Below are 115,343 nucleotides of genomic sequence, written 5' to 3'. Positions count from 1 at the left end.
GGAACCGGGCCAATGCGACTTTTTGCTGCTGGCCGAGTGACAGATTGAGGGGCTGCAGGTGGATGGTCTGATGGAGAAAGCCGATATCCAGCATGCCGGCAACGCTTTGGAGATGATCCACAGACTCCGGCGCTGAGCCGAACCATATATTATCCAGAACGGTTCCTTCTATATATAAACATGGTGATTTGAAATAAGCCACTGTCTTCTTCGGGCGGAGAGAAACCGGAAGATCAGTCTCAAGCCCGGCGAGATTGTCCAGCAGCGTAGTTTTGCCGCTTCCGTTCCTGCCCTGCAGCAGGAAGAGGCCCGATTGGCCTAATGTCAGCGATTCGGAGCGGAACAGGAGCTGCCCTCCACGGTATACGGCTCCTTCGTGTATGGCTGCCGCAGCAATTTCCGGTCCGGATAAAATGCCGTATTCATATGTCTCCGGAATCACATCCAGCACAGTCCGGAACCGGTCCAGATAAGGCAGGACATTGTTTTGTTCCACCCAAATCCCGGCGATATCCTGCATGGCGGAGAACAGCAGAGCAATGAACTGGGTAATGAAAATCGCCGTTCCAATCGTCGACCAGCCAAGTAAAATGAATACCGCGCCTGTGCCGTAAATCAGAATGGGGACAATATCCGTCAGGAAGGCCGGCACCTGGGCCAGCAGAGTGTACCAGAAGTTGTACCGGATCCGTTTGTTCTCCCAATCCTTCATACTCTCATCCGCATAGTCCACAAGGAACGCTTCTTTGCGGTAGAGCCGGGCTTGAATCTTCCCGTCCAGCAGGGTGCGGATCCTCCGGGTAAGTCCATCGATCGATATCCGTTCAGCCTCGATGGATTGCTGAAAGCGACCGGTGTTGAAGAGGGCGGCGAGGCCGTACAGTCCAAGCGAGACCAGTACAACAATCCCGAAGGGCCAGGAGATGAAGAACAGGATAACCAGATATACCGCGACCTGCAGCATGCATTTCCAAATGAGACAGGCGTTGATAAAGGCTGCTGAGATGACTCCCGTCTCCGCGTAGACGGCATTGAACAGCAAATCCTTATCCAATGAGCCGTACTGCCGGGGAGAAAGCTTCATCACGTGAAGCAGCTGTTTCTTCCTGAAACTATTGGAAAGGCGGGTAGCCAGGCGGTCGCCGCTGTATTGAATGCAGTAAAAGGTGAACAAATGCACCAGGAGCACGGCGACACCGCTTACGATTAGCCATAGGACTACATCACGGACCAACATCTCAAGCAGAATGTCGTCAAACAGGTATTTGACGAGAAAAGGTACGATCAGTACAATTCCCGCATTGAGATACTGAAAGATAAGGTACTTGCGGAGTTCGAACTGCAAAGGCCCGTCCAAGGGCTTCAGTGAAGCATATTTTTTAAACATCGCACGCCTCTTCTCACGATCCGGCCAAGGCGCCGGCGCCGATTTGTTCCTGATAATAAAGCTTGAGCAATTCCAGGAAAATATAGCGTTCAGGGATGCATTCATCCTCGCCCATTGCTTCCAGTTTGCTGCATCCGCCCATGCAAAGCGGTAATAACCGGCAGCTCAGGCATTTGTCCTTGGCAAAAATATTGCGCTCGACCATCTCCGAAGGCCGTTCATCCGTGATGCTGCCGTTCTCTCCCAGCAACCCGAGCGAATATTCCGGCGTAAAATCCGAAGCGGTGCAGATGTAAAGATTCATATCCGGTCCGACGACCGCCGTATTCCGTTTCTCAAAATCACAGTGTACTTTCTTAAGAACCGTATAACGCGGCAGCGTCAGACCTTTATCCGCCAGCAGCCGGTATACGTCCAGCAGCTGGGCGGCATAATCTTCTTTACTTGCGAAGTAAACGCCGGACTCGTCTTCAGCATTGCCGTTGTAATTGTGAACCTTCTGAAAGTTGAGCTCCAGTCGGGGATGATAAAGCATTTCCGCCGCTTCCAGTCCCTCCAGAAATGGCTTAATATAGTGGATGTTCACCTGGGTCACATTGTAACGCAGGGTAACATGGATGCGGGCCGAGCGCACCAGCAGTTCCCGGAGGTTACGGAAAATGGCTTCATAGGTTCCCGAGCCGTTTTTCAGCTGCCGGGAGCGGTTGTGCAGCTCGGCCGGGCCGTCAAGTGTGACCTGTATGCTGCTGATCCGGGTCTCGCGCTCCAGCCGGTCGATGACGGGGGACTTCAGCAGGTACCCGTTGGTTGTAATGGAGCTGAAGTAAGAAAGGTGCGGATACTGGGCGGAAAGCTCTTTGAACCACTCCTCCATGGTAAAGATGACTTCCATATTCAGCAGAGGTTCGCCGCCGAACCAGTGTACTGTCAATTGGGTGACGCCGGTTGCCAGCTTCGCGAGAACGAAGGACTGGAGTTTCCGTATTCCGTCCGCTTCAAGGTTCTTGACGCTGTGATTCTGATAGCAGTAAGTGCAGGCGAAATTGCAGCCGGTGGACGTCTGAATCACCAGGTGCAGCTCATGCCCGTTGCGTTTGGCGGTAAAGTGGTCCTGACGCAGTGCTTTCAGCTCATCTGCCCCGTCTTCAATAATAAATCCCATTTCATGCAAGGCTGCTGCTTCTTCGGAAGTAAGATCAAGCCGGTCAAAGCGCCGGTACAAGGAGTCATCCAAAGTAACCAGATAATCGGTCCGGGTATTATACAGCAGTCTTTCGCTATTCGGCAGTGCCAATTCCATATTATAAAAAGAGTGTTTCATAGGTATCCTCCGCTGGATTAAAATAATAGACGGCTGCCTCTACTAAAGAGGCAGCCGCACAGGGACTAGTTCTTGATTACGCCAGCGCAACAGTTGGCCAGAGCCTTCTTCTCATTGGCTACTGGTTTACGGACAACATTCAACATCAAATCCACCTCCGCTCTATTAACTTGATAAAATGGTAAATAGAGTATTATTTCTAGATGTTGGTATAATTATATATTATAATCTATCAATGGTAAACAATTAAAATTTTACCTGTTTTCCTATGCCTCGTCCCTCTCTTAATCAAAATTTTAAGCAGTTTTCATCGCAATTTAAGCTTGGGGCTTTATATTCATCCTATGACCCCCTTACAATAGACCTTGGCCCCGCCGGTGACCGGCGGGGTCCTTTTTTTCTCCCCTTACTTAAAAATAGAGGATTTATTTTCACAATAGTGTCGATTAAGTATGAATTATGTCGATATATATACTAATGTTCTTCCGGAACGGCGGAAAGAAGAAAGGGGGGCCAGGAGTGGAACATATGCATGCTTCTCATGACTTGATACTTGTCCTGTTCTCATATGTAATTGCAGTTGCGTCTTCGTACACAGTGCTGGATCTAGCGGCCAGCGCAGGCCAAGCCAGAGGGATCCGGAGGTGGCGGTGGCTGGCCTTCGGCGCCGTTCTGATGGGAATGGGGATCTGGTCGGCGCATTTTATCGGAATGCTGGCGCTGAATCTGCCCGTACCGGTAAAATATAATTTGCTGAAAGTGCTGCTGTCGATTACGGCTGCAGTACTCGGTTCATTCCTTGCGCTGGCGGTGATCGCCCGCTTCCGGGCCGGATTGCGGCAACTGCTCGGCGGAGGGATTTTGCTGGCGGCGGGCATTGCCGGAATGCATTACATCGGAATGTCGGCCATGCAGATCGGGATTGTATACCGTTACGGCTATGTGGTGCTCTCAATCGCCATTGCTTACGCTGCAGCCTACGCGGCACTGTGGCTGAGCTTCTCGGCAATGACCGGAAACGAAAAGCAGAGTGGCTGGAGGAAGCTCGGCGGGGGACTGATTTTAGGGGCGGCCATTGCAGGCATGCATTATACAGGAATGCTCGCGGCGCAATTTGAACCGGATCATATGCACGGAGATTTGCCCGGAGTAGTACTGGAACAGAAGTGGCTGGCGTATATCATTGCCGGAGGCATGCTGTTCACGCTGTGGCTGTCACTGATCGGTTTAAATATTTCGCGGCGCTTCTCCCGTAAAGATACGAAGATACTGGTGAATGAAAAATGGTACCGCTCCCTGTATGAGAATAATCAGGATGGGATTCTGTCCGTAGACCTTGAATTGCGGATTATCGGGTTCAATCCCGCCGCATCCCGGATTACCGGGATAAACCAGGAGACGCTGGAGGACCGCAGCCTCGATTTCTTTCTTAACATCGTTGTAGAAGAAGAGCGCGGCCGTATGCATGAATTGTTCAGCCGCTCTTTTGGCGGAGAGTACATCGGTTATGAAACAACGATTGTTCATCAGGAGGGGCACCGGGTGGATATCAGTGTCATCAACGCCCCCGTTACGGTGGACGGGCAGGTGGTTGGAACCTATGTCATTGCCAGAGATGTGACGGAGGACAAGCAGGTCAAGGAACGGAATCATTACCTGGCCTTTCACGATGAGCTGACCGGTCTGCCGAACCGGCGGATGTTCAATCAGCTGCTGGAGCAGGCTATTGAGGCCCATAGCGGGAAGCAGGAGCCCTTCGGGGTGATGGTGCTGGACCTCGACCGCTTCAAAATGATCAACGACTCGCTGGGCCATCTCTACGGTGACCTGTTCCTGCAGGAGATGAGCAACCGCATCAGGAACAGTGTGGTGAACGAGAATGTGATTCTGGCCCGCCTCGGCGGGGATGAGTTCGCGCTGCTGTGCCGGTTCACCCGCAAGCAGATGAATGTTACCGACATCGCCGAAGCGATGATTGCCGCCGTGGCCCAGCCCTATCATTTAAAAGAACGGGAATTTTATGTAACGATGAGCATCGGCATCGCCTTTTATCCGTATCACGGCCAAGATCCCGTCCAGTTGCTGAAGAATGCCGACACTGCAATGTATGAGGTGAAAAAGAACGGCAAAAATGACTATCATTTCTTCTCCGAGGAGTTAAACGGAGAATTGCTGGAACGGCTTGAGCTGGAGGGGGATCTGCGCAAGGCGCTGGAGCGGAATGAATTCGTGCTGCATTACCAGCCGCAGGTCCATGAGGAACGCAAAGCCATCGTCGGCGTAGAAGCGTTGATAAGGTGGCAGCATCCCCAGCGGGGCCTGCTCTCGCCGGCGGTCTTTATCCCGCTCGCCGAAGAAATGGGGCTGATTGTGGAGCTAGGCAAATGGGTTCTGCGCGAAGCGTGCCGGCAGATGCACAGGTGGCATGAGGCTGGCGGGCCCCTTGTCCCGGTGGCGGTCAACCTTTCGTCGCAGCAGTTCCATCAATACAATCTGCTGGAGGAGATCGTGGGCATCCTGAAGGAGAGCGGGCTTGCCCCGGAATATTTGGAGCTGGAAATTACCGAAAGCATGATGATGAACGCGAATATCTCTGCCGAGGTGCTGAGCGGGCTGGTCAAAACCGGAATCCGCATCAGCCTCGACGATTTCGGAACCGGCTACAGCTCGCTCAGCTATTTGAGGCTGTATCCGATCCATAAGGTAAAAATCGACCGCTCGTTCATCCGGGATATCGTGACCGGCGGTGAGGACCAGGCGATCGTCTCGGCGATTATCACCTTGGCCCGTCATTTAAAGATGGATGTAATCGCGGAAGGCATTGAAACCCGGGAACAGCTGGACATTCTGCTGGATGGCGGCTGCCGCGAGTTTCAGGGCTATTATTACAGCCGGCCGTTGCCTGCTCATGAAATGGCTGATATGTTTCTGCTTGCTGCACGGACCTCATAGGTCCGTCAGAGTGTCGAGAAAGTCCAGGGGACTTTTCGACACTTCTATTTTTATGTGGGGAGACTCAACTCTCTAATCAAAAATCGATTTAAAACGCTCTGAGGACCCTGTTTTTTAGACCACCAAGACAGTTTTAAACCCCCTGCAAAAAAACAGGGGGTTTCTCGACAGCCTGACGGACCTCATAGGTCCGTGTTTTTTGTTGAAGAAAATTATTTTATACTTGGAAGAATGAACCTTTTCAGGCCGGCGGTTGTTTAATAGACAGTTTGATCAGAAAGGGAGTGACCATTTGGAGAGCAACCGGAAGTTGTTCGAGACCTACAGCAAGGAGGTCTACCGAACCTGCTATTTCATGGTGCATGACGCCCGTGATGCCGAGGATCTGTGCCAGGAGGTGTTCATCACCGCGTTTCGCAGTCCCTGGCGGGAAGTGGAGTATTTGCGGGCATGGCTGCTGAAGATTGCCGTCAATGCCTGCCTGAACCATCTGAAGCGCAGCCGCAGCCTGGCGCGGAAGGTGTCAGAGCATGCGTACATGCTTGCGGGAAAAGAAATGAAAGCGCCGGAGCGGGCCGCGGAGGAACGTGAACAGGCGGAGCGGATTGCGGAGGCGATGAACCGGCTGCCGGCCCAAATCCGTGCCGTGCTGACGCTGCGCTACATGCATGACTTCAGTTTGGCCGACATCGCCGAGGCCTTGTCTATTCCGCTCGGAACAGCCAAGTCCAGGCAGCACAAAGGACTGAAGCTGATGAAAGAACTGCTGAAGGATAGCGGAATGCTTGAGAGTGAAGGGGGAAACGGTGGATATGAACAAGCTGGAACATATACTGAAGCGGCGGTTAAATAAGGAAGAGGGTGTGCCGTATCCGGATTTCAATGCAATGTGGGAACGGCTGGGGCAGGAGGAGCATGCTTCAGCAGAGGCGAGGACAGCCGGTTCCAATCCGGCACGGCCCCGGAGTATGCGGAGAATGGCAGCTCCGGGCGCCGGCACAATGCTCAACTGGCGGAGGATGGCCGCTGTAGCTTCGCTCGGCGCGCTGCTGGCTGCTGCACCGGTATACGCGGCCATTCAATATTATGACTGGTCTCCGATGCTGGGCCTAAGAGAAGGCGTTCAAACGGCACTGGACCAAGAGCTGGGACAGCAGCTGGAGCAGTCCGTCAACCATGACGGAAACACCCTTACGCTGCATACGGCAGTAGTTGATGAGAACCGGACCGTCATCCTGTTTTCGCTGGAGGTGGGTGAGCGGAATCCGGATGTTTACTTGCAGTTTCCCGATGCTTCACTGAAAAGTGCAGACGGTAAGACTGCTGAAGACAGTATGAATTACGTGGTTTGGGATGAAGAAGCGCAGCGGTACAGCGGTTTATTTGAAAGCGACTGGGCGCCTGAGCACAAGACGGAGCAGGTTACATTGACTTTTCCCGCCTTGACGGCAACCAGTATACAGGAAGTAGACTTGCCGTTTGATATCAGCAACCCTGCAAAGCAGAGCTTTGATATCTCTCAGGGAGGCATTGGAACCATTGAGGTCCAGCCTTTTGACTCCGGTCAAGAAGTCATGCTCTCCACTGCGGTAACTTTTACGGAGCCGGATGCGAAAGAAACAGTTGCTCCGGAAATCACAGTAAGCCTTGGCGGGAATCCGGTGCAGCAGCTACCAAAAGGGAAGTTCGGCGCGCCGGGGGACAACGGCGAATATACGATGCTGCAGTATTTTAAGACAGAGGATTTCGCGAAGGGAGAGCCGGTCTTTAAGCTGCAATACAGCAAATTAGAGAAGCGGATCGAGACTCCGTTTACCTTTGATTTAACGCTGAGCAAGAAGCAGATGGAGCAGAGTACAATTAAAGCGGCGGTGAATAAGCCGCTGGAGGCCGGAAGCGATGTAGCGGCCATCGAGAATCTGGTGGTTACACCGACGCAAATCCGCGTAAATGTGCGGACTAAGGATAGTAATCAGCCGGCATACCGCCAGTACTTGCTTAAGGTCGGCGGACGGACGCTGGAGACATCCGGATATAGGGGCTATAACAGGAACGATCCGCACCTTTACGGGCTGGCCTTTGAGCGTCCGAAGGATCTGACAATCAACGCTGACACTCCGATTACCCTCGTTGGCCGCTATAGGGTCACAGAACATAAGGGCGACAAGGAAGCGCTGCTGCTGACCAATATATCCGAAACGAGACAAACGCTCATTCATCAGACAGGCGGCTATCCCGTGATGTGGACCTATTATATACAGGGCAATGATTTGTTTGTGGAAACGTACAGCGACGACGGCCGTTTCGGCGGCGTCAACCAGACGCATATCGGTTTGGGCAAGAATAAGCTTCTCGGGATGCCTGTAACGGTGAATTTTAGCGGAGACGGGGATAACAAAGTTGTGGAGGTGTATAAGGAGTTCAAGGGTACGGAAGCATCCGTCTACATGTTCTCCTATACCACTGATGATCCGGAAAAAGAAACACGCGTGCAACTCCTTCCGTGAGGATGCCGCGATAAGTGGAAGAACGTTCGGGTTCCCTGGGAGCCCGGGCGTTTTTTTACTGTTAAAGAAAGTTTATACCGAGGGTAAACAGGCTGGTATTTTGCCTGGTGTTCATTTATCTTAAGAAGAGCCGGATCGCGGGCGGAAATCCCGGGTCCATTCTATCTTTTGCAGGCCAAGGAGGACATGCCGATGAACCGCGCCCGTTGCGGCTGGGTCAACAAGGACCCGCTGTATATCGCCTATCACGATGAGGAATGGGGCAAGCCGCTTTATGACGACCGCAGGCTGTTTGAGCTGCTGATGCTGGAAGGGATGCAAGCGGGTCTGAGCTGGTACACCGTCCTGAAGAAGCGCGAGCGTTTCCGGGAGGTATTTGACGGCTTTGATCCGTTAAAAATTGTACAGTATGACGCCGCCAAGCTGGAAGAGCTGATGAAGGATCCCGGCATCATCCGCAACCGGCTGAAGATTGCCGCCATCGTCCGCAATGCGGGCGTGTATTTGCAGATTTGCAGTGATGAGGGCAGCTTTGCCCGTTATGTATGGAGCTTTGCCGGCGGCAAGCCGCAGGTCAACGCCTGGCGTGACCGCAGCGAGGTGCCGGCCACAACCCCGGCCTCGGACGCCATGAGCAAAGCTCTGACCCGCAAGGGGATGAAATTTGTAGGCTCCACTATCTGCTACGCCTTCATGCAGGCTTCCGGCATGGTGGACGACCATACGCTGGACTGCTTTTGCCACGGCAAGGGGGCTGCAGCCGGCAGTTAACCCGTTATTTGGCGCACCCTGCCCATGTAATGGTATACTGTAGAAGTTGTAAGAAGCTGCACTGAAGGATTTAGCAACAAAACTAAGCGTATGCTTCCGATGCAAGTTTTGTAGAAGCTGCACTGAAGGATTTAGCAACAAAACTTTTAGGAGGACCCATAATGTTATGGCATGAATTGACGGTACATACAACGGAAGAGGCGCAGGAGATGGTATCCAATCTGCTGTATGAGGCCGGAGCAGGCGGGGTGTCCATCGAGGAATCCGGCTCGCTGAGCAAGACCAGGGAGACACGTTACGGCGAGCTTTACGATGAGCCGCTTAATGATATTCCGCTCGGGGAAGCAGTAATCAAAGGCTACTACTCCCAAGAGACGGACATGGAAGAGGTGGTCCGCGAGGTCACGCCGCGCGTCGAAGAGCTGCGCTCCTTCGGGATTGATCCCGGCAAAGCGCTGATCTCCTGGAGAACGGTGGACGAGGAAGACTGGGCACATGCCTGGAAGCAGTACTTCAAGCCGCTGCGGGTATCGGAGCGCCTGACGATCAAGCCCACCTGGGAGGAATACACGCCTTCGTCGCCGGAAGAACGCATTATTGAGCTGGACCCCGGGATGGCTTTCGGCACCGGTACCCATCCTACGACGGCGCTCTGCCTGCGCGCCCTGGAGAAGCATATCAGCGGCGGCGAGGAAGTGATCGACGTGGGCACAGGCTCCGGTATTCTGGCGGTAGGGGCGGTGCTGCTCGGCTCCGGTCCGGTGCTGGCGCTTGACCTTGACCCGGTAGCCGTGGAGAGCGCCCGGCAGAATGTGGCGCTGAACGGCCTGGAACAGGCCATTACGGTGAAGGAGAGCGATCTGCTGTCGCTGCTCGGCGGCAGCGGAGCTATGGATACGGATGCGGCCGGGCTGTGGCCTTCGGCACGGCAAGAGCACCGCGGGGATGCGGGCGAAGCCGTTCAAGGTGCGGAGGTGGAGGAAGCTCTTGGCGTGTCCCTGCCGGTACGGATTGTAGTAGCGAATATTTTGGCTGAGATTCTGGTGCTATTTACAGATGACGTTTACCGGGCGCTGCAGCCCGGCGGCGTATATATCAGCTCCGGCATTTATAAGGATAAAGAAGAGCTGGTAGCCCATGCATTGACTGCTTCCGGCTTTGAGATTATGGAAGTATCCCGTGAAGAAGACTGGGTGGCGTTTACAGCCGGAAAGAGGTAAATATGGAGTTCTTGGAAAGTATATTGATCGTTCCGCTGGAACAGCTGCCGTTTCTGCTCATCACGCTGGTGATTGCATTTTCGGTGCATGAGTTCAGCCATGCCTATTTCGCGAACAAGTTCGGCGATCCGACGGCGCGGCTGCTGGGACGGATGACGCTGAACCCGGCTGTGCATTTTGATTTCTTCGGTATTCTGCTGCTGCTGATCGCCGGCTTCGGCTGGGCGCGGCCGGTTCCCGTAAACCGCGAGAACTTCAGCCGTCCGCGGCTGATGGGGATTATCGTCTCGGCGGCCGGCCCGCTCAGCAACTTGCTGCTCGGTATTCTCGGAACGCTCATTTATGCCGCGCTGGTGGCCACAGGCGTGTTCGATTCCGTGTCGAACGATAAGGTGCTGCAGGCGCTATACTGGTTCTTCGGTAATTTTATTCAATGGAATTTCTTCCTGTTTGTCTTTAACCTGATTCCGCTGCCGCCGCTGGACGGCTACCGGATTATCGAGGATCTGGCCCCGCGGCCGCTGCGCGGAAAATTACAGCAGCATGAAACCATGTTATCCCTGCTGTTTCTGCTGATTGTGTTTATCCCGCCGCTGCGCGCTTATACCATTGCTCCGCTGACCGGCTGGGCGAGCACGATGTCGCTGGATTTCCTGCAATTATTCTTTAAATTATTCGGAGTATAAAGCATAATTCAGGGTGGTCAGCCTAGCTTAAACATTGTATGATGTTATGTGTTATTTTTAGCCGAGTTGTATGGTGTGTCAGAAGCGGCGGCCGTCGTCCTGGAAGCATGCAGGAATGCCGCCGCTTTTATGCTGAATATGGAACAGGATGAGGATAAAGATGCAGCGTTATTTCGTAAACCCGGAACAGTTCGGCGCCGATACCGCAGTGATTTGCGGGGAGGATGCCCGCCATATCGCCAAGGTGATGCGCGGCAAGGCCGGAGACAAGCTGATCATCAGCGACGGCGTGCAGCGCGAAGCACTGGCGGAAATCTACGGTATAGAAATCGGCGAAGTTACTGTCCGTATCGTCGAGCCGCTTGCCATGAGCCATGAGCCGCGGCTGAAGGTTACCGTAGCTCAGAGTCTGCCCAAGGGAGACAAGCTGGAGACCGTGATTCAGAAATGCACCGAAATCGGTGCCGTTGCCTTTGCTCCGTTTCTTTCGGAGCGGACAATTGTACAGTACGACGAGCGCAAGGAGGGCAAGCGGCTGGAGCGCTGGCGCAAAATCTGCAAGGAAGCGGCGGAGCAGGCCCACCGCAATATCGTACCCGCTGTGCATCCTCCGGTCAGCTGGAAGCAGCTGCTGGCGGCCTTTAGCGAATACGATGCTGTATATTTCTGTTATGAGAAGGAAGAAGGACTGCAGCTGCGCTCTGCCGTTGCTCCGTGGCTATCGAAGCTAGAACCGGGAGCTTCCGGAACTGTCCTGGTTGTCGTCGGCCCCGAGGGCGGCTTCAGCGAGGCGGAATGCGCGGCGGCCGAAGCCGCGGGTGCGGTATCCGTGGGGCTGGGCAAGCGCATTTTGCGCTGTGAAACGGCGGGTATGGTGGCTGCGGCCTGCATACTATATGAATCCGGAGAAATGGGGGAAGCTTGAACAATGCCATCCGTAGCATTTTATACTTTGGGTTGTAAAGTCAATTTCTACGACACCGAAGCCATCTGGCAGCTTTTCAAAAATGAAGGTTACGAGCAGGTTGATTTCGAAGAGCCGGCCGATGTGTATTTGATCAACACCTGTACGGTGACCAATACCGGCGACAAGAAGAGCCGGCAGATGATCCGCCGTGCCGTGCGCCGCAATCCCGAGGCGATTGTCGCCGTGACGGGGTGCTACGCCCAGACCTCGCCGGGTGAAATTCTGGACATTCCCGGCGTCGATCTGGTCATCGGGAACCAGGACCGCGACCAGATTATGACCCATGTGAACCACATTCAGCAGTCGCGCCAGCCGGTCAACGCGGTGCGTAATATAATGAAGACACGCGAATTCGAGGAGCTGGAGGTACCGGGCTTCGCCGACCGGACGCGGGCATTCCTGAAGATTCAGGACGGCTGCAACAATTTCTGCACCTTCTGCATCATTCCATGGTCGCGCGGACTGTCGCGCAGCCGGGATCCGCAATCCATTGTGAAGCAGGCGCACCAGATGGTGGAGGCCGGCTACCAGGAATTCGTGCTTACCGGAATTCATACCGGCGGCTACGGCGATGATCTGGACAACTACCGGCTGTCCGATCTGCTGTGGGAGCTGGATAAGGTGGACGGGCTGGAACGAGTGCGCATCAGCTCCATCGAGGCCAGCCAGATCGACGACAGGCTGCTGGAGGTGCTCGGCAGCAGCTCCAAGATGTGCCGTCACCTGCACATTCCGCTGCAGGCCGGCCATAATGACGTGCTGAAGGCGATGCGCCGCAAGTATACGACAGAAGAGTATTTTACCAAGATGGAAATGATCCGCAAGGCGATGCCGGATGTGGGGATTACGACCGACGTGATCGTCGGCTTCCCGGGCGAAACGGACGACATGTTCCGGGCCGGCTACGATTTCATGAAGGCGGTCAACTACTCGGAAATGCATGTGTTCCCGTATTCCAAACGGACAGGTACACCGGCGGCGCGGATGACCAATCAGATTGACGAAGAGATTAAGAATGCCCGCGTGCAGGAGCTGATTGATCTGTCCGAGGAGATGCAGCTGGCCTATGCAAAGCGCTTTGTCGGCCAGACGCTGTCCGTTATCGCTGAACGTTCGGCCAAGGATGCGCCGGGACGTGATGTGCAGCACGGCTTCACCGACAACTATCTGCAGGTCTTCTTCGGCGGCGACGATTCGCTGCAGGGCCAGCTTTGTCAGGTCAAGATTACCGAAGCGGGCGTCAATGAATGCAGGGGCGAACTGGTCCGTGTCGGCGGGGGAAGCCTGCAGCCGTCCGCGCGTTAACCGGCGGTAAGCTACTCCGCGTGCCATGCCGCAGTTTTGACCACCAAGTAGGGACGGAACCATCCAAAGCGGTTTTGTGTGAGCGATTCATAAGCCAATTGGAATAAGAGCCTAAAAAAGCGAGCTGCCATTTTCCGTATTTGGAGAACTGGCACTCGCTTTTTTTGTGTGTGGCTGTGTCATGTATAATCGCAGACTATGACCGGCAGTTTAATTAGTCACAAAGTCCCGTTTTCCCCTGCCTGCTGATAATATACTGAAAAAAGGTAAAGAATCTGCGCGGAGTTGACGATATAGTGGAAGAGTGTGGCATAAACCGGCCACGAATATTCTTACTGCCTAAGGAGAGAACAGATGACTGTGTACAGGAAAACGACGAAAATGCTCCTCATCATGATATTGCTCATCGCCGCAGCATTTCCGGTAAACGTCTTTGCCGCTACTGGTGACACTAACTCCATAGAATTTGAAAGCTCGGCCAAAGTGGAGATGACGGTCGGCCAGACACCGAAGCAGCTTAAGGTATATGCCAATCTGGAAGGTTCGTCTTCCAAGAGAGATGTCACGGCGGCAGCCGTATGGACCTCCTCCAAAACTGATGTCGTAAGGGTGGTCAACGGCCTGCTTACGCCGGTTGATACCGGCACAGCCATAATTACCGCCACCTACAACAATGCGGTGGCCACACTGGAAGTGTCCGTCACCCACCCGTTCAAGGAATTGACCCTGGAGCGCAGCTCCGAAGGAAATTATAAGCTCGGTGACGACGAGGAGACCTTGCTCGTCAAGGCAACGGCCGTGGGCGGAGAATCCGCCACGGCCAAGAACGATGTAACGGAAGAGGCCGAATGGAGCAGCTCCAGCACCGGTGTGCTGACGATTTCCAAGGGCCAGATTACACTGGTCGGTGAAGGAACTGCAACCATTACAGCCAAGTACAAGGGGCTGACCGCCACTTTTAAAGCGGTGGTTCAATTGCCGTATTCCGCGCTGGTTCTGAAGCAGTCCGGCAAAGAAGTCAAAGAGCTGGAAATGCTGGTCGGCGATAATCCCGTGCAGCTGACGGCGGCCACCAAAGCTACGGCGGACAGCACGGAAGAGAACATCGCCGATAAGGCGGAGTGGACCAGTTCCAGCGAGAATGTGGCCAAGGTGGAAGACGGCAAGATTACGGTGTCGTCCGCAGGCAAAGCCGTCATTACGGCCAGCTACCTCGGTGTGTCCAAATCGGTGGATGTTTATGTACGCGCCCCCTATGAGGCGCTGCTGCTGGATCCTTCCGGTGATCAAAGCCTGTTCCTGGGGGAGAGCCTGCAGGTCAAAGCGGAGATGCGCAACGCTGTGAACTCTACAGTTAATGAATCGGCCAGCGCGGTATGGACCTCCGACAACGCGCTTAACGTGACAGTAACCAAGAATACGCCTGGCGCCGCTGTGGATGCTTCGGCAACCGTGGCCGCAAAGGCCGTCGGCAGTGCAGTAATCAAAGCCGAGAATCTGGGTGTCAGCAAATCGTTTAAAGTTACGGTATATCCTACAATCACTGAACTGACAGCCGACAAGACCGAGCTTGAGCTATACACCGCTGATTCCGCCAGCCTGCCGAAAGTGAGCGGCACGAAGCTGGACGGCACGAAGCTGGACATTTCCGCAGAGATGGAATGGACCTCAGCGGATGAGGATATTGCTGCTGTCAAGGACGGCAAGCTTGTAGCCGGCGAAGCCGGGACTGTAACCATTACAGGCAAGATCAAGGAAGGCGATGTATCCTCTTCGCCGGCCTCCATTCGTTCGGCGAGCGTGCAAGTGAAAGTAACGGTCCAGAACAAAGTGCTGGTCCTGATCGGACCGGAGGATGCTTTCGGCCTGGTCATCGGTGAGGAGAAATCGCTGCCGCAGGTTACGGCCGTGCTGGAGAACGGCGATGAGCTTGATGTCTCCGATACTATCACCTGGGAACTGAGCAACAGCAATGCGGTGATCAAACAGACCGCAAGCGGCAAAACGGTCAAAGGGCTGATCAAAGGCTCCTCCAGCCTAAAGGGCACATACGCCAATAAGACGATCAGCGTTCCTGTGACCATTGAGCAGAAGGTTGTGAAGCTGCTGGTCGAACCAGCTGCGCTGGAACTGAATATCAAAGGCTCCAAAACCATCAAGGTAACCGGAACCTTCTCGGGAGGCAAGACGGCGAACTTCTCCAGTTCGATGAACTGGGTCTCCTCCAATCCGGAGATTGCTACGGTCAAAGGCTCATCCGTCAAAGCGGTAGCCGAAGGCACCGTCACGCTGACCGGCTCTTATCAGGGCATCAGTGCGACCGTGAAGGTTAACGTTGTACCGAAGCTGTCGAAGCTGACGGCGAGTGAGAACAAGCTGGCGCTTTCTCCGGGAGGAGTAAAGTCGGTGGTCGTTACCGCGCTCTATGATACAGGCAAAACAGCCAATGTAACCAGTGCTGTTGTCTGGACCAGCTCCAAGCCATCTGTGGCTACGGTGAATGCTTCCGGGACCATTACTGCCGTCTCCAAGGGCACGGCTTCCATTAAAGGCAAGCTGGGCAACAAGACGGTAACGGTATCCGTAAGCGTGAAATAGAATCTGTGCCTGCCCTTGAAGGCACTCCCGATCGAAGAGATTCGTGTATCCGCAAAATGCTGCACAGCGCAGCGTTTTGCGGATTTTTTGCATAGTTGCACCCGGCATAACGCAGTTATCATTTGGAGAATGGCAGCAGCTTAATATTTATGGAATAATTACTATAGAATTCCCCAGTAATTCGATGTATAATATCCGAAAAATACATCTGGGCTAATCATCTAGAGCATGGTTACATAGGTTCACACCAACCATAAAAGGGAGATGAGGCAGATGGCAAGAAGGAACGGATTGTCGATAATTACGGTTGTAGCGATTGGCATCGGGTCGGCGCTGTTTGTGATTCTGGGGAGATTCGGTTCCATTCCTTCCGGGATTCCCAACACCAGCATCGAAACGACGTATGCGCTGCTCGCTTTGTTCTCGTTGCTGTACGGGCCGGTTGCGGGTCTCTTGATCGGACTGATCGGCCATACACTGAAGGACGCCATTTTTTACGGGTCCCCTTGGTTCAGTTGGGTGATCTCCTCCGGGCTGGTCGGGCTTATCATCGGTCTGGCGTCTTCGCGGATTTCCATTGCGGATGGTCATTTCGGACGAAAAGAGATCATCACCTTCAATGTGGCCCAGGTGGCCGCTAACGCCATCGCCTGGTTCGCCGTAGCCCCGCTGCTCGATATTCTGATCTATGCGGAGCCGGCGGACAAAGTATTTACGCAAGGACTCGTTGCCGGAGCGGCAAACATGGTGACTGTGGGTGTGATCGGAACGTTGCTGGCGGCGGCTTTTGGAAAGACCCGTACGAAGCAGGGAAGCCTGCGCAAGCTGAATTAACGGTAGAGAACAGCATCAAGACCGGTGAAGCTCACCGGTTTTTTTAATTGAAGGAGATCGGGAATCCAAGGAGCGGATATGCAGATATGAGCAATACTATTATTGAGTTCGAGCATTTCTCCTTTACTTACCGCAGTCAGCAGGAGCCCACGCTCCGGGATGTTACCCTTAGCATTGCCGCCGGAGAGAAGGTCCTGATTGCCGGTCCGTCCGGTTCGGGAAAAAGCACGCTGGCCCATTGTCTGAACGGGCTGATTCCCTTTGTCCACAAAGGAACGGCAGACGGGCGCTTGAGCATCAAGGGGCGGGATCCGCGAGAGCTGTCCATTGCCGCCGTTTCCGGAATGGTCGGGACGGTGCTGCAGGACCCTGACGGGCAGTTTGTCGGGCTAACCGTCGGCGAGGATATCGCCTTTGGACTGGAAAACCGCGGGGTGCCCTTGGCCGAAATGAACCGGCGGGTCACCGCTGCAGCTGCAGCCGTCGGCATTGAGGAACTGCTGGGGGCCTCCCCGCAGGAGCTCTCGGGCGGACAGAAGCAGAAGACGATGCTGGCCGGGATATTGGCCCTGAATACGGATATTTTACTGTTCGACGAGCCCCTGGCCAGTCTGGATCCGGCATCCGGCGCCCAGGTCATAGAATGGATAGACCGGATCGCACAGGAGACCGGCAAGACGGTTATCCTCGTGGAACACCGCCTGGAGGAGGTGCTCCACCGTCCGGTAGACCGTATTATTGTGATGGAGGAAGGCAGGATTGTGGCTGACTGTCCTCCGGCAAAGCTGCTTGCATCGGAAGTGCTGACAGGCGCACGCCTCCGCGAACCGCTTTATCTGTCGGCGCTGAAATATGCCGGCTGCACGATCACCGAAGAGATGCAGCCGCAGCATCCGGATAAGCTGCAGCTTGGGGAGTATCAGTTCGCCAGGCTGCGGGAGTGGCAGGCAGACCGGGCAGGGGGCCTGGTATACCCCGTTTATCAGCCACTGCTCGAGCTGAAGGAGGTCACTTTCAGTTACGGCAAGAGGCCCATGCTGCAAGAAGTGTCGCTCACAGCGGGGAAGGGTGAAATGCTCTGTATCGCCGGCCGTAACGGGGCCGGCAAATCGACGCTGTCCCGGCTGATCTGCGGCCTGTACAAGCCGGATTCGGGCCGTATCCTGCTAAGCGGCCGGGATATCGGCAGAGACTCGGTCAGAGAACGGGCTCAGCATATCGGCTATGTCATGCAGAATCCGAACCATATGCTCTCAAAGCATCTGCTGTACGACGAAATTGCTCTGGGACTGCGGCTTCGGGGATTCGGGGAGGAGGAGGTCCGGGAGAAGGTGCTGAAGACACTGCACATTTGCGGCCTGCTGCCGTTCCGCGAATGGCCGGTGTCCGCGCTCAGCTACGGGCAGAAGAAGCGGGTCACCATCGCTTCCATCCTGGTGCTTGAGCCGGAGATCCTTATTCTCGACGAACCGACCGCCGGGCAGGATTACGGGTCATATCATGAGATGATGGAATTTCTGCTGGAGCTGCAGCAGCGCGGAATTACGGTCATCATCATTACGCATGACATGCATCTGATGCTGGAATATGCGCAGCGGACAGTGGTGCTGGCCGGGGGAAGGAAGCTAGCCGACGGCAGACCCGAGAACGTTCTTGCAGACAAGGGCGTTATGGACAGTGCCAACCTGCGGGAAACCTCGCTCTACTCCCTGGCGCGGCGGGCAGGCTTTACGGAGCCGGCAGAATTTGTGCGCACGTTTATCCACGACGACAGGAGGCGGCGTCAATGAGAGCCCGAATGCTAACGTTTACCGGGCAAAATTCGCCGGTGCACCGCCTGACCGGCGCCGCAAAGCTGATTGTTTTTATCCTCTGGTCCGTCTCGGCGATGATTACATACGATACCCGCTGTCTGCTGGCCATGCTGCTGCTTTCGCTGGTCGTCTTCCGGATGTCGCGGGTGAAGTTCAGCGATTATGCTTTTGTGCTATATGTTATCCTGCTCTTTTTCATGCTGAACCAGATCGCAATCTTCGTGTTCTCCCCGCTAGAGGGTACAAGGATTTACGGCTCACGGCATGATCTTGTCCATCTCGTGGGGCGTTATACAGTGACGGCGGAGCAATTGTTCTATCAGCTTAATGTCGCCTTAAAATATGCGGTCGTCATTCCGTTGGCTATCCTGTTTCTGCTCACGACAGACCCTGGAGAATTCGCCGCTTCCCTGAACCGGATCGGTGTTAATTATAAAATTGCCTATGCCGTTTCGCTGGCCCTGCGCTATATCCCAGATATCCAGCGCGACTATGAGCAGATATCCTTCTCGGCCCAGGCGCGGGGAATTGACCTCTCCCGCAGGGAGAAGCTGCCGAAACGGGTGAAGAACATGATCTCCATCCTGACGCCGTTGATTCTCAGCAGCATTGAGCGGATCGAGCGGATCAGCGCCGCTATGGAGCTGCGCGGCTTTGGCGCCGGCCGCAGACGTACCTGGTTCCGGTCACGGCCGTTCGCCTTCGCTGATTGGCTGGCTGTCGGCTGCGTATGTGCCATCGCCGCCGCTTCCGCCGTTATCACCTTTTATGACGGTTCCCGGTTTTATTCGATCTTTTGAATGCGGGAAGGATTAGTCTTAGCGGGCGGTTTGAAGTATAATAAGACAGCGATTAGCTGGGGCCGGTGCATTTACCCAGCCTTAAGTCAGCTTTGCCATCGCCGCTCGAGCCTGGTCCAGAGCGGCAGATAGCACAGCGGAAGTGCCAGCAGCGAGCAGACAACATTGAATATGGTCTGGGCATGCGCCAGTTGGGAAGCGGCTCCACCGCCGAAGGCAGCCGACCATACTGCGAGCGGTCCGGTGAAGGGCAGGAACAGCAGCGCACCGCCCACATTGAGCGCCACATGCGAGAGGGCGACGAACATGCCGGAGGCCGACCCGCCAATGGCGGATACGACGGCCGTGAAGCAGGTGCCGATGTTGGCGCCGAGCACGATGGCGATGCCGATCTCCGGCGGCATGACACCGGAGGCGGCAAGGCCCATCGCCATGCCGATCACCGCCGCGCTGCTGTGCAGAAGCGCGGTGAGGCAGGCTCCGGCGGCGAGGCCCCACAGGGCGCTCGTGGCGGCTTGCGCCATGAACCAGCGGAACAGCCCGCTTGCTTCCAGCGCGGGGCCGATGGATTGCATAACCGCGATGCCCCACAGGACCAAGGCGAAGCCGGCCAGCGCCAGGCTGATGAACTGGAGCGGCGCAGCGGCGCGGCGCAAGGCTTCGCCGGCGGGCCGGGTGCGGGGCGGCAGCTCGCCGAGGATGACGGCTGCTGCCCACAGGGAGAGCGAGCCGGCCAGCAGCGGCGCGGCCAGGCCGCTGATATTCAGCCCGATCAGCTCGGTAGTCAGACAGGTGCCGATGTTGCTGCCGAGGATAATGCCGAGCGTGCGGGAATAGGACAGGAGGCCGGCGTTGACCATGCCGATAGTCAGTACCGTTACGGCGGTGCTGCTCTGCAAGAGCGCCGACAGCAGGGCGCTGGCGGCCATGCCTTTAAGCGGTGTGGAGGTTGCCTTGTCCAGCGCGCGCGACAGCAGCGGACCGGCCAGCCTGGACAGCGCGGTCTCCATCACCTTCATGCCGGCAAGAAAGATTACAAGCCCATATATGACGGGGAACAGCACATCTCGGATCATAAGGAGACTCCTTCCGGACAGGGTTGTACATCAAATATATGAGGCCTGTAGGGAGGACATGTATAATATTGCACCGCAGAACCGGACTTGGCTTAACGCCTGCCGGCATTAGAACAGGGAGTTGAATGCATTGGTATCGGTAATATTGGAACGCAGCCGCAAGAAGCGGCTGGAGCAGGGACATCCGTGGGTATACGCCAGCGAAGTGGCCTCTGTAGAAGGTGAAGCGCAGCCCGGCGGGCTGGTGGAGGTGCGGAATCATCAAGGACGTTATCTCGGAACGGGGTACTACAATCCCGCCTCGCAGATCCGGGTCAGAATGGTGTCGGCTTCGCCGCTAACGGTTATGGACACGGCATTCTTCACGGAACGCTTCGGCAATTGCCTGCAGCACCGGGAGCGTTTTCTGCCGGGGGCGGATGCCTACCGGCTGGTCTACGGAGAAGCCGACTTTCTGCCCGGCCTGATCGTCGACCGCTTCGCCGATGTGCTCGTCGTGCAGATTCTGACTCTCGGCATGGACAAGTGCCGCGCCGAAATCGTGGAGGCGCTGGCGGCTGTGCTCCAGCCGCGCGGCATCTATGAGCGCAGCGACGTCTCCGTGCGCGAGCTGGAAGGGCTGGAGCAGCGGACCGGCGTGCTGTACGGCGAGGTACCGCGCCATGTGACCGTGGAAGAGAACGGTCTGAAGGTCATTGTGGACATTGAAGAAGGCCAGAAGACCGGCTACTTCTTCGACCAGCGGGAGAACCGGGCGGCCATTGAGCCGCTGATCAAGGGCTGGGGAGCGCGCAGCGGCATTACGCTGCAGGAAGTTGCCGCTGAAGACGGTACGCTGCATCAAGTCCCGGTGAACAAGAGCGGCAAGCAGGTGACTTTTCCGTACTGGGACGGGGCCACGGTGCTGGAGTGCTTCTCCCATACCGGCAGCTTCACCCTGCACGCGTGCAAATACGGGGCAAAGAAGGTCACCTGCCTCGATGTGTCCGCGCATGCTATTGAAAGCGCCAAGGCCAATGTAGAGCTCAACGGATTCAGTGACCGTGTCGAGTTTGTCGTGGATGACGCCTTCGCCTACCTGCGCAACCAGGTCAAAGGGCTGGAGGAGCGTACGGAGCGGGCAACGGGTGAAGGGGCGGACGCTGCAGGTAAACCGGCGGCCAAAGCCGATACGTCGAAGCCGATGACCGCCGGCGGCGGGCGTACCTGGGATGTTGTAATCCTCGACCCTCCGGCGTTCGCCAAGACCAAGAGTGCCGTTGCGGGAGCCTGCCGCGGCTACAAGGATATCAACCTGCACGGGATGAAGCTGGTTAACGAAGGCGGTTATCTCGTTACGGCAAGCTGCTCGTACCACATGCAGCCGCAGTTGTTCCTGGATACCATCCAGGAAGCGGCGAAGGATGCCGGCAAGGTGCTGCGGCTGATCGAGTGGCGCGCTGCCGGCAAGGATCATCCGCAGATTCTCGGTGTGGATGAGGGACATTATTTGAAGTTTGCGATCTTTGAAGTGCGCAGCAAGAAATAAGCTGCCGGAATCGTAAAGCGTTATTTGCTGTGCGTAACCTATCGGGGCGGCAGGACAAGCTTGGAACTGTGCGGAAGCATGGTTTCAGGCTTTTTCTGTTAGGACGGGAATTGCCTCCGGGAGGTCTTTTGTGCGCGGGATACTTGTAAACAATGGCAAACGTATGTTCTCGCTGGAAGAGTTGTGGTATAATGTTGGGACGAGTATTGCGGCCGTGTTAGCTCCATCCGTTGGTCCGGGGCTGCCACGAAAAGCCATGGAGGGAGTCTTTCGGAGATGACGGTACACTTTATGCTTGGCCGTTCAGGCAGCGGCAAGACAACGAGAATATGGGAGACGGTTTCCGCCCAATTGGAGCAGGAACCGTTCGGGACGCCGGTGATTCTGCTGGTTCCGGAGCAGGGGTCATTCGGCGCAGAACGCGGACTTCTGGAGTCCGGCCGGGTCAAGGGCAGCCTGCGGGCGCAGACGCTGAGCTTCTCGCGTCTCGCTTACAGGGTGAAGCAGGAGACCGGAGGCAGCGGCAGCCTGCCGATCAGTGAAGAGGGCAAGAAGATGCTGCTCTACAAGATTATCAAGCGCCGGAAGGATGAGCTGAAGCTGTTCGGGGCATCCAGCGACCGCCCGGGATTCGTCGAGCAGCTCAGTAGCCTGCATACGGAGCTGAAGCGCTGCTGCCTCGGCGCTTCCGAACTGGAAGAGCGGCTGGCCGATATCGGCGATGCGGCCGGGGGCAGCCCGATTCTCAGCGGCAAGCTGGACGATCTGCGCCTCGTGTTCGGCGACCTGGAACAGGAGATGTCGCAGCTGTATATCGATGAAGAAGACCGACTGGCGGAACTGGCGGAACATCTGGCCGATTCCGCTTATATCCGTGGTGCTGAAATCTGGGTAGACGGCTTTCACGGATTTACGAACCAGGAGTATACCGTGCTCCGCGGGCTGATGCTTCATGCTTCCAAGGTAACGGTAGCACTTACGCTGGACCGGATCTATCCGGCTGGAGCGCAGCCGCATGAGCTGGAGCTGTTCCATCCTACCGCCGTTACTTATATTAAGCTGCGCGGTATGGCCGAAGAATTGGGCCTTGAGGTCTGGGACGAGCTGCTATCCCCCCCGGTGCCGCCGAGATTTACGGACAGCCCGGCGCTCGCGCATCTGGAGCGCGGCTTCGCCCGGCGGGTCCGCTGGAGCGGGGAGTCAGAACCGGTATCCGCGGCCATTGCTGTCAGCGCGGCGGCTTCGCGCCGCACGGAGGTCGAAAGCGCGCTGGGCGAGATGCTCCGGCTGGCGCGTGAGGATGGAGCCAGATTTACTGAGATGGCTGTATTTATGCGTAATATTGCCGACTATGAACCGCTGGTTGCACCGCTCTTTGAGGAATACGGTGTCCCCTTCTTCCTGGACCAAAAGGCAGAGGAGCTGCACCATCCGCTGGCGGAGTTCATCCGTTCCGCACTGGATGTGGTGCGCCGCCGCTGGAGATATGAGGATGTGTTCCGCTGCGTGAAGACCGAGCTGCTGCTGCCCGAGGACAGCGGACTTACCCGGGGCGATATGGATGCGCTGGAGAATTATGTGCTGGCCTGCGGCATCCATGGCTACCGCTGGACCGACGGGAAGCCGTGGAAGGGGATTCCGAGCCTGTCGCTGGAGAGCAGCCCGGCCGTGGACGGAGCGATGCTGGAGCGGATGGAGCGCTGCCGGACAGCGATTACCGATGTGCTGCTGCCGTTTGAGAAGCGGGTGAAGAAGAGCAAGACGGCGCTTGAATTATGTACGGCGGTATACCTGCTGCTGCAGGAGTGCGGAGCTGCAGGCAAGCTGGAGCAGCTCAGTAAGGCTGCGCTGGAGCAAGGCCAGCCCGAGCGGGCCCGCGAGCATACCCAGCTATGGGGGGCGGTACTGAATCTGCTGGATCAGATCGCCGAGATGATGGGCCCGGAGAATATGGAATTCACCATGTTCACCGGTGTACTGGAGACGGGACTGGCGGAGCTGAAGCTGGGCCTCGTTCCGCCCGCACTCGATCAGGTGCTGGTGGGAACGATGGACCGCACCCGCGTGTCCGGCGTCAAATATGCTTTCCTGCTGGGCTTTAATGAAGGTGTGGTGCCCGCCCAGTTCAAGGAAGACGGCATTCTGAACGAAGGGGAACGCCTGGCGCTGGAGCAGGCCGGAATGGAACTGGCCCCAGGAGCGTCCCGCCGCATGCTGGATGAGCGTTTTCTGATCTATAACGCCCTGACAACGGCAAGCCGCAGATTATGGATCAGCTATGCCGCCGCCGACGAAGAAGGCAAGCCGCTGCTGCCCTCGGAGATCATCCGCCACCTGCAGGGCATGTTCACGGAAGCGCTGGCGGTCCGCCAGGTTACGGGCTTCCCTTCAGCGGTACTGCCGGGGGAGGAAGCGAAGGGAGAGGCACAGCATCTCGGCTTTATCGGAGCGCCGGAGCAGACGCTGCGGATGCTGATGCTGCAGCTCCGCCAGTGGCGGCAAGGGACGGAGATTCCCGGAGTGTGGTGGGATGTATACAACTGGTTTGTCCGGGACAGCGAGCAGAGCGGCCGGCTGAAGCGGCAGCTTCAATCGCTGTTCTACCGCAATGAAGGGAAGCCGCTGAAGCGCGAGACCAGCCTGCGGCTGTATGGCGGGACCACGCTGCGCGGCAGCGTATCGCGGATGGAGAAGTTCGTATCCTGCGCATTCTCGCATTTTGCCTCCTACGGGCTGAGGCTGAAAGAGCGTCAGCTGTACAAGCTGCAGGCGCCCGACATCGGCCAGCTGTTCCATGCTGCGCTGAGCGACATGGCCAAGCGGCTGCAGGAGCAGGGACGCGGCTGGGGCAGCATGACAGAGGAAGAATGCCGCCGCGAAGCCGGGGAGACGGTAGACCGCCTGTCCCCGCTGCTGCAGGGCGAAATTCTGATGAGCAGCAAGCGGTACGGCTATATCAAGCGTAAGCTGAAGAACATCGTCAGCCGCGCTTCTGTCATTCTGGGCGAGCATGCCCGCCGGGGCAGCTTCGAGCCGGTCGGGCTGGAGCTCGACTTCGGTCCGGGGCAGGACCTGCCCCCGCTGCGCATTACCCTGCCGAACGGCTGTGTGATGGAGGTGGTGGGACGAATTGACCGCGTGGATATGGCCGAGGGCGAGCAGGGGGTGCTGCTGCGGGTCATCGACTACAAATCCAGCCAGCAGGATCTGAAGCTGCATGAGGTGTACTACGGGCTGGCGCTGCAGATGCTGACCTATCTTGATGTGCTGCTGACCTATTCCGAGCAGTGGCTGGGCAAGCCTGCGCTTCCTGCGGGCACGCTGTATTTTCATGTACATGACCCGCTGCTGTCTTCGCCGAACGGCTTGAATCAGGAGCAGGCACGGCAGGAGCTGCTGAAGCGGTTCAAGATGAGAGGGCTGCTGACCGCCGACCCCGGTGTGGTCTCCTTGATGGACGCCGGGCTGGAGAAGGGGCATTCCTCCATTGTGCCGGTGGCGCTGAAGAGCGACGGCAGCTTCTACAGCAGTGCCTCGGTGGCTACGCCGGAACAGTGGAGACAGCTGCTGACCGCGGTCCGCAGCAACATCAGGGATATCGGAACCCGCATCACCGAGGGCGATGTGGAGATCAAGCCGTACCGGATTCAGCAGGAGACGGCCTGTACCTTCTGTGCCTTCCGGCCGGTATGCCAGTTCGATGAGAGTGTGGAAGGAAACGGGTTCAAGCTGCTGGACAAGCCGGGCAAAGAGGCCGTCTGGGATTTGCTGTCCCGCAAAGGAGGAGAGACGCTGTGAGCAGACAACCGAACATTGCACCGAAGCCGGAAGGAAGCCTGTGGAGCGACGACCAGTGGCGCGCCATCGCCGAGGGCGGCGACGATATTCTGGTCGCGGCGGCAGCCGGCTCGGGTAAGACGGCGGTGCTGGTGGAGCGCATTATCCGCCGGATTGCCGACCCGGAGAGCGGGTTCAGCGTGGAACGGATGCTGGTGGCCACCTTTACCAAGGCGGCGGCGGCCGAGATGCGCGAACGGATCCGGGAAGCGCTGGAGCGGAAGCTGGAGGAGGATGGGGAAGAGGAGAATGAACATCTCCGCCGCCAGCTGGCGATGCTGGGCAGAGCTTCAATCACGACGCTGCATTCCTTCTGTCTGGACGTCATCCGGCGATACTACCAGATGATCCCCCTCGACCCCGGCTTCCGGATCCTGAATGAGCACGAGGCGCAAATGATGCGCCAGGAGCTGCTGGAAGAGCTGCTGGAGGAGAAGTACGGCGAAATGGGCGAAGACGGGCAGGACAGTGTGTTCGTCACCTTTGCCGACTGGTTCAGCGGGGAACGCAGTGACGATGCCGTGCAGGCGCTGATTCAGCGCCTGCACGATTTCGCACACAGCCATCCGTGGCCGAAGCAGTGGCTGCGGGATACGGCAGCGGCATTTGCACTGCGCGACACGGAGGCTTTGGGGCGCACGCCTTGGGTTCAGAGTATTCTGGACGAAGCCAGGCTGACGCTGGACGGCGCTGTCAGCGAGCTGCTGCAGGGGCGGGAGATGGCACTGCAGCCGGGAGGGCCGGCTCCTTACGCGGAGAATCTGGAGGCCGACCTGGAGCTTGCGCGCGCCTTGCGGGAAGCGTTGGAGTCCCGCCCGTGGGCGGAGCTGTACGATATTTTTGTGGAAATTTCATTCACCAAGCTGAAGCCGTGCAAGAAAGATTCGACAGATCCGCGGCTGCAGGAGATGGTCAAGGAGCTGCGCGAGCGCGTCAAGAAAAGTCTGCTGGAGCTGCAGAAGTCGCTGTTCGGCCGGCCGGCGGAGGCTTACCTGGCCGAGCTCGGCGAGGCCGCTCCCCTGATGGCTGAACTGGCCGAGACCGTGATCGAATTCGGCGAGAGGTACCGCAAAGAGAAAGCCGGACGGGCGCTGGTCGATTTCAGCGATCTGGAGCACTATTGTCTGCAGATCCTGCGCCATGAAGATTCGGTTCCAGGGCAGCCTCTGCCGTCGGATGCGGCTATGGAATACCGCAGCCAGTTCGATGAGGTGCTGCTCGATGAATACCAGGACACCAACAGCGTCCAGGAGGAGATTGTCCGGCTTATCTCCCGCGAAGCTCCGGGCAACCGGTTCATGGTCGGCGATATGAAGCAGAGCATTTACCGTTTCCGGCTTGCCGAGCCCGGACTGTTCCTGGACAAGTACAACAGCTTCGGTGCAGGCCGGACGGGCAGCGGCGCGGAAGCGGCGGACGGAGACAGCGGAAGCGGGGGCATCGTCATCGACCTGGCGCGCAATTTCCGCAGCCGCCGCGAGGTGGTGGATGCGGTCAATATGATTTTTCGTCAGGTGATGAACCGCACGGTTGCGGAGATCGGTTATGACCGCCGCGCCGAGCTGGTATACGGGGCGAATTTCCCCGGAACCGAGGAAACGGCTGCGGATCCGTACTTCACGCCGGAGCTGCTGCTGATTGACCGGGCTGGGACCGGACGAGCTGCGGAGGAAGAGGGCGACGGAGAAACGCCGCCGCAGGATAACGACACCGCTGAGAGCGAAACGGCGCAGCTTGAGGCGCGCGCCATCGCCCGGCGAATCTTGCAGATGACCGGACGGACCGGAAATGCGCCGCTGCTCATCTACGACAAGGCGCTGCGCTTGATGCGTCCGGTGGTCTACGGCGACATCGTCATTCTGTTGCGGTCCGCCCGTCTGTGGACGCCGCTGATCTTGGAGGAGCTCCGTCTGGAGGGCATCCCGGCAAGCGGCGATGTGAACAAGGGCTATTTCCAGGCAACCGAAGTGGAAATCGCACTGTCGCTGCTGCAGGTTGTAGACAATCCCCGCCAGGATATTCCGCTGGCCGGGGTACTGCGTTCCCCTGTAGTCGGCTTAAGCGAGGAAGAGCTTGCGCTGGTGCGGCTCTGCAGCAAGGGAGCGTTCTTCGATGCGCTGCTGGCGGCCGCCGGCGAGGCTCAGGAGGACAGCAGGGTGGATATCGGCCCGCTGCAGCTGAGCCTGGACCTGTTCGAGGTTCTGCCGGGCGGTGAGGCGGCTGCGGAGACGGCGGCTGCGGCCGAAGCCTTCGCGGACGGCTCTGCGGATCATGCCGCGAAGATTCCGCCGGAGCTGCGCAAGAAGCTCCGCTATTTCCTGGGACAGCTGGAGGGCTGGCGAACGGCAGCCCGTCAGGGCAGTCTCGGCACGCTCATCTGGAGAATTTACGGCGAAAGCGGATATCTGGAATGGCTTGGCGGACTTCCCGGCGGCTTTCAGCGGCAGAACAATCTGAAGGCACTCTACGACCGGGCGGTACAGTTTGAACGGGACACCTCTGCCCGCGGCTTGTTCCGCTTCCTGCAGTTTATCTCGCGGGTGCGGGAGAACGGCGGGGACCTCGGCATTGCCGGCGGAACCGGCGAGGAAGCCGGCGGCGTACGGATTATGACCATCCATAAATCGAAGGGTCTGGAGTTTCCGGTAGTGTTCCTGGCGGGCATGGCTAAGCCCTTTAACCGGGAGGATCTGCATTCCCCGTTCCTGATGCACAAGGAGCTTGGCTTCGGGCCGCGCTATGTACAGCGGGAGACGCGGGTCACTTATCCGACCCTGCCTTATCTCGCCATCAACCGGCGCGCACGGCTGGAGCTGCTGGCCGAGGAGATGCGCGTGCTGTATGTGGGCCTGACCCGGCCCCGTGACAAAATGATTCTGGTCGGCACCGTGCGGGACTTGGCCCGTACCGCCGCCGGCTGGAGCGGCATGCAGAGCCGGGAGGAGCTGCTGCTGGAGGCGCCGCTGCTGGCCAGAGGGCGCAGCTATCTGGACTGGGTCGGCCCGGCGCTGATCCGGCATCCTGCAGCGGCGGTGCTGCGCAAGCTGGCCGGCGCCGACGGCGCTGTCTCCGGCGCGCTGCACGGCGATCCGGCGAATTGGAGCATCGCCGTATGGAACGCTTCCGATCTGGGCTCCGGCGCGATAGGCGGGACCGGCGAGCTGCCGGACGGCGAAGAACGGCGGCTCGCGCAGGAAGCGCTGCGCCGCGCCCGTCCGGTTCCGTTCCCCGGAACCGCCGCAGCGGGAGAGGTTGCGGACAGGCTGGAGTGGAACTACGCCTATGCGGCAGCTGCCGTTATTCCGGCAAAGACTTCCGTAACGGAGCTCAAAGGCATGCTCGCCTTACAGGAGCAGCCTTCCTATGATCTCATGGAAGAGAGAGAGGCGGCGGGCAGGCGGCCGGAGGCGCGTGTGGAGCAGCTGCATCTGCAGCGGCCGAAATTTATGGAGCAGCGGGGGCTGACCGGGGCAGAACGCGGCACGGCCTATCATACGCTGATGCAGCACGTTCCGCTTGACGGTCCGGTTGACCTTGCGGTGGTCGAAGCAACGCTCGCCCGTCTGACCCGTGTGGCCATCCTTAGTAGGGAGCAGGCGGAAGCGATTGATCCGGCACAAGCGGCTGCTTTCTATGACAGCGAGCTGGGCAGACGTCTGCTGGGAGCTTCCTGGCAGCGAAGAGAGCAGCCCTTCAGTTACATGCTTCCGGCAAGTGAAGCCTATCTGGGTCTTGAGCTAGAGGGCGACTCTGCTGCGGCTGCGGCCGGGGCTGAAGGCGGCGTGCTGATTCAGGGGATTATCGACTGCCTGTTCCGCGAGAACGGCCGTCTGATCCTGCTTGATTACAAGACGGACGCCGTACTGGAGCACAGAGGCGGCATCGCTGCTTTGCAGGAGAAATACCGGTTTCAGCTGGAGCTGTACGCCAAGGCGCTGCAGGATATTACAGGCGAGCCGGTAAGCGAGATATGGCTGTACTTTTTTGAAGGCGGACATGCCGTGCAATTATAACTTGTTACTAATTTGATGAACACCGCAGGGAGCAGCGGGGAAAAGAGGGAATTATGCGCATATTGCATACGGGCGACTGGCATCTGGGACGTACGCTGGAAGGGAGAAGCCGGCAAAGGGAGCAGGAACAATTCATAGACGAACTGGTAGACATTGCAGACAGGGAGCAGGCCGATCTGATACTTATGGCCGGGGATGTCTATGACTCGGTCAATCCGCCGGCTGCGGCGGAGCAGCTGTTCTATGAAGCGGCAGCGCGGCTGACGGCAGGGGGCCGACCCCTTGTGGTTATTTCCGGCAACCATGATCAGCCGGAGCGCGTGGCCTCGGTATCCCCGCTGGTCAAGAAATCGGGCATTACACTGGTGGGGCTGCCGGTGCTTGATCCGGTTACGGTGGGTGCTGCACGCACCGGAGAGATGGCTCTCATTGCGGCGCTGCCTTATCCGTCGGAAGCGCGGCTCGGCGAGCTGCTGGCCGGGGACAGCGGAGAAGAGGAGCTGCGCCTGGCCTACAGCGCGCGGGTCGGCGGGCTGATGAAGCGGCTCGGCCGCGAATTTTCGCCGCGGACGGTGAATCTGGCGATGAGCCATATCTACGTGCTCGGCGGCGTGGAGTGCGATTCAGAGCGGCCGATCCAGGTCGGCGGCGCCTATACGGTCGACCCTTCCGCTCTCTCTTGCGGGGCGCAGTATACGGCGCTCGGTCATCTGCACCGCGCCCAGAAGGTCAAGGGTGACCATCCCATCCGCTACAGCGGTTCGCCGCTGGCTTACAGCTTCTCGGAAGCGGGACAGGCCAAATCGGTAACGATGCTTGATATTGCTCCGGGCGGCGAACCCGCTATTTCGGAGATTTATTTGAGCTGCGGCCGACCGCTGGTCGAATGGAAAATATCCGGCGGCCTGCAGGAGGTATATGCCTGGCTTGATGAAGGCCGGGATGAGCAGGCTTTTATCGATCTTGAGCTGCGCCTGACCGAAGCGCTGTCGCTGCAGGATATTCAGCGGCTGCGCAAGGCGCGGGAAGGGATCGTCCATATCCGTCCGGTGTATCCGCAGATGGAGCAGGAGCTGGAGGAGACGGCCCGTTCCCGGATGCCGGTGCAGGAGCTGTTCCGCAGGTTCTATCAGCGCCAGACCGGCGGCGCCGAGCCGGAGGACAGCCTGGTGGAGCTGTTCCTCGAATTGGCCCAGGAGGAAGAGCGGCCCCGGCAGGAAGAGGAGGAGGTGAAGCGCGCATGAAGCCGATACTGTTGAAAGTGGCCGGGCTGCAGAGCTACAGGGAGCAGCAGGAGATCGATTTCACCAGCCTGACCGAGACGGGCCTCTTCGGCATCTTCGGCCCGACGGGCAGCGGCAAGTCCAGCCTGCTGGACGCGATTACGCTGGCCATGTACGGCAAGGTGGAGCGCGCCGTGAACGGGACACAGGGCATCATGAACCACTCGGAGGATCAGCTCAGCGTGGCTTTTACCTTTGAGCTGGCTTCGGAGAGCGGGCCGCAGCGCTTCCGGGTGGAGCGCCGGTTCAAGCGGACCGGAGAACTGTCGGTCAGTAACACGATCAGCCGCTTCATTGAGGTGCTCCCGGACGGCGACCAGGTGCTTGCCGACAAGCTGGCGGATGTGACCCGCTGTGTGGAGGAGCATATCGGCCTGAAGATGGATGACTTCACCCGCGCGGTGGTGCTGCCCCAAGGCAAATTCGCCGAGTTCCTCTCCTTGCGCGGCGTGGACCGCAGACAGATGCTGCAGCGGCTGTTCCACCTGGAGCAGTATGGGGATCAGTTGGCCCAGAAGCTGTCGCGGCGCAGCAAGGAGAATGAAGCTGCGCTGCGCGCGCTGGAAGCGGAACAGCAGGGCCTCGGCAATGCAGGCAAGGAAGATGTTGAAGCTGCTGCGCAGCGGCTGGAGGAAGCGGTGCGCCATGCGGCCGAATGCCGGGCGGCGCTGGAGGCCGCCGAGCAGCGGGCCGCGCGCTATGCCAAGATCCGCGAGCTGCAGGAGGAGCGGGCCCGCCGGGAGGCGCAGCAGCAGGAGCTGCAGCGCCAGGAAGCGGACACCGCCCTCCTGGAGCGGCGGCTTCTCCAGGCCGACGAAGCCGAGAAGCGCCTGCCTGCGCTGAAGGCCTGGCGCGCGGCCGAAGAGGCCTGGCAGGGCCGGCTGGCCCGTGCCGAGGCCCAGGAAGCGCAGAGCGCCGCCGCCGAGCAGGCGGCAACGCTGGCGGCGCGCGCCGAGGCTGACGCCCAGGCGGCGCTGGCCGCGGAGGAGCCGGCCCTCCGGCAGGGGGCCGACACCTACCGCCGCGCGCTGGAGCTCGAGGGCGAGCTCAGCGCGTTGCGGCAGGAGCGCGCCGCGGCTTCGGCGCGCGCGGAGGAGATCTCCCGCGGCCTTACGGCCAAGCGGGAGTCACTGGCGCGGGAGCGCGAGCTTTTGGCCAAGGGCCAAAAGCGCCAGCAGGAGCTGCAGCAGAGCCTGCAGCCGCTGGAGGTGCGCTCCCGGGAGCGGCAATCTCTGCAGGAGGCGATGCAGAGATTGCAGGGGCTGCGCGCCGCCGAGACGCAGGGAGCGGCGGCGGAGCGCGAGCACCAGGGCCGGGCGGCTGCGCTGGCCGCGGCCCGGGGCAAGCTGGCCGCCGCCGAGGAGCGGCGGCAGGCGCTGGAGGGCGCGCGGGGCGGGCACCTCGCGGCCTATGCTGCGCAGCGCGAGGCGCTCGCTGCGGCCGTGAGCGCGGCTGCTGACGCCGCGCTCGGGCTGGAGCGCCACGCCGCTGCACTGGAAGCGGCACTGAAGGAGCAGGAGGTGCACCGGCTCTCGCTGGCGCTGGCCCATGCGCTCCAGGACGGGCAGCCCTGCCCGGTGTGCGGCAGCAGCGAGCATCCGGCGCCGGCGGTGCACGGGGCGGACGGCGGGCAGGAGCGTCTTGAAGCGCAGCTGCGCGAGACGCGGCAGCTGGAACGGCGTGCGGCCGAAGCCCGCCGCCAGCTGCACAGCCTGCTCGAGCAGGACGAGACGGCGCTGGAGCAGCTCTTCGGCGGAGACGCGGGCAGAGCTGTCTCTTCGCCGGCTGCGGCCGCCGCGGAACAGCCCGCAGCGGCTGTCGACGGGTTTGTCGCCGTGGCTGATGCAGCTGCGCTGGAGCGGCTGGAGGCGCAGCTTGCCGCGCTGAAGGGCCGCTCCGGCGGTCTGCGCCGCGAAGCCGCCGAGTGGCAGCGCGCGCTGCAGGAGCAGGCACAGCTGTGCCACAAGGAGGCCGCCGCAGCGGAAGCGGAGTCTTCCTGGCTGGATGGGCTGGCTGCGAAGGCGCAGGAGCTGGCTGCGGCGCTGGAGAATCAGCGGGCGGAATGGACCCGGCTGTTCCCTGATCTGGCTCCGGACGGGGCCGAGACGGCCTTCCGGGAAATGCAGCGGAAGGATGAGCAGGCCGAGGACATTCGCGGCCGCCTGAACATCGCCGTTCAATTTCTCGATGAGAAGAATGCATCGGTACAGGCTTTGCAGGACGAAACGGTGGCGCTGGACAAGGAGCTGGCCCAGTGGAAGGCACAGCTGGAAGGCAAGGAGGCGCTGGAGCGCGAGAAAGAGCAGCGGCTCGTGCAATGGACTGGCGGGAAGCCTGCCGCCGGCCTGCTCGCAGAATGCGAGCGGCGGCTGCAGACGCTTCAGCAGGCGCTGGAGGGCTGTAAGGAGAGCCACCGGCAGAAGGCGGAGGCGGCGCAGCGGGAGAGCAGGGAAGCGGCGATCTTCCGCCAGGCGGCGGAATCCGCGCAGGAGCACTGCAAGGCTGCTGCGGTGAGCTGGAAAGAGAGCCTGGGCCATTCGCCGTTTGCAACGGCAGCGGAGGTCGAGGGCGCAGCGCTCCCTGCCGAGGAACGCCGCGCGGCTGCCGAGCGCGTGCGTACGCACCGCGAAGGTGAAGCCGAAGTGGCGGCGCAGCTGCGCAGCATAGCGGAGAAGCTTGCCGGGGCGTCCCTCAGCGAAGAGGAATGGCTCGCGAGCCGGGAAGCCGTCCGCGGCTGCAAAGAAAATGATGAGCATGCCCTGCAGTCCCGGGCCAAGGCGGAGCGCGATCTGGAGGATTTGCGGCAACGCCACATCCGCTGGATGGAGCTGGAGGAACGGCGGGTCGCGGTTGCCGTTGTCCAGGAGCGGCTGACCAAGCTGCAGAGCGTGCTGCGCGGCAATGCCTTTGTGGAGTATATCGCCGAAGAGCAGCTGATGCAGGTCTGCCAGGCCGCATCGCAGCGCCTGCGGTTCCTGAGCAAGCAGCGCTATGCCCTGGAGGTTGATTCCGGCGGCGGCTTTGTGATCCGCGATGACGGCAACGGGGGAGTCCGTCGGCCGGTGTCTACCCTGTCGGGCGGCGAGACCTTCCTGACCTCGCTGTCGCTGGCGCTGGCCTTGTCGGCGCAGATTCAGCTGCGCGGACAATATCCGCTGCAATTCTTTTTCCTCGATGAAGGTTTCGGGACCCTCGATTCCGACCTGCTGGACACGGTGATCACTTCACTGGAACGATTGCACAGCGACCAGCTGTCGGTTGGCGTCATCAGCCATGTGCCGGAGCTGCGGGCGCGGCTGGCGCGCAAGCTGGTTGTCGTGCCGGCAGAGCAGGGCGGCAGCGGTTCGCGCATTGTTTTGGAAAAAATGTGAAGTTAGGGGTTGGTGTGTGACGCTGGTCACAGATACACCACCAACCCCCTGTTATAATACAGTTAAGCCGACATCATTTGAAACACCTCGGCGGACGTATGACAGGGAAGTTGCTTCCGTATCATACGTCCGCCGCCGAATCAGCGATATGCGCTGATAAGGGTGTTTCTTTTTTTTTGTCTTTTTTTATAGTGATGAGCAGGAATGCTGCAAAGGTCCCCGCTCATCCTCCCTGTATCTGATACAGAACAGACTCTGTTCCGGGCCGAACCATCAAAGGGTAGAGAATTGAATTTCTGCTACGGCCGCCCAGTTATTCTCGGCCCCGGGCCGGAAAAACACCTGAATGGAGTACGAGCCCTTCACCTCAAAGCTGCCGGTATATTCCGCCGATTTAAACCAGAAGCTATCGTTTTCGCTGATTTTCCGGGAATCGATCATTGAAGTCTTGCCTGCGGGGTCGGTGAGCGTTATTTTGAGCTCGGTGATCTCCGTTTCCAGACTGTCGGCCTGCACCAGCACAGAGAAGGTATTGCTGGCGCCGCTGCGCACCTTGCCGAATATCCCCCCTTTTCCGTCGATTAGGGCCAGATTGACATTGGGCTTATAGATGCGGATTGCTTTGTTTGAGCTGCCCGCGTCCTGCATAACATGCAGGTTGTCCGTCAGCTGCTCCAAAGGAATGTACATTTTGCCGCCGGATTGTATGCCGGTCAGCTTCAGCAGCCTGTTATTCAAATAAACGGCCATTTCGGAATCGCCGGCCGCAGCATACAGTGCAGTCCCCCCGGTCAGGCTCAGCAAAGACAGCAGCAATACAGCGCGCCTCGTTATTTTCATCATTACCGTCACGCCCCTCGGTCTTAATTATGCTGATTATACTACATAAATGGTAAAAAGTTGAAGTCAAGCTGTGCAGTCGGTAAAATCTTCAGTAATACAGTTACTGCAACAGCTTCACAGCATAGCTGCCGCCGCCCGCAGCTTTCCCATTCCGGCATTATCCTGTATGATTTAGAGGACAAAGCTATTCGGTTCGTCAGCACAACACCCTTTTAGGAGGCTACAAATGGAAACAGTATTCAGCAAAATTATTGATGGCTCCATTCCCGCACGGAAAGTATTCGAGAATGAGCGGATCTTGGCGTTCTACGATATTGAACCTGCCGCTCCGGTCCATGTGCTGATCATTCCCAAGAAGCCGATACCGTCCATGAACGATGTAACGGCCGAGGACCTGCCCGTCATCGGTGAAATGCATGCCGTGGCGCAGCAAATTGCCAGAGAGCTGGGGATTGCCGAGACCGGTTACCGTCTCATTAACAACTGCGGGCCGGACAGCGGACAGGCTGTTCCGCATCTTCATTATCATCTGCTGGGCGGCGGTAAGCTGGGCGCTTTGGTCGGCAATTCGGCTTCGCATGCATAAGAATAAATTAATATGAGAAATCATGCCAGAAAAAAGAATAACACGAAGGTTGACACCATCTTTCGCTTTAACCTATAATGAAGTTTGATGAACCGTGTTATGCTCTTGGACGGTCTGGTCGGAGGGAGGGAAAACTGGTGTCTGAAACGAAAGTTCGTAAAAACGAGACAATTGATGCTGCACTTCGTCGCTTTAAACGTTCCATCGCAAAAGATGGTGTCTTGGCTGAGGTGAAGAAACGCAAGCATTATGAGAAGCCAAGCGTTAAGCGCAAGAAGAAGTCTGAGGCTGCTCGTAAGAGAAAGTACTAGGAGGATCACCGTAGCATGAATCTTAGCGAACGATTGAACGAAGATATGAAGCAAGCGATGAAGAGTAAGGACAAGTTCACACTCTCCACCATTCGAATGGTTCGTTCTACGATAAAGTATCTTGAAATAGATTTGAAGAGAACATTAGACGACAGCGAAGTGCTTGATATCCTTAGTCGTGAAATCAAACAGCGCAAAGATGCCCTCCAGGAATTCGAGACAGCGGGTCGCGACGAGCTTGCCGCGAATACGAAGGCAGAAATCGAGATTATCAGTAAGTATCTTCCTGAGCAGCTTTCCGAAGAAGAAATTAAAGTAATTGTACAGCAGACCATCCAGGAAACCGGTGCTTCTTCGAAAAGTGATATGGGTAAGGTCATGAGCGCACTGATGCCCAAGGTCAAAGGTCGCGCCGACGGTAAACTCGTGAACCAGGCGGTTCAGCAATTTCTGCAATAATATAACGCTAACAACACCCCTTGTATAAGGGGTGTTTTTCATTTCAGGAGGTTTATGCGGAACAGTTCTTTTTGAAACGGGACCGGATCATTAACGTACTAAAGAAAGCGTACTGGGGGATATTGAAAGGAAGGAGGTGGCAAGTTGAGGTTTAAGCGGAAATGGATCTTTGGCAGCGCTGCGATGATGCTGCTCTTGATGCTGTTCGTACCTTCAGCCTTGGCCGCGGCCGGTTCGGCAGGTACAGAAAAGGACGCATCGGCAAGGGAGTCCGCTAAGCGGGTGCCGGTCTTTATTATTCCGGTAGATCAAGAAATTGAACGGGGTCTGCAGAGCTTCCTGGAGCGCGGGTTTGAAGAGGCCGCTAATTTCGGGGCCGGGCTGATTGTGCTGGAGATCGACACACCGGGCGGGCTTGTGAATTCCGCCGAACAAATCGGCACGCTGGTCAGGGACAGCGATATCCCGACCGCTGCCTACATTAAGGGCGATGCCGCATCGGCCGGCAGCTACATTGCGCTGAACGCGGATACTATTATCATGAAGCCCGGCAGCATGATCGGCGCAGCATCGCTCGTGGACGGTTACGGTAACAGCGTGGACGATGCCAAACTGATTTCCTATTGGAAATCGAAAATGGTCGGTGCCGCAGAACTGAACGGCCGGGACCCGGAGGTTGCCGCCGGAATGATGGATAAGGATCTCGTCGTGAAAAAACCTGAGCTGGGAGTCGTCAAGGAGCAAGGGCAAATCATTGCCTTGACCGGCGAAGAAGCGCTGAAGGCAGGCTATGCGGAGCATCTGGCCGACACCCCGCAGGAGGCAATTGCCTGGCTCGGTTATTCCACCGAGGATATTTATCATGTGAAGCAGTCCGGAGCGGAAAGGCTGTCGCATTTTTTGACGAATCCGGTCGTTATGACCGTTCTGCTTTTTGTCGGCATCGCCGGTATTGTCATTGAGCTGCTGGTGCCGGGCTTTGGCGTGCCGGGCATTGTCGGCATACTCGCCTTCGTGCTGTATTTTTTCGGGAACTATGTGGCGGGCTTTGCCGGGGCGGAAACGTGGCTGCTGTTCATTTTGGGGCTGGTCATGCTCATTCTGGAGCTGTTTGTTCCAAGCTTCGGTATTCTCGGCCTGCTCGGCTCGGCCGCTCTGGTGGCCGGCGTCGTGCGGGCGGCGTTTAGCTATACCCACGCTCTCTTCAGCCTGGGGATTGCCTTTGCCGCAGCGTCGGTGGTTGTGGTTATCGTTGCTGTAATCTTTAAAGAACGGGGCATCTGGAACCGGTTCATTCTGCGGGATAATCTGACCAAGGAGCAGGGATTCGTGCCGGTGGCGGAGAAATTGAATCTGCTGGGAGCCTCCGGAATCAGCCTGACTCCGCTGCGCCCTGCCGGTACGGCGGAAGTGGCCGGTGAACGTGTAGATGTCGTTACGGAGGGCGGCTTCGTCGATGCGGGAGCGAATATATCGGTCGTGAAGGTCGAAGGCAGCCGGATTGTAGTGAAAAAGGCTCAGGAGTAACTGTAAGCAAGTAAGTTAACAATCGTATCGGAGGTTGGGCAAACATTATGTTAGAAGCGTCAACGATTACGTTATTGCTGGTTGCCGTGCTTGTTATCATCGTGCTGAGCGTGTTCTTCAGCTTCTTCCCGGTCATGCTCTGGGTATCGGCCTGGGCAGCCGGAGTGAAAATCAGCATTATTACTCTGGTAGCGATGCGGCTGCGGCGGGTAACGCCAAGCCGGATCGTTAACCCGCTGATTAAGGCGACCAAGGCTGGACTGGGTGTCAACATCAACCAGCTTGAGAGCCATTACCTGGCCGGGGGTAACGTCGACCGTGTTGTCAACGCGCTGATCGCAGCGCAGCGTGCGGATATTCCGCTGGAATTCACCCGCGCTGCGGCGATTGATCTGGCCGGCCGCGATGTGCTGCAGGCGGTGCAGATGAGCGTCAATCCGCGGGTGATCGAGACGCCGATTGTTGCCGCCGTAGCCAAGAACGGGATTGAAGTAAAGGTAAAGGCGCGTGTGACGGTCCGCGCCAATATTGACCGCCTGGTCGGGGGTGCCGGTGAAGAGACAATCATCGCCCGCGTCGGCGAGGGGATCGTCACTACGGTCGGCTCCAGTAATTCACATAAGGATGTGCTGGAGAATCCGGATTCGATTTCGCGCACGGTGCTGTCCAAGGGTCTGGATTCCGGGACAGCGTTTGAAATCCTCTCCATCGATATCGCGGATGTGGATGTAGGCAAGAATATCGGCGCCTATTTGCAGACCGAACAGGCGGAAGCGGACAAACGGATCGCCCAGGCCAAGGCGGAAGAACGCCGGGCGATGGCGGTCGCCCATGAGCAGGAGATGAAGGCGCGCGTCGTGGAGATGAAGGCGCTCGTTGTAGAAGCAGAATCGCAAGTACCGCAGGCCATGGCGGAAGCGTTGCGTTCCGGTCAGCTGGGCGTCATGGATTATTTGAATCTGAAAAATATTGAGGCCGACACGCAAATGCGCGGCTCGCTCGGCAAGCTGGGCGACGGGGAAGATCCGGGCCGTCCGACCAATAAATAAGGGATGTGAATTCCCATGAGCAGCTGGATTTACATCATTGCAGTGATTATCTTCGCCATCGTCTCGAACCGCAGTAAACTCGGAAAGCCCAAAGGCGGCCCGTCTCCGCGCGGCGGGATGCCGACCTTCGGCGGGGACGACAGAGAGCCTGCGCGGTCTCCGAGGCGGAGCGGCCAGAGCGGCAGCCCGGAAGGCAGGGCCAGCGGCTTCCCGCAGCCAAGCCAGCGTCACGGGCGTCCCGAGCCGCACCAAAGTGCGGAGCCTCCTGTACCCCGCCGTGACGACGGTTCAGGCCGCCCGGAGCGGCCGGGGCCCACGCTATGGACGGAAAGGGCGGAAGACTCAGCCTCCGGCGGTGCTGAGGGGCTGCCGTTTGAGCCGGACGGAAGCGGCGAAGACGATGTGGCGGCGCGCACGGCGCAAATGCAGCGTGAATTCGAACGGCTGCAGGCAGCTTTTGACGGCACGGCGGGCAAGGCAAGGCCGGGGGCTCCCGTGCCCGGTGATGCCCCGGCAGCGGCCGGCGCTGATGCAGCAGAGCCGGCGGCCGCCCGGAGCGGCTTGGCGGGTGACCGCGCCAGCCTGCGCAGCGGCGTCATCTGGGCCGAAATCCTCGGCCCGCCGCGCTCCCGCAGCCCGCACTCCACGCGGCGCCAGAGATGAAACACGAAGCAGCAAGTCCCGGATATCCGGGGGGCTTGCTGCTTTTTTTGCTGGATAAGAAAGTCTATTCGAGGGATCTAACATGAATTATCCCGGCCGGCGGCAGTTCTTCTCATAAATCTGAGCGGCAGCGCATAAGGTGTACAGAAGGCAGGAAGGGGGCACGTCGATTTATGACCCGTATCGGCCGCAGGCTGCGGGGATGGACCAACGGGGTACTTTCACTCCCGCAGGATGTCCTGCAGGAGCTGCCCCGGATCACCCTGATCGGCAATAAGGAGCTGTATATCGAGAATCACCGCGGCGTGCTGCATTTTTCCTCCGGAGAGATCAGACTGGCGCTGGCAGACGGCATACTGGAGATTTCGGGAGAAGGGCTGGTGATCCGGAGCATTCTCGGCCAGGAGCTGGCTGTGGAAGGGGTCATCGGCGGGATAAGATACCAAGGAAGCGAGGAGAAACGATGAAAGCACCGCCTCTGTCATGGCTGCGGGGGGTCGTTACACTGCATGTGACGGGTCCGCAGGTGGAAAGATTTATGAATGCTGTCACCGAAGCAGGCATCATTATCTGGAATGTGAAGCCTGCCGGAGACGGCGCTTCGCTGCGCCTGCTGCTGGAGGATTTCTTCGCGCTTCGTCCGCTCCTGAGGGAGACAGGCTGCCGGATGCATGTGACGGGCAGGACAGGACTGCCCTTCCGGGCAGCGCGGCTGTGGCGGCGGAAGCTTTTTGCGGCAGGGCTGCTGTTGTTTGGAGTGGGACTCCTGCTGCTGTGCTCGATGGTCTGGAGCATCAAGGTCGAAGGGAATGAGCGGATTGCCGATGAGGATATCCTGGAAGCCGCCCGCCAGGAGGGGGTCTACCCGTTTCAATGGATATGGCGGCTGGACGAGCCGGACAAGCTCTCCCGGGAGCTGACCTCGCGGGTACCGGGGCTATCCTGGGTCGGGCTGCAGCGGACGGGGACGAGCATTACAATCCAGGTAGTCGAGGCCGACCGACCGGAGGAGAAGCCGCTGTACACCCAGCGCCACCTGGTCAGCCGGACCGATGCCGTTGTCAGCTCCATCTATGCGGAACAGGGACGGCCGGTGGTCGGACTCCATGCGCGGGTCAAAAAAGGACAAATCCTGATCTCCGGCGCCCTCGGCGATGAGGAGAACACGGAGTATGTAGTCGCCAAAGGCGAGGTCAGGGGCCTGGTGTGGCATGAATACAATATCGAGGTGCCGCTGCAAAAAAAGAGCAGTTCATATACAGGGGAACGCAAGGATCGTCTCTATCTGGTGCTGGGAGGCTATGCAGTGCAGCTGTGGGGCTACGGTAAATCCGGATATGCGGAATCGCGGACACTGACGGAGCAGGATATGCTGTCTTGGCGCTCGCTGAGCCTGCCCCTCGGAATGATGACCGAGAAGGAAATGGAGCTCTCGGAGAACGTTGTTACAGTAACGCCGGAAGAAGCCAAGGCAGAAGGATTACTGCGAGCGAAGAATGATATTTATGCCCGCTACGGCGCAGACAGCACAATAAAAAGTCAAAAAATTTTGCATGAGAAGAGAGAGAATGGTAAAGTTTATATGAAAGTGCTGTTTGAAGTGGATGAGAGAATTGCGGAAGAACTTCCGATAGTAAACAACCGAGGAGAATGAGGCTATTTGTCAGAACAGACTGCAAGCATTCGTATATCTTTGCAAAATGCGGGAGAAGCGCAAGCCTTGTTCGGCCCGCAGGACGGATTTCTGAAATTGATCGAGCAGGGAATCCCGGCTGTGATCGATTCGCGTGAAGCTGAAATTACAGTGCGCGGCGGCGAGCGGGAAGTGGATAAGCTGGAGCAATTGTTCCAGGTGCTGTTGTCGCTGATCCGCAGCGGCTACATCCTCAGCGAACGCGACGTTCAATATGCGGTTGAGCTGGCCAAGGACTACCGGGCCGACCAGCTGCTTGATTTGTTCAAAGGGGAGATTACGACCACCTTCCGCGGTAAGCCGATTCGTGTAAAGACCATCGGACAGAAGCACTATGTAACCACGATCAAGAAAAAGGATATCGTCTTCGGCATCGGACCCGCAGGCACGGGCAAAACCTATCTTGCCGTCGTCCTGGCTGTGGCTGCGCTAAAGGAAGGCTCGGTCAAGCGGATCGTGCTGACCCGTCCGGCTGTGGAAGCAGGGGAGAGCCTGGGCTTTTTGCCGGGGGATCTGCAAGAGAAGGTAGACCCTTACTTACGTCCGTTATACGACGCCCTGTACGATGTGATGGGACCCGACCAGGTGGCTAAGGCCCTTGAGCGGGGACTGATCGAGATTGCGCCGCTGGCTTATATGCGGGGACGGACGCTGGATGATTCGTTCATTATTCTGGATGAAGCGCAGAACACAACGCCGGAGCAGATGAAGATGTTTCTGACGCGGCTGGGCTTCGGCTCCAAGATGGTCATCACGGGGGATGTCACCCAAATCGACCTGCCGCGCGGCAAAAAGTCAGGATTAATCGAGGCGAAGAACATCCTGTCTGAAATTGAGGAGCTTGGGTTCGTATACTTTGCGGACCAGGACGTTGTGCGGCACTCCCTGGTGCAGAAAATCATCGTAGCCTATGACCGTTTTGCCGAAAACCTCGAATAACAAAGGGGAATTGTCCCATGGCTTCAAAGCAACCTGCGAAATTAAGCGGATTCGTATACAGCAATAACGGCTGGAAGTATAGCGCGGCAACGCGCTATGCTCTTTTCCTGCTGCTGGGGGTATGTCTATATTTCAGCCTGGCCCCTGATTTGCTGCCTAAACGCTATGATATAAAAGTGAATACTTACAGCGCGAAGGAGATTCCCGCACCTAAGCAGATTTTAGACACCAAAGCGACGTTGAAAGCCCAGGAGGCTGCGGCCGAAGCCGTCAGCGACCGTTATACGATTATTCCGCTCCGTGCAGACAACCTTATCACCGCGCTGCTCGACCGGATCGACGGCCTTAACCAGGATGATCTCATATCGCAAACCGAAAAGGTGGATATTTACAAGGAGGTTATTCCGCAGCGGGCTACAGATTTTATCGTGAGCTTTGTAAATTCCAGCCGCAACTCGGGCACCTATTCCGAAACGCTGCTGACCGAAATGCAAAGGGTCATTGGCGAGCAGGCTTATGTGATTCCGGAAGAAACGTATATCAAAATTCCGCGGCTCACCGCCCAGGACATCATTGAGATGAAACCGGTTGCCCGCGACATCGTCACCAAGCTGATGAACGACCAAATCGTTGATGCGCAGATCGCCCGCGCCAAGGTGGCGGAGCAGGTCAGCGTAAGCTCGCTCAGCCAGCGCACCGCGCGCGAGGTGGTGCAGGAGCTGGTGCGGCTGGTGATTACGCCCAACAAATTTTACGATGAGGAAGCAACCAAAGAGGCCAAGGTCCAAGCCCGCGAGAACACGCCTGATGTGTATATTGAGCAGGGCGATACCCTTGTCGCCAAAGGCGATATGATTACTCCCGAGCTGTATGAGCTGCTGGATGAGAACGGGCTGCTGAGCAATGAGGTCAATTACTGGCCGCAGCTCGGGCTGTTGTTACTAAGCGCGCTTTTGTCGGCCGGAATGCTGGTCTTTATCCGTTATACCGGGGGAACCGCAGGGTTCAAGTACAACAATTCCCAACTGCTCATGCTGGTGCTGGTCATCCTGATCACGATTGTAACGATGCGGCTGGCCGCCTATCTGCAGACCGATGCACGGTATTACGTAGGCTTCCTGGCACCGGTCGCGCTCGGAGCGATGCTGGCCGCGATGCTGCTTGACATGCAGCTGGCCTTCTTCTGCTCGATATTGTTCAGCATTCTTTCCAGCATTATTCTGAACGTGGAACAGAACACCGTGTTTGACTTTACCTTTGGCTTTTTTGCGCTGGTGGTTTCTATGGTCGCTATCTTTGCCACCCATCGTGCGGGCCAGCGTTCTACGCTGCTCAAGGGCGGGATTATGGTCTCCCTGTTTGGCAGTGTTACTGTATTCATGCTGACGCTGCTTGGCGGAGGGGTATGGAATGAGACCCAGACGCTGTATGCGCTTGGCTTTGCTTTTGCCGGAGGCCTGCTGACGGCCGTGCTGGTGATCGGTCTGATGCCGTTCTTCGAGGCCACCTTCGGTATCCTGTCGGCGCTGAAGCTCGTCGAGCTGTCGAACCCGAATCATCCGCTGCTGCGCAAGCTGCTGACGGAGACGCCGGGTACCTATCATCACAGTGTGATGGTCGGCAATCTGTCGGAAGCAGCAGCGGAAGCCATCGGGGCCGACGGTCTGCTGTGCCGTGTAGGCTCTTATTATCATGATATCGGCAAGACGAAGCGCCCGTTCTATTTCATAGAGAATCAGAACAATATGGAGAATCCGCATGACTCCATCGAGCCGAAGCTCAGCAAATCGATTATTGTGGCCCACGCCCGCGACGGGGTGGAAATGCTGAAGGAGTACAAGCTTCCGAAGCCGATCCGCGACATTGCCGAGCAGCATCACGGCACGACGTTCCTGCATTATTTTTATCATAAAGCGTTGAAGCTGGCCGAAGAAAAGGACGTAGAACCGGACTTCACCGAAGAGGATTTCCGTTATCCCGGACCGAAAGCCCAGTCCAAGGAAGCGGCAGTGGTCGGCATTGCCGACAGCGTGGAAGCGGCGGTCCGCTCCCTCCGCCAGCCTACGGTAGTGCAGGTAGAGACGATGATTGAGAAAATTATTAAAAGCCGTCTGGATGACCACCAGTTCGACGATTGCGATCTGACAATCAAGGAACTGGATACCATTGCGCGGACGCTGAAAGAAACAGTGATGGGGATTTTTCATTCGCGGATTGAATATCCCGAAGAAGTAAAGAAGCCGAAGAAAGAGGAAGGAGCCGCAAATCAATGAGTCTGGACCTGGTTTGGGACAATGAACAAGAGCAATATACGATTACTGACGAGCTGATTGCGCTGCTGGAGAGCATTCTGCAGAAAGCGGGCGAAGCTGAAGGGGTGAGCACCGGAGAGGTTGCCCTGACCTTTGTCGACAACGCCCGCATCCATGAGCTGAACCGCGAATACCGGGGCATCGACCGTCCGACGGATGTATTGTCCTTTGCACTGAATGAGAGCGGGGAAGATGAACCCGAGATTATCTATGAGCTGGAAGAGGATGAAAGCGAAGAAGAGCTGCCGAATGTGCTTGGCGATATCATCATTTCGGTAGAAAGGGCCCGGGAGCAGGCGCTTGACTACGGTCATTCACTGGAGCGTGAGTTGGGGTTTCTGTTCGTCCACGGTTTCTTGCACCTGCTGGGCTATGACCACCAGGACGAAGCGGCAGAAGCCGAGATGATGTCCAAACAGGAAGCTGTATTGGCCCAGGTCGGGTTGACGCGCTGATGGTCAAGAATACGGCGGCGGGGCATAAGAAATTTTGGCATTCATTCCGCTTTGCAGCGCAGGGCATTGGGGCTGCGTTCAAATCCGAACTGAATATGAAGGTGCATTGCGCCATGACCCTTGTCGTGCTCGCCGCCGCTGCGGCATTTAAGCTTCCGGCATCAAAATGGATGCTGCTGCTGCTGGCCATCACGCTCGTGCTGGGCACGGAGCTGCTCAACACGGCGATTGAAGCTACGATTGATCTGGTATCGCCCGGGCTCCATCCCCTGGCCAAGAAAGCTAAAGACACCGCCGCCGGAGCTGTATTGCTGACGGCGGTCTTTGCCGTTATTGTGGGGATTTATGTTTTTTACGCTCCGGTGATGGACTGGATCAAGGGACTTATGTCATAATCAGTTTACAACTTTCAGCATTCAGTAGTGAGGCGGACGTCTATGCGCTCCGCCCTATTGGTATCTTTACAAAGCCTAAACTAAGTGAATATTTACGAACGAAGCAAGTTTTGGCGAAGTCCATTCATGGAAGCCAATGCTTCCAAAACTAAGTGTATGCTTACGAAGCGAGTTTTGGCGAAGTCTATTCATGGAAGCTAATGCTTCCAAAACTTTTAGGAGGTCCACTATGGAGTCAGCGCAACTTCTGCAAGAAGCGATCAAAGCAAGAACCAAAGCCTATATTCCCTACTCCCATTACGGAGTCGGTGCAGCGCTGCTGGACCAGGACGGTCATATCCACCACGGCTGCAATATTGAGAATGCAGCCTTCGGCCCGACTAACTGCGCCGAGCGGACAGCCGTATTCCGCGCCATTGCTGACGGCCATAAGGCCGGCACTTTCAAAGCCATTGCCGTAGTGGCGGAAGGAGACGGTCCAGTCTCACCTTGCGGCGTCTGCCGCCAGGTGATGGTCGAGCTGTGCGGCCCCGGTATGAAGGTGATTCTGGGCAACCTGAAGGGTGATTATGTAGAGACGACCGTGGGCGAGCTCTTGCCCGGCGCGTTCGGACCGGATTACCTGTCGGAGGGCAAGGGCGGCGGAGTGAGTTAACCAGCAACGACTGCTCAAAATTAAAATCACTGCTAAACGCATAAACTAATGCTGCCTGCGGACGAGACGCTTTGCGACAACTAACTCCTCCCGCGCCGTAGTGAAGCGGGTTCCCGGTGGGAACGAAAAGCGCTCGGTGCTCAAGCACCGCCAATCATCTGCCACCGACACTGCTTCGCGCATTTCCGGGTGTCCAGAGGGCGGAGCCCTTGGGGTCCCCCTTGGCGAAGGGGGATTTAGGGGGATCGAAAAAGGTTTTTAAATAAGCTTTTCAGCATTTTTTTAAATAAAGAAGGGAAGATCCTATGAAATTCAAATCCGGGTTTGTCGCCATTATCGGCAGACCAAATGTAGGCAAATCGACGCTGATGAACCAGGTGATCGGACAAAAGATCGCCATCATGTCGGACAAGCCGCAGACGACGCGCAACAAAATTCACGGCGTATACACTGCGAACAACTCGCAGATCGTGTTCCTCGACACGCCGGGTATCCATAAAAGACAATCCAAGCTGGGCGATTATATGAACCAGACAGCGATCGGTATTCTGGGTGAGGTGGAAGCGGTTCTCTTCCTGGTGGATGCATCCGAGGGGCTGGGCGGCGGAGACCGCTTTATCGCCGAGCAGCTGAAGCAAGTGAAGACACCGGTGTTCCTGGTGCTGAATAAGATCGACAAGCTTGAGCCGGAGGCGCTGCTGCCGCTGATGGAGCAGTACAGCAAGCTGCATGAGTTCGCCGAGATTGTGCCGATCTCCGCCAAGCTGGGCAACAACGTAAACACGCTGCTGGATCAAATCGGCAAGTACCTGCCGGAAGGTCCGCAGTATTATCCGGACGACCAGGTCACGGACCATCCGGAACAGTTCGTCTGCGCCGAGCTGATCCGCGAGAAGATCCTTCACATGACGCGCGAAGAAGTCCCGCATTCCATTGCCGTGACGATTGAGGATATGCGGGTGGCCGAGAACGGCGTAGTGCATATCTCTGCGGTTATTTTTGTCGAGCGCGACTCCCAGAAAGGCATTATTATCGGCAAACAAGGTGCCATGCTGAAGGAAGTCGGCAGACGGGCGCGCACCGATATCGAGAATCTGCTGGGATCGAAGATTTTTCTGGAATTATGGGTAAAAGTGAAAAAAGACTGGCGCAACCAGGAGCGCGTGCTGCGCGACCTCGGCTTCCATAAAGATCTGTAATCCCTTCCGTTTGCCGGTGTAATGGCAGGAATTGCACGGATAGTTCCCGGCTCAGCGCACATCCTATCTCTGAAGAGACATCGTGTTTCCTAAAGAAAGGATGAATACGAATGCGAGATTTTTCGTGGAAGTATTTTGCAATGACTGGAGATGTCGATGCTTATCTGCTGTACAAACAAACCGGAGCCCCGCTGGAGGAAAGCGGAGCGCTGCTGACGGAAGAAGAGACCGAGCTTGATGAAGAAGCGCAGTAGGGACTGGTTGCTTGCCGAGTGGTTGGGAGACGAGGCATGTTACACAGGGTGGAAGGGATTGTCCTCCGCAACATGGACTATGGCGAGGGGAACGCGATCATTACGCTTTGCACCGAAAATGCGGGCAAAGTAGGTGTGCTCGTCCGAGGCGCCAAAAAAGTCCGCAGTCGTCACGCCGCCCTCATTCAGCCGTTTACTGTCGGGGAGTTTGTGTTCTTCCGCAACAATGGCGGCCTGGGGACGCTGAATGCCGGAGAAATTACGCAGTCGCATCATGCGCTGCGCGGAGACTTGTATTTGGCGGCCTATGCTTCCTATGCCTGCGAGCTGCTGGACCGTGTGCTGCATGATGAAGAGACGGGCAGCTTCTGGTTCCGCCAGCTCAATGCCTGCCTGGAAGCGCTTGAGGACGGGAAAGAACCCGGCGTCATTATCAATGTTTTTGAGATGAAAATACTGCAGGCCGCCGGCTACGGCCCGCAGCTGGACACCTGTCTGGCCTGCGGCCAGGAGCGGCCCGACGAGCAGCTGCGGATCAGCCCCCGGCTCGGAGGGGTGCTGTGCCGTGCCTGCTCGCATAACGATCCGCCGGCGCTGGAAATCTCGCCGCGGGCGCTGAAGCTGCTGCGCCTGTACGCGGCGCTGGACCTGACCCGGCTGGGCAATGTCAGCATCAAGGAAGAGACACAGGCGGAGCTCAAGAAGATTATGCGGTCTTTTATGGATATGCAGCTCGGGCTGCGGCTGAAGTCGCAGGGCTTTCTTGATCAGCTGGACAAATACAATATTTGACGAAATCCGATTTTTCCGGTACTATAGGAGCAGTTTCTTTTTTACGGCCGCTCTTGCTTCATCGAGAAGACGCGCAGTGATCGGGAAAGTAATGAACAGGATGTCAACCTATAGAGAGCCGGGGACGGTGGAAGCCCGGCGGTACAATGTTCATGAAATGGCGCCCGGGAGTGCGGAAGCGGCGGAATGAAAAGTGGATTTCGCTATGATTGGCGTAATCAAGTAGGGTGGAACCGCGGGAGTGCGTAACAGCTCTCGTCCCTATGTCTGAATTTCAGGCATGGGGGCGGGAGCTTTTTTGCCTGCGGCAGGCAGCAGCATCACCGGAGCGCCTGCAGCAGGATATAGAAGCGCCGCCTCCATCGCAGAAGCAGGACGAAGCAAGTTTATTTTAAAGCGAAGGAGCGGTAGCAATGAATTTTCAGCAGATGATTTTGACGCTGCAGCAGTTCTGGTCTAAAGAGAACTGTATTCTCGTCCAGCCGTATGACACGGAAAAAGGGGCGGGCACCATGAATCCGATGACCTTTCTGCGGTCGCTGGGACCGGAGCCCTGGAAGGTAGCTTATGTTGAGCCATCCCGCCGCCCGTCCGACGGACGTTACGGGGAGAATCCGAACCGGCTGTACCAGCATCACCAGTTCCAGGTCATTATCAAGCCGTCCCCGGACAACATCCAGGAAATCTATCTGGAGAGCCTGAAGGCGCTTGGTGTAGACCCGCTGCTGCATGATATCCGGTTCGTCGAGGACAACTGGGAGAACCCGTCGCTCGGCTGCGCCGGACTCGGTTGGGAAGTGTGGCTGGACGGCATGGAAATCACCCAGTTCACCTACTTCCAGCAGGTAGGCGGCATCGAGACCAGCCCGGTGGCTGTGGAAATCACCTACGGCATGGAACGGCTCGCTTCCTATATTCAGGAGAAAGAAAATGTATTCGATCTCGAGTGGGTGGACGGCGTCACTTACGGCGATGTATTCCATCAGCCGGAGGTCGAGCATTCCACATACACCTTTGAAGTATCGGATGTTAAGATGCTGTTTAGCCTCTTTAACACTTACGAAGAAGAAGCGAAGCGCGCGATGGAGAAGCATCTGGTATTCCCCGCTTACGACTATGTGCTGAAATGCTCGCATACCTTCAATTTGCTCGATGCGCGCGGCGCGATCAGCGTAACGGAACGGACCGGCTTCATTACGAGAGTGCGGAACCTGGCCCGCACCGTAGCGGCGACATACCTGGAGGAACGCGAGAAGCTGGGCTTCCCGCTCCTGAAGAAAGAAGGTGCTGACCTTGTCTAAAGATATTTTATTTGAGATCGGTCTGGAGGAAGTGCCTGCGCGGTTTCTCCGGGCGGCGATGGAGCAGCTTAAGGAGAAGACCGAGAAATGGCTGGAGTCCTCGCGGATTACGCATGGCGGGGTACAGGCGTATGCCACGCCGCGCCGGCTCGCGGTGCTGGTAAAGGATGCCGCCGAGCGGCAGACGGACGTAAGCGAAGAAGTAAAGGGGCCATCCCGCAAAATCGCCCTCGACGAGAGCGGCGCCTGGAGCAAAGCTGCGCTCGGCTTCGCCCGCAGCCAGGGCGTATCCCCCGATGATTTTACCTTTAAGGAATTGGCCGGTGTGGAGTACATCTATGCCACCAAGAACAGTAACGGTGTAGATACGGCCTCCCTGCTGTCCGAAGGCCTCAGCGGAATTGTCAGCTCGATGACGTTTCCCAAGAATATGCGCTGGGGTGCCTATGATTTCAAATTTGTCCGCCCGATCCGCTGGCTGGTTGCCCTGTTCGGCGGGACTGTAATCGACCTGGAGATAACCGGGGTTAAATCCGGCAAGGTCAGCCGCGGCCACCGCTTCCTGGGAACGGAAGCCGTGATCACCGAACCTGCGCAGTATGTGGAGGCGCTGCGTGCCCAGCATGTGCTGGTCGATGTGCAGGAGCGCGAAGCACTAATCCTGAGCCAGATCAACAAGCTGGCTGAAGAGAAGAGCTGGACCATCGCCATCAAAGAAGATTTGCTGGAAGAAGTTCTGTTCCTGGTGGAGACGCCGACCGTGCTGTTTGGCACCTTCGATCCGGCCTTCCTGCATATTCCGCAAGAAGTGCTGATCACCTCGATGCGCGAGCATCAGCGGTATTTCCCGGTGCTGGATGAAGCCGGCAAGCTGCTGCCGTTCTTTGTGACCGTACGCAACGGCAACGCCGAGTCGCTGGACGTTATTGCAAAGGGGAACGAAAAGGTGCTGCGCGCCCGCCTCTCCGACGCCAAGTTCTTCTATGAAGAAGACCAGAAGCTGCAGATCAGCGATGCGCTCGCCAAGCTGGAGAACATTGTGTACCACGAGGAACTGGGCAGCGTCGGGGACAAAGTACGCCGCATCCGCGCCATTGCCGACGTGATCGCGTCCAAATTGGCCCTGCCTGCAGAAGTTGCCGCTGAAGTCAGCCGTACGGCCGATATTTGCAAATTCGACCTGGTGACGCAGATGGTCTATGAATTCCCTGAGCTGCAGGGTACGATGGGTGAGGATTACGCCCGCAAGGCCGGCGAATCAGAAACGGTTGCCAAGGGAATCTTTGAGCATTATCAGCCGCGGTTTGCTGGAGACGCTGTTCCGTCCACGCAGCCTGGCCTGATCGTCAGCCTTGCCGACAAGATTGATACCATTGTAGGCTGCTTCTCCATCGGTATTATCCCTACGGGTTCGCAGGACCCTTACGCCCTGCGCCGCCAAGCAGCCGGCATAGTGCAGATGCTCCTGGAGCATGAATTGCCGCTTTCCTTGCAGGAAATTTTCACTGCAGCTGTGGAAGTTCATGAAAATTTACGTCCGGAGAAACATTTTGGCTCTGAGCTGCGTATAAACCTGTACGAGTTCTTCGGTCTGCGAGTGAAACGCCTCCTGGCTGACGATGGTGCCCGTTATGATGTAGTTGACGCGGTAACTGCCGCAGGCTTTGACGACATTGTTGCCGTGGTTGCCCGCAGCCGTGCCCTGACACAGGCGGTAACCGAACAGGCTGATTTCAAAACCGCCGTCGATTCGCTGACCCGTACCGCCAATCTTGCGGCCAAAGCTCCGGCAGAAGCTGACGTGAGACCGGAGCTGCTGACAGAAGCCGCCGAAGTCAATCTTTATGAGACCTGGCAGTCGGTTCATGCACCGTACAGTGCTGCGCTTAAGGCTAAAGACGCCGCCAAGGCCCTGTCCATTCTCTCCGGACTTCAGGAAGCCATTACCGGATTCTTCGACGCCGTAATGGTTATGGCCGAAGACGAAGAGGTCCGCAACAACCGACTTGGCCTTTTGTCTGCTGTCCACGCCGATTCCCGCAGCTTCGCCGATTTCAGCAAGCTGGTCTGGTAATCTGCTGTACGACAAGCGGCGGATGAACCCGGCTTTCCGCTTCATTGCAAGATCCGTAGCGGAAAACCTGCGGATTTTGGTATAGATTGAAGGTTTGGGGTATAAATATACGGAACGGTGCCAATGCGTATGTTGACATTCGTTCCGTATTTATGCTTTAGACAAAAGAAGGATTTCTGTCCGTCGATTGCGTATATATATTACACGGGAACTGGTGATGGTATGGAGAATGCCCGGGAAAGACGGATCATTGTCGACGGGGACGCTTGTCCGGTGAAGCGCGAAATTGCTCAGGTTGCCCGTAACTTTGGCCTTCCGGTGGTCATGGTCTCTTCTTATGATCATGTACTGCAGGCGGAGGAAGGGGTAACGATTGTGCAGGTGGACCGCGGGGATCAGATGGCTGATCTCTATATCGCCAATCATATGGCGTCCGGTGATGTAGTGCTGACCCAGGATTATGGGCTGGCCGCGCTGGCGCTCGGTAAGCGGTGCAGGGCGATGTCCTTCCGGGGACAGGAATACAGCGACTCCAAAATGGATTTTATGCTGGAGGGCCGGCATGCCAGGGCGGTAGAACGGCGGCGCGGGCATTATGGCAAGGGGCCGAAACCCATCACCGCAGAGGAGAAAAATGTTTTTCAACATAAACTGACAAAACTTTTAACACTTTTGCAGGAGAATGTACAGCTTTAGCGAATTATATTTATTTGTTAAGAGATGAAGGTGGTTAAAAGTGGCAGGCGGACACGGTACAATCCCGGAAGAGGTTATCGAGAGCGTGCTGGCGCGGCATGATATCGTCGACACCGTCAGCAAGGTCGTCCATTTAACCAAGCAGGGGAAATATTTATGGGGCCTCTGCCCGTTCCATTCGGAAAAATCCCCCTCCTTCACAGTAACCCCGGACCGGGGCGTCTTTCATTGCTTTGGCTGCGGCATGGGCGGAAATGCCATCAAATTCAGGATGGAAATCGAAGGACTATCCTTCCCCGAAGCTGTCAGAATCATGGCGGAAGAAAGCGACATTCCGATTCCCGAGGGCCATGGAGGCGCTCTGCAGGCGCCCGATCCCGAGCGCGACCGACTGATCCAGGCGTATGAATTGTCGGCCAAATTTTATCATTTTCTGCTGAAGAATACGGAATACGGCACTGCCGCAATGAATTATTTAAGGTCCCGGAACTTCAGTGACAAAATGATCGACCAATTTCAGATCGGCTATGCGCCGGACCGCTGGGATACGCTGCTGCAATTTTTGGAGAAACGGAATTTCAATCTCGCCGAGATGGAAAAGGGCGGACTGCTGTCTCCCAGAGGCGAGGGCAAAGGGTATATCGACCGGTTCCGCGGGCGGGTCATCTTCCCGATTGCGAACCGTACGGGCAAGGTGGTTGCTTTTGCCGGAAGAATCCTTGGGGAAGGACAACCGAAGTATCTGAATTCCCCGGAAAGCAGGCTGTTCAACAAAAGCCGGATTCTGTACAATCTGCACCAATCCAAAGCATCCATCCGCAAAACGCGGCAAATCGTCCTGTTCGAGGGCTACGGCGATGTCATTTCGGCTTGGGAGGCGGGTGTGCATAACGGTGTGGCGACCATGGGCACTTCGCTTACGGAAGGGCATGTGGGGCTGATGAAGAGCCTGGCGGATGAGATTGTGCTGGCCTACGACGGGGACAAAGCGGGACAAGCTGCTGCTATGAAGGCGATCCCCATGCTTGAGGACAGCGGACTGCGGGCTAAGGTGGCGTTGCTGCCAAGCGGACTCGACCCTGATGAATTTATCTCCCGCTATGGCGGTGAGCGGTTCATGAACCAGGTGATCGAATCGGCGGTTTCATCCATAAAATTTAAGCTTATATATCTGAAAAAAAACCATATACTCCTAGAGGAAGACGGCAAAATCGCCTATGTCAAGGAGGCGCTGCAAATTATTGCCGGCCTGCATTCCTCCACGGAGCGGGAAGTGTATCTCCGCGAAATATCCTCCGAGCTGGAGCTGTCTTATGACAGCTTAAAGCAGGATTGCAACTTGCTTCGGGCATCGATGCAAAAAAACATTCCCGAAGGGGATAATAACGATAAAAGGTGGAATAATGGTAGGCATAAAAAAGGGCAAGTGCAAACACCGGTCCTGCTGCCCGCCTATCAGGTTGCGGAACGGCGTCTGCTGTCCCTGATGATTCAGGACCCGGAGGCCGCCGCTTATGTCGGCGAACGTCTGGGCGAAGCCTTCAACATCGATGATCATGCGGCAATTGCCGCTTATCTATATGCCTATTACGCGCAAGGCAAACCGCCCGGCATCAGCCGGTTTCTCTCATCGCTGCAGGATGACCGGCTGGAAAAGACCGCCACGGCAATTTCCATGATGGACACCCCGCCGGAATGGAACACGCTGGTATTGGATGATTACATCCGTGAAGTGCAGAGGTATCCCCTGCAGCGGAAGCTGGAGCAGAAACGCGAAGAAATGATACAAGCGGAGAAATCCGGAGATTTTTTGCGTGCGGCACAAATCGCAAGTGAGATTATAACCCTAGAGAGACAGTAAGAACTTGACAGGATGTACCTAGGGAGGAGGGAGTCGAATTATGGCGAACGATCAGCATACTGAACTGGAAGCGGAATTTACTCTTGATCAGGTAAAGGATCAGCTTATTGAACACGGCAAGAAAAGATCATCACTCAACTATAAAGACATCATGGAGAAATTATCGCCGTTCGATCAGGACCCCGAGCAAATGGAGGAATTCTATGAGCAGCTCAGCGATCTGGGCATCGAGGTTGTAAACGAGAACGACGAGGAAAGCCCGCTCCGGCCGAACGATGACAGCGAAAACGGCGACGGCGACGACTTTAACTTCGACGATGATTTGTCTCTGCCTCCTGGCATCAAGATCAACGACCCCGTCCGGATGTACCTGAAAGAAATCGGACGCGTGCCGCTCTTGTCGGCCGACGATGAAGTTGAGCTGGCCATGCGGATCAAGAACGGCGATGAGGAAGCGAAGCGCCGTCTGGCCGAAGCGAACCTGCGTCTAGTTGTCAGCATTGCGAAGCGCTATGTGGGACGCGGCATGCTGTTCCTGGACCTCATCCAGGAAGGCAATATGGGTCTGATCAAAGCGGTCGAGAAATTCGACCATAACAAAGGCTTCAAATTTAGTACCTATGCTACATGGTGGATTCGCCAGGCGATTACGCGGGCGATTGCCGACCAGGCGCGGACAATCCGTATCCCGGTGCATATGGTGGAAACCATCAACAAGCTGATCCGTGTCTCCCGGCAGCTGCTGCAGGAGCTGGGGCGCGAACCCACGCCGGAAGAAATCGCCGCCGAGATGGATTTGACGGTGGAGAAGGTCAGAGAGATCATGAAGATTGCCCAGGAGCCGGTGTCGCTGGAGACGCCGATCGGCGAAGAAGACGATTCGCATTTGGGTGATTTCATCGAGGATCAGGAGGCGCTGGCGCCTGCGGATGCAGCGGCGTATGAGCTGCTGAAGGAACAGCTGGAGGATGTGCTGGATACCCTGACGGAACGCGAGGAGAATGTCCTCCGTTTGCGCTTTGGCCTGGATGACGGACGGACAAGAACGCTGGAGGAAGTGGGTAAAGTGTTCGGCGTTACCCGTGAACGGATCCGCCAGATCGAAGCCAAGGCGCTGCGCAAGCTGCGTCATCCGAGCCGCAGCAAGCGGCTTAAGGATTTCCTCGAATAGATTGGGTTTAAGCCGGACCTTCTGCCGCACGGTGGCAGGGGGTCCTTTTTGTTAATGCGAGCTATAGTTTCAGGTCCGAAATGAGGGAGAGCGTTTTGAATATAGAGAAACGTGAGACGATTTTGCGGGAAATCCAGTATTGGCGCAGAAGCAAGCTGCTGCCGGAGCAGTATTGCGACTTCTTGACCAACCTGTACAATGACGAGAATAAGATCAAAGACAGCAATCCGGTCTCGCTGCAGAATCTGCAGCAGGGCAGCATTAAAATCTGGTTGTTTGGTTTTGGAATTATTTCCTTGATTTTCTTGATTAGTCTTTATTTTAGCGTTTTTCCCTGGCCATTGCAACTTGCCACAGCACTCTGTGTGCTTGTTGTGTGCTATGGCTATTCTGCGGTGTACCGTGACCGCAACCAGATCATCAGCCTGCTGCTTGCCGGTGCCGGCAGTGTGCTCACGCTTGGCTTTGGTCTCTGGATGATCTCCCTACATAATCTGGATCCTGACTTCTGGCGGCCGCTGCTTATCGCGACCTGCGGGCTGCTGTGGTGCGTACTCGGTTTTATGCTGCGCAACGGCCTGCTGCAATTTTGCGGATATGCTTTCTGGGGGCTGCTCTACGCCGGATTCTTCATCCAGAAACGGCCGGATGCGGAGCTGGTGGAGCTTGAGCTGCTGTGGGTGCCGCTTTGTGTGCTGATGATTTGGTTAAGCTGGTTATTGTACCACAGGGTAAGCGGCGTGTCGGGCGTATATTTCGGCGTCGGGGTCTGCTTATGGCTGATGCCTGAAATCGATGCGCTGTGGCTGAGAGGCGGATTCCCGGGCTGGGTTTCGCTTATACTGATCTTGAAGGTGGCGGCTGGGCTCGCTCTGCTGTTCATCTTCCGAAAAAAATGGATAACGTGGGTGGCGTCATGAACAACGTAAAACTATCTGAACGGCTGAGGCTGGTGCTGGAGCAGGTGCCGCCGGGCAGCCGGTTGGCCGATATCGGCTCGGATCACGCGCTGCTGCCGATTGCGGCAATTGAAACTGGAAGGGCCGTCTCCGCGGTCGCCGGGGAAGTCAATCCCGGACCTTATGAAGCGGCCCGCAAGGGTGTGGCCGAAGCCGGGCTTTCGGCCAAGATCGCCGTCCGGCGCGGCGACGGGCTGGAGGTGCTGGCTCCCGGCGAAGCTGATTGCATCACGATCGCCGGCATGGGCGGCGCGCTGATTGCCGCCATTCTGGATCGCGGGCAGAGCCTCGGCCTGCTGGAAGGCGTGAAGACACTGGCTCTGCAGCCCAATGTCGGCGAAGATATTCTGCGCCGCTGGCTGGTGAAGAATGGCTGGGTGCTGACGAACGAGCAGATTTTGCAGGAAGACGGCAAAATTTATGAGATTCTGACCGTGGTCCGTGAGGACGCAGCGGCAGGAATTACGAATGAACAGGTGTACGGCGATTTGGCTGTGGGCGGAGCCTTGGTGCTCTCCAAAGAAATGCTGCTGGAAATGGGGCCGTGGCTGCTGCGCACGCCGAATCAGGCCTTTTTGGACAAATGGCAGGGTGAAATCACCAAGCTGGAAGGCATTCTGAAGTCGCTGTCGCGCTCGGAGCTCGCTTCGGCCGAAGCGAAACGAACTCAAATCTCGGAGCAAATCCGGACGATTACGGAGGTGCTGGAATGTTTGCCAAAGGACAAACGGTAACAGGTTATATGGAGCAGCTCGCTCCCAAGCATCTGGCGGAAGAGTGGGATAACATCGGGCTGCAGCTCGGCACGCTGCAGAAGGAAATCACCGGAGTGCTGGTGGCGCTGGATGTCAATGAGGCGGTGGTGGATGAAGCGGTCCGCAAGGGCTGCAATTTGATCATCGCCCATCATGCGATTATTTTCAAGGCGATCAAGGGTATCCGCACGGATACTCCGGCGGGCAGATTGTATGAGAAGCTGATCAAGAACGATATTGCCGTTTATATCAGCCATACCAATCTGGATGTGGCCGAAGGCGGCATGAACGACTGGATGGCCGAAGCGCTCGGGATCGAGAACGGCGCACCGATTCAGGATATTCATACCGACCAGCTCTCCAAGCTGGTGGTCTTCGTGCCGAAGGATCATCATCAGAAGGTGCTGGATGCGATTCTGAACGCCGGTGCGGGCTGGATCGGCAATTACAGCCACTGCAGCTTTAACATCGAAGGCTATGGTACATTCGTTCCGCGCGAGGGCGCCGATCCGTTTATCGGCGAGAGCGGTAAAATGGAACGTGCGGAGGAAGTCCGCATCGAGACCATCGTACCGAAGTCGATCCGGAACAAGGTTGTGCAGGCGATGCTGAAAGCCCATCCTTATGAGGAAGTGGCCTATGACCTCTACTCGATGGATTTGAAGGGCCGGGCGCTGGGCCTTGGCCGTGTCGGCAAGCTGAAGGAGCCGTCAACGCTCGGCGAATTCGTGGAAACCGTGAAGCGCGGACTGAAGGTGGATCATGTACGCGTCGTCGGCGATCTGGACCGGCCGATCCGCAAAGCGGCCGTGATGGGCGGCTCCGGGGCCAAATATTATAACAGTGCGATCTTTAAGGGTGCGGACGTGCTGGTGACGGGAGATGTCGATTACCATACGGCGATCGACGCCCATCTGGCCGGCATCACACTGATTGACCCGGGGCATAACGCGGAGAAGATCATGAAGGAGAAGGTAGCCGAGTGGATCGCCGGGAAGCTGGCGGAGCATAAATATACTACGGCGGTGTATGCTTCGGAGCTGGAGACGGAGCCGTTTCAGTTTTTGTAGAGGGTAGTACCACTGATGTTAATGAGGCTGATCTGCCCGGCAAGAAAGTTTATTGTTCTCCAACAATTTACTCTTGTGCCCGGTGGGGTAAGTCTGTATAATATTTAATGTTGTTTGGAAAGTTTGACAGACAATCGCCGGTGGCGAGAGCCACGGGAGGAAAGTCCGGGCTCCATAAGGCAGGATGCTGGATAACGTCCAGTCGGCGCGAGCCGAAGGATAGTGCCACAGAAATGGACCGCCGATGGCTGCATTCCGCAGCACAGGCAAGGATGGAACCGAGGTGTAAGAGACCCCGAGGAGCGTTGGTGACTTCGTTCCTGGTAAACCCCATCTGGAGCAAGACCTAATGAGATACAGCGCTTCTTTTACCGGAAGGGCAGCCCTCGCCTGGGGCGTATCTAGGTTGGTCGCTGGAGCCGTGCAGCAATGTACGGCCTAGATAGATGATTGTCGCTTATGGTGGGAGGGTAGTTCCCGCTTGAACCACGACGAGCACAGAACCCGGCTTACGGCAAACTTTCCGCACTGACAACTTTAATGAATGTAAGATGAACTGGCGGTCTTCCTCGGAAGGCCGCTTTTTTGCCGTCTGCGGTGTACAAAGCAGCTGTGGAGTAAGAGGATAATGGGCTCCGTAGGGTGATGAAGCTGATGAAGGATGTTGATGGGAAGGAATCAATTCGAGTGGTTGCGCATCGCGTCGGTCAACGGACTTGGTGGTGAACAGGAAAGGTAATGAAAGGTGGAGCGCTGGTTGGCAGGCTCTGGTGTCTATTAGCTTGGCAACTGTTATTGAGAAGTGCTCGGATCGGCATAAATAGTGACGGTATATAAAAAGTCTGGTGGAGGCAGTGAAAGCGGAGTGGAGCGCCGTGTTATGACGCAAACAATATAGCCGGAAAGCATCCGGCTAGTAAAGTGCCGTCGCATAAGGCTGGTATGCCGCTCAAGAAATGTTCTTGCGTCAAAGAGATGACAAAAGAACATTTCTGCCCAGCACCGTTACCGGGGGGAACAACCGCCTGCTCTAAGAAGAGCAGTAACTCCCCGTGGTGTCCACTCACGGGGTACCTCGCACCCGCTAGGAGAGCTGAAGGCTCTGCCGGCTTGCTTCATAGCGGGCGAGCGCCTGCTCCAGCCGCTGTACAGCGAGGGGGATCTGTGCAGGCGGCGTGTGCGTGTAATTCAGGCGCATCGCGCTGGTCAGCGGACTTGTGGCATAGAACACTTCCCCCGGCACAAAGGCGACGCCCTGTTCCACCGCGAGGGGCAGCAGCCGGGAGGTCTCAACGCCGCCGGGCAGCTTCAGCCACAGGAACATCCCGCCGCGCGGCTCGCGGAAATCACACCAGCCGCGCGCGGTCAGCTCGCCGGAGAGCCGCTTCATCCGCGAATAATATTCGCGGGAGACCAGGCGGATATGTCCTTCCAGATCGAAGGACAGCAGCAGTTCATGCAAGGCCCGCTGGTCGATGGCGCTAGAATGCAGATCCGCTGCCTGCTTCGCCTTGGCCATGACGCGGATAATCTCCTGTGGCCCGACGGCCCAGCCGGTGCGTAGCGCCGGAGCAACGATCTTCGAGAAGGTGCCGGTGTAAACGACGCAAGGCCCGTTGCCTGCCTCTCGGTCAATGGCTGCCAGCGTAGGCGGATAGGCGCCCGGAGTTTCATCAAAGGCGATTTCCCCGTAAGGATTATCTTCCAGAATCAGCACACCGTACTTGCGGCACAGCGCCACCGTCTTCTCGCGCCGCTCCCGGCTCCAGGTTGCGCCCGAAGGGTTGTTGAAGGTCGGGACGGCGTACAGCAGCTTGGGACGGTGCGTGCGCAGCTGCTCCTCCAAGTGCTCCGGAAGCATGCCGTCATCATCGCTGGCGACGGTATGGACCGCTGCGCGGTACGAGCCGAGCACCTGCAGGGCGGCGAGGTAGGTGGGCGCTTCCACCAGCACGGCGTCGCCCGGGTCGAGCAGAATTCTGCAGAGCAGATCGATCGCCTGCTGGGAGCCTGTGGTCAGCAGCATTTCATCGGCGCTGCAGGCAATTCCCTGACCGGTCATTCTGGCAGCCACTGCCTCGCGCAGCGGCAGGTAGCCTTCCGTCAGCCCGTACTGCAGCGCGGCGGCGCTGCCGGAAAGCGCCCGGCTGTATGCCTCGCGCACCGCTTCCACCGGAAACAGCTCTTCGCCGGGCAGTCCACCGGCAAGCGAAATGATCTCTTTGCCCTGAGTTACTTTGAGAATGTCGCGCACCGCTGAAGAACCTAATGACCCTGCGGTCTCCGAATATTGGATATTCATAAAAAAGACTCCCCGCGTTTGAATTTTGTTGTATCATAACGGCATAGCTGTATAACAGTAAAGCGGTAAATATAACAGTTGGGAGGCATTCACATGCATATCGATCTACTGCGCGGCACGGAAGTTTCGTTGCCTCAGCAAATCAGCGGTACGCTGGCCCAGCGGATTACCTCGGGGCTGCTATCACCCGGCACCCGGCTGCCCTCTGTACGCACGCTTGCCGCATCGCTGGCCGTCAGCCAGATGACGGTCAGCAAAGCCTACGCTGAGCTTGAGAAGCGGGGGCATATCGTCTGCAGCCAGGGAAAAGGCTGCTTTGTAGCCGAAGAGGTGAAGCAACCGGCGGAAGGGATGGCCTCCTGGCAGGACGGGTATGACGATTATTTGCCGCGGGCCCAGCTGTGGCGGAATTTCGATTCGCTGAAGGTGCAATATCCATTTCATCTGGCGTCGATTCATCATGAGTTGCTGCCCCTCGCGGACATCGGCCGGATTATGGCGAAGCTGGTGACAGAGCACCCGGAGCTGATGGGGACTTACGGCAACTTTCAGGGGGATCTGGAGCTGAGAGAGGTGATGCGGGCCCATTTGCTGGACCGCGGCATCCCCCTGCACTCCTCGGAGCTGATGATCACCAGCGGAACGCAGCAGGGGATTGATCTGGTGGCCCGCACCTTCGTCGGGCCCGGGGATACGGTGTATATGGAGTCGCCGAGTTATACGGGGGCAATTGATGTATTTGCCGGCCGGGGAGCGGAGATTATTGCAGTTCCAACGGATAGCGAGGGAATGAGGGTGGACGTGCTTACCCGGATGTGCGATCGCAGAAAGCCGAAGCTGATCTATACGCTCCCTACCTTCCAGAACCCGAGCGGTGTCACACTGAGCATGGCCAGAAGACAGCGGCTGCTCGAACTGGCCCGGAGCTACCGCTGTCTGATCGTGGAGGACGACCCGTTCAGCGACCTGTACTTCCGCCAGGCGCCGCCGCTGCCGATTAAAGCGCTGGACCGCGAAGGCCATGTGGTATATATGAAAAGCTTCAGCAAGGTTATCGCTCCCGGCTGCCGGATCGCCTGCGTCGCCGCCAGCGGCGACATCCTCTCGCGGCTGATCGCCGCCAAATCGGCGAGCGATCTCGGCAGCCCGCTGCTGACGCAGCGGGCAGTGCTGCCGTTTATCGCCCGAAGATACGACGCGTATGCGGCGAAGCTGCGCATCTCCCTCCGCGAACGCATGGAAAAGGCGGCGCAACTGCTGAAGCAATACGCGCCGCCCGGTGTGGAATGGGCCCCGCCCGAAGGCGGGCTGAATCTGTGGCTCAAGCTGCCTGCCGCAATAAACATTCGTGAACTGCATGGGCTTGCGGAAAGAGAGGGCGTCTCTTTCCTTCCCGGAGAGGTGTGCCAGGCCGGCGACCAGGCTTCTCCCTATATCCGGCTGTGCTATTCGCAAATGCCCGAAGCGGAGATGGTTCAGGGGCTCACCCAGTTCCTGCAATTACTTGCGCGTCAGCTTGGGTCCTCCAACAGGACTAACGATTCGGCATCCTGACCGGCAGCCTTGTTACCGCCAGGTTTTAACGGCTGTCCTCAAGTTCACCCTGCATCGATTTCAACTGCTTGCCGACATGCTGCGGGTAGAGCTGCAGCGGCACTTCGCCGCCCGCAGCCGCCTGCAGCGTCTTGTAGATATCGACCTGGCCCCAGCCGAAGTACTTATCATGGCCAGGATCGCCGAGGTCGACCGCATTTGATGTCATTAGCTCCATCACTTCCTTGTTCGACAGCGCCGGATTGAGCGCCCGCACCAGCCCGGCCAGTGCGGCGACATGGGGGCTGGCCATCGAGGTGCCGGATAATGCCGCATACTGGCTGCCGGGGTAGGTGCTGGCAATGCTCTCGCCCGGTGCGGATACATCGATATAATCACCGTAATTCGAGAACGAAGCGCGCTCACCGTTCTGGCCCGTGGCCGCCACGGCAAGCACCTCTTCGTATGCCGCAGGATAACCGGGACGCTCCGTATTGTCGTTGCCGGATGCGGCGACGACCACGACGTCGCGGTCATAGGCGTACTTGATGGCATCGTGCAAAAACTGCGATTCTGCATAGTTGCCGAGACTGAGATTAATGACCTTGGCTCCCTGATCCGCCGCCCAGATAATGCCCTCGGCTACGGAGTAGGTGGTGCCGGCTCCGGAATTGTCCAGTGCCTTGACGGGCAGGATTTTGTTATACCAGCTGATGCCGGCCACCCCTTCGGAATTGTTGGTCAGCGCACCGATAATTCCGGCCACATGGGTGCCGTGCCCCACATCGTCATCGGGGGTCGAGCCGCCGGCGATGGCATTGTAGCCGGCAAGCAGCTGGCCCTGCAGATCGGGGTGGCTGGCCTGAACGCCGGTATCGACTACCGCGACAATCACTTCCCCGCTGCCCTTGGTCAGGTTCCAGCCCGCCTCCGTATCAATTGCCGGCAGGTTCCATTGATAGGTAGAGAACAGAAGGTCATTGGGTGTAATTACCTCCTTGCCGGCATTTTCGGATACGCTATCATTGGTTAAATACATATAGTGGGGCTCTACATACTGCGGGTTCCATTTGCCTGCGAAATATTCTTTGAGCTGGCTGTAATCCATGGTCTCCGAACGGAACAGATAAGCATATCCCAGCTTGCGCGGCTCTTTGCCCTGAATATCCGCTTTGATGGTCTGGAGTTGCTCCGGGGACACCGGTCCGTCCGGAAAACGGACGACAATTTCATTCTCGTAGAAATGGCTGGCATTCTCGTTGTCATGTCCGGTGCGCACCGTGATATCCTTCAGCGTATCGGCATGAACCGATTCCACCCGGTATTTGCCTTCCCTGGGATAAGGAATCAGCCGGAGATTCTTCAGTTGGTGCTCGGCCACCCGGTCCAGAATCTGCTGGTTCATTAGGGCAATAACGCCGATATCCGCTTGCGGATCGCGCTGTGCGATAAAGTGGTATTTATGCCCTTTAACCATGAAGGACGGAGATTCGTAGGCTTGATGGCGTTTCAGCGCTTTTTTGGCGGCGGCCAGATAGCTTTGAAGCTGTTTGTTCTCTTGTTCCGTGCCTTGGGGCAGGGTCGATTGGAAGGTCTCCGTCTTTTGGGAGCGGAAATCAATCCACATCAGCATGGCGATATGTCCGTGTCCCTGCTGCAGGCGCTGCGCATATGCTGAAACAGCGGCGGGCGAGGCCCCCCGTGTCTCGGCCAGCATGGCGCTCAGGTGGCGGGAGGCATCCAGGCGGTTCAGGCGTTCGGTAGCAGCTACATCCTGGACCATGGAACCTTTTTTTACCGTTTTTTCCGCAGCCGGGTTCGGTACTGCAGCCTGCCGGGGGGTTCCGGCATCATCGTGACGCAGGGCAAACATCACCAGCACAAGGGTAAAAGCGGCGGTGAGCAGACCTGCGGTGCGCAAATTTTTTCGTGACATATTTCCCGCTCCTTTTCGGCAAGGTAATATGTTGTAGGTTGGGGAAAGAAAGCAGGTTTTATGCATGTCAGAAAAGGATACCGCCGTCCCGTGATTTATGTTAAGATCAGAAAGAACCGCCAGGGCAGCTTGTACGTTCAGCGCTGCGGTTTACTAACGGAAGAATGGGCAACGAACATTTTTTTGCAAGCGACTACAACAGCCAGGATTAATAAGGGGGAGCAACCGCCATGTCAGCAGCCAATGTGCAGAAATTGTGTGAAACGACGAGAGAAAAGCTTAAATCCGCAATCGAGAAAATGGAAGCCTTTCTGAACCATCATGCGCTGCCGCAGCTTGCGGAAGGGAACGATGAAGAGACGGTACGTTTTTATGAAGGATTTCTGTCCGATCTCCGCCATCTGCTGGTATTCTCGGAAATGTCCTATGAGAAGCTGGGGGTTGCCCTGCGCCGCGCCAACTTCGACGAAGATTTCGCGCAGAAAGCGCTTTATAATGTATATCACTACGGTGTAAACAACTTCTTTTATCCGAAAAATGAAAGCTATTCCGAAGACGGGCGTTATGCCTACACCGGCCAGGACGCCATCCGTTTCCGCAAGAAGCCGGTGCGCCCGGCGCGTGATATCATTCTGGAAATCACCAAGGTGTACGAAGAGCTGCGCGACGATCTGAGCTATTATGAGAATGACTATCTGACAGAGAAGCGCATGCAGAATCAGGTTTAACATGTAAAATAAACAGGATCGTGTCAGCCGAAAGGGTGATGCGGTCCTTTTTTTGATGGTCGTCAGCGCAGCGGCTCTCCGGTATGGAGGAGCGCTGTTTTTGATTTGCTGAGGTTCTGGCCGAATAGAGCATACAGGGGGCGGGCAAAATAAGGCCGGGGTGATAACAATGTCAATCGAGAAACCGCTTGTAAAATGCAGCGTCAGCAATTGCCATTATTGGGGCGAGCAAAATTTGTGCCGGGCTGAGGAGATCATCATCGAAATTGACAAGCATGCGGGCAGTGCCTTCAAGGAAGAATATGCCGAAGAAATGACAAACCGCAACCACCGTGATGTGGCCCGCAATTCCTCGGCTACCTGCTGCTTGACGTTCAGACCTCAGGAATAAGGAGGCGCCGTATGGATTCGCACAAAGAGGAGGACAAGCTGAACCAGCCGCGGCGAAAAGTGGTGCTCCGTCCGCGCCGGGTCGACTATCCCCGCCGGGACAAGACGCAAAGTGAGGAGTACGCCGCAGAGATCAGCCCGCTGCCGGCATCCGTCGACCGGAATGATCTGATCACCATGGAAGACGCCGGAGCAGGCAGTGACAGCAAATCGCTGGGGTATATCGGACTTGGCTTTGGACTGGTATCGTTATTTATTTGGTCCATTATTCTCGGTCCCATCGCTGCCATAATCGGTTACTATGCTTTCAGCAAAGGGCAAAAAACCGCAGGAGCCTGGGCAATGGGGCTTGGCCTGGTATCGGCACTGAGTTATTTTGTGTTAATACCGTTCGCCCAATAAAACGCATTTGTCGCAACAGAAACAGGCATTCAGACCCAAAATTGCGGGTCTGAAGTCTGTTTTTTTATGGCTGCATATAGCAAAAACGTTGATTTAATTGTAAAATTAAGCCGAATTTCAAATTTTAAATTGCTGTTGTCGGCTTAGATATATATCGCAATTACATGAAATGAGGGACATATGGCATGGATATTAATTCTGTAGCCGGTACGGCCGCGCAACTGAAATGGATTAATCTCCGGTCTTCGGCCGTCGGCACAGATCCGTCTAAGGCTACCGGCCAGGTTAACGGGTCTTCATCTGCGGAATTTGCAGCGCTGCTGCAGGAGCTCACACTGCAAACTACAAGCGGCGGTTCCGGCGAGGCGTCGGCGTTGGCTCCGCTGGACAGCTCTTATCTGGAAGGCCTGCTCTGGCAGCAGCTTGGCGGAACTGCGGGAACGGGCAACGAAGCCTCCATTTCCGGGGAAATAACGCAGACTATTCCGACCGATTATGAAGCGCTGATACAGGCGGCAGGGACGAAATACGGTGTGTCTGTAGATTTGATCAAGGCCGTAATCGATACGGAGTCATCGTTTAATCCGAATGTGGTCTCATCGGCGGGCGCCAAAGGGCTGATGCAGCTGATGGACGGAACGGCGAACGGACTTGGCGTCTCCGACCCGTTTGATCCGGCCCAGAATATCGACGGCGGCGTACGGTATTTATCCTATCAGCTTCAGCGGTATGCCGGTGAAGAGAAGATGGCGCTGGCCGCCTACAACGCCGGGCCGGGCAGGGTGAACAAGCTGGGCGTGAGCAGCGACGCTGAGCTGATGGAGAAGCTGTCGCTGCTGCCGAAGGAGACACAGGCCTATATTGCCAAAATAGAACGCGCGCGGGCTCAATACGCGTTATAATAAAAGGGATCAAACGGGGAAACCTTGGACCACATGGGTGGCGGGGCCGTTTGGTCCTTTTTCACCCTGACGGGAAGAAGCCAAGAGCACAAAGGAGAACTTAACTATATGCTTTATTGGGATTATGCCGCCGCTGCGCCGCCATACGAGGAAGTGGTGCGGACGGTGGAGCAGATTATGCGGCTGCACTACGCCAATCCGTCCTCACTGTACCGAGCTGGACTGGAGACGGCGCAGCTGGTGCAGCGGGCCAGGGAGGTCTGCGCCGCTGCGCTCGGCGTCCAGCCGTCCGAGATCCGGTTCACCTCCGGCGCGACGGAAAGCAACAATCTGGCGGTGAAGGGCGCGGCCCTGCAGTATCAGGGGCGCGGCCGCCATATCGTAACTACGGAGATTGAGCATCCGTCGGTATATGACAGCTGCCTGCAGCTGCAGAAGCTGGGCTGGGAGGTCAGCTTCATTGCACCGGATGGACGGGGCGTTATAGACCCGGAGCGGATCGCGGCCGCCATCCGGAAGGACACGGTGCTGGTCAGCGTCATGCATGTCAATAATGAAGTCGGCTCTGTGCAGCCGCTGGCGGAGATTGGCCGGCGGATCAAGGCGGCGAACCGCCGGACGCTGTTCCATGTGGATGGCGTCCAGGGGTACGGCAAGCTGGAGACGCGGCTGCGGGAGTGGCAGGCTGATCTGTACAGCCTGTCGCCGCATAAGATCCGCGGCCCGCGCGGAGTCGGCCTGCTCGTCATCAAGGACGGGATCGAGCTGTCCCCGCTCTTGACGGGCGGCTCCCAGGAAAGCGGGCTGCGCGCCGGCACGGAGAATGTGCCGGGCATTGTTGCTGCGGCCAAGGCTGTGCGTATGAGCGGGGAGGCCAGGGAGGCGTTCGCAGCCCGGGTGACTCCGCTGCGGGACCGGCTGCTGTCTTTCCTGCGCGGCATTCCAGAATTTGTGGTTAACAGCAGCGAAGAAGGTGCTCCGCATATCGTAAACTTTGCTTATCCCGGTATGAAGGGTGAAGTGATGGCCCGCAAGCTGGAGGAGCTGGGTATGCTGGTGGCGACCCGCTCGGCCTGCTCCTCGCGGCATGCCGAGCCCAGCCGTGTGTTGCTGGCCATGGGCCTGGGGAATGAAGCGGCGCTTGGCGGCATCCGCATCAGCTTCGGTGACATTCATACACCGGAGGATGTGGAGAAGCTGGAACAGGCGCTGCTGGCGGCAAAGTCCGCACTGAAGATTGCCGAAGGGGGCGTTTAGAAACCTATGATAGAAGTTACAACCGCGGGCGCAGCCAAGAGCCTGGCATACGCCGATCTGCTGCTGCTCCGCTTCGGAGAATTTACGCTAAAGGGGAAGAACCGGGCGCGGTTTGAAAAGAGTGTGCTGCGTCACGTGAAGGAGCTGCTGAAGATTTATCCGCGCGCCGAAATCAGCAAAGAGTTCGGACGCCTGTACGTTGCCCTGAACGGCGAACCGGCTGAAACGCTGGCTGAAACGCTGCGCAATGTGTTCGGCATCGTCTCGATCAGTCCGGTTAAGGCTTGCGCTTCCCGCCTGGAGGATATTGTGGAGACGAGCCGCGCATTCCTGGAACGGCTGGCTCCCGAGCCCGGCACGACCTTCAAGGTGGATGCACGCCGGGTCTGGAAGGCGTTCCCGCATGGCTCGCTCGAGCTCAACAAGCTGGTATCAACGCCGCTGCTGCAGGGATACCCCGGCCTCCTTGTCGATGTGAAAGCGCCGCAGCTGGAGCTGAAGGTGGAGGTCCGCGAGACGCAGACCCTGATCTTCTGCGAGAACATCGCCGGCGTAGGAGGGTTTCCGCTCGGTACAAGCGGCAAAGCCATGCTGCTGCTGTCAGGCGGTATCGACAGCCCCGTCGCCGGCTGGTCCTCCATGCGCCGGGGGCTTGAAGTGGAGTGTATCCATTTCTACAGCTTTCCGTACACGAGCGAGCTGGCCCGCCAGAAGGTTGTTGATCTGGCCCGCGTGCTCTCACGGTATTCCGGAGGCATTAAGCTGCATCTAGTGCCGTTCACGGAGGTGCAGACCGCGTTTACCGGCATCGGCCAGGATAATCTGATGATTACGCTGATGCGCCGTGCTATGCTGCGGATTGCCACGAAGCTGGCCGAGCGCGAGGGTGCGCTGGCGCTGGTGACAGGCGACAGCCTCGGCCAGGTCGCCAGCCAGACCTTGTCCAGCATGAACGCCATCGGACGTACAACAGAACTGCCGCTCCTTCGTCCCCTGGTGATGATGGACAAGAGCGAGATTATCGACTTGTCCAAACGGATCGGCACGTATGAGCTGTCTATTTTGCCTTATGAGGATTGCTGCACGCTGTTTGTACCGAAATCGCCCACAACCAATCCGAATCTGCGGATTCTGGAGCGGATTGAAGCGACGCTGCCCGGATATAACGAGCGGCTGGACGCGGCGCTGGAAGGAACGGAGACGGTGCTGATTACGCCGTACGGCAACGAGCGGCCAAGCGACGGAGCTGCGATGGAAGCCGGACTGCAGGAAGAGTGGTTCTAGCAACCGGTTTACGCATGAGCAAGGAGCGGAAGCGTCCTGTACGGGCTGCTTCCGCTCCTTTTTGTAATCAGTCCTAATGCGAAGCCCCGCCTTGTGGAGTCCTGCCGCGCTGCCTGCTCAGGCGCTTCCGGTGTCCGGCTGCAAGGATAGCGGCAATGACAATGACTGGCAGCAGCGCCCGCAGCAGCGGATGCTCTGCGAAGAACGGCTCCAGCCGCTTTTCGCCGGTAATCATGCTTGTTGCGGTATAGCCGAGGACAGCTGAACCCAGATAGATAATCCAGGGGAAACGGCCGATCAGTCGGATGAAGAGTGTACTGCCCCAGACGACGATCGGCACGCTGATCAAAAGACCTGTGACAACGAGCGTAATATTGTGGTTCGAGGCTCCGGCGATGGCGATTACATTGTCCAGACCCATAGCGGCATCGGCGACTATAATGGTGCGCACTGCACTCCACAGCGTCTTACCTGCGTCGATATCGGGGTCCTCCTCCTCACCGGCGAGCAGCTTGTAGGCGATCAGAAGGAGCAGCAGTCCCCCGAACAACATCAGCCAGGGCACCTTTAGCAGCCAGACGACCAGGACAGTGGCGATAATCCGCAGCACGATGGCTCCGCCGGTGCCGAGCAGAATCGCTTTACGCTGCATGGGGCCCCGCAGATTCCGTGCAGCCAGCCCGATAACGATGGCATTGTCCCCGGCCAGGATCAGGTCAAGGAATATAATATTGACGAGCGGCAGGACAAACGCCGTCAGCATATCATTCAAGATGTGGTCACTCCTACAGGTTAATGGCACAATGGTTTGTTATGTCTAGTTTTGTATACGCAAAAACAGCCCCGCCCATGCATCCTCCCGCAAAAAAAGTTGGACAGGACGCATAGCTCGCCCGCCTTGGACATACATGTAATTACATGCAGTTCGGGGAGGTTAAGATATATGGATTCTTTGTTGCTGCTTGGTCAAATCCTGATGATCAATCTTGTGCTGAGCGGGGATAACGCCATGGTCATTGCGATGGCCAGCAAGAATCTTCCGCCGGAGAACCGGCGGACTGCCGTCTGGTGGGGCGCGGCGGGAGCGGTGGGGCTGCGCTGCCTGCTGACTTTTGTCGCGGTACTGCTGCTGAAGGTGCCTTATATTGAAGCCGGCGGAGGCCTGCTGCTGCTCTGGATCGCCTTTAAGCTGCTGCTAGAGGATGAGGAAGAAATGCGCGTGGAGGAAAGCACCAGTGTCTGGAAGGCGGTGCGGACGATTCTGGTAGCAGACTTCATTATGAGCCTGGACAATGTGCTGGCGATCGCCGGACTGGCTCAGGGGGATCTGGCGCTTATTGTGATCGGGATCGCCCTCAGCATACCGATTGTCGTCTGGGGCAGCGGCATCATCGTCAGCTGGCTGCACCGGTTCCCGGTGCTCATCTATATCGGCGCATATATTCTGGCGTTCACCGCCGGCAAGATGCTGCTGCAGGATGATAAGTTCGGGCCGCTGATTTCCTTGGTCCTGCCTTCCCTGCATACTGCCTTGCCGCTGCTGCTGGGGGTTATCGTGATGGTGTCGGGAGCGGTCAAACGGCGGTTTGTATCGGCGGAGTAGATCCTGGCTATACTTGGAGTATGGCTGTGCGGAAGTCCCGGATTCCGGCTTCCTGCGCGGCTCTTTTTTATCGGATGCTTAAATTCGCTGCGGACGCAATGGATTTTAATGGCTTTTTCCGCTAAACTATAAGCAAGAATAGGCTGACGTTTCCCGGGAAATTGCCGCAAGACAATATATCCGGGGAAATGATGCGATTGTTGAAGGGATGGGGGAAGGATGTCTTCCAAAAATGACATAAAGCTCGGCGTGTTCATAGTTGCTGCGGGATTATTGATCTTTCTCGGCAAGCTTGGGGTGTTCGGATTTCTTGGACGGACCCTCTGGCCGCTGGTTCTGCTGATACCGGGACTGCTGCTGCATGTGCTGTTCTTCACCCGCCGCGCTCCGGCATCCGTGCTAATTCCCGGCGGAATCCTGGTCGTATACGGCTTGCTGTTCGGCTTCTGCAATACATGGGGCTGGGGGGTTATGGCCCATTTATGGCCTGTGCTGCTGCTGGGCCTTGCGGTAGGACTTTATGAGTATGCCTTCTATACCCCCCGCAGCGGAGCAGTGGCCATAGCAGGGATCGTCCTGGGTATCCTGAGCCTCGTTCTGCTCTTCTTCAGCGTGATGGGTACAGGAGCGCTTTATGTACTCGGAATTCTGCTGGTCCTCGGCGGAGTATGGATCATCGCCGGACGGGGCAGATCACGCAGCAGCCGGCTATGGAACGGAAGAGGGTAATGAACCGGGAAGTTTGCATTGCGGAGGCTCCTGCAGGATTTTCACAGTCTGCACGTAAATGGAAGTGCTTTTTTCATAAAAAGACTTGCTTTTCATGGTGCTTTCACTATAAAATTAAGAAATGTTGGAGCGTCGGCTTTCTGCCTGGCGCTTCTTTTGTGAGATTGCCGAGACATGTTAAGAATTTGAACATTTTACATTTGATAAATGAGAGGATTTGGATACAAATCATGCATTCAAGAACAGAGATCCGCAACATTGCGATTATTGCCCACGTTGACCATGGCAAAACTACGCTTGTCGACCAGCTGCTGCAGCAGTCCGGGATTTTCAGCGCACATGAGCAGCTTCAGGAACGTGCCATGGACTCGAACGATTTGGAACGCGAACGCGGCATTACCATCCTGGCCAAAAATACAGCCATTACCTATAAAGAGTTTCTCATTAACATCGTGGATACCCCGGGACACGCCGACTTCGGCGGCGAGGTAGAGCGGATCATGAAGATGGTTGACGGCGTACTCCTCGTAGTCGATGCGTATGAAGGCTGCATGCCGCAGACGAAATTCGTCTTGCGCAAAGCGCTGGAGCAGAAGTTGACCCCGATTGTGGTTGTGAACAAGATTGACCGTCCGGCTGCCCGTCCGAAGGAAGTCATTGACGAAGTGCTTGATCTGTTCATTGAACTCGACGCGAACGACGATCAGCTGGATTTCCCTGTAGTATATGCTTCGGCCCTGAACGGGACATCCAGTCTGGACCCGGAGAAGCAGGACGACAACATGCTGGCCCTCTACGAAACGATTACAGAACATATTCCGGCACCGACCGAGAAAATCGATGAGCCGCTGCAATTTCTGGTTACGCTGATGGATTACAACGAGTATCTCGGACGTATTGCCATCGGCCGTGTAAACCGCGGTATTATCAAGCAAGGCCAATCCGTGACCGTAATTATGCGTGACGGCAAGAGCAAAACAGCCCGGATCGAGAAGCTGTTCGGCTTCCAGGGTCTGAAGCGGGTAGAGACGGAAGAAGCAGGCGCCGGTGATATTGTGGCCATTGCCGGCATCAAGGACATCAACATCGGGGAGACCATTGCCGATCCGCAATTCCCGGAGGCGTTGCCGGTTCTGAAGATCGATGAGCCGACGATGCAGATGACTTTCCTCGTGAACAACAGTCCGTTCGCCGGTAAAGAAGGTAAATGGGTGACCTCCCGTAAGCTGCGCGAGCGTCTCTTCAAAGAGCTGGAGACCGACGTCAGTCTTCGTGTGGACGAAACGGACAGCCCTGATGCTTTCGTCGTGTCTGGACGCGGTGAGCTTCACCTGGGCATTCTGATTGAAAACATGCGCCGTGAGGGCTATGAGCTGCAGGTTTCGAAGCCTGAGGTTATCGTTAAGGAAATTGACGGCAAGAAGATGGAGCCGCTGGAGCGCCTTCTGATTGATATTCCGGAAGAAAGCATGGGTGCCGTTATGGAAAGTCTGGGAACCCGTAAAGCCGAAATGGTCAATATGGTGAACCACGGTACCGGGCAGGTGCGTCTGGAATTCCTGATTCCGGCCCGCGGCCTGATCGGCTACAACACTCACTTCCTGACGCTGACACGCGGATACGGGGTAATGAACCATGCATTTGACAGCTATGCACCGCTGATCGGCGGGCAGGTTGGCGGCCGTCACCAGGGCGTGCTGGTCTCCAGCGAGACTGGAACCTCGACGTTCTACGGCATGATGGGCGTGGAAGACCGCGGCATCCTGTTCCTGGAGCCGGGTGCGGATATTTATGAAGGCATGATCGTGGGCGAGCATACCCGCGACAATGATATCATCGTCAACATTTGTAAGGAAAAAGCGTTGACCAACGTGCGTTCCGCCACGAAGGACGAGACTGTCAAGATGAAGACGCCGCGCCTCTTCTCGCTCGAAGGCGCACTGGAATACCTGAACGATGACGAATATTGTGAAATCACCCCTAAATCGGTACGCCTGCGCAAAAAGATTCTGAACAAAGGCGAACGTGAGCGTGCGGAGAAACAGCGCAAGCAGGCGCAAGCCAGCCAGGCCTAATATCCGCTATAAGAGCCGCCGAACGATGGTTTTCGGCGGCTTTTGCTTTGTGCTGATGAAGCTGTGCCACTGGCAAGGTTATCCGGTGGAGCGCAACTTTTACGGCTGAAGACCGTCTATTCATGTAGATTATCTGCTGAATCCGGCAACCAACAACGAAAAAAGGAACGTTCTGATTATGAGTAGAGGCAATGACAGTTTACCTCCTAGGAGAACAAGCGGACCGCAGACACAGCGCAGAAATTCCGCGAATACGGTCCCTCCCGCAAAGGGAAAGCCTAAGAAAACGAAGAAGAAAAGAAGTCTGGCCGCAAGGTTGTTCCGTCTGGTTCTTATTCTTGTGCTGCTTGCCTTTCTGGCGGTAGCGGCATATGCGGGTTACCTGTACTGGCTGCTAGAGAAACGCGGTGTCGGCATCGACCAGCCGGTCGAGGAAGGCATGATGGCTTCGACGAAGCCGATTACGATGCTGCTGCTTGGCACAGACAACCGTCCGGAGCATCCTTCCAATCTGACGGATGTCATTATGGTGGTGTCTATGAATCCTGCGGCCCAGTCGGCCACGGTCGTCTCGCTGCCGCGTGATACTTACGTGGAGCTGAGCGGGTATAAGAAGACGAAGATCAATGCCTTTTATTCACGTTTTAAAGGCAAAGAGGATAGCTCCGGCATCACCGCCGAAGATGAGATGAAGACATTTATGGGCAAATATCTGGATGTCGATATCGACTACGTCACGGTGCTGGATTTCCAGGGCTTCCGCGACATTGTCGATGAGCTTGGCGGGGTAGACGTCAACATCAGCCAGGACATGTGTTATACGGACAGTGTAGACGGTACGGATATTAATCTGACCAAAGGCCCGGCCACACTGGATGGAGATGATGCGCTGGACTATGTGCGTTACCGCAAATCCAATTGCAGTCCCAAGACGGAAGGGTCCGACGACTTCGACCGCAACAAACGGCAGAATGAAGTGCTGAATTCGCTGCTTGACCGGATGCAATCGCTGGGCGGGGTACTCAAGATCGGCCGTGTGCTCGATGCGGTATCAAACAATATGGAGACCGATATCGAGAAGGCGCAAATTAAAAGTCTGATCTCCACGTATTGGAAAATTACGCGAGACAACGTGATTTTTGTCCCAGTGACCGGAACGTGGCGAAGTCCATATGTATATATTAACGACAAAGAACTGGAGGCAGCCAAGGAAAGCCTGCAGAGCACGATTTCCGGAGCAAATTGAATGCAAGTTTTGCGTTATGCTATAATATAGTTAATCGAACGCATTATGCTCTACAACAGGGGGGCTGTACCTATGTCCGAAGCCGTTGCTCAGCTCAATGAATCTCTGCTGTCCATGCTGCAAACCGAAACGTTTGTCCTGCTAAACACGGTCGACGCGGAAACGGGAGGGCCGACATCTACGGCCGTATCCTGGATTTACGCGGTTAGCCCTTCTACCCTGCGTCTGGCGATTGACCATCGTTCCAGACTGGTGAACAACATTAAGGCCAATCCGTTAATTACGGTAACCGTCTTCGGCGGGAATACCGTGTATGCCATCAACGGCCGTGCGGCCGTAAGGCAGGATCCGCTGGAGGATGTACCTTTCAAGATGTGCTGCTTCGATGTGGAGATAGAAGCGGTCCGCAATGCGCTTTTCTATGGCGCGGCGCTGGAATCCGCCCCGAAATATGCCAAGGTATACGATGCCCGTGCGGCTGAAAAGCTGGACGGACAAGTGTTTGCCGCCATGAAAAAAGCCTAGTGATCATATCACTGGGCTTTTTCTGGTCTTTGGGGACCTATTCTTCAGAAGCTTCGCTTTACTTTGTGGGGATATTTTCCGGCAGCTGCGGCACGATCCGGCCGATGATGTCGGCCATTTCCGCAGCGAAGCCGGATACCGGACGCCCCTGGGAAATATGACGGCCCATATCGGCCAGCCGGCTGGAGAGATCGACATCAGCCGTTACCAGGGTCCGTACACCGCGGGGGTCTTTGCGGATCGCCTCGGCCACTGAATATTTGATTGTGCCGACCCGCGAGCGGTCCAGTGCGCCGTCCACGTCAATTCCTACTACAGCCACATTGTTCATGACGACACAGTGGGCACCCTGGACGCCGGTCACTCGTGCCGCAAGCTGCTCGAAATGGTCTTTTAACGCAAGATCACTGTTATCCTGTACCTCCCGTACCTCCTGAGCCTCCGAGTACTGCGGGGCGGTATTTACCTGATCCTCGCCTTCGTTTGTCAACTGCCGCATTTCACCGGTTCCCCGGGTGGTTATTTCTCCCGCCGTCTGATTATCCTGAGGAGAGGGTGATGACTCTTTATTGGCGATACCGCAGCTTGTCAGCAGCAGCAGTACCAGCAACAGACACATTGATTTTTTCATATGTGAATACTCCTTTCAGTCCATGATTACAGCTTTATCTTAGATTGCCCGTGCTGAAAAGAGTTATGTATGACCAATCAAACCAGGCGCTGTGGAGGGGATATCATGAAAAAGATATTTGTACTGGATACCAACGTGCTGTTGCACGACCCCAATTCGATCTTTGCTTTCAAGGAGCATGAAGTCGTTATTCCGGCAGTAGTGCTGGAGGAAATCGACTCCAAGAAACGCAATGCCGACGAAATCGGCCGCAACGCCCGCACTGTGTCGCGTTTGTTAGACGGACTCCGTGAGCTGGGCCACCTGCACAGCGGTGTGGAACTGGAGCACGGCGGCAAGTTGAAGGTAGAGCTGAACCACCGCAGCTTTATAAAAGTCCAGGAAATGTTCGGCGAGGTGTCGAACGACAACCGGATCTTGGCGGTCGCGCTGAATTATTTGAACGAAGAAAATGAGAAGTCGGAGCCGCGCCCTGTCGTCCTGGTCAGCAAGGATGTGCTGGTACGCATCAAGGCGGATGTGCTGGGCATAACACCCGAAGACTATTTATCCGACCGTACAGGGGATTTGAACGAACTATATACCGGATACCAGTCGCTGAAGGTGCATCCTTCACTGATTGACGAATATTACAGCAATCGGTATTTGCCGTTGAAGCAGTTGGACTTGTCCTATCGTCTGTATCCGCATGAATTTGTAATCTTGAAGGATGAGATCGGTACGGGCAAATCCGCGCTGTTGAAAGTGAATGCCGAAGCCACGCGCCTCGAACCGCTTTATCTTGGCAATGATTCGGTGTGGGGCATCAGCGCCCGCAATGCCCAGCAGCGGATGGCGCTTGAGCTGCTGCTGAATGAAGATATTCCGCTGGTCACCATTACAGGCAAAGCTGGCACCGGCAAAACGCTGCTCGCGCTGGCTGCCGGACTGTTCAAAGTCGAGGACGAACACCGCTACAAGAAGCTGCTTATTGCCCGTCCGGTTGTCCCGATGGGCAAGGATATCGGCTATCTGCCCGGCGAGAAGGATGAGAAGCTGCGTCCGTGGATGCAGCCCATCTATGACAACCTGGAGTTTCTATTCGATACGAAGAAAGCCGGCGATATCGATAAAATTCTGATGGGCCTGGGAAGTATCCAGGTGGAGGCGCTGACCTATATCCGCGGCCGCTCGATCCCGTCGCAGTTCATTATCATCGACGAGGCCCAGAACCTGTCCCGTCACGAGGTGAAGACCATTGTCTCAAGAGCCGGGGAAGGCAGCAAAGTTATCCTCATGGGCGACCCCGAGCAAATTGATCATCCGTATCTGGATGCCGCAAGCAATGGACTGAGCTACATTGTCGAGAAGTTTAAGCAGGAGGGAATTGCGGGGCATATTACACTGGAGAAGGGCGAGCGTTCCCGCCTGGCCCAGTTGGCTGCGGATTTGCTGTAGAGGTAAAACGGCGGTTAAAAAGCCATGCTGGATCATCTGCAGTTGATAGTTAAGGCGTATATGTAGCGTATTATATAGCCGCAGTTGCGAAGGCAGCCTGCGCTCAAAAACCGGGAGTCCGCTGCGAAGCTGCTCCCGGTTTTTTTTACTCCCCGCCCCAAAGTGGAGGGGAATGTATGCCTGCGATGCTGGAGTGTAACGAAAATTCGATTTCCTCCCCCAAAGATAACGGTTACAAACCCACAGACAAGCCGCCGGTCATCTGGTAAAATAGGGTAGACCAAATTGGCGAAGGGGGAATCGGCGTGCTGAAACGCAAAAATTACTGGATGCTGTTCATCATCCTGATGCTGGCCTTGACTAGTCTTTCGCCCAGCATCGAGCTGGACACGGGGATTGGCAGCAATCCGCAGCATCAGCCGCTGAACCCTTTAACACGCACGGATAGCGGAGAACAGGAAATTCCCGTTCTGAACATCCGCGTCTCCCTGAGCGGAGAAGAATTTCAGGAGCTCACACGGATCAGCAATAATTACACGTTGTCAACAGGGGTTCAAGTGCTGCTGAGCAATACACCCGCTGACGAATCACTGGATGCATTGAAGGAAGAGTTGACTACCGGAGCCAGTCCGGATATCGTCATGACCGCCGGGCGCAATATTCCGGCACTGGCGACGCGGGGCTATTTACTGCCCGTTGATGTCTACCGGAGCGTTCCCGGGAGTGCACCACTGACGGCGCTGATTCCGCAGATGCAGTGGAACGGCTATGACTGGGGAGTACCGCTGGATGTGGACCCCTATGTGCTGGTCTACTCCAAAACCAGATTATCCGAGCTGGGCCTGGAACAGGCGCCGCGCGGCCTGGAGCAATGGACAACCCTGCTTGGACGCCTGCTGGAGGACACGGGCAAGGACAGGTATCTGTTGTCCATGGACAGCCAGAATCCTTACGGGTACTCTCTTCTCTTGGAGAGCATGGGGCTGAGTCTGGAGGAACTATCGGATGAAGCGTTGGTATGGACAGAGCAGGCCCGCAGCTATTTCTATTTAACCGGTAAGACGAGCACTGCAATCTGGGATATGCTGGACGATGGAACGCTTGCGCTGGCGGCAGTCCCGGTATCGGAGTGGCGGCGCCACGGCAATGCCACCATGGCCGCTGAAGCGCCTGCCGAAACCGGAAACGGACAAGCTTATGAGGCGATGGACAGCCGGTTCTTCGCTCTTCCTGCGGAATCGGGCAACCCGGAAGCGGCGGTGGATTGGCTCGGATATATGACGTCGAGCGCGGCCCAACTGGAGTGGCTGCGCAGCACGGAACGTCTTCCGGCGCTGGATGAGCTGTACCGCTCCGGTCTACCGCGGATCACCTGGCTGCCCTTTAGAACCAGCGTGCTGTTGGCCGATGAAACCGCCGCAAGCGCCTTGTCCGGAGACGGAGAGGCCATCGCCGCAGCAGTCAGCCAGCTCCTCACAGGGAAGCTGGATGCCGCAGGTTTCAAAGAAAGGATAAGCGGGGATAGTTTAGAATGAAAGCGAAAGCTTAACCGAAAGCACACCATCGCTGCTGTTAACCTCGGTGGCACGCAGGAAAGAGACGATTTTGCGCGGATAGAAGCCAAGATCGAAATTCTCTTCCAGTGAACGGCAAGTAGACTCAGGCAGCTGCAGCCCGTTAAAGACCACTTGCTCGACATGGAACATCAGCGCATTCTCCGGCTCCTCCTGAATGGCGTAGCGGCCGGTGAGCGTCAGCGTCAGACCGCCGCTCATTCCCGAAGCGGTGACCTTCCCGTCCCTGAATTGAAATCCGAAGTCCGTGAACAGCGGATTTTGCGATACGAGAAAACGGTTCAGCTCTTCTTCCCCCAAAGTAAGCTGGTAGGTCATTCCCTTGCGTTTCAGGATCCCCTTCTGACTCTCCACAAATTGCGGAAGCTTGTTCATGGCCTTGGACAGCGCCCGGAAATAGGTCTCTACTTCATGGAGACCGACACTCTCCCAATACTTAGTGAATTCCTCAAGCAATGCTCCCATAGCCTCCGGATCGCTGCTGGCATTAATGCCGCCTTCAATCTCCTCATTTAATGCAAGCACCCGTTGTTTTTGCTGCTCCAGCGTCTGCTTCAGCTCTGCCAATTCACGCACGCTGCGTTCGGCGGCTGCGAGGGTAGATTTCAGATCCTTATACTGGTGTTCGTACTGAGACAGGACATCACGGTCACGCCCGATAATAATCTCGTAATAATCGTATAAGGCAAGCACCCGGCTGATGCTTTTGGCTGAAAGCAGCGTGGCCAGCAGGCCGTCGCGCTCGCCCATATAATAAGAGCGGACGACGGCTCCGGCCTGCTCCCGCCGCTTTTCAATCTCATTTTCTTTTACGGCCGCTTGTTCCTGAAGCAAAATGGACTTCTGCTCCAGCTCTTCCTGTTCCAGGCTGATCCTTGCAATTTCACGCTCGATTTCCGCTGCGGACAGCGTTTTTTCCAGCAGCTCCCGGGTCTCTTCGTTACCTTGAAAGGCTGGAGGAGAGACGGCCGGCTGTGCAACCGAAACTGCGGACAGGTAAGCCTGTTGCGGCGGAAGGAGGCACAGAATCAGAACGGGCAGAATGAACAGAACAATAAACCGGCGGCCTGCTTGATAGCGGAACAGCACTGCATCACCACCTTTGACGGATGTGGATAAGGTATGTTTAAAGCTTATGTTTTGCAGCGTAAAAATAGCATTAACTGTCTCTTACAGCGCGGCTGTATCTTCCGCAGAACAAATCCGGTTTTTTCCTTCAATAATAGTCTGATTATAACTTAACCATTCTCCGGTGCAAGGCCATCGTTTGAAATAATATACATATTTATGAGTATTGTGATATTTAATATTGCATTTATCAGCTGCTGATTTCCGATAAATTATAGCAACCGCGTATGATGAGCACCCAAAATGGAAATACAAATTAGTATCAAATAGATTCTATGAACTCTGATAGAGGCATAGAAATGGAGTAAGCAGCTTTTATCCTATTCACTATCCGGCAGTGCTGCCGGTTATGAAGATGGTTATTTCATGATGTTGTTAGGAGGGTTAGGCTTTATGACAGCCGTTAGACAGGATGCTTGGAGTGCCGAAGACGATCTGATTCTGGCCGAAATCACATTGCGTCACATTAGAGAAGGAAGCACGCAGCTCGCCGCTTTTGAAGAGGTGGGTGAAAAAATCGGCAGGACCTCGGCCGCCTGCGGATTCCGCTGGAACAGCTGTGTCCGCAAAAGCTATGAGGATGCCATCGGCATTGCCAAGGGGCAGCGCCAAAAACGGAGTTATTTAAAGAAGCAGCCGGCAGTGCGGGGAGCACAGGTAGCAGGGCTTATTCTCAGTGATGCTGAAGAAGAATACGGCCGCAGTGAGGGTCTGGGAGAAAATTCATTGTCCATTGATGCGGTGATCCGCTTTCTGCGCCAGTGGAAAGGAACCTTTCAGGAAGCCAGCCGGCAGCTCAAGATGCTGGAGCGGGAATTGCGCGAGAAGGACGATGAGCTGAACGAGCTCAGGGCGGAGAACGAACGGTTGTCCAAAGAAGTCAATCTGGCGCAAAGCGACTACCGGGTCGTCAACGACGATTACAAGGCACTGATTCAAATTATGGACCGTGCCCGCAGACTTGCTTTCCTGAATGAGGAAGAAGAGGAATTGAAGACTCGCTTTAAAATGGATGCGAACGGTAATCTGGAGCGTCTGGAGTAAATCTTCATCACTCAAATACCAGGCTTAACCCCGCGACTGCGGGGTTCTTTTGCTTTTGCGCATAGGCCCGGATATAATAAGGAAAATTGTGGGGGAGTGAAGCGTTACAGCTATGAAAGTGGATATCATCGGCGCAGGTTCGCTGGGAATGCTGATCGCCGGGCGGCTGGCCGCCGCCGGAACCGAAATCAGACTGTGGTGCCGCAGCCGGGAACAGAGTGAGGCGCTGGAGAAGAAGGGGCTCGTTGTCAGCTATGAGGATGGGCGTGAGCCGCTTAAGCTGGCAGGGGATCAGGTGGCGGCTGAGCCGGCCAGCGGTTTTGCCGGAGCCTGGCTGAAGGAGCCGGGACAACTGGTCGTGCTCGCTGTCAAACAAAATGCACTGCAGGAGAGTGTGCTGCAGCTTTTAACACCGCTGAAAGATGAGCCGCTCCGGATCGTATGTCTGCAGAATGGCTATGGCCACATCGGACTGTTGCAGAGCCGATTTCCTTCAGCCGAGATTTGGGCGGCAGTAACCACCGAAGCAGCAAAAAGGAAAAATTTAATAGAGGTTATTCATACCGGGAGCGGGGAAATCTGTATAGGGAAACAGGGAGGGCAAAGTTCCGGCGCATACCTGGCAGATCAGACGGAAGAATCCGGCGGCCCGGCCATCAGAAGTTTTGTGGAGGCGCTGAATACAGCAGGATTTTCGGCCTATCTGTCGAATGAAGTGGATAACATGATCTACCGGAAATTGCTGATCAATGCTGTAATCAATCCGTTGACGGCGATTTGGCGCATTCCGAACGGTGAACTGCTGCATTCGGAGAAACGCATGCACCTCATGAAGGCATTATATGATGAGATCACTGCGGTGTATGAGGCTTGTGGCATTCCTTATGATCGCGGGATGTGGGAGAAGGTTATGGAGGTATGCCTGAATACCGCGGCCAATACCTCATCCATGCTTGCCGATGTGATGGCTGCAAGACCGACAGAAATCCGCTGGATTAACGGCAGTATCGTCGATTTGGCACAGCATGGCGGTGTGGAAGCTCCAATGAACGTTATGATCTGCCGGCTTCTGGAAGGCATGAATGCGAAGGAGGGGTGAGGCTGTTTGACGTGGTTGCGGGATTCATTCGTATTGTTGAGCGTAATTCCGTTTGTTCCTTTTGTATTAATTTATTTTATTGGAACCGCACTGAAGAAAGACAGAAGAAAAGTTTTTTTTCTGGCAATGGATGTGACTACTTTATTTTTATTGCTGTCGGTTTCCGCTTTGTTCAATCTCACATTTGACTCACGTTTTGGTTTCTTTCTTATACTACTTTTTGTATTAATATTCGCTGGACTGATTGGCGGAGCCCAAACCAGGCTGAAAGGGAAGGTTGATGGAAAGCGATTGTTCCGGGCTGTCTGGCGGTCTTGCTTCTTCCTGATGAGTGTATCTTTTGTGCTCTTCACCATCGTAGGCCTTATCAAGTACATATCACAAGCGATGTAATGTTTCACTGCTTCGTTAAAGCGTCAATGTCACAAAATTTTTAAGAATTAAAAAAAAACGATTTTCAGAAAATATAGCTCTAGATTTTTTTGACCACTGGTTGTATAATCATAAACCATATACCACATTCTATTTAGGGGGAACTGCTAGATGAAGAAGAGTAAAAGTCTTTTGCTCATGATTGCATTGGTTCTTGTAATCGGCACAGTGCTTGCTGGCTGCGGCGGAAACAATAACAATGCAAACAGCGGCAACAACGCCAGCCCAACGAACGCGGCGGCAACTGACAATGCAGGCAATACCAACACAGGCAATGCCACTGGTGAAGAGAAGCTGGCTGCTGACCAGACGCTGAAAATCAACCTGAGCTCAGAGCCTCCTACATTTGACCCGCAACAGGCTCAAGACAGCACTTCCAACGCTATCCTGAAATTGATGTACGAAGGTCTTACTCGCCAAAATGCAGAAACTGGTCAAGCTGAACCAGGTATGGCTGAATCTTGGGATGTTTCCGCTGACGGTCTGGTGTACACCTTCCATCTGCGTGATGCGAAATGGAGCAACGGCGATGCTGTAACAGCGAATGATTTCGCATTTGCTTGGCAGCGTGTGCTTGATCCTAACGCAGAACAAGCCGCTCCTTATGCTTACCAATTGTACTACCTGAAGAATGCCGAAGCATACAACACTGGTGAAGTTACTGACTTCAGCCAAGTTGGTGTGAAAGTAATCGACGACAAGACACTGGAAGTGACCCTGACTAACCCGACTCCTTATTTCTTGGGTCTCCTGTCTTTCTATACGTACTATCCGGTTCATAGTTCCGTTAAAGACAATGCAAAATGGGCTACAAGTGTAGATTCTCAAATTGTCAACGGACCATTCACTCTTACAGAGTGGACTACTGGACAATCGCTGTCTGTGACGAAGAACCCTGGTTACTATGCTGCTGATGAAATCAAAGCACAAACTATCAACTTCTCGATCGTAAACAGCGGCGCAACTGAGCTGCTGAGCTACAAGAACGGTGAACTCGACCGTGCCGGCGGTCCTATCGGTGAAATTCCAACCGAACAGCTGCCAATCGTTGAGAAAGAATTCCCTAATGAATTCACAAGAAAAGGTATCGCTTCTGTTTACTACTATCAGTTCAATGTAACTGAAAAACCGTTCACTAACGCAAAAATCCGTAAAGCATTGGCTATGGCGATTGAGCGCCAGCCGATTATCGACAACATCACCCTGGGCGGACAGCTGCCAGCCTTCGGATTTGTTCCTCCGGGCATCCAAAGCAATGGCGATGAATTCCGTAATCAGGTTGCCGATTCCCAATACTTCGGTGAAGATATCGAAGGAGCTAAGGCTCTGCTTGCAGAAGGCCTGAAAGAAGAAGGTCTGGATAAACTGAGCTTCACCCTGAGCTACAACACAAGCGAAGGCCACCAGAAGATTGCTGTAGCCGTAGCTGATATGTGGAAAAAGAACCTGGGCGTTGAAGTTAAGCTGGAAAACAAAGAATGGGGCGTCTTCCTGGAAGACAAGACTAACCTGAACTATCAAGTAGCACGCGCCGGCTGGTCTGCTGACTACAATGATCCGATGACTTACCTGGATATGTGGGTAACTGGCGGCGGCAACAACGACACTGGCTACTCCAACCCTGAGTATGACCAACTGATCAAGGATGCTAAATCTTCTGCAGACAATGCTGTTCGTCAAGAGAAGTTCACAGCAGCCGAGAAGATCCTGATGGACGATATGGTGATTATGCCTATCTACTACTACACTAACAACTCGCTGACTAAGGAATACCTGAAAGGTGTAACTCTTGACTTCAGCGGTGCCATCGACCTCTCCCGCGCTTACCTGCTGGAACATTAATCCTTACGGATTAATAAACAAAATATAAGTAATATAAGTATCTGAAGTTATATTACTTCGGGATATATATGTGGAACTCCATATATATCCCTTTTTTTTGTATTGACCTTTTTTTGTTATGTTTTACCAAAAATAGAATTTTGAGAAAATAGACAAACGATTGTTTTTTTCTTAAAATAGATAAGTAAAAAAAATGTCGAAGGAGGTGATGGCGGGCATGGTTCGTTATATTCTAAACCGGTTTGTTCACATGATTGTTTCTCTATTTGTATTGATTTCTGCGACCTTCTTCCTAATGAAAGCTATTCCGGGGGATCCGTTCACATCAGAAAAGAAAATTCCAGAACAAATTCTGCAGCGTTTATATGCGCAGTACAATTTGGACAAGCCCGTCTTCGAGCAGTACGTATTATATTTAAAGAATATCGTTAAAGGTGACCTGGGGATCTCTATGAAGATGCTGAACCAGGAAGTTACCGATATTATCTCCCAAACGTTCTCTTCATCGCTTAAGCTGGGTGTCGTAGCTATCATTGTGGCGATAATTATCGGCATTGTGCTCGGCATGCTTGCAGCCCTGTATCACCGCAGATTGATTGATAATGTGGCTATGGTGCTGGCAGTATTGGGAATAGCGGTACCAAGCTTTGTAGTTGCATCATTGCTGCAATACCTGTTGGCCTATCACTGGAAAATATTCCCTGTAATGGGGTTCAAAGGGCCGATGAACTACTTCCTCCCCGTTATGGCGCTTACGGCCTCGCCGATTGCTGTAATTGCCCGTCTTACCCGTTCCAGCATGCTTGAAGTGCTCCATGCGGATTATATCAAGACAGCCAAGGCCAAAGGGTTGGGCTGGTTCTCCATCCTATCCCGCCATGTATTGCGTAACGGCGTGATGCCGGTCATTACCTATGTGGGTCCAATGACTGCGAATATTATTACCGGTTCGGTAGTTATTGAACAAATCTTTGGCATTGGCGGTATCGGTAAACAGTTCGTTCAAGCAATCAATACACGTGATTATCCGATCATTATGGGGATTACCATCTTCTACGGAGTCATTCTGATGGTTGCACGCTTCCTCACAGACGTTGCTTATGTTGCTGTCGATCCGCGCATCAAACTTGCTGGAAGAAAGGAGGGCTAATCGTTGGCTGCAAATAATAACACTGTTGCACCGCAGGTAGAACTGTCCCCCGATGATTTCCGTACAGTCGGGATTAACGAGCGGGAAGCGGAAACGATTCAACGTGAGAGTCTTTCTGCCTGGCAGGACGCCTGGTATCGCTTGCGTACCAATAAAATGGCTATGGCTGCTTTGATTGTTATGGTTATTATTATTATCATGGCGATAGTAGCGCCTCATCTGGTTCCATATACGTATGATTCCAACGATTTGATGAATACCAATAAACCCCCTTCAAGCGAACACTTCTTTGGTACCGATGATTTCGGCCGCGATGTTTTTGTTCGTACCTGGATGGGTGCCCGTATCTCCCTGATCGTCGGCCTTGCGGCTGCTTGTATTGACTTGATTATCGGCGTGGTTTACGGCGGAATCATGGGCTTCTTCGGTGGACGTATCGATACGGTAATGAACAAGTTCTCCGAAATTTTGTACTCTATTCCTTACCTGCTCGTAGTAATTATGCTGCTCGTTGTTTTCGAGCCGAGCTTGTGGACGATTATTCTCGCCCTGACCATCACCGGATGGATCAATATGTCCTGGATTGTCCGCGGTGAAATCATGCAGTTGAAGAGCCGCGAATTTATTCTGGCTTCCCGTTCCATGGGTGCTGACTGGAAACGTCTTTTGTTCAAGCATTTGCTCCCTAACTCGATGGGACCGATTATCGTTACCGTTACCTTGTCCGTACCAAGCGCCATTTTCTCTGAAGCCTTCCTGAGCTTCCTTGGCCTCGGTGTTCAAGCGCCGGTGGCTTCACTTGGTTCTATGATTAACGACTCGCTTACAGGTTGGATGTACTATCCATGGCGGATGATTTTCCCTGCCCTTGTTATCAGTTTAACCATGTTGTCCTTTAACATTTTCGGTGATGGACTTCGTGATGCACTGGATCCTAAATTGAAGAAGTAGAAAGTTCCTGAACTTTCTGAATTGAAGTGGTAACGATTCGCGGTAAAGATATTGGCATGATACTTCAAGACCCGATGACTTCTTAAGCCCAGCGATTAGTACGGGTATACGGATAACATAAGTTTTGAACAAACATCAGAAATGTCAGCGGCCGAAGCGGACAATTGATTTGTCGGGATGCTAAGCAATGTTGGCATTATAGATGCGGAGGCTCGCTTTAACCAATATCTCCACGGATTTCCAGGATGACAACAGCATTTGCAGAGTTGCCGGAGTTAATTAGAAGTATTCGATGGACAAGGAGGTGCAGTACCTTTGAGTAAAAATCTGATCGAAGTTGAAGGGCTTAAGAAGTATTTTAATGTAGGCAAAGGTAAAGTCCTTAAAGCTGTTGATAATATTAATTTTGCCATTCATGAAGGTGAAACCCTCGGGATGGTAGGCGAATCCGGTTGCGGTAAGACGACGGCCGGACGGACGGTTCTGCGCTTGTATGAACCAACTGCCGGAAGTGTCAAGTTCAACGGCACTGACATTTATAAGTTATCCCCTGGTAAAATGAAGGCGCTGCGCCGCGATATGCAAATGATTTTCCAGGATCCATACGCATCCCTTAATCCGCGGTTAACGGTATCCGATATCATCGGCGAAGCGCTGGATATTCACGGTATGGCCGGAAGCCGTGCGGAGCGCAAGAAACGGATTGAAGAGCTGCTGGATCTGGTGGGTCTGAATCATGACCATGCCACTCGTTATCCCCATGAGTTCTCAGGGGGCCAACGGCAGCGTATCGGTATTGCCCGCGCGCTTGCTGTGAATCCGAAATTCATCGTCTGCGATGAACCGATCTCGGCACTGGACGTATCTATTCAGGCGCAGGTTGTAAACTTGCTGAAGGAACTGCAGGACCGTCTTGGACTTACCTATCTGTTCATTGCGCATGATTTGTCCATGGTTAAGCATATCAGTGACCGCGTAGCGGTAATGTATCTGGGCCGTATGGTTGAGTTGGCGGAAAGCGAAGAGCTGTATGCCAATCCGCTTCATCCCTACACGAAATCCCTCTTGTCTGCAATTCCTGTCCCTGATCCTGAAGTTGAAGCGAACAAGAAACGCATTCATCTGCACGATGAACTGGGCAGCCCGATTTTTGCAGCGGGCGAGAAATCGAATGACAGTGATTTTGAGCTTGTTGAAGTGTCCAAAGGACATTTTGTTGCCAAGAAATTTGCATAAATGTCAATAAAACTGTATGAAAGAGGCAATCTCAATGTAGAGTGATCTACTAGGGGATTGTCTCTCTTTTGATTAATGCAGGTAACTCATTTCTGCTTTCTTCTTTGACGCAGCCCTTCACATTGGATACAATCATAAAGAGTTTATCAACTTCTGGTTACATACAGCAAGAGATAGAGACAGGAGGCAGTTACACATGAATGTATTACCGGAACCGCTCCCCGGCGGGTCAGCGCTTGCGCGAGATTATATAGATCATTATGAGAAAGTCAGCCGGTTCTACGGAGGAGAGTTCCGCAACCCGGAAAGCAGGCAAGCCCGTGCACAGTGGCTGGATCAATCAGAGCATAACCGTGCCGGCCGGAAAGAAGTGGCAGCCGTACTACGCTTATATAATGGAAGATTTAATAAGCATGAAGCGGTGCAGGATTCACTCTCCCTGCTGGAGCAGCCGGGAACGCTGGTGGTGACCGGCGGGCAGCAGAGCGGCTTGTTCACCGGCCCATTGTTCGTGGTCTATAAAGCAATGACCGTCATCCAGGCGGCGCGGGAGGCTGCAGTGCAGCTGGGCCGTCCGGTAGTGCCGCTCTTCTGGATCGCCGGCGAAGACCACGACTGGGATGAGGTTAACCATACCTATGTACTGAACCGGTCCGGCGAAATTACCCGCATCAAGATCGACCGGCCGGAAGGGCCGCGCGGCTCAGTCAGCCATATTCCCGTCGGGGAGGAGAGCTGGCGGCAGGTGCTGGAAGAGCTGGACGGCCTGCTGCAGGACAGTGAATTCAAACCGCAGATGCTGGAGATGGCTGCTGAAGCTGCGCATACGGCAGACAGCATGAGCGATGCGTTCGCCAAGCTGCTGGGCTCGTTATTCGGCAGATTCGGGCTGATCCTGCTCGATTCCGCCGACCCGGCGTTGCGCAGGCTGGAACAGCCGTTCTTCCGTACATTGATTGAACGCAACGATGAGCTGGAGGCGGCATACCTGGAGGCTTCGACTGCGCTCACTTCCAGCGGCTATGAGCTTCAGGCGGATGTGACCGCCGGTAACGCCAACATCTTCTACATCCATGAAGGCACACGGCTGCTGCTGTACAAGCAGGACGGACGCTTCACCGACCGTAAAGGCCGCGTTGCGTTCTCCCGTGACGAACTGCTGGCTTTGCTTGCAGAGCATCCGGAACATTTCAGCAACAATGTGCTGACCCGGCCCCTGATGCAGGATTATGTGCTGCCGGTACTTGCGACGGTGCTCGGCCAGGGCGAGATTGCCTACTGGGCTATCCCGCACGCAGCTTTCCGGACCATTGGCGGACAGATGCCGCTAATCCTGCCGCGGATGTCCTTTACCGTAGTGGAGGGCACGCTGCAGAAGCATATGGATAAATACAATTTATCGTTCTCCGATGTACGCTCAGGTCTGGACAGTAAGCGTCAGGAATGGCTGGCCAGTACGGATGAGCTGGAGCTCGGCCGGCGTTTTGCCGAAGCTAAGCAGGCGTTCACCGAGGTATACGAACCGTTGATCGGACAGCTCGGGCAGATCCAGCCGGGCCTGATCAAGCTGGGGGAGAACAACAAGACCAAGATTCTGGAGCAGATCTCCTTTCTGCAGGACAAGGCCCAGGATGCGCTGGAGAAGAGAAACGAAGCCGCGCTGCGCCAGTGGGAGCGGATCGAGCTGTCGCTTATGCCGCTCGGCAAGCCTCAAGAGCGGGTGTATAATATTATGTATTACTTGAACCGCTACGGCCTTTCCTGGCTGGATGAGCTGATGGCGGTGCCTTCGGATTTCAGCGGTACTCACCGCATGATCTATATGTAGCTACCAATAACTATTTGGAGGTTCGTTATGAGTTCATTGTCGAAAGAAAACAGCATTGTCGCCGATATGTCGCTTGCTCCCGAAGGCCATCTCAAAATCGACTGGGTCCGCCAGCATATGCCGGTGCTGAACCGTGTCCGCGAGCAGTTCGAGGCAGAGCAGCCGTTCAAGGGGCTCAAGGTGTCAATCACACTGCATCTGGAAGCCAAGACGGCCTATCTGGCCAAAGTTGTGCAGGCCGGCGGAGCAGAGGTGACCATCACCGGCTCTAATCCGCTGTCGACGCAGGACGATGTTTGTGCAGCGCTTGTGGAGGATGGAATTACCGTGTTCGCAAAGTATAATCCCTCGCCCGAAGAGTTTAAAGCGCTGAACATCAAGGCGCTGGAAAGTAAGCCGGACCTGATTATCGACGACGGCGGCGATTTCGCCACCCTGCTGCATGCCGAACGGCCTGACTTGATGGAGAACCTCCGCGGCGGCGCCGAAGAGACGACTACCGGCATTATCCGGCTCAAAGCGCTGCAGAAGCAAGGCATTCTTAAATTCCCGATGGTTGCCGTCAACGATGCTTATTGCAAGTATTTGTTCGATAACCGTTACGGCACCGGTCAATCGGCCTGGGACGGCATCATGCGCACCACCAACCTTATTGTCGCCGGCAAGACCGTGGTTGTCGTGGGCTATGGCTGGTGCGGAAAAGGGGTTGCGATGCGGGCCAAGGGCCTGGGAGCAAACGTAATCGTGACTGAAGTGGACGCCATCAAAGCGGTGGAGGCCCATATGGACGGATTCCAGGTGATGCCGATGCTGGAAGCAGCCAAACGCGGCGATTTCTTCGTTACCGTTACCGGCAACCAGTATGTCATCCGCGGTGAACATTACGATGTGATGAAGGACGGAGCCATTCTGTGCAACGCCGGGCATTTCGACGTGGAGGTCAATAAGCCGGAGCTGGCGGAGCGTGCAGCTTCGCGGCGCACGGTGCGCAAGAACATCGAAGAATATCAGCTGAAGGACGGCCGCAAGCTGTATCTGCTGGCTGAAGGACGGCTCGTTAACCTTGGCGCAGCCGACGGACATCCTGCGGAGATCATGGATACGACCTTCGCACTCCAGGCGCTGTCGCTGAAATATGTGAACGACAATTACAAGAATATCGGCGTCAAAGTGGAAAACGTGCCTTATGAGTTGGACGAACAGGTTGCCCGCTACAAACTGGAAAGCCTCGGTATTTCCATCGACAGCCTTACCCCGGCACAGGTGGAGTATCTGGACAGCTGGAAGCTCGGTGATTAATCCATACGAATCGGCAGCATGCCCGGAAGCCATGGAAATGGCCCGGGCATGCTGCCGTTTATGGGGGAGAAGACGAAGTATTACATGCTGATAAATTGATACAGGCTGTCATTGAATTTACGCGGTTCATCAAACAGCAGCCCGTGGCCGCTCTCATCAAATGGAACAAGGAGCGACCCCGGGATTAACAGCTGGGTCTGCTCCGCGAGCTCGAAAGGAACGATTTTGTCCTGAGTGCCGTGAAAGATGGCAGTCGGCACATGAATGAGCGGCAGATCGGCACGAAGATCCTCATCGCGCAGTGAGGCCGCGTCTTTCAGCGTGCCTTGGGCCGAGGCTTCCATACCAAGCGAAGCGAACCAGGCTGTAAAGCTTGCGCTGCCTTTTTTGGCGAAAAATTTCATGCCCAGATCCGTCACCATATCCGGACGGTCCAGATGAGTGCTGATAATCAGATTGTTGACTACAACCTCCGGTGAGCCGAACGCGAAATCGGAACGTTGGACAAAGGATGGTGTGGCTGCGCCGACCAGCAGCAGCTTTGTAATCCCATATCCGGCATGCCGGGCCATATATTTGGCGGCAATCGCGCCCCCGATCGAAAAGCCGACGAGCACGGCGTTGTGTAAATTCAAAGCGTCAATAACCGCTCGGATGTCGTCCGCCTGCCGCTCATAGGAGTATCCTTCCCACGGGGCATCCGATTTTCCAAAGCCGCGGAGATCGATCCCGATACAGCGGAACCCTTTTTCCGCTAAATCAATGAACTGGTACTCAAACATTTTATGATTCAGGGGCCAGCCGTGGATAAAAATGACCGGTGTCCCCGAGCCGATATCCTCGACGTACAGCTTTACATTGCTCTCCACTTCAATATATTTACCCATGGTGTCCCTCCTGTATGGTTGGGCTGGTATATAGACTCAAGATATTATGTACCCGATTTAGGACCAGTTCACACCTTAAACAAGTTCAGCGAAAGTACTCACTTGACATATATGAAAAAATTACCTCGCACATGAAGAAGGTTTTTGATTTTTGACGGCGAATCTATTATGCTTAGGTGGTGTAAAGTGGGGTAAAGTGGGGAATCGGTAACAAGGAGTGGGGCAATCGATGTTTATGGGGGAATTCCAGCATAGCATTGACGACAAAGGCCGGATCATTATCCCGGCTAAGTTCCGTGAATTGCTCGGAGCCTCTTTCGTCGCGACCCGCGGCCTCGATTCCTGCTTGTTTGTTTATCCTATGGAAGAATGGGGAATCATGGAGCAAAAGCTCAAAAGCCTTTCTCTGATGAAGTCGGATGCCCGTGCGTTCAGCCGCTTTTTTTTCTCGGGAGCGACCGAATGTGTATGGGATAAGCAAGGGCGTGTCAATCTGCCGGCCAATTTACGGCAGTATGCCAAGCTGGATAAGGACTGTGTTATTCTGGGCGTTTCGAACCGGGTGGAAATCTGGAACAAAGGGCTATGGGAGCAGTACTTCGAACAATCCGAGGAATCGTTCAACGAGATCGCCGAGAAATTGGTGGATTTCAATTTTGACCTATAACACACATACACAATTTCGAATACTGCGCTGGAGGGATGCAGCTTGTTTCACCACATCACGGTGCTTAAGGAAGAAGCGACAGAAGGGCTGCACATCAAGCGGGATGGCATATATGTCGACTGTACACTTGGAGGAGCGGGGCACAGTTCACTGATTGCCTCCAAGCTTAGCGGAACCGGCCGGCTGATCTGTCTGGACCAGGATGACTGGGCCTTGGACAATGCCAGAGAACGTCTGGCTGAATATGGAGATAAAGTAGTCTTAGTGAAGACCAACTTCCGCGATCTCGAGCAGGTCCTGAGGGATCTGCCGTTCGTTCCGCAGGAAGAGGGCGTTCCCCAGGTGGATGGCATTCTGTTCGATCTTGGCGTATCCTCGCCCCAGTTCGACGAAGGGGAGCGGGGCTTCAGTTACAATCATGACGCACCGCTGGATATGCGGATGGACCAGTCCGGGGAGCTGACGGCCGCCGAAATCATCAATACCTGGCCGGAGCAGGAGATCGCCCGCATTCTTTTTGAGTATGGAGAAGAGAAGTTCTCGCGGCGGATCGCCCGCAAAATAGTCGAACGCCGGGAGCAGGCGCCGATTGCGGGTACCGGTGAGTTAGCTGAGCTGGTCAAGGAAGGCATACCTGCGGCAGCACGCAGAACGGGTGGACACCCCGCCAAACGCAGCTTTCAGGCGTTGCGCATCGCAGTGAACGATGAGCTGGGCGCTTTTAAAGAAGGTCTGCACGGAGCTGTGCGTTGTCTGGCCCCTGAAGGCAGAGTATCCGTTATTACATTTCACTCGCTGGAAGACCGGATATGCAAACAAATTATGAGCAGTTATGTCAGTAAGTGCACTTGTCCGCCGGACTTTCCGGTCTGCGTATGCGGGGCTTCCGGCAGTCTGAAGCTGATCAACCGCAAGCCGGTTGTGCCTTCGGAAGCGGAGCTCGCCGAGAACCCGCGCGCCCGTTCGGCGAAGCTGCGCATCGCAGAGAAATTATAATAAAGACGATAAAGGAGAGTCAGAGATGGCCTATACCCGCGGAAACTTGGCAACCCAGCCTCAAAGAAAAGAAGAGAAGCGACAGCTATACCGCGAGAAGACTAAGGTTGTCACCACACGCCGCGTCCTCCCGATGAAGGAGAAGCTGCTGTATATGCTTACCGTAAGCGTATTTGCGCTGGTTGCAGTCGCCCTGATCTCGCGTTACGTCCACATTTATGATTTGAACATGCAGGCGCAGAAGCTGGATGCCAAAATCGCAAGCACCAAAAAGGAAATTGCCGTATATCAGAAAGAGAAGCAGACGTTGCTGGAACTGGTGCCGAAGAAGGCGGAACAGCTCGGCTATTCCCGTCCGTCAGAGGATTCAAATATTTACGTCTCCCCCGACGAGGGTGCGGAATAAGCGGTGTTTTTGATGATAGCCCGATTATTAAATCTAGTTTGTGAGGTTTGCTTATGGTGAAAAGAATAAAACTTCGCACGCTGTTTATAGGAGGGTGTATTACCCTCTTTTTTCTTGTTTTGATCGGAAGGGTGTTCTGGATTCAGGTACTGGACCGCGACTTCTGGCAGGCCTATGCGGCCGAGAAAAGAGCCCATACCTCGGTGATTAAGGCAGAGCGCGGCACCATTGAAGACCGCAACGGAAAGGTGCTGGCCAGCGATGTGCCCGCCTACACGGTGGTGGTCAATCCGGAGGTTATAGCCGAGCGCGGCATTGGGGAAGAGGTGATCACCGGCCTGCATGAGCTGCTTGGCAAGCCGGAGAATGAACTGAAGGCGCTCGTGGAAGCCAAGGATGATAAGGGGAAATACTTAAAGAACAGGGAAATTCGTAACGAGGGCTGGAAGATCGACCAGGAACTGCGCGACAAGGTCGACGAGTTCATTCAGAAGCTGCGGGATGAGCATGATATCTTGGAAACCGGTGTCGGAGTGATTACCGAGCAGAAGCGCTATTATCCGCAGCAAACGCTGGCGGCGCATATTCTGGGGTATACGGACCGGGACGGCAACGCGGTGATGGGCCTGGAAAAGTATTTTGACAAGCAGTTAAAGGGAACGGACGGCAAGCTGCTGTATCAGAGCGACGGCAAGGGCATCAAGCTGCCTGATTCGCAGGATACGTACCAGCCTGTGGTAAATGGCAGTAATTTCAAGCTGACGATCGACAGTACAATCCAGTATTATATCGAACAGGCGATGCAAAAGGCCTACGATGAATACAAGCCGAAAAGCATCACGGTCATTGCAGCCGATCCGAATACGATGGAGATTCTGGGAATGGCAAATATGCCAACCTTCAATCCCAACGAGTTCTGGAATTATGCCTCTGATCCGGGTGTCTTCTATAACCATGCGATCAAATCGAGATTTGAGCCGGGTTCCACGTTTAAGATTGTTGCGCTTGCCGGAGCGGTGGAGGAGAACTTATTCGATCCCGATAAGACCTTCATGTCCGGTTCCATCCGGATCAAGGGTTATAGCAAGCCTCTCTATGACCAGAACAGAAGCGGGTATGGCGAAATTACCTTTCTGGAAGGTGTGAAGCGTTCAAGTAACGTGGCCTTCGTCAAGCTTGGCTATGAAATGCTCGGTCCGGACAGGCTGCTGCAATACGTGGATGACTTCGGATTTAACAATGTTACCGGTATTGATCTCCCGGGCGAAATCAGCGGACGCGTTAATCCGACACCGCACAATGCTTCGGAGAACGCAACGATCGCATACGGGCACGGCAAGGTGGAGGTGACTCCGATTCAGCAGCTTACCGCCATCTCAGCCATCGCCAACGGCGGAAAGCTGATGGTGCCGCATGTGGTCAAGGAGGTCACCGACCCCAATACCGGCAAGACTACCGTAACCCAGCCACAAGTGGTGCGGCAGGTCATCTCCGAGGAAAGTGCCAAAGAAACCGGCAGCTACCTGGAGCAGGTGGTTGCGGATCTGGATCATGGAACCGGGCGCCATGCCTACATTGAAGGCTACCGTGTAGCGGGCAAGACCGGTACGGCGATTAAGCCGGACGGCAAGGGCGGGTATGACCGTGACAAAGTGCTCTCGTCCTTTCTGGGATATGCTCCGGTTAATAATCCGAAGATTGCGGTATATATCGTCATTGACGAGCCTGCCGATGCTACCGGCGGTGGTGCTGCGGCGGGACCGGTATTTAAAGAGATTGTATCGCAATCGCTGGAATATATGGGTGTTCCGAAGGTAGCGGACGATAATGCTGAAGACGACGAGAAGAAGACCTCAGCCACGGCCACAAAGACCGCTGCCGCTATACGCACGGCGCCTGATCTTACCGATAAAACGGCTGCCGCAGCCAGAGAAATGCTCCTGAAACAAGGATATAATTTCGAAACGGTCGGTCAGGGGACTTCAGTGATTTCCCAGTATCCAGAAGCAGGCAGCATGTTATCTTCCGGTCAGAAGATCTTCCTTATTACACAGCAGAGCGATAAGCCGGTGATTCCCGATCTGAGCGGACAATCTCTGCGCGATGCGCTGGAGGTGCTCAATCTGCTGAAGGTGGGGATCACGGTGGAAGGCGAGGGTTATGTAACCGAACAAAAAGAAGAGATAAAGAACGGCAAGACAGTAGTAACCTTGTCGCTTGCTCCGCTGAACGAGTACGGGGAAGATATTCCTGTCCCTCCTGCCGTTGATGAGACGGAGGGGGAAACTGCTGCGGAATAGCCGAAGGCTGACCGGCGAACTAAGGCAAGCCCGCTTATATTGACTGCTTGTTCTAAGCCCTGTTTGTCCCGAATAGTCATGAAGATAAGAGATCATGTCTATACGAGCGAAAGCGGGGAGAACGCCAATGAAGGTGTCAAAAGTCGTAACCCGGCGCAGAATGCTGTGGACGCTGCTGGGACTTGCCGTGTTGTTCGGTTCACTGGCCCTGCGCCTGGCTTATGTGCAGCTGCTGCAGGGCGAGAAGCTGAGCGCCAAGGCGGAAGAATCCTGGCGCCGCAACATTCCGTATACCGCCAAGCGCGGCGAAATATTGGACCGGCAGGGGGAGGCGCTGGCCTATAATATCAGCTCCCCGACTGTGTATGCCGTACCTGTCCAAGTGAAGGATAAGCAGGGAACGGCTAAGCAGCTGGCCCCTTTGCTGGGCATGTCCGAAATGAAGCTGGTCACCCTGTTGTCCAAAAGTGAGTCTTCCGTCAAGCTACAGCCCGGCGGCCGCAAAATTACGATGGAGCTTGCAGCCAGCGTCCGTGATTTGCAGCTTCCGGGCATCATTGTGGCCGAAGACAATAAGCGGTATTATCCATATGGGGACCTGGCGGCACATATTCTCGGGTTCACCGGGATCGACAACCAGGGCATTGCCGGCGTGGAAAGAATTTATGATAAGCTGCTTAAAGGGATCGGCGGCAATGTCTCCTATTTATCCGATGCCGGCGGCAGGCTGATGCCGGGTTCTTCCGAGAAATATACTGCGCCGCAGGAGGGTTTGAGCCTGCAGCTGACCATCGACAAGCAGATTCAGTCGATTATGGAGCGGGAGCTCGATCAGGCGATGGTCAAATATCAGGCGCAGGGCGCCTGGGCCATTGCGATGAATCCGAAGAACGGGGAGATTCTGGCTATGGCCAGCCGCCCGGGCTATGAGCCTGGGCAATACCAGCAGGTTGACCCTTCCGTTTACAACCGTAATCTGCCGATCTGGATGACCTATGAGCCCGGCTCTACCTTCAAGATTATTACGCTTGCCGCCGCTTTGCAGGAGGGCAAGGTGGATCTGCAGAATGAGCAATTTTATGATCCGGGTTTTATTGAGGTAGGCGGAGCCAAGCTGCGCTGCTGGAAAAAAGGCGGCCACGGCAGCCAGACGTTCCTGCAGGTGGTGGAGAATTCCTGCAACCCGGGCTTTGTGGCTCTCGGACAGCGTCTGGGCAAAGAAACGCTGTTTGATTATATCCGCAATTTCGGGTTCGGCGCCAAAACGGGCATTGACCTGAACGGCGAGTCGAGCGGCATTCTGTTCAAGCTGTCGCAGGTCGGCCCGGTGGAGCTGGCGACAACCGCCTTCGGGCAGGGAGTGTCGGTGACCCCGATCCAGCAGATTGCAGCCGTCTCCGCCGCCATTAACGGCGGGAAGCTCTACACGCCCCATGTAGCCAAAGCCTGGATTAACCCGGAGACCGGAGAGAAGGTATCCGAGGTGGAGCCGAAGCTTGTGCGCCAGGTGATCTCCGGAGAGACCTCGGCGAAGGTGCGGGCCGCCCTGGAGAGTGTGGTTGCCAAAGGAACCGGCCGGCCGGCGTTTATTGACGGCTACCGGGTGGGAGGCAAAACCGGGACGGCACAAAAAGTAGTCAACGGGCGCTATTCACCCACAGAGCATATCGTTTCTTTTATCGGCTTTGCGCCTGCGGATGATCCGCAGATTATCGTATACACCGCTGTGGATAATCCTAAGGGGATACAGTTCGGCGGCGTGGTCGCCGCGCCGATCGTGCAGAACATCCTGGAGGATTCCCTGCATGTGCTGAAGGTGCCGCCGCGGAAGGATCAGCTGCCCAAGACGTATAAGTACGGCGAAACTCCGATCGTAACTGTACCGGATCTGACCGGGGCTACCGTACAGGATATTTATGAAGATATGAATATGAACTTTAATCTGGTCCGGTCCGGTACCGGAAATACCGTCATCAACCAGGCTCCCAAAGCGGGCGCCCGTGTGGAGCAGGGCTCGACGATCCGCCTTTATATGGGCGCCGGCCCGGAATGACGAAGGATACTCAGCAACTTAACCGAAATGACTAAAGTGAGGGATAGCTATGAAATTGCAGGAACTGGCTTCTTGCCTCGCTGCCGCCCGGTTATACGGGGACGGCGAGATTGAGATTAGTGATCTGACCAGTGATTCGCGTAAAGTTAAGCCGGGAGATTTGTTTATCTGTCTGCCGGGATTCACCGTGGACGGCCATGCCTATGCACCGCAGGCTGCGGCCAGCGGCGCCGCTGCCCTGGTCTGCGAGCGGAAGCTTGACGATATTGCCCTTCCGCAGCTTGTCGTCGACGACAGCCGGTTTGCAATGGCTGTACTGGCGGGCGCCTTCTTCGGCGCACCAAGCAGCCGGATGCGCATGATCGGGGTGACGGGCACCAACGGCAAGACGACCACCACTTATCTGATCGAACGCATTATGGAAGACCACGGGGTGAAGACGGGCCTGATCGGCACGATTCAGATGCGCTACGACGGACAGAGCTACCCGATGGCCGGCACCACCCAGGAGGCGCTGGAACTGCAGCGTACCCTGCATAACATGACCCAGAAGGGTGTGCAATGCTGCGTAATGGAGGTCTCTTCCCATGCGCTGGAGCAGGGGCGGGTGAGGGGGACGGATTACCGGACAGCAATATTTACCAATCTAACCCAGGATCATCTAGATTATCATCATACGATGGAAGAATACCGCGCGGCCAAGGGTCTGTTCTTCTCGCGGCTGGGCAATGCGATCTCCCCGTGGAAGGAGGAGCGCAAATACGCCGTGCTGAATGCGGACGATCCGGCCAGCGCTTATTTTGCCGCGCAGACGGCGGCGGAAGTCATTACATATGGCATCGACAACCAGGCCAATGTCAGAGCTTCGCAGATCTCTATCACTTCCAAGGGAACCTTTTTCCATGTAGAGACGTTTAAGGGAGAAACGGATATTTCCCTGAAGATGGTCGGCAAATTCAATGTCTATAATGCGCTGGCGGCCATCACGGCCGCACTGCTGGAGGAAGTGCCTCTGGAAGAAATCAAAGCCAGCCTGGAGTCGGTTCCGGGCGTTGACGGCCGGGTAGAGGCGGTGGATGCCGGACAGGACTATGCGGTCATTGTGGATTACGCCCATACGCCGGACGGACTGGAGAATGTGCTGAAGGCTGTGCGGGAGTTCGCTTCCGCCCGGGTGCTGACCGTCTTCGGCTGCGGGGGCGACCGTGACCGTACGAAGCGTCCGCTGATGGGCAAAATCGCCGCCAAATACAGCGACTTCGTGCTGGTCACCTCCGATAATCCGCGGACCGAAGATCCGCTCCTCATCCTGAAGGACATTGAAGCGGGCCTGACAGAGGATGGAGTGGCGCAGGAACGGTACGAGATGATCGCAGACCGCCGGGAAGCCATCGGAAAAGCAATTGAAATGGCAAGCCACGGCGATGTAGTATTGATTGCGGGGAAAGGTCATGAGACCTACCAGTTGATCGGCAAAGAGGTTCATGATTTCGATGACCGCGTTGTCGCCAAAGAAGCTATAAGGGGCCGGAGCCATTGATAACCAATACGCTGCAACATATTGCCGCCATGTGCGGGGGAGAGCTGACCTCCGCCGGCGCTGCGGAAACGCTCATTACGGGAGTGGTGACCGACTCCCGCCGGATATCACCCGGCTGCCTGTTCGTGCCGCTGGCCGGGGAGAAGTTTGACGGCCACGCGTATGCGGAAGGCGCGCTGGCCGCGGGTGCCGCAGCCACGCTGTGGCAGCGGGACAAAGGAACGGCACCTGCGGGCGCCGTTCTGGTCGATGACACGCTGGAGGCGCTGCAGCGGCTTGCCGCAGCCTATCTTGCGGAAGTCGCTCCGAAGGTAGTCGGCGTTACCGGCAGCAACGGCAAGACGACGACCAAGGATATGATCACCGCGCTGCTCGCCCAGAAGTTCAAGGTGCATAAAACACAGGGCAATTTTAACAATCACATCGGTCTGCCGCTGACCGTGCTGTCTATGGACCCGGATGTGGAGATTGCCGTCCTGGAGATGGGCATGAGCGCCCGGGGCGAGATTGCTCTGTTGGCTTCGCTGGCACCACCCGATGTGGCAGTCATCACCAATATCGGCGAATCCCATTTGCTGCAGCTCGGGTCACGGATGGAAATCGCCCGCGCCAAGCTGGAGATCGCCGAAGGGCTGAAGCCGGGCGGACTGCTGATTTACCATGGCGACGAGCCACTGCTGGCTGCAGGTCTGCAGGAGGAGGGCTTCCGTACGCCGGAAGGGCTGCAGCTGTTCCGCTTCGGGCTGGCCCGGGACAACGACGATTATCCGACCGGCATCATGAACCATTCGGCAGGGATGACCTTCACCGCCCATCTTCATCAGGAGCAGGCGTTTACCTTGCCGCTGCCGGGCCGCCACAATGTGGTCAATGCGCTGGCTGCACTTGCGGTGGCGCGCCATTTCGGCGTCGGGGAGACGCTGCTGGAGCAGGGTTTCCGGGGGCTTAAGCTGACCGGCATGCGGATCGAGGTGCTGCAGACACCCGGCGGCGTGACGCTGCTGAACGATGCCTACAATGCCAGCCCGACCTCCATGAAGGCGGCGATTGATGTACTTGAGGCCTACAAAACCGGCGGAATCCGGATTGCGGTGCTTGGCGACATGCTGGAGCTGGGGCCGGATGAAATCTCTTTTCACCAAGAGATCGGCGCGTATCTGGATCCGGAATTAACGGACAGTGTATATACTTACGGACCGCTGGCCGGACATATTGCGGAGAGCGCCCGGGCCAGATTCGGGCCGGGCCGCGTGCAGGCTTTTCAGGACAAGGAGGAACTGACCAAAGCCCTGACCGCCAAGTGCCGGGCCAAAGACGTGGTGCTCTTCAAAGCATCGCGGGGCATGCGTCTGGAAGAGGTGCTGAACCGGCTGAACGAGCTGCTCTAGCCGGGACGGCTGCTGTTCTCTAAACTGCAGAAGATTTGAATTTCAGACAAACAGAGAAAAACAACGATTGGAGGGGGTGTGCCCATGGATTACCAACTGCTGCTGCTGACGATTGCCGTATCCTTTATCCTTGCGGTCATTGCCGCTCCGCTTATCATACCGCTGCTGCGCAGATTGAAATTCGGACAGCAGGTTCGTGATGACGGACCGCAAACCCATTTGAAAAAAGCCGGAACGCCGACGATGGGCGGCATTATCATCATGCTGGCATTCACTTTGTCTTTTCTGAAGTTTTCCGTGGTCGATTCGGACTTCTATGTCCTGCTCGTGGCCGCGCTCGGCTACGGTCTGATCGGCTTCCTGGATGACTATATCAAAATTGTATTCAAGCGGTCCCTCGGGCTCACGCCGCGGCAGAAGCTGCTGGGACAGCTGGTGGTGGGCGCCGTCATGTGCGTGCTGCTGTTCTCGGCGGGACATGATACGGGGATCAGCATCCCCGGGACCGACGTCCGCTTTGACTGGGGTCCCTGGTTCTATTATCCTTTTATTATCGTAATGATGATGGCTGTTACCAACGCCGTTAACTTTACCGATGGTGTAGACGGTCTGCTGTCGGGTGTCAGTGCGATCGCGCTGGCGGCATTTGCCGTGGTGGCCATGCAGGCGACCTCGATTGCGGCCGGAGTGTGTGCGGCGGCGATGATCGGCGCCGTGCTGGGCTTCCTCGTGTTCAACGCCCATCCGGCGAAGGTGTTTATGGGGGACTTCGGTTCCTTCGGTATCGGAGGCGCGATCGGCGCCGTGGCCATTGTAACGAAGACAGAGCTGCTCTTCGTCGTGATCGGCGGTGTCTTTGTCGTCGAAATGCTGTCTGTGGTGCTGCAGGTCGCCTCCTTTAAGACACGCGGCAAGCGCATCTTCCGCATGAGCCCGATTCACCATCACTTTGAGCTGGGCGGCTGGTCGGAATGGCGCGTCGTCGTAACCTTCTGGGCGGTGGGGCTGCTGCTGGCGGCGGCCGGACTAATCTTGAGCAAGGGGTTGTAAAGATATGAAACATCCGGACATGTACCGAGGGGAAGAAGTGGTCGTCCTGGGACTCGCGCGGAGCGGTGTCCAGGTGGCCAAGGTGCTGCATGAGCACGGCGCCGTCGTTACGGTCAACGACAAAAAGGAAAGAGATCAAAGTCCCGAAGCTTCCGAATTGGAGGTTTTGGGAATTTCTGTTATATGCGGCGGGCATCCGGAGGGACTGATCCACGAAGGCGTCAGCCTTGTGGTCAAAAATCCGGGCATCCCGTATTCGGTGCCGCCGGTGCAGAAGGCACTGGAGCTGGGCATTGAGATCGTGACCGAGGTTGAGGTGGCTTACCATCTCTCGCCGGCCCCGATGATCGGCATCACCGGCTCCAACGGCAAGACGACGACGACAACCTGGGTCGGCAAAATGCTGGAGGCCGCCGGGATGAAGCCTATCGTGGCGGGCAATATCGGCACGCCGCTGTGCCAGGCGGCGCAGGAAGCACAGGACGACAACTGGATGGTTGTCGAGCTCAGCAGCTTTCAGCTCAAAGGGACGGCGGGCTTCCGTCCCAAAGTCGGCGCCTTGCTGAATGTCGCCGAGACTCATCTGGATTACCACGGCGACATGGACGATTACATCGCCTCCAAAGCCAAGCTGTTCACCAATCAGGGGCCGGAAGATACGGCGGTGCTGAACTGGGATGATCCGGTCTGCCGCGGGCTGGTGCCGTATGTCAAAGCAGGCATCCTCCCGTTCTCGATGACCGAGGAGCTGGTTCAGGGCGTGTTCGTGCGTCCGACGTATGTGCCGGACACCGAAGATCATCTCAAGCGCAGCATCATCTACCGCGATTACTCCGAGACGGAGACGGTGATTGCCGAGGTAGATTCCATCGGTCTGCCGGGGCGCTTCAATGTGGAGAACGCCCTGGCAGCCTGCGGTATCGCTATCGCCGCCGGCGCGCCGCCTGAGGCGCTCGGCGAGGTGCTGGCCTCCTTCCGCGGCGTCGAGCACCGGCTGGAGTATGTGGCGGAGAAGCAGGGCGCGGCCTATTACAACAATTCCAAAGCGACCAACTCAAAGGCCACTGCGATGGCGCTGGGCTCCTTCAAGCAGCCGGTCGTGCTGATTGCCGGCGGGCTTGACCGCGGCTCCGATTACATGGAGCTGCTGCCTGTCCTTGGCGGCGTCAAGGCGCTGGTGGCACTCGGACAGACCCGGGACAAGCTGGCCAAGGTAGCGGATATGGCAGGAGTAAAGCGCGTGATCTCCGTCGATAATGGGGAGAGCGCCGCCGCCGTGCTGCAACAGGCCGTTCGGGAAGCGTCGGCTCTCGCCGGAGCGGGAGACGTCGTGCTGCTGTCTCCCGCATGTGCCAGCTGGGACATGTTTACATCCTATGAGGAGCGCGGGCGTATTTTTAAAGAGGCGGTGCATAACCTTTAAGTAGGGGGGTGGATAAGCCCCTACTACGGATTGCAAGAGGTGTGCTCCGATGAACAAATCGCGTCATGCGCCGGATATCTGGCTGCTGGTGTCCATCCTAAGCCTGCTGGCGATCGGCATGGTGATGGTCTACAGCGCCGGATCGGTGCTCGGCTTCCGCAATTATGGCGATTCGTTTTATTTTGTAAAGAGACAGCTGCTGTTTGCCGGCATGGGGCTCTGTGCGATGTTCTTCTTCGCGCGCATCGATTACCCGGTGCTGAAGAGATTCGCCAGACCGCTGCTGCTCGTCTGCTTCGTGCTGCTCGTGCTGGTGCTGATTCCCGGAATCGGGGTCGTGCGCGGCGGGGCGCGCAGCTGGCTGGGCATCAGCTCGTTCGGCATCCAGCCCTCCGAATTCATGAAGATGGGCATGATCCTGTTCCTGGCCAAATGGCTGGGTCAGGATGACTATGACATTTCCGGCTTTACCCGCGGTCTGCTGCCCCCGCTGCTGCTGATCGGCAGCGCTTTTGGGCTGATTATGCTGCAGCCGGATCTGGGGACGGGCACCGTCATGTTCGGGGCGGCGCTGATGATGATCTTCACCGCCGGTGCGCGGATGAAGCATCTGCTGTCGCTGGGTGCGGTCGGAGCCGTCGGCTTTGTTGGCCTGGTTGCTGCGGCGCCTTACCGGCTGCAGCGGATTACGGCCTTCCTCGATCCCTGGTCAGACCCGCTGGGTGCGGGCTATCAGATCATTCAGTCGCTGTATGCCATCGGTCCCGGCGGGCTGGGGGGACTCGGACTCGGCATGAGCCGTCAGAAATACAGCTATGTGCCCGAGCCGCAGACTGATTTTATTTTTTCGATATTGGCCGAGGAGCTGGGCTTCATCGGCGGCCTGATTGTGCTGCTGCTGTTCCTGATTCTGATCTGGCGAGGCATGCGGGTAGCGATGAGCCTGCCTGACCGTTTCGGCAGCTACCTGGCGGTGGGCATCGTATGCATGGTGGCCGTGCAGGTGATCATCAACATCGGCGTCGTCATCGGTCTGATGCCGGTCACAGGAATTACGCTGCCGCTGATCAGCTATGGCGGATCGTCACTGACGCTGATGCTTACAGCCCTCGGTATCCTACTGAATTTATCCCGTTATGCGAGGTGAACGCGAATGCGCGTCGTATTAAGCGGCGGCGGCACCGGCGGACATATTTATCCCGCCGTCGCCGTCGCCAGAGCGCTTGAGTCCGAGACGGAGAACTCGGCCTTTCTGTATATCGGAGGCAAGCGCGGCCAGGAGAGCCGGCTGGTGCCGCAGGAGAATCTTCCGTTTAAAGCGATTGATATTACGGGGTTCCGGCGCAAGCTCTCCATGGACAACGTCAAGACGGTCATGCGTTTCCTGAAGGGTGTCAAAGAGTGCAAGGAAATGCTGCAGGAGTTCAAGCCCGATGTGGTCATCGGCACCGGCGGCTATGTATGCGGACCGGTAGTATATGCGGCTTCCCGGCTGGGCATACCTACGCTGATTCATGAACAGAATGCTATTCCGGGGCTGACGAACAAGTTTCTCAGCAGATATGCCGATACGGTCTGCGTCAGCTTCGAAGGGACGGAGAAGGCCTTTCCCGCGGGCAAACGCGTTGTCTATACCGGCAACCCCCGGGCGACTGCCGTAACTGCCGCCAATCCGCTGCGCGGCTTCGCTTCGCTGGGTATTCCCGAGGGGAGTACAGTAGTGCTCGTGGTGGGCGGCAGCGGCGGCGCCCGCGCCATAAACCGGGCGATGATCGAAATGGCGCCGATGCTGGAGAAGTCGGGCGGCGTCCATTACGTCTATGTTACGGGAGAGTCCTACTTTGAGGAGACCCGCAAAGGCCTGCGCGAGCAGCTCGGAAGCCTCCCCAACTGGCTGCATGTACTCCCGTATGTGCACAATATGCCCGAGGTGCTGGCCTGCACCTCTCTGATCGTAAACCGTGCGGGGGCCTCTACGCTGGCTGAAATTACCGCGCTGGGTATTCCTGCAGTGCTGATCCCTTCCCCGAATGTGACCAATAACCATCAGGAGGCCAATGCGCGGGCGCTGGAGCGCGAGGGGGCGGCTACGGTGCTGCTGGAGAAGGATCTGAGCGGCAAGGCGCTGCTGGAGGCTGTACAGCGGATTACCGGATCGGCAGAAGTGCGCAGAGGCATGGCGGAAGCGTCGCGCCGGCTGGGCAAGCGGGATTCCGCCATGCTGGTGGTCGAGGAGATGCGCAGGCTTACAGCTGCGCGGCGGCAGTAAGACGGTTAGCTTTCAGCATACAAATTAAAGTGTCCGAGATTACTTTGCCGGCTCATGTGCAGCGCATTGTCACACTCCCGGGGCGATGAACATAGGATAATCCTATAATCGTGACAATCACCTAAGGCGCTGGCGGCCGGGGGCGGCGGAAGACTATGCCTCCCGCGTCACCCCCACGGTCCCGGAGGGAAGCGTCTTGCATGTGGGTGAGCGGTAATCTCGGAGGTGATACATTGGACAAATTGGTGATTGAGGGTGGATATCCCCTGTCAGGCACCATACGTATCCATGGAGCAAAAAATGCGGCGCTGCCGATTATGGCGGCAAGCCTGCTGGCCGAAGGAGTTCACCTGCTGCACAATGTGCCGAAGCTGCTGGATATCGAGACAATGCTGCATATACTGGAGCGGCTTGGCGCAAAGGCTGTGCATGAGGAAGAGACGGTGACGATTGACACCTCCTCGCTGAACACTTCGCATGTTCCCGAGGACCTGATGAAGCAGATGAGATCCTCCATTTTCCTGATGGGTCCGCTCCTGTCCCGCTTCGGCGAGGTGACGATCTATCAGCCGGGAGGCTGTGCGATCGGCGAACGCAAGATTGATCTGCATCTGCAAGGGCTTAAGCAACTGGGCGCGGAGATTGAGGAATACAACGGGCGAATCTCTTGCCGTACCAATGGGCTGAAGGGCAGCGATATCCATCTGGACTATCCCAGCGTCGGAGCAACGGAGAATATTATGATGGCAGCCGCAACAGCTGAGGGCACAACGACGATTTCCGGAGCGGCCAGGGAGCCGGAAATCCAGGATTTGCAGAATTACCTCAACGCGATGGGCGCCCAAATTATCGGAGCAGGAACAGACACCATTACGATTCAGGGGGTAACCCGTTTGCACCCCTGCACCTATGATGTGATTCCGGACCGAATTGTGGCCGGGACGGTCATGATCGCAGCGGCGGCTACCCGGGGCAATGTAACGTTAACCCATACCAATGCCAGCCATCTGACTTCGCTGATCCATGTGCTGCGGCGCGCCGGTGTTCAAATCACAGTCTGCAATGATATAATTAATATCGGCTGCATGGGGCGTCCCCGTGCGGTCGAGCGGATCGTTACGTCTCCATACCCCTCTTTTCCTACAGATTTGCAGTCTCAGGTTATGGTGCTGCTGTCGTTGGCCGAAGGGTTCAGCGTGATTAAGGAAACGGTATTTGAAGGACGGTTTAAACATGTAGAGGAAATGGCCCGGATGGGCGCCGATATTTCCATCGACCTGAACCGCGCCTTTATCCGCGGGGTACAGCGTCTCTACGGGGCAACGGTGGAGGCGACCGACCTGCGGGCGGGGGCTGCACTGGTGATCGCCGGCTTGGCCGCTCAAGGCACCACAGTTGTCGAGCAGGCGCACCACATCGACCGCGGCTACGACGGTATCGAGAAGCTGTTCCAGAAGCTGGGCGCGCACATCAGCCGCAAGGTGCCTGTGCCGGGCCCGTATGATTTGGCCAATTAAAGCTCCCTGTCTCCTTCGGCCCTGGCCGCGAGGAAGGAGACAGGGCCTTATTATGGAGATATGAGCATGCCTAAAACCCGAGTACCTCTTTTGAAAGAGGACAAGCCCAGTAAAAAAATGAGCCCCAAAGTTATCATTATCCTGCTGCTGCTGTTTCTGGCGCTGCTGGCTGTGATTTTCTTCCGCTCGTCTCTCAGCCGGATTACGGAAATTCAGATTCAAGGCAATAAGTACTCCACCAGAGAGGAGCTGCTGAAAGCGAGCGGCCTTCGGACCGGAGGGCAGTTCTTTGCCGTCGCGGGGCAGTCTGTGGAAGACGCTCTGAGGGAGCTGAAGACCGTGCAGGATGCTGCGGTGACCAAGAGCTTTCCGGGTGTCGTTCAGATCACTGTTACGGAGTATCCGGCGGTTGCGTATGAGCTGGACGAGCAGGGAACGACGTTGGAGGCCATTCTCTCGAGCGGCGCAACTGTAGAGGTCAATGAGACAGGCATGCCGGTAGAGAAGCCGATACTGACGAACTGGAAGGCGGATGATCCTTACAAGGTCAAGCTGAGTCAGGCGCTCGCTGATATTCCGGATGAGCTGACAAGCGACATCTCCGAAATTGTACCGTCGCCGACGCTCTCTTTTCCCGATCGGATTAAGATGTATACCCGCTCTCAATTTGAAGTCATTACAGCCATCTCGCTATTAAAGGAGAAAGTGGAGTATCTGAACCAGGTCATCGAGACGGAGGAACCGGGACTGATTAAGATGCTGGAGGCCGATTCCTATGTTCCGTTCCGGACCGAAAGTCAGGATGAGGAAACAATAGAAGAGTAAAAAGTCCCTACTAATGGAACGGGAAAAATGCTACAATCGGTTTTACGGGCATTAAGCTCATCCCTCTTTTTTCTCCGAATTTTTAAGATTTGACGTTCGATATGGGTTTAATTTATTCATTTAATGTCATTTCCGCTTATTTATGGCAGATCGTCCTTTCGGCATAACTGCGTAACATCCATAAATTAACAATTGAGGTTAACGGGTAATTAATTCCAACCAAAAAATTTGTAGAAAAAAGAGGGAAAGGATTAGGAGCGTTGAATATGTACAGTGATGTTTCCCGGGAGCGGGAACCAGGACGGATAATCCGTCTACTATTTTATAAAGATTAAACAGGAGGTGCCATAGGGCTTGAGCAACAATGACATCATTGTTAGTTTGGACATCGGTACATCCAAAGTTCGGGCGATAATTGGGGAAGTTACCAATGGAACCTTTAATATTATTGGCGTTGGATCTGCTGATTCGGAAGGAATACGCAAAGGTGCGATAGTAGATATCGATCAGACTGTGCAGTCGATCAGAAGCGCCGTAGAGCATGCGGAGCAGATGGTCGGTATTCAAATATCCGAAGTCTACGTGGGAATCTCCGGCAATCATATCGGCCTGCAGTCTAGCCATGGTGTTGTAGCCGTTCAAAATGAAGACCGGGAGATCGGCGAGGACGATATCGATCGCGTGATCAAGGCAGCGGAAGTCATTGCACTGCCGCCGGAGCGCGAAGTCATTGATGTGGTTGCCAAGCAATATATCGTCGATGGCCTCGAAGGCATCCAAGACCCGCGCGGTATGATCGGAGTCCGTCTGGAAGTGGAAGCAACGATTATTACCGGGGCTAAAACGCCAATACATAATCTGCTTCGCTGTGTGGAGAAATCAGGGCTGAAGGTGAAGGATCTGGTGCTGATGTCTCTTGGAGCGGGCGGGTTGGCGCTGTCGAAGGACGAGAAATCGATGGGTTCTGTGCTGGTGGACATCGGTGCCGGTTCAACGACAATTGCCATTTATCAGGAAGGTTCCCTTTGTGCTACCTCTACGATTCCGATCGGCGGTGAATTTGTTACCAATGACATTGCTTACGGGCTGCGCACTTTGACCGATCAAGCCGAGAAGGTGAAGCTGAAATACGGCTGCGCCTGGATTGACGATGCCGCTTCGGACGTGGTGTTTAAGGTTCTGCGCATCGGCAGCAATGTGGAAAAGGAATTTACGCAGGAGGACCTTGCGGCCATTATTGAGCCGCGGGTACTGGAGATCTTTCATTTAATCAGTCAGGAAGTTAAACGGCTGGGTTACAACGAGCTTCCGGGAGGTTATATACTTACGGGTGGAACTGTATCGATGCCGGGCGTACTAAAAGCGGCTCAAACCGAACTTTCCGCCTCAGTGCGCATTGCCGTGCCTGATTATATTGGCGTCCGTGATCCCGGGTTTACCGGCGGTGTCGGGATTCTGCACAATGTGGTGCGCAGATACCGCTGGCGAAGCGGCGGAAGCGGCAACAAGAAAACGGCAGGCCGGAGCAAGCCGACTGCTGCTCCAAGCCAGGAAACCGTCTCAAAGCCGGGTTTCGTAGAACGTCTCAAGAATATGTTCAGCGAATTCATATAAGTGTAGGTCCAGATATACTTGGACTGGCCATCCAAGCACTATTCTAGGGGGAGATGGAAGGATATGTTGGAATTTGATTTTGAAATGGAGAGCTTGGCGCAAATAAAAGTCATCGGCGTAGGCGGCGGCGGAAGCAACGCGGTCAACCGGATGATTGAAAACGGCGTTCAGGGTGTTGAATTCATCACGGTTAATACAGATGCCCAAGCGCTGCATATGGCCAAATCGGAGCATAAGCTGCAAATTGGGGACAAGCTGACCCGCGGTCTCGGCGCCGGAGCGAATCCTGAAGTCGGAAAGAAAGCGGCGGAAGAATCCCGTGATCTTATATCGAATACGCTTAAAGGTGCGGATTTGGTTTTTGTTACCGCAGGGATGGGCGGGGGAACGGGGACCGGTGCTGCGCCTATCATTGCCGAGATCGCCAGAGAATGCGGGGCGCTGACGGTAGGTGTTGTTACCCGCCCGTTCACTTTTGAAGGCAGAAAAAGGTTCACACAGGCGGAGCTGGGAATCGAAGCTTTGAAAGAAAAAGTGGATACCCTGATCGTCATTCCGAATGACCGCCTGCTGGAAATCGTCGATAAGAAAACGCCGATGCTCGAAGCCTTCCGCGAAGCGGACAATGTGCTCCGGCAGGCGGTGCAGGGCATCTCCGACCTTATTGCCGTTCCGGGTCTGATCAACCTCGACTTCGCTGACGTGAAGACGATTATGACCGAACGCGGTTCGGCTTTGATGGGGATCGGCATTGCCACCGGTGAGAACCGGGCCTCTGAGGCGGCGCGCAAGGCGATTATGAGCCCGCTCCTTGAAACCTCGATCGAAGGCGCACGGGGCGTTATTATGAACATTACCGGCGGCTCCAACCTGTCGCTGTATGAGGTCAACGAAGCGGCCGAGATTGTCACCTCCGCTTCGGACCCGGAAGTAAACTTGATCTTCGGGGCGATTATTGAAGAAAGCATGAAGGACGAAATCAAGGTTACCGTGATTGCCACCGGGTTCGAGAACAAAATCTCGCCTGCTGCGGCAACCCGTAAGCCAACGGCAGGCAATGAGCAGCCTGTGGACAAAAGCAACAATCTGCGTCCGTTCGGCAATCAGACGACGGCGGACCAGCTTGATATCCCGACGTTTCTGCGCAACCGGACACGGGGACATAACGACTAATCACAACTATTTTAACTGCGGAAGCACCGTATCTTTTCCATCAGCTGGAGCTGTGGAGGATGCGGTGTTTTTTGTTTTACCGGCTGGTATAATAACTGGTAACGGGAGTGAATGCTATGGAGCTGCTTGATCCCCGGGTTGATTTTGTATTTAAACGTATTTTTGCCGGAGAAGGGAATACAGATGTATTGCTATGCTTTCTGAACGAGATATTCGCCGATGCGGGTGAACCTCTGCTGAAGGAGGTTGTGGTGCTGAATCCGTTTACGGACAAGGATGATCCGCTGGACAAACTGTCGGTGTTTGATATTTGGGCCAAAGCGGCGGACGGCAAGCTGATCAACGTCGAGATGCAGTTGTTCAACAAATACGATATTGAGAAACGCACCTTGTATTACTGGAGTAAACGATATTCGGGACAGCTGCAGGAGGGCGGGAAATACAAGGATCTGCATAAATGCGTGACGATCAATATTTTGAATTATACGGTTCTGCCCAATGAGCATACCCACAGTGTGTTTCATTTGCGGGAGGACAAGAACGGGATGCCGCTGATCGATGATATCGAAATTCATTTCCTGGAGCTCCCGAAGGTGGAGCGGCTGCCGCTTCAGGGTGACGGCGGACTGGCGAACTGGCTCATGTTCCTGAAAGGCAAGGAAATTCCGGATTGGGAGGGCATTAGCATGAACGAACCGGCATTAAAGAAGGCGATGGATACTCTGCGTTATTTGAGTCAGGATGAAGAGGCGCGGCTGAAGTATGAGGCTAGGCAGAAGGTACTGCTGGATGAGGCTTCGCAGCTGGAGGGAGCGCTGAATGAAGGTTACTCCAAGGGAATGGCCGAGGGCAGAAAAGCTGGGAAAGCAGAAGGAAAGGCGGAAGGAAAGGCAGAGGGTGAGAAATCAGGCCGGATGGAAGTGGCCAGAAAGCTCGCTGCGATGGGCATGAGTCCGCAGACAATCGCTGAAGCCACCGGTCTAACAAAGGATGATTTGCCCGACATCAAATAGAATAGCCGTGTAATTGAGCCTGCTCCCCTGGAGCCGGCTTTTTTTGATTTTGCGGGTTCCTGTAAATCTCCTGAACCGGCTCTGAGCCGAGCTAAGCTTGGCGGGTTATCATAAAAGGCTCTGCTATAACTCGACAAAAAAACTGCCGGAACGCCGCCCAAGTTTGACAGACTTTGAACGGTAGAGTTCCTATACTAATCATATCGTCCAAAAAAGAGAGCCGAAAGCCCGGTGGATACCGCGAGCGGCTAAGCAGGCAGGTGAATGCGCTGGTAGTTTATATCGACTTAATCTTCCTGGCCAATCTGCTGATCGACGGAGTTCTTATCTGGCTGTCCGGCTGGCTGGTCAAACTGAAGGTGCCGTGGTGGCGGCTCGTGCTGTCCGCACTCGCCGGCGCGCTCTATGTAGTGATGATGTTTGTGCCGGAGCTGTCTTTTTTGTATACCTTTCTGATCAAATTCGGATTGTCGGTCATCATGCTGCTCATTGCTTTCGGGTACCGGAGCCTGCAAAGCTATCTCAGGGTTCTCGGGGCCTTCTATATCATTAATTTTGCTGCGGCAGGCGGCATTGTGGGCATTCACTATTTGCTGCAGAGCTCAAGCGACATTTGGGACGGTATACTCTTTACAGCTGCGGGAGGCCAAGCTTACCGCTTCAGGATCGCCTTCTGGTTCGTTCTGGCCGCACTTCCCATCGTGCTGATGCTGTTTAAACTGGTCCAGTCTTCACGGGAGCGGAGAGAACGGCTGGAGACGTATATCGGCGAGGTCTGTGTAGAGATTGACGGTGTATGTGTGACTTGTACCGGCTTGCTGGATACCGGCAACCGGCTCAGCGATCCGTTGACGCATATCCCGGTAATGGTCATGGAGTCATCCCTGTGGGAAGGCCATTTACCGGCATCCTGGAAAGGCAGGCTGAACCGGACGGGGGCGGACCGCCTGCTTCTTGAAACGGACGGGCAGTCCTTTGCCTGGCAGGACCGTCTGCGGCTGGTTCCCTACAGGGGGGTCAACCGCGGATCGGCGTTTATGCTGGCGTTAAAGCCCGATCTGGTGCGGGTTACACTCGGCGGGGAATGCTTCTGCAGCCGGAGGGTGCTCATCGGGCTGGACGGCGGTGTATTGTCGGGAGACGGCGCTTACCGGGCGATCATTCATCCGGAGCTGGCCGATCCTGCAAATGCAGAGACGGCGGTCCCCCGGTCATGCGGATACACGCCGGCAGAGAATTTAATGGAACCAGCGGACGGGAACGTTCTTTAAGACTTAGGCCGTGCGACTCGTGGAGGAGGAACCTAAATGATCAAATGGAAGATTGCACTGCAGCTTCAATATTACCGTGTACTGTTTCTGCTGGGACTCAAAAGTCAGGAAATCTACTATATCGGTGGGAGTGAGGCGCTGCCGCCGCCGCTTACCCGGGAGGAAGAGGAGTACCTGCTGCAGCGGCTGTCCAGCGGCGATGCGGCAGTCAGGTCGATGCTGATTGAGCGCAACCTGCGGCTGGTGGTGTACATCGCCCGTAAATTCGAGAACACGGGTATTAATATCGAGGACCTGGTATCGATCGGCGCCATCGGCCTGATTAAGGCGGTCAACACGTTTGATCCCGACAAAAAAATCAAGCTGGCTACCTATGCCTCGCGCTGCATTGAAAATGAGATTCTCATGTACCTGCGGCGCAACAGCAAAACGCGCAGCGAGGTCTCGTTCGACGAACCGCTGAATATTGACTGGGACGGCAATGAATTGCTGCTGTCGGATGTGCTGGGCACGGAGAATGATACGATCTACCGCAACATCGAGGAGCAGGTGGACCGCAAGCTGCTGCAGAAAGCGCTGGAGAAGCTTAGCGAGCGCGAACGGCTGATTATGGAGCTGCGCTTCGGCCTGCGGGGCGGCGAAGAAAAGACGCAAAAGGATGTGGCCGATCTGCTCGGCATTTCCCAGTCCTATATTTCCCGTTTGGAGAAACGGATTATCAAGCGGCTGCGCAAGGAATTCAATAAGATGGTGTAAGGACCTGCCGATGCCGGGTATGAGCGGAGGAATAAAATGACTGGCCGAGGAGATAATGTACAGTAATGTTTCTCCTTGGGAGGTAAATCATCATGACCCGAAACAAAGTCGAGATATGCGGTGTGGACACCAGCAAACTGCCCGTTCTGACGAACGCGGAAATGAGGGAGCTGTTCACGGCGCTGCAGCAGCAGGGCGAGCGGTCCGCCAGAGAGAAATTGGTTAACGGTAACCTTAGACTCGTGCTTAGCGTTATTCAAAGGTTCAACAACCGGGGAGAGTTCGTGGACGATCTGTTCCAGGTTGGCTGTATCGGGCTGATGAAGGCCATCGATAATTTTGATCTTTCGCAAAATGTGAAGTTCTCCACGTATGCAGTGCCGATGATCATCGGAGAAATCCGCAGATACCTGCGGGACAACAATCCGATCCGTGTGTCGCGTTCACTGCGGGATATCGCCTACAAGGCGCTGCAGGTGCGGGACAGCCTGACCAACCAAAATTCGCGGGAACCGACGATCTTCGAAATCTCGGAAGCGCTCGGTGTGCCGAAGGAAGATGTTGTATTTGCCCTGGATGCCATCCAGGACCCGGTTTCCCTGTTCGAGCCGATTTATCACGATGGCGGAGATCCGATCTATGTGATGGATCAGATCAGCGACGACAAGAACAAGGATGTCTCGTGGATTGAAGAAATCGCCCTCCGCGAAGCGATGCAGCGGCTGGGACAACGCGAGAAGCGGATTCTCTCCATGCGCTTCTTTGAAGGCAAAACCCAGATGGAGGTCGCCGACGAAATCGGCATTTCTCAGGCCCAGGTCTCACGGCTGGAGAAGTCGGCCATCCAGCAGATGCAGAAACATGTGAAGTCTTAAGGTTCTAAAAGTATTGAAGCTCAATTCCTAGGGTATTCCGCAAGCTGCGGCCGCGCCGCCTTCCGGAATACCCTTATATGTTTCCTCACCGCAGCAGATCCGCAGTAATGTAGCCAAGCCCCGCCAACATATATTGGACTATAGGTCGTATGTACAGGGGTGGAGGCTATGAACGAGGATTCCCTGAGCGCAGGCAAAAAAATGAAAATATCCGATTTTCAGACGAAGGATGTCATTAATATCGTGGATGGCAAAAGGCTCGGCCAGATCAGTGATCTGGATCTGGACCTGCGCCGCGGTGTCATCGATGCGATTATCGTTCCCGGATATACGCGATTCATGGGGCTGTTCGGAAGCGGTGCGGATTTAATCATCCCCTGGCGCAATATCGTCAAGATCGGCGCCGATGTCGTGCTGGTAAAGCTGGAGGAATCCAGACTGACGCACGGCCAGGAGGAGCGCGAGACG

At 55.9% G+C, this 115,343-nt stretch carries 94 protein-coding genes and 1 other RNA gene (2 of these 95 cut by a window edge); 85 read left to right on the top strand and 10 right to left on the bottom strand.

All coding sequences use genetic code 11. The features are described 5' to 3' along the window. Both F1381_RS16355 and F1381_RS16350 read right to left on the bottom strand, forming a co-directional pair. On the bottom strand, nucleotides 1–1,387 hold the 5' portion of the coding sequence (locus F1381_RS16355; RefSeq protein ID WP_187355385.1) for an ATP-binding cassette domain-containing protein. 230 nt of this gene lie to the left of the window's left edge; 1,387 of the gene's 1,617 nt are visible here — the first part of the coding sequence; its start codon is at nucleotides 1,385–1,387; the stop codon falls past the left edge of the window. A gap of 13 nt (nucleotides 1,388–1,400) precedes the next feature. Beyond that, nucleotides 1,401–2,687, bottom strand: coding sequence for a radical SAM/SPASM domain-containing protein (locus F1381_RS16350; protein ID WP_222850451.1), 1,287 nt, complete (start codon nucleotides 2,685–2,687; stop codon nucleotides 1,401–1,403). Nucleotides 2,688–3,236: 549 nt separating this feature from the next. Here F1381_RS16350 and F1381_RS16345 point away from each other — a divergent pair. The 12 genes from F1381_RS16345 (at nucleotide 3,237) to F1381_RS16290 (ending at nucleotide 19,162) form a co-directional block, all read left to right on the top strand. Next, nucleotides 3,237–5,660: an EAL domain-containing protein gene (locus F1381_RS16345; RefSeq protein WP_246188073.1), complete on the top strand. Its 2,424-nt coding sequence runs from the start codon at nucleotides 3,237–3,239 to the stop codon at nucleotides 5,658–5,660. A 292-nt stretch (nucleotides 5,661–5,952) separates the two neighbouring features. Beyond that, nucleotides 5,953–6,513, top strand: a complete 561-nt coding sequence (locus F1381_RS16340) for an RNA polymerase sigma factor (RefSeq protein WP_151735914.1) — start codon at nucleotides 5,953–5,955, stop codon at nucleotides 6,511–6,513. Beyond that, nucleotides 6,473–8,167 (top strand): DUF4179 domain-containing protein, encoded by a 1,695-nt coding sequence (locus tag F1381_RS16335; RefSeq protein ID WP_151735913.1) that lies wholly within the window; start codon nucleotides 6,473–6,475, stop codon nucleotides 8,165–8,167. Before F1381_RS16340 ends, F1381_RS16335 begins: the two co-directional genes overlap by 41 nt. 192 nt (nucleotides 8,168–8,359) lie before the next feature. Next, on the top strand, nucleotides 8,360–8,938 hold the full coding sequence (locus F1381_RS16330) for a DNA-3-methyladenine glycosylase I (RefSeq protein ID WP_151735912.1): 579 nt from the start codon (nucleotides 8,360–8,362) through the stop codon (nucleotides 8,936–8,938). Between the two features lie 161 nt (nucleotides 8,939–9,099). Then, nucleotides 9,100–10,158 (top strand): 50S ribosomal protein L11 methyltransferase, encoded by a 1,059-nt coding sequence (prmA, locus tag F1381_RS16325; protein WP_151735911.1) that lies wholly within the window; start codon nucleotides 9,100–9,102, stop codon nucleotides 10,156–10,158. A 2-nt stretch (nucleotides 10,159–10,160) separates the two neighbouring features. Beyond that, complete coding sequence (locus F1381_RS16320) at nucleotides 10,161–10,844, top strand: site-2 protease family protein (RefSeq protein ID WP_151735910.1); 684 nt, start codon at nucleotides 10,161–10,163, stop codon at nucleotides 10,842–10,844. A gap of 160 nt (nucleotides 10,845–11,004) precedes the next feature. After that, nucleotides 11,005–11,769 (top strand): RsmE family RNA methyltransferase, encoded by a 765-nt coding sequence (locus tag F1381_RS16315; protein WP_151735909.1) that lies wholly within the window; start codon nucleotides 11,005–11,007, stop codon nucleotides 11,767–11,769. Nucleotides 11,770–11,772: 3 nt separating this feature from the next. Then, nucleotides 11,773–13,116: a tRNA (N(6)-L-threonylcarbamoyladenosine(37)-C(2))-methylthiotransferase MtaB gene (gene mtaB / locus F1381_RS16310; protein ID WP_151735908.1), complete on the top strand. Its 1,344-nt coding sequence runs from the start codon at nucleotides 11,773–11,775 to the stop codon at nucleotides 13,114–13,116. Nucleotides 13,117–13,470: 354 nt separating this feature from the next. Continuing rightward, nucleotides 13,471–15,714, top strand: a complete 2,244-nt coding sequence (locus F1381_RS16305; protein ID WP_151735907.1) for an Ig-like domain-containing protein — start codon at nucleotides 13,471–13,473, stop codon at nucleotides 15,712–15,714. Between the two features lie 273 nt (nucleotides 15,715–15,987). Then, on the top strand, nucleotides 15,988–16,548 hold the full coding sequence (locus F1381_RS16300) for an ECF-type riboflavin transporter substrate-binding protein (RefSeq protein ID WP_222850450.1): 561 nt from the start codon (nucleotides 15,988–15,990) through the stop codon (nucleotides 16,546–16,548). A gap of 86 nt (nucleotides 16,549–16,634) precedes the next feature. After that, on the top strand, nucleotides 16,635–18,338 hold the full coding sequence (locus tag F1381_RS16295; protein ID WP_151735905.1) for an ABC transporter ATP-binding protein: 1,704 nt from the start codon (nucleotides 16,635–16,637) through the stop codon (nucleotides 18,336–18,338). Next, the gene (locus F1381_RS16290; RefSeq protein WP_151735904.1) at nucleotides 18,335–19,162 is read left to right on the top strand and encodes an energy-coupling factor transporter transmembrane component T family protein; all 828 of its coding nucleotides are present in this window, start codon (nucleotides 18,335–18,337) and stop codon (nucleotides 19,160–19,162) included. The genes F1381_RS16295 and F1381_RS16290 overlap by 4 nt, the downstream gene beginning before the upstream one ends. An 86-nt stretch (nucleotides 19,163–19,248) precedes the next feature. On the opposite strand, the gene F1381_RS16285 is transcribed toward F1381_RS16290, so the two are convergent. Beyond that, nucleotides 19,249–20,238, bottom strand: coding sequence for a Na/Pi cotransporter family protein (locus tag F1381_RS16285; protein ID WP_151735903.1), 990 nt, complete (start codon nucleotides 20,236–20,238; stop codon nucleotides 19,249–19,251). A gap of 130 nt (nucleotides 20,239–20,368) precedes the next feature. Here F1381_RS16285 and F1381_RS16280 point away from each other — a divergent pair, with 130 nt between their 5' ends. The 5 genes from F1381_RS16280 (at nucleotide 20,369) to F1381_RS16260 (ending at nucleotide 34,270) form a co-directional block, all read left to right on the top strand. Then, nucleotides 20,369–21,766, top strand: a complete 1,398-nt coding sequence (locus tag F1381_RS16280) for a class I SAM-dependent rRNA methyltransferase (protein ID WP_151735902.1) — start codon at nucleotides 20,369–20,371, stop codon at nucleotides 21,764–21,766. Between the two features lie 276 nt (nucleotides 21,767–22,042). Then, on the top strand, nucleotides 22,043–25,564 hold the full coding sequence (gene addB, locus F1381_RS16275) for a helicase-exonuclease AddAB subunit AddB (RefSeq protein WP_151735901.1): 3,522 nt from the start codon (nucleotides 22,043–22,045) through the stop codon (nucleotides 25,562–25,564). Next, a complete protein-coding gene (locus F1381_RS16270) occupies nucleotides 25,561–29,616 on the top strand; it encodes a UvrD-helicase domain-containing protein (RefSeq protein ID WP_151735900.1) in 4,056 nt (1,351 codons plus the stop codon). Before addB ends, F1381_RS16270 begins: the two co-directional genes overlap by 4 nt. A gap of 53 nt (nucleotides 29,617–29,669) precedes the next feature. Continuing rightward, nucleotides 29,670–30,860 (top strand): exonuclease SbcCD subunit D, encoded by a 1,191-nt coding sequence (locus F1381_RS16265; RefSeq protein WP_151735899.1) that lies wholly within the window; start codon nucleotides 29,670–29,672, stop codon nucleotides 30,858–30,860. Beyond that, on the top strand, nucleotides 30,857–34,270 hold the full coding sequence (locus tag F1381_RS16260) for an AAA family ATPase (protein ID WP_151735898.1): 3,414 nt from the start codon (nucleotides 30,857–30,859) through the stop codon (nucleotides 34,268–34,270). The genes F1381_RS16265 and F1381_RS16260 overlap by 4 nt, the downstream gene beginning before the upstream one ends. A gap of 273 nt (nucleotides 34,271–34,543) precedes the next feature. Here F1381_RS16260 and F1381_RS16255 read toward each other — a convergent pair whose 3' ends face one another. After that, nucleotides 34,544–35,113 (bottom strand): hypothetical protein, encoded by a 570-nt coding sequence (locus F1381_RS16255; protein ID WP_151735897.1) that lies wholly within the window; start codon nucleotides 35,111–35,113, stop codon nucleotides 34,544–34,546. Between the two features lie 226 nt (nucleotides 35,114–35,339). On the opposite strand from F1381_RS16255, the gene F1381_RS16250 reads away from it, so the two are divergent. The 25 genes from F1381_RS16250 to rnpB all read left to right on the top strand — a co-directional run bounded on the left by F1381_RS16250 (nucleotide 35,340) and on the right by rnpB (nucleotide 58,816). Further along, nucleotides 35,340–35,699, top strand: a complete 360-nt coding sequence (locus F1381_RS16250) for a histidine triad nucleotide-binding protein (protein WP_151735896.1) — start codon at nucleotides 35,340–35,342, stop codon at nucleotides 35,697–35,699. Between the two features lie 137 nt (nucleotides 35,700–35,836). After that, complete coding sequence (rpsU, locus tag F1381_RS16245) at nucleotides 35,837–36,010, top strand: 30S ribosomal protein S21 (protein ID WP_062492346.1); 174 nt, start codon at nucleotides 35,837–35,839, stop codon at nucleotides 36,008–36,010. Between the two features lie 15 nt (nucleotides 36,011–36,025). Beyond that, entirely contained in the window at nucleotides 36,026–36,469 is a 444-nt protein-coding gene (locus tag F1381_RS16240) for a GatB/YqeY domain-containing protein (RefSeq protein WP_151735895.1), read from the top strand. Nucleotides 36,470–36,652: 183 nt separating this feature from the next. Next, the gene (locus F1381_RS16235) at nucleotides 36,653–37,996 is read left to right on the top strand and encodes an NfeD family protein (RefSeq protein WP_151736009.1); all 1,344 of its coding nucleotides are present in this window, start codon (nucleotides 36,653–36,655) and stop codon (nucleotides 37,994–37,996) included. A 47-nt stretch (nucleotides 37,997–38,043) separates the two neighbouring features. After that, on the top strand, nucleotides 38,044–39,045 hold the full coding sequence (gene floA, locus F1381_RS16230; RefSeq protein WP_151735894.1) for a flotillin-like protein FloA: 1,002 nt from the start codon (nucleotides 38,044–38,046) through the stop codon (nucleotides 39,043–39,045). 15 nt (nucleotides 39,046–39,060) lie between these two features. Then, nucleotides 39,061–39,708: a hypothetical protein gene (locus tag F1381_RS16225; protein WP_151735893.1), complete on the top strand. Its 648-nt coding sequence runs from the start codon at nucleotides 39,061–39,063 to the stop codon at nucleotides 39,706–39,708. Nucleotides 39,709–39,881: 173 nt separating this feature from the next. Beyond that, the gene (gene yqfC, locus F1381_RS16220) at nucleotides 39,882–40,175 is read left to right on the top strand and encodes a sporulation protein YqfC (RefSeq protein WP_151735892.1); all 294 of its coding nucleotides are present in this window, start codon (nucleotides 39,882–39,884) and stop codon (nucleotides 40,173–40,175) included. Then, nucleotides 40,172–41,362 (top strand): sporulation protein YqfD, encoded by a 1,191-nt coding sequence (gene yqfD, locus F1381_RS16215; RefSeq protein ID WP_151735891.1) that lies wholly within the window; start codon nucleotides 40,172–40,174, stop codon nucleotides 41,360–41,362. Before yqfC ends, yqfD begins: the two co-directional genes overlap by 4 nt. Nucleotides 41,363–41,368: 6 nt before the next feature. Beyond that, a complete protein-coding gene (locus F1381_RS16210; protein ID WP_151735890.1) occupies nucleotides 41,369–42,340 on the top strand; it encodes a PhoH family protein in 972 nt (323 codons plus the stop codon). Between the two features lie 17 nt (nucleotides 42,341–42,357). Next, entirely contained in the window at nucleotides 42,358–44,613 is a 2,256-nt protein-coding gene (locus tag F1381_RS16205) for an HD family phosphohydrolase (protein WP_151735889.1), read from the top strand. After that, a complete protein-coding gene (ybeY, locus tag F1381_RS16200; RefSeq protein ID WP_151735888.1) occupies nucleotides 44,610–45,107 on the top strand; it encodes an rRNA maturation RNase YbeY in 498 nt (165 codons plus the stop codon). Before F1381_RS16205 ends, ybeY begins: the two co-directional genes overlap by 4 nt. Beyond that, nucleotides 45,107–45,502, top strand: a complete 396-nt coding sequence (locus tag F1381_RS16195; RefSeq protein ID WP_151735887.1) for a diacylglycerol kinase family protein — start codon at nucleotides 45,107–45,109, stop codon at nucleotides 45,500–45,502. Before ybeY ends, F1381_RS16195 begins: the two co-directional genes overlap by 1 nt. Before the next feature lie 190 nt (nucleotides 45,503–45,692). Continuing rightward, nucleotides 45,693–46,157: a cytidine deaminase gene (locus F1381_RS16190; protein WP_151735886.1), complete on the top strand. Its 465-nt coding sequence runs from the start codon at nucleotides 45,693–45,695 to the stop codon at nucleotides 46,155–46,157. A 305-nt stretch (nucleotides 46,158–46,462) separates the two neighbouring features. After that, nucleotides 46,463–47,356 carry a GTPase Era gene (era, locus tag F1381_RS16185; protein WP_151735885.1) on the top strand — a complete coding sequence of 298 codons (894 nt, stop codon included), beginning with the start codon at nucleotides 46,463–46,465 and terminating at the stop codon, nucleotides 47,354–47,356. Nucleotides 47,357–47,466: 110 nt separating this feature from the next. After that, entirely contained in the window at nucleotides 47,467–47,610 is a 144-nt protein-coding gene (locus F1381_RS16180) for a YqzL family protein (RefSeq protein WP_151735884.1), read from the top strand. Between the two features lie 36 nt (nucleotides 47,611–47,646). Next, complete coding sequence (gene recO, locus F1381_RS16175) at nucleotides 47,647–48,402, top strand: DNA repair protein RecO (RefSeq protein WP_151735883.1); 756 nt, start codon at nucleotides 47,647–47,649, stop codon at nucleotides 48,400–48,402. Nucleotides 48,403–48,815: 413 nt separating this feature from the next. Beyond that, complete coding sequence (gene glyQ / locus F1381_RS16170) at nucleotides 48,816–49,703, top strand: glycine--tRNA ligase subunit alpha (RefSeq protein ID WP_151735882.1); 888 nt, start codon at nucleotides 48,816–48,818, stop codon at nucleotides 49,701–49,703. Then, complete coding sequence (gene glyS, locus F1381_RS16165) at nucleotides 49,696–51,777, top strand: glycine--tRNA ligase subunit beta (RefSeq protein ID WP_151735881.1); 2,082 nt, start codon at nucleotides 49,696–49,698, stop codon at nucleotides 51,775–51,777. The genes glyQ and glyS overlap by 8 nt, the downstream gene beginning before the upstream one ends. A gap of 222 nt (nucleotides 51,778–51,999) precedes the next feature. After that, a complete protein-coding gene (locus tag F1381_RS16160; RefSeq protein ID WP_151735880.1) occupies nucleotides 52,000–52,473 on the top strand; it encodes a YaiI/YqxD family protein in 474 nt (157 codons plus the stop codon). Between the two features lie 40 nt (nucleotides 52,474–52,513). Next, on the top strand, nucleotides 52,514–54,334 hold the full coding sequence (gene dnaG / locus F1381_RS16155; RefSeq protein ID WP_151735879.1) for a DNA primase: 1,821 nt from the start codon (nucleotides 52,514–52,516) through the stop codon (nucleotides 54,332–54,334). 40 nt (nucleotides 54,335–54,374) lie between these two features. Further along, the gene (rpoD, locus tag F1381_RS16150; RefSeq protein ID WP_151735878.1) at nucleotides 54,375–55,505 is read left to right on the top strand and encodes an RNA polymerase sigma factor RpoD; all 1,131 of its coding nucleotides are present in this window, start codon (nucleotides 54,375–54,377) and stop codon (nucleotides 55,503–55,505) included. Between the two features lie 95 nt (nucleotides 55,506–55,600). After that, nucleotides 55,601–56,425: a hypothetical protein gene (locus F1381_RS16145; RefSeq protein ID WP_151735877.1), complete on the top strand. Its 825-nt coding sequence runs from the start codon at nucleotides 55,601–55,603 to the stop codon at nucleotides 56,423–56,425. Further along, the gene (locus F1381_RS16140) at nucleotides 56,401–57,198 is read left to right on the top strand and encodes a tRNA (adenine(22)-N(1))-methyltransferase (protein ID WP_246188065.1); all 798 of its coding nucleotides are present in this window, start codon (nucleotides 56,401–56,403) and stop codon (nucleotides 57,196–57,198) included. Before F1381_RS16145 ends, F1381_RS16140 begins: the two co-directional genes overlap by 25 nt. Continuing rightward, nucleotides 57,174–58,289: a Nif3-like dinuclear metal center hexameric protein gene (locus F1381_RS16135; protein WP_151735875.1), complete on the top strand. Its 1,116-nt coding sequence runs from the start codon at nucleotides 57,174–57,176 to the stop codon at nucleotides 58,287–58,289. Before F1381_RS16140 ends, F1381_RS16135 begins: the two co-directional genes overlap by 25 nt. Before the next feature lie 118 nt (nucleotides 58,290–58,407). Then, an RNA gene (rnpB, locus tag F1381_RS16130) (RNase P RNA component class A) lies at nucleotides 58,408–58,816 on the top strand. Between the two features lie 557 nt (nucleotides 58,817–59,373). On the opposite strand, the gene F1381_RS16125 is transcribed toward rnpB, so the two are convergent. After that, complete coding sequence (locus F1381_RS16125; protein ID WP_151735874.1) at nucleotides 59,374–60,591, bottom strand: aminotransferase-like domain-containing protein; 1,218 nt, start codon at nucleotides 60,589–60,591, stop codon at nucleotides 59,374–59,376. Between the two features lie 93 nt (nucleotides 60,592–60,684). Between F1381_RS16125 and pdxR the strand changes: the two genes are divergently transcribed. Next, nucleotides 60,685–62,145, top strand: a complete 1,461-nt coding sequence (pdxR, locus tag F1381_RS16120; protein ID WP_151735873.1) for a MocR-like pyridoxine biosynthesis transcription factor PdxR — start codon at nucleotides 60,685–60,687, stop codon at nucleotides 62,143–62,145. A 25-nt stretch (nucleotides 62,146–62,170) separates the two neighbouring features. Here pdxR and F1381_RS16115 read toward each other — a convergent pair whose 3' ends face one another. Then, entirely contained in the window at nucleotides 62,171–64,060 is a 1,890-nt protein-coding gene (locus F1381_RS16115) for a S8 family peptidase (protein WP_151735872.1), read from the bottom strand. 230 nt (nucleotides 64,061–64,290) lie between these two features. Here F1381_RS16115 and F1381_RS16110 point away from each other — a divergent pair, with 230 nt between their 5' ends. The 6 genes from F1381_RS16110 to thiI all read left to right on the top strand — a co-directional run bounded on the left by F1381_RS16110 (nucleotide 64,291) and on the right by thiI (nucleotide 69,023). Then, nucleotides 64,291–64,788 (top strand): YpuI family protein, encoded by a 498-nt coding sequence (locus F1381_RS16110; protein WP_151735871.1) that lies wholly within the window; start codon nucleotides 64,291–64,293, stop codon nucleotides 64,786–64,788. Nucleotides 64,789–64,957: 169 nt separating this feature from the next. After that, nucleotides 64,958–65,179 (top strand): DUF1540 domain-containing protein, encoded by a 222-nt coding sequence (locus F1381_RS16105; protein ID WP_151735870.1) that lies wholly within the window; start codon nucleotides 64,958–64,960, stop codon nucleotides 65,177–65,179. Nucleotides 65,180–65,190: 11 nt separating this feature from the next. Beyond that, nucleotides 65,191–65,580: a hypothetical protein gene (locus F1381_RS16100; protein WP_151735869.1), complete on the top strand. Its 390-nt coding sequence runs from the start codon at nucleotides 65,191–65,193 to the stop codon at nucleotides 65,578–65,580. A gap of 185 nt (nucleotides 65,581–65,765) precedes the next feature. Further along, complete coding sequence (locus tag F1381_RS16095) at nucleotides 65,766–66,482, top strand: lytic transglycosylase domain-containing protein (RefSeq protein WP_151735868.1); 717 nt, start codon at nucleotides 65,766–65,768, stop codon at nucleotides 66,480–66,482. 108 nt (nucleotides 66,483–66,590) lie between these two features. Then, nucleotides 66,591–67,739 carry a cysteine desulfurase family protein gene (locus F1381_RS16090; protein ID WP_151735867.1) on the top strand — a complete coding sequence of 383 codons (1,149 nt, stop codon included), beginning with the start codon at nucleotides 66,591–66,593 and terminating at the stop codon, nucleotides 67,737–67,739. Nucleotides 67,740–67,745: 6 nt separating this feature from the next. Next, entirely contained in the window at nucleotides 67,746–69,023 is a 1,278-nt protein-coding gene (gene thiI, locus F1381_RS16085; protein WP_151735866.1) for a tRNA uracil 4-sulfurtransferase ThiI, read from the top strand. A gap of 73 nt (nucleotides 69,024–69,096) precedes the next feature. Here thiI and F1381_RS16080 read toward each other — a convergent pair whose 3' ends face one another. After that, nucleotides 69,097–69,786, bottom strand: a complete 690-nt coding sequence (locus F1381_RS16080; protein WP_151736008.1) for a TerC family protein — start codon at nucleotides 69,784–69,786, stop codon at nucleotides 69,097–69,099. 180 nt (nucleotides 69,787–69,966) lie between these two features. Here F1381_RS16080 and F1381_RS16075 point away from each other — a divergent pair, with 180 nt between their 5' ends. From F1381_RS16075 to F1381_RS16055, 5 genes are all read left to right on the top strand, one after another. Then, entirely contained in the window at nucleotides 69,967–70,626 is a 660-nt protein-coding gene (locus tag F1381_RS16075; protein ID WP_151735865.1) for a TerC family protein, read from the top strand. Nucleotides 70,627–70,845: 219 nt separating this feature from the next. After that, entirely contained in the window at nucleotides 70,846–71,355 is a 510-nt protein-coding gene (locus F1381_RS16070) for a hypothetical protein (RefSeq protein WP_151735864.1), read from the top strand. Between the two features lie 230 nt (nucleotides 71,356–71,585). Continuing rightward, entirely contained in the window at nucleotides 71,586–73,430 is a 1,845-nt protein-coding gene (typA, locus tag F1381_RS16065; protein WP_151735863.1) for a translational GTPase TypA, read from the top strand. A gap of 178 nt (nucleotides 73,431–73,608) precedes the next feature. Further along, entirely contained in the window at nucleotides 73,609–74,676 is a 1,068-nt protein-coding gene (locus tag F1381_RS16060; protein ID WP_151735862.1) for an LCP family protein, read from the top strand. 72 nt (nucleotides 74,677–74,748) lie between these two features. After that, a complete protein-coding gene (locus F1381_RS16055; RefSeq protein ID WP_151735861.1) occupies nucleotides 74,749–75,201 on the top strand; it encodes a pyridoxamine 5'-phosphate oxidase family protein in 453 nt (150 codons plus the stop codon). Between the two features lie 58 nt (nucleotides 75,202–75,259). Here the strand turns inward: F1381_RS16055 and F1381_RS16050 are convergent, their stop codons facing one another. Then, nucleotides 75,260–75,832 (bottom strand): YhcN/YlaJ family sporulation lipoprotein, encoded by a 573-nt coding sequence (locus F1381_RS16050; protein WP_151735860.1) that lies wholly within the window; start codon nucleotides 75,830–75,832, stop codon nucleotides 75,260–75,262. Between the two features lie 105 nt (nucleotides 75,833–75,937). Between F1381_RS16050 and F1381_RS16045 the strand changes: the two genes are divergently transcribed. Continuing rightward, complete coding sequence (locus tag F1381_RS16045; protein WP_151735859.1) at nucleotides 75,938–77,269, top strand: PhoH family protein; 1,332 nt, start codon at nucleotides 75,938–75,940, stop codon at nucleotides 77,267–77,269. 305 nt (nucleotides 77,270–77,574) lie between these two features. Then, on the top strand, nucleotides 77,575–78,804 hold the full coding sequence (locus F1381_RS16040) for an ABC transporter substrate-binding protein (protein WP_151735858.1): 1,230 nt from the start codon (nucleotides 77,575–77,577) through the stop codon (nucleotides 78,802–78,804). Here the strand turns inward: F1381_RS16040 and F1381_RS16035 are convergent. Further along, nucleotides 78,796–79,932: a coiled-coil domain-containing protein gene (locus F1381_RS16035; RefSeq protein ID WP_246188064.1), complete on the bottom strand. Its 1,137-nt coding sequence runs from the start codon at nucleotides 79,930–79,932 to the stop codon at nucleotides 78,796–78,798. The two genes, F1381_RS16040 and F1381_RS16035, sit on opposite strands and share 9 nt — an antisense overlap. A gap of 432 nt (nucleotides 79,933–80,364) precedes the next feature. Between F1381_RS16035 and F1381_RS16030 the strand changes: the two genes are divergently transcribed. The 9 genes from F1381_RS16030 (at nucleotide 80,365) to F1381_RS15990 (ending at nucleotide 90,852) form a co-directional block, all read left to right on the top strand. Further along, nucleotides 80,365–81,015: an RsfA family transcriptional regulator gene (locus F1381_RS16030; RefSeq protein WP_151735857.1), complete on the top strand. Its 651-nt coding sequence runs from the start codon at nucleotides 80,365–80,367 to the stop codon at nucleotides 81,013–81,015. Between the two features lie 112 nt (nucleotides 81,016–81,127). Then, complete coding sequence (locus tag F1381_RS16025; protein ID WP_151735856.1) at nucleotides 81,128–82,114, top strand: ketopantoate reductase family protein; 987 nt, start codon at nucleotides 81,128–81,130, stop codon at nucleotides 82,112–82,114. Nucleotides 82,115–82,120: 6 nt separating this feature from the next. After that, on the top strand, nucleotides 82,121–82,507 hold the full coding sequence (locus F1381_RS16020) for a DUF3397 domain-containing protein (protein ID WP_151735855.1): 387 nt from the start codon (nucleotides 82,121–82,123) through the stop codon (nucleotides 82,505–82,507). A gap of 150 nt (nucleotides 82,508–82,657) precedes the next feature. Continuing rightward, nucleotides 82,658–84,388 (top strand): peptide ABC transporter substrate-binding protein, encoded by a 1,731-nt coding sequence (locus tag F1381_RS16015; protein WP_151735854.1) that lies wholly within the window; start codon nucleotides 82,658–82,660, stop codon nucleotides 84,386–84,388. Between the two features lie 217 nt (nucleotides 84,389–84,605). Next, entirely contained in the window at nucleotides 84,606–85,538 is a 933-nt protein-coding gene (locus F1381_RS16010; RefSeq protein ID WP_151736006.1) for an ABC transporter permease, read from the top strand. A gap of 3 nt (nucleotides 85,539–85,541) precedes the next feature. After that, on the top strand, nucleotides 85,542–86,489 hold the full coding sequence (locus F1381_RS16005; protein ID WP_151735853.1) for an ABC transporter permease: 948 nt from the start codon (nucleotides 85,542–85,544) through the stop codon (nucleotides 86,487–86,489). A 315-nt stretch (nucleotides 86,490–86,804) separates the two neighbouring features. Further along, nucleotides 86,805–87,725 carry an ABC transporter ATP-binding protein gene (locus F1381_RS16000; RefSeq protein WP_151735852.1) on the top strand — a complete coding sequence of 307 codons (921 nt, stop codon included), beginning with the start codon at nucleotides 86,805–86,807 and terminating at the stop codon, nucleotides 87,723–87,725. 196 nt (nucleotides 87,726–87,921) lie between these two features. Continuing rightward, nucleotides 87,922–89,553: a bacillithiol biosynthesis cysteine-adding enzyme BshC gene (bshC, locus tag F1381_RS15995; RefSeq protein ID WP_151735851.1), complete on the top strand. Its 1,632-nt coding sequence runs from the start codon at nucleotides 87,922–87,924 to the stop codon at nucleotides 89,551–89,553. A 27-nt stretch (nucleotides 89,554–89,580) separates the two neighbouring features. Continuing rightward, the gene (locus F1381_RS15990; RefSeq protein ID WP_151735850.1) at nucleotides 89,581–90,852 is read left to right on the top strand and encodes an adenosylhomocysteinase; all 1,272 of its coding nucleotides are present in this window, start codon (nucleotides 89,581–89,583) and stop codon (nucleotides 90,850–90,852) included. 80 nt (nucleotides 90,853–90,932) lie between these two features. Here F1381_RS15990 and F1381_RS15985 read toward each other — a convergent pair whose 3' ends face one another. Then, complete coding sequence (locus tag F1381_RS15985; RefSeq protein WP_151735849.1) at nucleotides 90,933–91,739, bottom strand: alpha/beta fold hydrolase; 807 nt, start codon at nucleotides 91,737–91,739, stop codon at nucleotides 90,933–90,935. A gap of 229 nt (nucleotides 91,740–91,968) precedes the next feature. Between F1381_RS15985 and mraZ the strand changes: the two genes are divergently transcribed. The 20 genes from mraZ to F1381_RS15885 form a co-directional block, all read left to right on the top strand. Further along, complete coding sequence (gene mraZ / locus F1381_RS15980) at nucleotides 91,969–92,406, top strand: division/cell wall cluster transcriptional repressor MraZ (RefSeq protein ID WP_151735848.1); 438 nt, start codon at nucleotides 91,969–91,971, stop codon at nucleotides 92,404–92,406. Between the two features lie 42 nt (nucleotides 92,407–92,448). Beyond that, entirely contained in the window at nucleotides 92,449–93,402 is a 954-nt protein-coding gene (rsmH, locus tag F1381_RS15975) for a 16S rRNA (cytosine(1402)-N(4))-methyltransferase RsmH (protein ID WP_151735847.1), read from the top strand. A gap of 25 nt (nucleotides 93,403–93,427) precedes the next feature. Further along, nucleotides 93,428–93,808: a cell division protein FtsL gene (locus F1381_RS15970; RefSeq protein WP_151735846.1), complete on the top strand. Its 381-nt coding sequence runs from the start codon at nucleotides 93,428–93,430 to the stop codon at nucleotides 93,806–93,808. A gap of 119 nt (nucleotides 93,809–93,927) precedes the next feature. Then, the gene (locus F1381_RS15965; protein ID WP_246188063.1) at nucleotides 93,928–96,108 is read left to right on the top strand and encodes a penicillin-binding transpeptidase domain-containing protein; all 2,181 of its coding nucleotides are present in this window, start codon (nucleotides 93,928–93,930) and stop codon (nucleotides 96,106–96,108) included. A gap of 127 nt (nucleotides 96,109–96,235) precedes the next feature. Continuing rightward, nucleotides 96,236–98,161: a stage V sporulation protein D gene (locus F1381_RS15960; protein ID WP_151735844.1), complete on the top strand. Its 1,926-nt coding sequence runs from the start codon at nucleotides 96,236–96,238 to the stop codon at nucleotides 98,159–98,161. Nucleotides 98,162–98,210: 49 nt separating this feature from the next. After that, a complete protein-coding gene (locus F1381_RS15955; protein ID WP_151735843.1) occupies nucleotides 98,211–99,701 on the top strand; it encodes a UDP-N-acetylmuramoyl-L-alanyl-D-glutamate--2,6-diaminopimelate ligase in 1,491 nt (496 codons plus the stop codon). After that, on the top strand, nucleotides 99,701–101,089 hold the full coding sequence (locus tag F1381_RS15950) for a UDP-N-acetylmuramoyl-tripeptide--D-alanyl-D-alanine ligase (protein WP_151736005.1): 1,389 nt from the start codon (nucleotides 99,701–99,703) through the stop codon (nucleotides 101,087–101,089). Before F1381_RS15955 ends, F1381_RS15950 begins: the two co-directional genes overlap by 1 nt. Before the next feature lie 84 nt (nucleotides 101,090–101,173). Further along, nucleotides 101,174–102,139 (top strand): phospho-N-acetylmuramoyl-pentapeptide-transferase, encoded by a 966-nt coding sequence (gene mraY, locus F1381_RS15945; RefSeq protein WP_151735842.1) that lies wholly within the window; start codon nucleotides 101,174–101,176, stop codon nucleotides 102,137–102,139. A gap of 4 nt (nucleotides 102,140–102,143) precedes the next feature. Further along, the gene (murD, locus tag F1381_RS15940; RefSeq protein ID WP_151735841.1) at nucleotides 102,144–103,562 is read left to right on the top strand and encodes a UDP-N-acetylmuramoyl-L-alanine--D-glutamate ligase; all 1,419 of its coding nucleotides are present in this window, start codon (nucleotides 102,144–102,146) and stop codon (nucleotides 103,560–103,562) included. A gap of 49 nt (nucleotides 103,563–103,611) precedes the next feature. Beyond that, nucleotides 103,612–104,709, top strand: coding sequence for a stage V sporulation protein E (gene spoVE / locus F1381_RS15935; RefSeq protein ID WP_151735840.1), 1,098 nt, complete (start codon nucleotides 103,612–103,614; stop codon nucleotides 104,707–104,709). Between the two features lie 6 nt (nucleotides 104,710–104,715). Beyond that, nucleotides 104,716–105,831 (top strand): undecaprenyldiphospho-muramoylpentapeptide beta-N-acetylglucosaminyltransferase, encoded by a 1,116-nt coding sequence (gene murG, locus F1381_RS15930; RefSeq protein ID WP_151735839.1) that lies wholly within the window; start codon nucleotides 104,716–104,718, stop codon nucleotides 105,829–105,831. A 233-nt stretch (nucleotides 105,832–106,064) separates the two neighbouring features. Then, nucleotides 106,065–107,348, top strand: coding sequence for a UDP-N-acetylglucosamine 1-carboxyvinyltransferase (gene murA, locus F1381_RS15925; RefSeq protein ID WP_151735838.1), 1,284 nt, complete (start codon nucleotides 106,065–106,067; stop codon nucleotides 107,346–107,348). 66 nt (nucleotides 107,349–107,414) lie between these two features. Then, complete coding sequence (locus tag F1381_RS15920) at nucleotides 107,415–108,173, top strand: cell division protein FtsQ/DivIB (protein WP_151735837.1); 759 nt, start codon at nucleotides 107,415–107,417, stop codon at nucleotides 108,171–108,173. A 354-nt stretch (nucleotides 108,174–108,527) separates the two neighbouring features. Further along, nucleotides 108,528–109,787 (top strand): cell division protein FtsA, encoded by a 1,260-nt coding sequence (gene ftsA / locus F1381_RS15915; RefSeq protein ID WP_151735836.1) that lies wholly within the window; start codon nucleotides 108,528–108,530, stop codon nucleotides 109,785–109,787. Nucleotides 109,788–109,850: 63 nt separating this feature from the next. Next, nucleotides 109,851–110,960: a cell division protein FtsZ gene (gene ftsZ / locus F1381_RS15910; RefSeq protein ID WP_151735835.1), complete on the top strand. Its 1,110-nt coding sequence runs from the start codon at nucleotides 109,851–109,853 to the stop codon at nucleotides 110,958–110,960. A 116-nt stretch (nucleotides 110,961–111,076) separates the two neighbouring features. Then, complete coding sequence (locus F1381_RS15905; protein WP_151735834.1) at nucleotides 111,077–111,973, top strand: Rpn family recombination-promoting nuclease/putative transposase; 897 nt, start codon at nucleotides 111,077–111,079, stop codon at nucleotides 111,971–111,973. A gap of 260 nt (nucleotides 111,974–112,233) precedes the next feature. After that, nucleotides 112,234–113,244 carry a sigma-E processing peptidase SpoIIGA gene (spoIIGA, locus tag F1381_RS15900; protein WP_187355393.1) on the top strand — a complete coding sequence of 337 codons (1,011 nt, stop codon included), beginning with the start codon at nucleotides 112,234–112,236 and terminating at the stop codon, nucleotides 113,242–113,244. Between the two features lie 36 nt (nucleotides 113,245–113,280). Beyond that, on the top strand, nucleotides 113,281–114,000 hold the full coding sequence (gene sigE, locus F1381_RS15895; protein WP_151735833.1) for an RNA polymerase sporulation sigma factor SigE: 720 nt from the start codon (nucleotides 113,281–113,283) through the stop codon (nucleotides 113,998–114,000). 92 nt (nucleotides 114,001–114,092) lie between these two features. Continuing rightward, nucleotides 114,093–114,875 carry an RNA polymerase sporulation sigma factor SigG gene (gene sigG / locus F1381_RS15890; protein ID WP_151735832.1) on the top strand — a complete coding sequence of 261 codons (783 nt, stop codon included), beginning with the start codon at nucleotides 114,093–114,095 and terminating at the stop codon, nucleotides 114,873–114,875. Nucleotides 114,876–115,043: 168 nt separating this feature from the next. Beyond that, nucleotides 115,044–115,343 carry the 5' portion of a YlmC/YmxH family sporulation protein gene (locus F1381_RS15885; RefSeq protein ID WP_151735831.1) on the top strand. It continues 45 nt past the right edge of the window, so the window shows 300 of its 345 coding nt (coding positions 1–300); the start codon lies at nucleotides 115,044–115,046; its stop codon lies beyond the right edge, outside the window.

The sequence above is a fragment of the Paenibacillus tengchongensis genome (assembly GCF_008973665.1).
Lineage (GTDB): Bacteria > Bacillota > Bacilli > Paenibacillales > Paenibacillaceae > Paenibacillus_AQ > Paenibacillus_AQ tengchongensis.
The sequence above is the reverse complement of the archived record's forward strand: the minus strand, read 5'-3'. Positions and strand labels throughout refer to the sequence as shown.

What these genes read in the sequence shown, in the direction of transcription:
- F1381_RS16070 (WP_151735864.1), top strand. Translation starts at nt 70,846, where the DNA reads ATGTCTTCCAAAAATGACATAAAGCTCGGCGTGTTCATAGTTGCTGCG.
- F1381_RS15990 (WP_151735850.1), top strand. Translation starts at nt 89,581, where the DNA reads ATGAGTTCATTGTCGAAAGAAAACAGCATTGTCGCCGATATGTCGCTT.
- F1381_RS16125 (WP_151735874.1), bottom strand. Translation starts at nt 60,591, where the DNA reads ATGAATATCCAATATTCGGAGACCGCAGGGTCATTAGGTTCTTCAGCG.
- murG (WP_151735839.1), top strand. Translation starts at nt 104,716, where the DNA reads ATGCGCGTCGTATTAAGCGGCGGCGGCACCGGCGGACATATTTATCCC.
- F1381_RS16225 (WP_151735893.1), top strand. Translation starts at nt 39,061, where the DNA reads ATGAGCAGCTGGATTTACATCATTGCAGTGATTATCTTCGCCATCGTC.
- F1381_RS15905 (WP_151735834.1), top strand. Translation starts at nt 111,077, where the DNA reads ATGGAGCTGCTTGATCCCCGGGTTGATTTTGTATTTAAACGTATTTTT.
- F1381_RS16255 (WP_151735897.1), bottom strand. Translation starts at nt 35,113, where the DNA reads ATGATGAAAATAACGAGGCGCGCTGTATTGCTGCTGTCTTTGCTGAGC.
- F1381_RS15970 (WP_151735846.1), top strand. Translation starts at nt 93,428, where the DNA reads ATGGCCTATACCCGCGGAAACTTGGCAACCCAGCCTCAAAGAAAAGAA.
- F1381_RS16080 (WP_151736008.1), bottom strand. Translation starts at nt 69,786, where the DNA reads ATGCTGACGGCGTTTGTCCTGCCGCTCGTCAATATTATATTCCTTGAC.
- mraY (WP_151735842.1), top strand. Translation starts at nt 101,174, where the DNA reads ATGGATTACCAACTGCTGCTGCTGACGATTGCCGTATCCTTTATCCTT.
- era (WP_151735885.1), top strand. Translation starts at nt 46,463, where the DNA reads ATGAAATTCAAATCCGGGTTTGTCGCCATTATCGGCAGACCAAATGTA.
- F1381_RS16290 (WP_151735904.1), top strand. Translation starts at nt 18,335, where the DNA reads ATGAGAGCCCGAATGCTAACGTTTACCGGGCAAAATTCGCCGGTGCAC.
- addB (WP_151735901.1), top strand. Translation starts at nt 22,043, where the DNA reads ATGACGGTACACTTTATGCTTGGCCGTTCAGGCAGCGGCAAGACAACG.
- F1381_RS16235 (WP_151736009.1), top strand. Translation starts at nt 36,653, where the DNA reads ATGATGCTGCTCTTGATGCTGTTCGTACCTTCAGCCTTGGCCGCGGCC.
- yqfC (WP_151735892.1), top strand. Translation starts at nt 39,882, where the DNA reads ATGACCCGTATCGGCCGCAGGCTGCGGGGATGGACCAACGGGGTACTT.
- F1381_RS16265 (WP_151735899.1), top strand. Translation starts at nt 29,670, where the DNA reads ATGCGCATATTGCATACGGGCGACTGGCATCTGGGACGTACGCTGGAA.
- F1381_RS16075 (WP_151735865.1), top strand. Translation starts at nt 69,967, where the DNA reads ATGGATTCTTTGTTGCTGCTTGGTCAAATCCTGATGATCAATCTTGTG.
- F1381_RS16025 (WP_151735856.1), top strand. Translation starts at nt 81,128, where the DNA reads ATGAAAGTGGATATCATCGGCGCAGGTTCGCTGGGAATGCTGATCGCC.
- F1381_RS16250 (WP_151735896.1), top strand. Translation starts at nt 35,340, where the DNA reads ATGGAAACAGTATTCAGCAAAATTATTGATGGCTCCATTCCCGCACGG.
- F1381_RS16315 (WP_151735909.1), top strand. Translation starts at nt 11,005, where the DNA reads ATGCAGCGTTATTTCGTAAACCCGGAACAGTTCGGCGCCGATACCGCA.
- F1381_RS15960 (WP_151735844.1), top strand. Translation starts at nt 96,236, where the DNA reads ATGAAGGTGTCAAAAGTCGTAACCCGGCGCAGAATGCTGTGGACGCTG.
- F1381_RS16285 (WP_151735903.1), bottom strand. Translation starts at nt 20,238, where the DNA reads ATGATCCGAGATGTGCTGTTCCCCGTCATATATGGGCTTGTAATCTTT.
- F1381_RS16090 (WP_151735867.1), top strand. Translation starts at nt 66,591, where the DNA reads ATGCTTTATTGGGATTATGCCGCCGCTGCGCCGCCATACGAGGAAGTG.
- F1381_RS16345 (WP_246188073.1), top strand. Translation starts at nt 3,237, where the DNA reads ATGCATGCTTCTCATGACTTGATACTTGTCCTGTTCTCATATGTAATT.
- F1381_RS16205 (WP_151735889.1), top strand. Translation starts at nt 42,358, where the DNA reads ATGGCTTCAAAGCAACCTGCGAAATTAAGCGGATTCGTATACAGCAAT.
- F1381_RS16300 (WP_222850450.1), top strand. Translation starts at nt 15,988, where the DNA reads ATGGCAAGAAGGAACGGATTGTCGATAATTACGGTTGTAGCGATTGGC.
- prmA (WP_151735911.1), top strand. Translation starts at nt 9,100, where the DNA reads ATGTTATGGCATGAATTGACGGTACATACAACGGAAGAGGCGCAGGAG.
- typA (WP_151735863.1), top strand. Translation starts at nt 71,586, where the DNA reads ATGCATTCAAGAACAGAGATCCGCAACATTGCGATTATTGCCCACGTT.
- F1381_RS16045 (WP_151735859.1), top strand. Translation starts at nt 75,938, where the DNA reads ATGAAAAAGATATTTGTACTGGATACCAACGTGCTGTTGCACGACCCC.
- F1381_RS16190 (WP_151735886.1), top strand. Translation starts at nt 45,693, where the DNA reads ATGGAAGCTAATGCTTCCAAAACTTTTAGGAGGTCCACTATGGAGTCA.
- F1381_RS16050 (WP_151735860.1), bottom strand. Translation starts at nt 75,832, where the DNA reads ATGAAAAAATCAATGTGTCTGTTGCTGGTACTGCTGCTGCTGACAAGC.
- F1381_RS16095 (WP_151735868.1), top strand. Translation starts at nt 65,766, where the DNA reads ATGGATATTAATTCTGTAGCCGGTACGGCCGCGCAACTGAAATGGATT.
- F1381_RS15955 (WP_151735843.1), top strand. Translation starts at nt 98,211, where the DNA reads ATGAAATTGCAGGAACTGGCTTCTTGCCTCGCTGCCGCCCGGTTATAC.
- glyQ (WP_151735882.1), top strand. Translation starts at nt 48,816, where the DNA reads ATGAATTTTCAGCAGATGATTTTGACGCTGCAGCAGTTCTGGTCTAAA.
- F1381_RS16135 (WP_151735875.1), top strand. Translation starts at nt 57,174, where the DNA reads ATGTTTGCCAAAGGACAAACGGTAACAGGTTATATGGAGCAGCTCGCT.
- F1381_RS16180 (WP_151735884.1), top strand. Translation starts at nt 47,467, where the DNA reads ATGCGAGATTTTTCGTGGAAGTATTTTGCAATGACTGGAGATGTCGAT.
- mtaB (WP_151735908.1), top strand. Translation starts at nt 11,773, where the DNA reads ATGCCATCCGTAGCATTTTATACTTTGGGTTGTAAAGTCAATTTCTAC.
- F1381_RS16240 (WP_151735895.1), top strand. Translation starts at nt 36,026, where the DNA reads ATGAATCTTAGCGAACGATTGAACGAAGATATGAAGCAAGCGATGAAG.
- F1381_RS16115 (WP_151735872.1), bottom strand. Translation starts at nt 64,060, where the DNA reads ATGTCACGAAAAAATTTGCGCACCGCAGGTCTGCTCACCGCCGCTTTT.
- F1381_RS16160 (WP_151735880.1), top strand. Translation starts at nt 52,000, where the DNA reads ATGGAGAATGCCCGGGAAAGACGGATCATTGTCGACGGGGACGCTTGT.
- pdxR (WP_151735873.1), top strand. Translation starts at nt 60,685, where the DNA reads ATGCATATCGATCTACTGCGCGGCACGGAAGTTTCGTTGCCTCAGCAA.
- bshC (WP_151735851.1), top strand. Translation starts at nt 87,922, where the DNA reads ATGAATGTATTACCGGAACCGCTCCCCGGCGGGTCAGCGCTTGCGCGA.
- F1381_RS16320 (WP_151735910.1), top strand. Translation starts at nt 10,161, where the DNA reads ATGGAGTTCTTGGAAAGTATATTGATCGTTCCGCTGGAACAGCTGCCG.
- F1381_RS16295 (WP_151735905.1), top strand. Translation starts at nt 16,635, where the DNA reads ATGAGCAATACTATTATTGAGTTCGAGCATTTCTCCTTTACTTACCGC.
- thiI (WP_151735866.1), top strand. Translation starts at nt 67,746, where the DNA reads ATGATAGAAGTTACAACCGCGGGCGCAGCCAAGAGCCTGGCATACGCC.
- F1381_RS16350 (WP_222850451.1), bottom strand. Translation starts at nt 2,687, where the DNA reads ATGGAATTGGCACTGCCGAATAGCGAAAGACTGCTGTATAATACCCGG.
- F1381_RS15985 (WP_151735849.1), bottom strand. Translation starts at nt 91,739, where the DNA reads ATGGGTAAATATATTGAAGTGGAGAGCAATGTAAAGCTGTACGTCGAG.
- F1381_RS16140 (WP_246188065.1), top strand. Translation starts at nt 56,401, where the DNA reads ATGGATAACGTGGGTGGCGTCATGAACAACGTAAAACTATCTGAACGG.
- F1381_RS16330 (WP_151735912.1), top strand. Translation starts at nt 8,360, where the DNA reads ATGAACCGCGCCCGTTGCGGCTGGGTCAACAAGGACCCGCTGTATATC.
- murD (WP_151735841.1), top strand. Translation starts at nt 102,144, where the DNA reads ATGAAACATCCGGACATGTACCGAGGGGAAGAAGTGGTCGTCCTGGGA.
- F1381_RS16030 (WP_151735857.1), top strand. Translation starts at nt 80,365, where the DNA reads ATGACAGCCGTTAGACAGGATGCTTGGAGTGCCGAAGACGATCTGATT.
- spoVE (WP_151735840.1), top strand. Translation starts at nt 103,612, where the DNA reads ATGAACAAATCGCGTCATGCGCCGGATATCTGGCTGCTGGTGTCCATC.
- F1381_RS16055 (WP_151735861.1), top strand. Translation starts at nt 74,749, where the DNA reads ATGTCCGAAGCCGTTGCTCAGCTCAATGAATCTCTGCTGTCCATGCTG.
- mraZ (WP_151735848.1), top strand. Translation starts at nt 91,969, where the DNA reads ATGTTTATGGGGGAATTCCAGCATAGCATTGACGACAAAGGCCGGATC.
- F1381_RS16335 (WP_151735913.1), top strand. Translation starts at nt 6,473, where the DNA reads ATGAACAAGCTGGAACATATACTGAAGCGGCGGTTAAATAAGGAAGAG.
- yqfD (WP_151735891.1), top strand. Translation starts at nt 40,172, where the DNA reads ATGAAAGCACCGCCTCTGTCATGGCTGCGGGGGGTCGTTACACTGCAT.
- sigE (WP_151735833.1), top strand. Translation starts at nt 113,281, where the DNA reads ATGATCAAATGGAAGATTGCACTGCAGCTTCAATATTACCGTGTACTG.
- rpoD (WP_151735878.1), top strand. Translation starts at nt 54,375, where the DNA reads ATGGCGAACGATCAGCATACTGAACTGGAAGCGGAATTTACTCTTGAT.
- F1381_RS16195 (WP_151735887.1), top strand. Translation starts at nt 45,107, where the DNA reads ATGGTCAAGAATACGGCGGCGGGGCATAAGAAATTTTGGCATTCATTC.
- F1381_RS16305 (WP_151735907.1), top strand. Translation starts at nt 13,471, where the DNA reads ATGACTGTGTACAGGAAAACGACGAAAATGCTCCTCATCATGATATTG.
- F1381_RS16110 (WP_151735871.1), top strand. Translation starts at nt 64,291, where the DNA reads ATGTCAGCAGCCAATGTGCAGAAATTGTGTGAAACGACGAGAGAAAAG.
- F1381_RS16060 (WP_151735862.1), top strand. Translation starts at nt 73,609, where the DNA reads ATGAGTAGAGGCAATGACAGTTTACCTCCTAGGAGAACAAGCGGACCG.
- floA (WP_151735894.1), top strand. Translation starts at nt 38,044, where the DNA reads ATGTTAGAAGCGTCAACGATTACGTTATTGCTGGTTGCCGTGCTTGTT.
- F1381_RS16010 (WP_151736006.1), top strand. Translation starts at nt 84,606, where the DNA reads ATGGTTCGTTATATTCTAAACCGGTTTGTTCACATGATTGTTTCTCTA.
- F1381_RS16260 (WP_151735898.1), top strand. Translation starts at nt 30,857, where the DNA reads ATGAAGCCGATACTGTTGAAAGTGGCCGGGCTGCAGAGCTACAGGGAG.
- sigG (WP_151735832.1), top strand. Translation starts at nt 114,093, where the DNA reads ATGACCCGAAACAAAGTCGAGATATGCGGTGTGGACACCAGCAAACTG.
- ftsZ (WP_151735835.1), top strand. Translation starts at nt 109,851, where the DNA reads ATGTTGGAATTTGATTTTGAAATGGAGAGCTTGGCGCAAATAAAAGTC.
- F1381_RS16015 (WP_151735854.1), top strand. Translation starts at nt 82,658, where the DNA reads ATGAAGAAGAGTAAAAGTCTTTTGCTCATGATTGCATTGGTTCTTGTA.
- F1381_RS16100 (WP_151735869.1), top strand. Translation starts at nt 65,191, where the DNA reads ATGGATTCGCACAAAGAGGAGGACAAGCTGAACCAGCCGCGGCGAAAA.
- F1381_RS16105 (WP_151735870.1), top strand. Translation starts at nt 64,958, where the DNA reads ATGTCAATCGAGAAACCGCTTGTAAAATGCAGCGTCAGCAATTGCCAT.
- ybeY (WP_151735888.1), top strand. Translation starts at nt 44,610, where the DNA reads ATGAGTCTGGACCTGGTTTGGGACAATGAACAAGAGCAATATACGATT.
- F1381_RS15920 (WP_151735837.1), top strand. Translation starts at nt 107,415, where the DNA reads ATGCCTAAAACCCGAGTACCTCTTTTGAAAGAGGACAAGCCCAGTAAA.
- recO (WP_151735883.1), top strand. Translation starts at nt 47,647, where the DNA reads ATGTTACACAGGGTGGAAGGGATTGTCCTCCGCAACATGGACTATGGC.